Annotated in this window: 115 protein-coding genes (1 of these 115 running past the window's edge); 54 read left to right on the top strand and 61 right to left on the bottom strand. The window is 44.2% G+C overall.

Annotated elements, in window-relative coordinates:
• Both OH456_RS11970 and gltS read right to left on the bottom strand, forming a co-directional pair.
• A partial coding sequence (locus tag OH456_RS11970; RefSeq protein WP_270033527.1) for a VCBS domain-containing protein occupies positions 1-1,605 on the bottom strand: 1,605 nt, incomplete at its 3' end.
• Between the two features lie 236 nt (positions 1,606-1,841).
• Positions 1,842-3,068 (bottom strand): sodium/glutamate symporter, encoded by a 1,227-nt coding sequence (gene gltS, locus OH456_RS11965; protein WP_006069707.1) that lies wholly within the window; start codon positions 3,066-3,068, stop codon positions 1,842-1,844.
• A gap of 317 nt (positions 3,069-3,385) precedes the next feature.
• Between gltS and OH456_RS11960 the strand changes: the two genes are divergently transcribed.
• The gene (locus OH456_RS11960) at positions 3,386-4,159 is read left to right on the top strand and encodes a DUF4344 domain-containing metallopeptidase (protein WP_270033526.1); all 774 of its coding nucleotides are present in this window, start codon (positions 3,386-3,388) and stop codon (positions 4,157-4,159) included.
• A 20-nt stretch (positions 4,160-4,179) separates the two neighbouring features.
• Positions 4,180-4,566, top strand: coding sequence for a thiol-disulfide oxidoreductase DCC family protein (locus OH456_RS11955; RefSeq protein WP_198559323.1), 387 nt, complete (start codon positions 4,180-4,182; stop codon positions 4,564-4,566).
• A 37-nt stretch (positions 4,567-4,603) separates the two neighbouring features.
• Here the strand turns inward: OH456_RS11955 and OH456_RS11950 are convergent, their stop codons facing one another.
• Positions 4,604-5,479, bottom strand: a complete 876-nt coding sequence (locus OH456_RS11950) for an NAD(P)-dependent oxidoreductase (protein WP_270033525.1) — start codon at positions 5,477-5,479, stop codon at positions 4,604-4,606.
• A gap of 10 nt (positions 5,480-5,489) precedes the next feature.
• Entirely contained in the window at positions 5,490-6,398 is a 909-nt protein-coding gene (locus tag OH456_RS11945) for a LysR family transcriptional regulator (protein ID WP_124941611.1), read from the bottom strand.
• 77 nt (positions 6,399-6,475) lie between these two features.
• Here OH456_RS11945 and OH456_RS11940 point away from each other — a divergent pair, with 77 nt between their 5' ends.
• Positions 6,476-6,718, top strand: a complete 243-nt coding sequence (locus OH456_RS11940) for a DUF2798 domain-containing protein (RefSeq protein WP_270033524.1) — start codon at positions 6,476-6,478, stop codon at positions 6,716-6,718.
• A 121-nt stretch (positions 6,719-6,839) separates the two neighbouring features.
• On the opposite strand, the gene OH456_RS11935 is transcribed toward OH456_RS11940, so the two are convergent.
• The 4 genes from OH456_RS11935 to OH456_RS11920 all read right to left on the bottom strand — a co-directional run bounded on the left by OH456_RS11935 (position 6,840) and on the right by OH456_RS11920 (position 10,653).
• A complete protein-coding gene (locus OH456_RS11935; protein WP_006069714.1) occupies positions 6,840-7,556 on the bottom strand; it encodes a YebC/PmpR family DNA-binding transcriptional regulator in 717 nt (238 codons plus the stop codon).
• A gap of 85 nt (positions 7,557-7,641) precedes the next feature.
• Complete coding sequence (locus OH456_RS11930) at positions 7,642-7,851, bottom strand: DUF3283 family protein (RefSeq protein WP_006069715.1); 210 nt, start codon at positions 7,849-7,851, stop codon at positions 7,642-7,644.
• A 137-nt stretch (positions 7,852-7,988) separates the two neighbouring features.
• Entirely contained in the window at positions 7,989-8,189 is a 201-nt protein-coding gene (locus OH456_RS11925; RefSeq protein ID WP_006069716.1) for a PA3496 family putative envelope integrity protein, read from the bottom strand.
• A gap of 493 nt (positions 8,190-8,682) precedes the next feature.
• Entirely contained in the window at positions 8,683-10,653 is a 1,971-nt protein-coding gene (locus OH456_RS11920; RefSeq protein WP_006069717.1) for a replication initiator protein RctB domain-containing protein, read from the bottom strand.
• Between the two features lie 1,209 nt (positions 10,654-11,862).
• On the opposite strand from OH456_RS11920, the gene OH456_RS11915 reads away from it, so the two are divergent.
• The 4 genes from OH456_RS11915 to OH456_RS11900 all read left to right on the top strand — a co-directional run bounded on the left by OH456_RS11915 (position 11,863) and on the right by OH456_RS11900 (position 18,154).
• The gene (locus OH456_RS11915; RefSeq protein ID WP_006069718.1) at positions 11,863-13,080 is read left to right on the top strand and encodes an AAA family ATPase; all 1,218 of its coding nucleotides are present in this window, start codon (positions 11,863-11,865) and stop codon (positions 13,078-13,080) included.
• Between the two features lie 6 nt (positions 13,081-13,086).
• Positions 13,087-14,058: a ParB/RepB/Spo0J family partition protein gene (locus OH456_RS11910; RefSeq protein WP_107306151.1), complete on the top strand. Its 972-nt coding sequence runs from the start codon at positions 13,087-13,089 to the stop codon at positions 14,056-14,058.
• A 79-nt stretch (positions 14,059-14,137) separates the two neighbouring features.
• Complete coding sequence (locus OH456_RS11905) at positions 14,138-16,174, top strand: GNAT family N-acetyltransferase (protein WP_270033523.1); 2,037 nt, start codon at positions 14,138-14,140, stop codon at positions 16,172-16,174.
• A gap of 306 nt (positions 16,175-16,480) precedes the next feature.
• Positions 16,481-18,154, top strand: a complete 1,674-nt coding sequence (locus OH456_RS11900; protein WP_198559317.1) for a DUF342 domain-containing protein — start codon at positions 16,481-16,483, stop codon at positions 18,152-18,154.
• 30 nt (positions 18,155-18,184) lie between these two features.
• Here the strand turns inward: OH456_RS11900 and soxR are convergent, their stop codons facing one another.
• Positions 18,185-18,619: a redox-sensitive transcriptional activator SoxR gene (soxR, locus tag OH456_RS11895; RefSeq protein ID WP_270033522.1), complete on the bottom strand. Its 435-nt coding sequence runs from the start codon at positions 18,617-18,619 to the stop codon at positions 18,185-18,187.
• Positions 18,620-18,710: 91 nt separating this feature from the next.
• Between soxR and OH456_RS11890 the strand changes: the two genes are divergently transcribed.
• Entirely contained in the window at positions 18,711-19,907 is a 1,197-nt protein-coding gene (locus OH456_RS11890; RefSeq protein WP_124942226.1) for an MFS transporter, read from the top strand.
• Here OH456_RS11890 and OH456_RS11885 read toward each other — a convergent pair.
• Positions 19,901-20,239, bottom strand: a complete 339-nt coding sequence (locus OH456_RS11885; protein ID WP_006069724.1) for a hypothetical protein — start codon at positions 20,237-20,239, stop codon at positions 19,901-19,903. The genes OH456_RS11890 and OH456_RS11885 overlap by 7 nt on opposite strands.
• 194 nt (positions 20,240-20,433) lie before the next feature.
• Here OH456_RS11885 and lpdA point away from each other — a divergent pair, with 194 nt between their 5' ends.
• Positions 20,434-21,843, top strand: coding sequence for a dihydrolipoyl dehydrogenase (gene lpdA / locus OH456_RS11880; protein WP_198559315.1), 1,410 nt, complete (start codon positions 20,434-20,436; stop codon positions 21,841-21,843).
• A gap of 85 nt (positions 21,844-21,928) precedes the next feature.
• Here lpdA and OH456_RS11875 read toward each other — a convergent pair whose 3' ends face one another.
• Both OH456_RS11875 and OH456_RS11870 read right to left on the bottom strand, forming a co-directional pair.
• Positions 21,929-22,975, bottom strand: a complete 1,047-nt coding sequence (locus tag OH456_RS11875; RefSeq protein ID WP_031495215.1) for an alcohol dehydrogenase family protein — start codon at positions 22,973-22,975, stop codon at positions 21,929-21,931.
• A gap of 15 nt (positions 22,976-22,990) precedes the next feature.
• Positions 22,991-23,518 (bottom strand): TetR/AcrR family transcriptional regulator, encoded by a 528-nt coding sequence (locus OH456_RS11870; protein ID WP_006069727.1) that lies wholly within the window; start codon positions 23,516-23,518, stop codon positions 22,991-22,993.
• Between the two features lie 204 nt (positions 23,519-23,722).
• On the opposite strand from OH456_RS11870, the gene OH456_RS11865 reads away from it, so the two are divergent.
• Positions 23,723-24,523, top strand: coding sequence for an acyl-CoA thioesterase (locus OH456_RS11865; RefSeq protein WP_270033521.1), 801 nt, complete (start codon positions 23,723-23,725; stop codon positions 24,521-24,523).
• 41 nt (positions 24,524-24,564) lie between these two features.
• Here OH456_RS11865 and OH456_RS11860 read toward each other — a convergent pair whose 3' ends face one another.
• From OH456_RS11860 to ulaR, 4 genes are all read right to left on the bottom strand, one after another.
• A complete protein-coding gene (locus OH456_RS11860) occupies positions 24,565-25,377 on the bottom strand; it encodes a Cof-type HAD-IIB family hydrolase (protein ID WP_270033520.1) in 813 nt (270 codons plus the stop codon).
• Positions 25,367-25,612 carry a hypothetical protein gene (locus OH456_RS11855; protein WP_006069730.1) on the bottom strand — a complete coding sequence of 82 codons (246 nt, stop codon included), beginning with the start codon at positions 25,610-25,612 and terminating at the stop codon, positions 25,367-25,369. The genes OH456_RS11860 and OH456_RS11855 overlap by 11 nt, the downstream gene beginning before the upstream one ends.
• A gap of 55 nt (positions 25,613-25,667) precedes the next feature.
• On the bottom strand, positions 25,668-26,735 hold the full coding sequence (gene ulaG / locus OH456_RS11850) for an L-ascorbate 6-phosphate lactonase (protein WP_006069731.1): 1,068 nt from the start codon (positions 26,733-26,735) through the stop codon (positions 25,668-25,670).
• A gap of 108 nt (positions 26,736-26,843) precedes the next feature.
• On the bottom strand, positions 26,844-27,599 hold the full coding sequence (gene ulaR, locus OH456_RS11845; protein ID WP_006069732.1) for an HTH-type transcriptional regulator UlaR: 756 nt from the start codon (positions 27,597-27,599) through the stop codon (positions 26,844-26,846).
• 365 nt (positions 27,600-27,964) lie between these two features.
• Between ulaR and OH456_RS11840 the strand changes: the two genes are divergently transcribed.
• The 7 genes from OH456_RS11840 (at position 27,965) to OH456_RS11810 (ending at position 33,893) form a co-directional block, all read left to right on the top strand.
• Positions 27,965-29,725 carry a PTS ascorbate-specific subunit IIBC gene (locus OH456_RS11840; protein ID WP_006069733.1) on the top strand — a complete coding sequence of 587 codons (1,761 nt, stop codon included), beginning with the start codon at positions 27,965-27,967 and terminating at the stop codon, positions 29,723-29,725.
• A gap of 56 nt (positions 29,726-29,781) precedes the next feature.
• Positions 29,782-30,261, top strand: coding sequence for a PTS sugar transporter subunit IIA (locus OH456_RS11835; protein ID WP_006069734.1), 480 nt, complete (start codon positions 29,782-29,784; stop codon positions 30,259-30,261).
• Between the two features lie 10 nt (positions 30,262-30,271).
• On the top strand, positions 30,272-30,964 hold the full coding sequence (locus OH456_RS11830) for an L-ribulose-5-phosphate 4-epimerase (protein WP_006069735.1): 693 nt from the start codon (positions 30,272-30,274) through the stop codon (positions 30,962-30,964).
• A 4-nt stretch (positions 30,965-30,968) separates the two neighbouring features.
• Entirely contained in the window at positions 30,969-31,790 is an 822-nt protein-coding gene (locus OH456_RS11825) for a Cof-type HAD-IIB family hydrolase (RefSeq protein ID WP_006069736.1), read from the top strand.
• A gap of 5 nt (positions 31,791-31,795) precedes the next feature.
• Positions 31,796-32,443, top strand: coding sequence for a 3-keto-L-gulonate-6-phosphate decarboxylase UlaD (locus OH456_RS11820; RefSeq protein WP_006069737.1), 648 nt, complete (start codon positions 31,796-31,798; stop codon positions 32,441-32,443).
• Positions 32,444-32,452: 9 nt separating this feature from the next.
• Positions 32,453-33,331, top strand: coding sequence for an L-ribulose-5-phosphate 3-epimerase (locus OH456_RS11815; RefSeq protein WP_198559312.1), 879 nt, complete (start codon positions 32,453-32,455; stop codon positions 33,329-33,331).
• A 136-nt stretch (positions 33,332-33,467) separates the two neighbouring features.
• Positions 33,468-33,893, top strand: coding sequence for a hypothetical protein (locus OH456_RS11810; RefSeq protein ID WP_270033519.1), 426 nt, complete (start codon positions 33,468-33,470; stop codon positions 33,891-33,893).
• 16 nt (positions 33,894-33,909) lie between these two features.
• Here the strand turns inward: OH456_RS11810 and OH456_RS11805 are convergent, their stop codons facing one another.
• Complete coding sequence (locus OH456_RS11805; RefSeq protein WP_096443582.1) at positions 33,910-34,368, bottom strand: GNAT family N-acetyltransferase; 459 nt, start codon at positions 34,366-34,368, stop codon at positions 33,910-33,912.
• Positions 34,369-34,531: 163 nt separating this feature from the next.
• Between OH456_RS11805 and yegD the strand changes: the two genes are divergently transcribed.
• Positions 34,532-35,884, top strand: coding sequence for a molecular chaperone (gene yegD, locus OH456_RS11800; protein WP_006069741.1), 1,353 nt, complete (start codon positions 34,532-34,534; stop codon positions 35,882-35,884).
• Between the two features lie 55 nt (positions 35,885-35,939).
• Here yegD and OH456_RS11795 read toward each other — a convergent pair whose 3' ends face one another.
• Positions 35,940-37,958, bottom strand: coding sequence for an alkyl/aryl-sulfatase (locus OH456_RS11795; RefSeq protein ID WP_006069742.1), 2,019 nt, complete (start codon positions 37,956-37,958; stop codon positions 35,940-35,942).
• A 106-nt stretch (positions 37,959-38,064) separates the two neighbouring features.
• On the opposite strand from OH456_RS11795, the gene OH456_RS11790 reads away from it, so the two are divergent.
• A complete protein-coding gene (locus tag OH456_RS11790) occupies positions 38,065-38,979 on the top strand; it encodes a LysR family transcriptional regulator (protein WP_270033518.1) in 915 nt (304 codons plus the stop codon).
• A 31-nt stretch (positions 38,980-39,010) separates the two neighbouring features.
• Here OH456_RS11790 and OH456_RS11785 read toward each other — a convergent pair whose 3' ends face one another.
• From OH456_RS11785 to OH456_RS11765, 5 genes are all read right to left on the bottom strand, one after another.
• Positions 39,011-40,351 (bottom strand): MATE family efflux transporter, encoded by a 1,341-nt coding sequence (locus OH456_RS11785; RefSeq protein ID WP_270033517.1) that lies wholly within the window; start codon positions 40,349-40,351, stop codon positions 39,011-39,013.
• A 97-nt stretch (positions 40,352-40,448) separates the two neighbouring features.
• Positions 40,449-41,285 carry an AraC family transcriptional regulator gene (locus tag OH456_RS11780; RefSeq protein WP_270033516.1) on the bottom strand — a complete coding sequence of 279 codons (837 nt, stop codon included), beginning with the start codon at positions 41,283-41,285 and terminating at the stop codon, positions 40,449-40,451.
• A 432-nt stretch (positions 41,286-41,717) separates the two neighbouring features.
• Positions 41,718-43,460, bottom strand: coding sequence for a methyl-accepting chemotaxis protein (locus OH456_RS11775; RefSeq protein ID WP_006069747.1), 1,743 nt, complete (start codon positions 43,458-43,460; stop codon positions 41,718-41,720).
• A 203-nt stretch (positions 43,461-43,663) separates the two neighbouring features.
• Positions 43,664-44,368 (bottom strand): hypothetical protein, encoded by a 705-nt coding sequence (locus OH456_RS11770; protein ID WP_006069748.1) that lies wholly within the window; start codon positions 44,366-44,368, stop codon positions 43,664-43,666.
• A gap of 78 nt (positions 44,369-44,446) precedes the next feature.
• A complete protein-coding gene (locus OH456_RS11765; protein WP_270033515.1) occupies positions 44,447-47,197 on the bottom strand; it encodes a hybrid sensor histidine kinase/response regulator in 2,751 nt (916 codons plus the stop codon).
• Between the two features lie 92 nt (positions 47,198-47,289).
• On the opposite strand from OH456_RS11765, the gene OH456_RS11760 reads away from it, so the two are divergent.
• Complete coding sequence (locus OH456_RS11760; protein ID WP_006069750.1) at positions 47,290-47,778, top strand: hypothetical protein; 489 nt, start codon at positions 47,290-47,292, stop codon at positions 47,776-47,778.
• 3 nt (positions 47,779-47,781) lie between these two features.
• Positions 47,782-48,867, top strand: a complete 1,086-nt coding sequence (locus OH456_RS11755; RefSeq protein ID WP_171389356.1) for a porin — start codon at positions 47,782-47,784, stop codon at positions 48,865-48,867.
• Positions 48,868-48,947: 80 nt separating this feature from the next.
• On the opposite strand, the gene OH456_RS11750 is transcribed toward OH456_RS11755, so the two are convergent.
• Positions 48,948-49,871 carry a DUF368 domain-containing protein gene (locus tag OH456_RS11750; protein WP_171389357.1) on the bottom strand — a complete coding sequence of 308 codons (924 nt, stop codon included), beginning with the start codon at positions 49,869-49,871 and terminating at the stop codon, positions 48,948-48,950.
• Between the two features lie 368 nt (positions 49,872-50,239).
• On the opposite strand from OH456_RS11750, the gene phnF reads away from it, so the two are divergent.
• The 13 genes from phnF to OH456_RS11685 all read left to right on the top strand — a co-directional run bounded on the left by phnF (position 50,240) and on the right by OH456_RS11685 (position 61,319).
• The gene (gene phnF, locus OH456_RS11745) at positions 50,240-50,935 is read left to right on the top strand and encodes a phosphonate metabolism transcriptional regulator PhnF (protein ID WP_038227594.1); all 696 of its coding nucleotides are present in this window, start codon (positions 50,240-50,242) and stop codon (positions 50,933-50,935) included.
• Positions 50,936-51,382, top strand: coding sequence for a phosphonate C-P lyase system protein PhnG (gene phnG / locus OH456_RS11740; protein WP_270033514.1), 447 nt, complete (start codon positions 50,936-50,938; stop codon positions 51,380-51,382).
• A 55-nt stretch (positions 51,383-51,437) separates the two neighbouring features.
• A complete protein-coding gene (gene phnH / locus OH456_RS11735) occupies positions 51,438-52,079 on the top strand; it encodes a phosphonate C-P lyase system protein PhnH (RefSeq protein ID WP_062456434.1) in 642 nt (213 codons plus the stop codon).
• Complete coding sequence (locus OH456_RS11730) at positions 52,070-53,179, top strand: carbon-phosphorus lyase complex subunit PhnI (protein WP_006069756.1); 1,110 nt, start codon at positions 52,070-52,072, stop codon at positions 53,177-53,179. Before phnH ends, OH456_RS11730 begins: the two co-directional genes overlap by 10 nt.
• The gene (locus OH456_RS11725; protein WP_006069757.1) at positions 53,176-54,075 is read left to right on the top strand and encodes an alpha-D-ribose 1-methylphosphonate 5-phosphate C-P-lyase PhnJ; all 900 of its coding nucleotides are present in this window, start codon (positions 53,176-53,178) and stop codon (positions 54,073-54,075) included. Before OH456_RS11730 ends, OH456_RS11725 begins: the two co-directional genes overlap by 4 nt.
• Positions 54,072-54,914, top strand: a complete 843-nt coding sequence (gene phnK, locus OH456_RS11720; protein ID WP_124941593.1) for a phosphonate C-P lyase system protein PhnK — start codon at positions 54,072-54,074, stop codon at positions 54,912-54,914. Before OH456_RS11725 ends, phnK begins: the two co-directional genes overlap by 4 nt.
• Positions 54,915-54,938: 24 nt before the next feature.
• On the top strand, positions 54,939-55,694 hold the full coding sequence (gene phnL, locus OH456_RS11715) for a phosphonate C-P lyase system protein PhnL (protein ID WP_096443564.1): 756 nt from the start codon (positions 54,939-54,941) through the stop codon (positions 55,692-55,694).
• 14 nt (positions 55,695-55,708) lie between these two features.
• The gene (gene phnM, locus OH456_RS11710) at positions 55,709-56,842 is read left to right on the top strand and encodes an alpha-D-ribose 1-methylphosphonate 5-triphosphate diphosphatase (protein WP_270033513.1); all 1,134 of its coding nucleotides are present in this window, start codon (positions 55,709-55,711) and stop codon (positions 56,840-56,842) included.
• A 3-nt stretch (positions 56,843-56,845) separates the two neighbouring features.
• The gene (gene phnN / locus OH456_RS11705) at positions 56,846-57,484 is read left to right on the top strand and encodes a ribose 1,5-bisphosphokinase (RefSeq protein WP_270033512.1); all 639 of its coding nucleotides are present in this window, start codon (positions 56,846-56,848) and stop codon (positions 57,482-57,484) included.
• Positions 57,484-58,251: a phosphonate metabolism protein PhnP gene (gene phnP, locus OH456_RS11700; RefSeq protein WP_270033511.1), complete on the top strand. Its 768-nt coding sequence runs from the start codon at positions 57,484-57,486 to the stop codon at positions 58,249-58,251. The genes phnN and phnP overlap by 1 nt, the downstream gene beginning before the upstream one ends.
• A complete protein-coding gene (locus OH456_RS11695; RefSeq protein ID WP_270033510.1) occupies positions 58,248-58,892 on the top strand; it encodes a DapH/DapD/GlmU-related protein in 645 nt (214 codons plus the stop codon). The genes phnP and OH456_RS11695 overlap by 4 nt, the downstream gene beginning before the upstream one ends.
• A 307-nt stretch (positions 58,893-59,199) precedes the next feature.
• Entirely contained in the window at positions 59,200-59,967 is a 768-nt protein-coding gene (locus OH456_RS11690; protein WP_107306139.1) for a hypothetical protein, read from the top strand.
• Positions 59,968-60,047: 80 nt separating this feature from the next.
• The gene (locus OH456_RS11685) at positions 60,048-61,319 is read left to right on the top strand and encodes a DUF1254 domain-containing protein (RefSeq protein ID WP_270033509.1); all 1,272 of its coding nucleotides are present in this window, start codon (positions 60,048-60,050) and stop codon (positions 61,317-61,319) included.
• A gap of 84 nt (positions 61,320-61,403) precedes the next feature.
• Here the strand turns inward: OH456_RS11685 and OH456_RS11680 are convergent, their stop codons facing one another.
• The 5 genes from OH456_RS11680 to OH456_RS11660 form a co-directional block, all read right to left on the bottom strand.
• On the bottom strand, positions 61,404-62,342 hold the full coding sequence (locus tag OH456_RS11680) for a LysR family transcriptional regulator (protein ID WP_270033508.1): 939 nt from the start codon (positions 62,340-62,342) through the stop codon (positions 61,404-61,406).
• A gap of 117 nt (positions 62,343-62,459) precedes the next feature.
• Positions 62,460-63,023 (bottom strand): HdeD family acid-resistance protein, encoded by a 564-nt coding sequence (locus tag OH456_RS11675; protein WP_006069768.1) that lies wholly within the window; start codon positions 63,021-63,023, stop codon positions 62,460-62,462.
• A 63-nt stretch (positions 63,024-63,086) separates the two neighbouring features.
• Entirely contained in the window at positions 63,087-63,704 is a 618-nt protein-coding gene (gene msrQ, locus OH456_RS11670; protein WP_270033507.1) for a protein-methionine-sulfoxide reductase heme-binding subunit MsrQ, read from the bottom strand.
• Complete coding sequence (msrP, locus tag OH456_RS11665) at positions 63,701-64,705, bottom strand: protein-methionine-sulfoxide reductase catalytic subunit MsrP (protein ID WP_270033506.1); 1,005 nt, start codon at positions 64,703-64,705, stop codon at positions 63,701-63,703. The genes msrQ and msrP overlap by 4 nt, the downstream gene beginning before the upstream one ends.
• 161 nt (positions 64,706-64,866) lie before the next feature.
• Complete coding sequence (locus tag OH456_RS11660) at positions 64,867-65,364, bottom strand: GlcG/HbpS family heme-binding protein (RefSeq protein ID WP_270033505.1); 498 nt, start codon at positions 65,362-65,364, stop codon at positions 64,867-64,869.
• A gap of 164 nt (positions 65,365-65,528) precedes the next feature.
• Here OH456_RS11660 and OH456_RS11655 point away from each other — a divergent pair, with 164 nt between their 5' ends.
• Both OH456_RS11655 and OH456_RS11650 read left to right on the top strand, forming a co-directional pair.
• On the top strand, positions 65,529-66,203 hold the full coding sequence (locus tag OH456_RS11655) for a response regulator transcription factor (protein ID WP_270033504.1): 675 nt from the start codon (positions 65,529-65,531) through the stop codon (positions 66,201-66,203).
• The gene (locus OH456_RS11650; protein ID WP_270033503.1) at positions 66,187-67,569 is read left to right on the top strand and encodes a sensor histidine kinase; all 1,383 of its coding nucleotides are present in this window, start codon (positions 66,187-66,189) and stop codon (positions 67,567-67,569) included. The genes OH456_RS11655 and OH456_RS11650 overlap by 17 nt, the downstream gene beginning before the upstream one ends.
• 143 nt (positions 67,570-67,712) lie before the next feature.
• On the opposite strand, the gene OH456_RS11645 is transcribed toward OH456_RS11650, so the two are convergent.
• A complete protein-coding gene (locus OH456_RS11645; protein WP_006069774.1) occupies positions 67,713-68,144 on the bottom strand; it encodes a GNAT family N-acetyltransferase in 432 nt (143 codons plus the stop codon).
• Positions 68,145-68,395: 251 nt separating this feature from the next.
• Between OH456_RS11645 and ahpC (OH456_RS11640) the strand changes: the two genes are divergently transcribed.
• On the top strand, positions 68,396-68,953 hold the full coding sequence (gene ahpC / locus OH456_RS11640; RefSeq protein ID WP_006069782.1) for an alkyl hydroperoxide reductase subunit C: 558 nt from the start codon (positions 68,396-68,398) through the stop codon (positions 68,951-68,953).
• Between the two features lie 114 nt (positions 68,954-69,067).
• On the opposite strand, the gene OH456_RS11635 is transcribed toward ahpC (OH456_RS11640), so the two are convergent.
• Together OH456_RS11635 and OH456_RS11630 are read right to left on the bottom strand one after the other, a co-directional pair.
• Complete coding sequence (locus tag OH456_RS11635; RefSeq protein WP_031494756.1) at positions 69,068-69,775, bottom strand: ArsR/SmtB family transcription factor; 708 nt, start codon at positions 69,773-69,775, stop codon at positions 69,068-69,070.
• Positions 69,776-69,862: 87 nt separating this feature from the next.
• Positions 69,863-70,207 carry an antibiotic biosynthesis monooxygenase family protein gene (locus tag OH456_RS11630; RefSeq protein ID WP_270033502.1) on the bottom strand — a complete coding sequence of 115 codons (345 nt, stop codon included), beginning with the start codon at positions 70,205-70,207 and terminating at the stop codon, positions 69,863-69,865.
• Positions 70,208-70,583: 376 nt separating this feature from the next.
• Between OH456_RS11630 and OH456_RS11625 the strand changes: the two genes are divergently transcribed.
• Positions 70,584-71,786, top strand: a complete 1,203-nt coding sequence (locus OH456_RS11625) for an alpha/beta hydrolase (RefSeq protein ID WP_270033501.1) — start codon at positions 70,584-70,586, stop codon at positions 71,784-71,786.
• Positions 71,787-72,002: 216 nt separating this feature from the next.
• On the opposite strand, the gene OH456_RS11620 is transcribed toward OH456_RS11625, so the two are convergent.
• Entirely contained in the window at positions 72,003-72,497 is a 495-nt protein-coding gene (locus tag OH456_RS11620) for a YcxB family protein (protein ID WP_198559296.1), read from the bottom strand.
• Positions 72,498-72,771: 274 nt separating this feature from the next.
• On the opposite strand from OH456_RS11620, the gene ahpC (OH456_RS11615) reads away from it, so the two are divergent.
• Together ahpC (OH456_RS11615) and ahpF are read left to right on the top strand one after the other, a co-directional pair.
• Complete coding sequence (gene ahpC / locus OH456_RS11615) at positions 72,772-73,329, top strand: alkyl hydroperoxide reductase subunit C (RefSeq protein ID WP_443088631.1); 558 nt, start codon at positions 72,772-72,774, stop codon at positions 73,327-73,329.
• 211 nt (positions 73,330-73,540) lie between these two features.
• Entirely contained in the window at positions 73,541-75,133 is a 1,593-nt protein-coding gene (gene ahpF / locus OH456_RS11610; protein ID WP_270033500.1) for an alkyl hydroperoxide reductase subunit F, read from the top strand.
• Between the two features lie 60 nt (positions 75,134-75,193).
• Here ahpF and OH456_RS11605 read toward each other — a convergent pair whose 3' ends face one another.
• Complete coding sequence (locus OH456_RS11605) at positions 75,194-76,165, bottom strand: chromosome partitioning protein ParA (RefSeq protein WP_270033499.1); 972 nt, start codon at positions 76,163-76,165, stop codon at positions 75,194-75,196.
• Positions 76,162-77,490 (bottom strand): sphingomyelin phosphodiesterase, encoded by a 1,329-nt coding sequence (locus tag OH456_RS11600; RefSeq protein ID WP_031494236.1) that lies wholly within the window; start codon positions 77,488-77,490, stop codon positions 76,162-76,164. The genes OH456_RS11605 and OH456_RS11600 overlap by 4 nt, the downstream gene beginning before the upstream one ends.
• Positions 77,491-77,800: 310 nt before the next feature.
• Between OH456_RS11600 and OH456_RS11595 the strand changes: the two genes are divergently transcribed.
• Positions 77,801-78,733 carry an esterase/lipase family protein gene (locus tag OH456_RS11595; protein ID WP_124941576.1) on the top strand — a complete coding sequence of 311 codons (933 nt, stop codon included), beginning with the start codon at positions 77,801-77,803 and terminating at the stop codon, positions 78,731-78,733.
• A 3-nt stretch (positions 78,734-78,736) separates the two neighbouring features.
• Positions 78,737-79,591: a lipase secretion chaperone gene (locus OH456_RS11590; RefSeq protein WP_270033498.1), complete on the top strand. Its 855-nt coding sequence runs from the start codon at positions 78,737-78,739 to the stop codon at positions 79,589-79,591.
• Between the two features lie 300 nt (positions 79,592-79,891).
• Here OH456_RS11590 and OH456_RS11585 read toward each other — a convergent pair whose 3' ends face one another.
• The 12 genes from OH456_RS11585 to OH456_RS11530 all read right to left on the bottom strand — a co-directional run bounded on the left by OH456_RS11585 (position 79,892) and on the right by OH456_RS11530 (position 91,224).
• Positions 79,892-80,125 carry a PapB/FocB family fimbrial expression transcriptional regulator gene (locus tag OH456_RS11585; protein WP_006069788.1) on the bottom strand — a complete coding sequence of 78 codons (234 nt, stop codon included), beginning with the start codon at positions 80,123-80,125 and terminating at the stop codon, positions 79,892-79,894.
• A gap of 54 nt (positions 80,126-80,179) precedes the next feature.
• Positions 80,180-80,926: an FMN-binding protein gene (locus OH456_RS11580; protein ID WP_240206217.1), complete on the bottom strand. Its 747-nt coding sequence runs from the start codon at positions 80,924-80,926 to the stop codon at positions 80,180-80,182.
• A gap of 9 nt (positions 80,927-80,935) precedes the next feature.
• On the bottom strand, positions 80,936-81,397 hold the full coding sequence (locus OH456_RS11575; RefSeq protein ID WP_270033497.1) for a copper chaperone PCu(A)C: 462 nt from the start codon (positions 81,395-81,397) through the stop codon (positions 80,936-80,938).
• A 17-nt stretch (positions 81,398-81,414) separates the two neighbouring features.
• Positions 81,415-81,897: a TlpA family protein disulfide reductase gene (locus OH456_RS11570; RefSeq protein ID WP_124941573.1), complete on the bottom strand. Its 483-nt coding sequence runs from the start codon at positions 81,895-81,897 to the stop codon at positions 81,415-81,417.
• On the bottom strand, positions 81,887-82,561 hold the full coding sequence (locus OH456_RS11565) for an ABC transporter ATP-binding protein (protein WP_270033496.1): 675 nt from the start codon (positions 82,559-82,561) through the stop codon (positions 81,887-81,889). The genes OH456_RS11570 and OH456_RS11565 overlap by 11 nt, the downstream gene beginning before the upstream one ends.
• A gap of 1 nt (position 82,562) precedes the next feature.
• Positions 82,563-83,699 carry an ABC transporter permease gene (locus OH456_RS11560; protein ID WP_006069793.1) on the bottom strand — a complete coding sequence of 379 codons (1,137 nt, stop codon included), beginning with the start codon at positions 83,697-83,699 and terminating at the stop codon, positions 82,563-82,565.
• Positions 83,686-84,972 (bottom strand): ABC transporter permease, encoded by a 1,287-nt coding sequence (locus OH456_RS11555; RefSeq protein ID WP_270033495.1) that lies wholly within the window; start codon positions 84,970-84,972, stop codon positions 83,686-83,688. The genes OH456_RS11560 and OH456_RS11555 overlap by 14 nt, the downstream gene beginning before the upstream one ends.
• 2 nt (positions 84,973-84,974) lie before the next feature.
• Positions 84,975-86,378, bottom strand: coding sequence for a Fe-S-containing protein (locus tag OH456_RS11550; protein ID WP_270033494.1), 1,404 nt, complete (start codon positions 86,376-86,378; stop codon positions 84,975-84,977).
• 89 nt (positions 86,379-86,467) lie between these two features.
• A complete protein-coding gene (locus tag OH456_RS11545) occupies positions 86,468-87,001 on the bottom strand; it encodes an iron transporter (protein WP_006069796.1) in 534 nt (177 codons plus the stop codon).
• A gap of 44 nt (positions 87,002-87,045) precedes the next feature.
• On the bottom strand, positions 87,046-88,998 hold the full coding sequence (locus tag OH456_RS11540) for an FTR1 family iron permease (RefSeq protein WP_270033493.1): 1,953 nt from the start codon (positions 88,996-88,998) through the stop codon (positions 87,046-87,048).
• A gap of 447 nt (positions 88,999-89,445) precedes the next feature.
• Entirely contained in the window at positions 89,446-90,210 is a 765-nt protein-coding gene (locus tag OH456_RS11535) for a hydratase (RefSeq protein ID WP_270033492.1), read from the bottom strand.
• Positions 90,211-90,309: 99 nt separating this feature from the next.
• Positions 90,310-91,224, bottom strand: a complete 915-nt coding sequence (locus OH456_RS11530) for a LysR family transcriptional regulator (RefSeq protein ID WP_006069799.1) — start codon at positions 91,222-91,224, stop codon at positions 90,310-90,312.
• Positions 91,225-91,386: 162 nt separating this feature from the next.
• Here OH456_RS11530 and OH456_RS11525 point away from each other — a divergent pair, with 162 nt between their 5' ends.
• On the top strand, positions 91,387-92,247 hold the full coding sequence (locus OH456_RS11525; RefSeq protein ID WP_270033491.1) for an SDR family oxidoreductase: 861 nt from the start codon (positions 91,387-91,389) through the stop codon (positions 92,245-92,247).
• 72 nt (positions 92,248-92,319) lie between these two features.
• Here the strand turns inward: OH456_RS11525 and OH456_RS11520 are convergent, their stop codons facing one another.
• The 4 genes from OH456_RS11520 to OH456_RS11505 all read right to left on the bottom strand — a co-directional run bounded on the left by OH456_RS11520 (position 92,320) and on the right by OH456_RS11505 (position 94,283).
• Entirely contained in the window at positions 92,320-92,838 is a 519-nt protein-coding gene (locus tag OH456_RS11520; protein WP_006069801.1) for a phosphoribosyltransferase, read from the bottom strand.
• A 3-nt stretch (positions 92,839-92,841) separates the two neighbouring features.
• Positions 92,842-93,408, bottom strand: a complete 567-nt coding sequence (locus OH456_RS11515) for a sugar O-acetyltransferase (protein ID WP_270033490.1) — start codon at positions 93,406-93,408, stop codon at positions 92,842-92,844.
• A 24-nt stretch (positions 93,409-93,432) separates the two neighbouring features.
• Positions 93,433-94,029 (bottom strand): sugar O-acetyltransferase, encoded by a 597-nt coding sequence (locus OH456_RS11510; RefSeq protein ID WP_006069803.1) that lies wholly within the window; start codon positions 94,027-94,029, stop codon positions 93,433-93,435.
• An 86-nt stretch (positions 94,030-94,115) separates the two neighbouring features.
• Positions 94,116-94,283, bottom strand: a complete 168-nt coding sequence (locus tag OH456_RS11505; protein ID WP_006069804.1) for a hypothetical protein — start codon at positions 94,281-94,283, stop codon at positions 94,116-94,118.
• A gap of 202 nt (positions 94,284-94,485) precedes the next feature.
• Here OH456_RS11505 and OH456_RS11500 point away from each other — a divergent pair, with 202 nt between their 5' ends.
• Both OH456_RS11500 and OH456_RS11495 read left to right on the top strand, forming a co-directional pair.
• Positions 94,486-96,246, top strand: coding sequence for an SgrR family transcriptional regulator (locus OH456_RS11500; protein ID WP_270033489.1), 1,761 nt, complete (start codon positions 94,486-94,488; stop codon positions 96,244-96,246).
• 95 nt (positions 96,247-96,341) lie between these two features.
• Complete coding sequence (locus OH456_RS11495) at positions 96,342-96,815, top strand: peptide-methionine (S)-S-oxide reductase (protein WP_107306133.1); 474 nt, start codon at positions 96,342-96,344, stop codon at positions 96,813-96,815.
• A gap of 13 nt (positions 96,816-96,828) precedes the next feature.
• Here OH456_RS11495 and OH456_RS11490 read toward each other — a convergent pair whose 3' ends face one another.
• The 3 genes from OH456_RS11490 to OH456_RS11480 all read right to left on the bottom strand — a co-directional run bounded on the left by OH456_RS11490 (position 96,829) and on the right by OH456_RS11480 (position 99,274).
• The gene (locus tag OH456_RS11490; RefSeq protein ID WP_107306125.1) at positions 96,829-97,491 is read right to left on the bottom strand and encodes an NADPH-dependent FMN reductase; all 663 of its coding nucleotides are present in this window, start codon (positions 97,489-97,491) and stop codon (positions 96,829-96,831) included.
• Positions 97,492-97,615: 124 nt separating this feature from the next.
• Positions 97,616-98,821, bottom strand: a complete 1,206-nt coding sequence (locus OH456_RS11485) for a multidrug effflux MFS transporter (protein WP_270033488.1) — start codon at positions 98,819-98,821, stop codon at positions 97,616-97,618.
• Positions 98,822-98,842: 21 nt separating this feature from the next.
• On the bottom strand, positions 98,843-99,274 hold the full coding sequence (locus tag OH456_RS11480; protein WP_270033487.1) for a MarR family winged helix-turn-helix transcriptional regulator: 432 nt from the start codon (positions 99,272-99,274) through the stop codon (positions 98,843-98,845).
• 278 nt (positions 99,275-99,552) lie between these two features.
• Between OH456_RS11480 and phnC the strand changes: the two genes are divergently transcribed.
• The 5 genes from phnC to OH456_RS11455 all read left to right on the top strand — a co-directional run bounded on the left by phnC (position 99,553) and on the right by OH456_RS11455 (position 104,175).
• Entirely contained in the window at positions 99,553-100,392 is an 840-nt protein-coding gene (gene phnC, locus OH456_RS11475; RefSeq protein WP_216610700.1) for a phosphonate ABC transporter ATP-binding protein, read from the top strand.
• A 42-nt stretch (positions 100,393-100,434) separates the two neighbouring features.
• Entirely contained in the window at positions 100,435-101,358 is a 924-nt protein-coding gene (phnD, locus tag OH456_RS11470) for a phosphonate ABC transporter substrate-binding protein (protein ID WP_270033486.1), read from the top strand.
• Between the two features lie 62 nt (positions 101,359-101,420).
• Positions 101,421-102,296, top strand: coding sequence for a phosphonate ABC transporter, permease protein PhnE (phnE, locus tag OH456_RS11465; protein ID WP_062456353.1), 876 nt, complete (start codon positions 101,421-101,423; stop codon positions 102,294-102,296).
• Positions 102,293-103,159: a phosphonate ABC transporter, permease protein PhnE gene (phnE, locus tag OH456_RS11460; RefSeq protein WP_006069813.1), complete on the top strand. Its 867-nt coding sequence runs from the start codon at positions 102,293-102,295 to the stop codon at positions 103,157-103,159. The genes phnE (OH456_RS11465) and phnE (OH456_RS11460) overlap by 4 nt, the downstream gene beginning before the upstream one ends.
• A 359-nt stretch (positions 103,160-103,518) precedes the next feature.
• Positions 103,519-104,175: a Qnr family pentapeptide repeat protein gene (locus OH456_RS11455; protein WP_171389387.1), complete on the top strand. Its 657-nt coding sequence runs from the start codon at positions 103,519-103,521 to the stop codon at positions 104,173-104,175.
• Between the two features lie 32 nt (positions 104,176-104,207).
• Here OH456_RS11455 and OH456_RS11450 read toward each other — a convergent pair whose 3' ends face one another.
• Positions 104,208-104,996, bottom strand: a complete 789-nt coding sequence (locus tag OH456_RS11450; protein ID WP_006069816.1) for an IclR family transcriptional regulator — start codon at positions 104,994-104,996, stop codon at positions 104,208-104,210.
• A 156-nt stretch (positions 104,997-105,152) separates the two neighbouring features.
• Between OH456_RS11450 and pta the strand changes: the two genes are divergently transcribed.
• The 4 genes from pta to OH456_RS11430 all read left to right on the top strand — a co-directional run bounded on the left by pta (position 105,153) and on the right by OH456_RS11430 (position 107,961).
• A complete protein-coding gene (gene pta, locus OH456_RS11445; protein ID WP_270033485.1) occupies positions 105,153-106,202 on the top strand; it encodes a phosphate acetyltransferase in 1,050 nt (349 codons plus the stop codon).
• Positions 106,203-106,210: 8 nt separating this feature from the next.
• Positions 106,211-106,969, top strand: a complete 759-nt coding sequence (locus OH456_RS11440) for a sulfite exporter TauE/SafE family protein (protein WP_270033484.1) — start codon at positions 106,211-106,213, stop codon at positions 106,967-106,969.
• 132 nt (positions 106,970-107,101) lie between these two features.
• Complete coding sequence (locus tag OH456_RS11435) at positions 107,102-107,701, top strand: beta-phosphoglucomutase family hydrolase (protein WP_124941559.1); 600 nt, start codon at positions 107,102-107,104, stop codon at positions 107,699-107,701.
• Positions 107,702-107,823: 122 nt separating this feature from the next.
• Positions 107,824-107,961, top strand: coding sequence for a hypothetical protein (locus OH456_RS11430; RefSeq protein WP_173670901.1), 138 nt, complete (start codon positions 107,824-107,826; stop codon positions 107,959-107,961).
• Positions 107,962-108,078: 117 nt separating this feature from the next.
• On the opposite strand, the gene OH456_RS11425 is transcribed toward OH456_RS11430, so the two are convergent.
• The 6 genes from OH456_RS11425 to OH456_RS11400 all read right to left on the bottom strand — a co-directional run.
• Complete coding sequence (locus OH456_RS11425) at positions 108,079-109,284, bottom strand: MFS transporter (protein WP_124941558.1); 1,206 nt, start codon at positions 109,282-109,284, stop codon at positions 108,079-108,081.
• Between the two features lie 66 nt (positions 109,285-109,350).
• Positions 109,351-109,674: a hypothetical protein gene (locus OH456_RS11420; RefSeq protein WP_124941557.1), complete on the bottom strand. Its 324-nt coding sequence runs from the start codon at positions 109,672-109,674 to the stop codon at positions 109,351-109,353.
• A 12-nt stretch (positions 109,675-109,686) separates the two neighbouring features.
• Positions 109,687-110,556 carry an L-ribulose-5-phosphate 3-epimerase gene (locus OH456_RS11415; protein WP_270033483.1) on the bottom strand — a complete coding sequence of 290 codons (870 nt, stop codon included), beginning with the start codon at positions 110,554-110,556 and terminating at the stop codon, positions 109,687-109,689.
• Between the two features lie 9 nt (positions 110,557-110,565).
• Entirely contained in the window at positions 110,566-111,324 is a 759-nt protein-coding gene (locus tag OH456_RS11410) for an IclR family transcriptional regulator (protein WP_088877872.1), read from the bottom strand.
• Between the two features lie 7 nt (positions 111,325-111,331).
• Positions 111,332-111,976 carry a 3-keto-L-gulonate-6-phosphate decarboxylase UlaD gene (locus OH456_RS11405; protein WP_198559270.1) on the bottom strand — a complete coding sequence of 215 codons (645 nt, stop codon included), beginning with the start codon at positions 111,974-111,976 and terminating at the stop codon, positions 111,332-111,334.
• A protein-coding gene (locus OH456_RS11400) for an FGGY-family carbohydrate kinase (protein WP_124941555.1) crosses the window boundary here: on the bottom strand, positions 111,969-112,939 show its 3' portion. It continues 523 nt past the right edge of the window; only the last 971 of its 1,494 coding nucleotides appear in the window; its start codon lies beyond the right edge, outside the window; its stop codon occupies positions 111,969-111,971. Before OH456_RS11400 ends, OH456_RS11405 begins: the two co-directional genes overlap by 8 nt.

Genomic DNA, 112,939 nt, shown 5'->3' with positions numbered 1-112,939 from the left:
GCCACGTGTTACGTCTTTTCCTTCCACACCGTCGCCTGCTTCACGCACACGACCAATTTCTTTGGCGGAATCAATCACTGGCGCATCATTCGTCCCTTTAACAGTCACCGAGATAGTTTGAGTAACCACAGCGCCCTGTTCGTCTTCAACTTGAACGGTAAAACTCAGAGGAACTTCGTCACCTTCAGCTAACGCTTCTACGGCACCCGCTTCGTTATCAATAACAAAACTCCATAAGCCATCGCTAGTGATACTGAACGTGCCGTACGGGTTGCTAACGTCGCCTACTGGGCTCCACGTTAGGTTAGAAGAATCCACATCTGTCGCTGAAAGTTGACCACCTGTACTTGGTGCTCCGGCATCCTCAGTACCATTGTCAAAATGCCCAGACTCTCTTACTTCGCCTTCTGTAACCAATTCTGAGTCAATTACTGGCTTGTCGTTCGTACCTTGGATATTGATAACAATCGTTTGAAAGACATCAACACCTTGGTCGTCAGTGACTTTAACTTTGAATTCAAGAGAAGTTGATTGTCCTTCTCGTAAGGCTTGAACTTCATCTGCAGTGTTGTCTAGTTCAAATGTCCAGAAGCCGGCTTCTGTAATCGAAAAATCGCCATATGTAGAAGACACATCGCCGTCTTTTGACCAAACCAAACTTTCGACTGGAGAGTCTACATCTGTGGCATTCAACTGTCCGCTCACCGATGCCGTTCCTATGTTCTCTGAACCGTCATCATTGTGTCCAGCTTCGACAACGTCACCACTGATTTCGCTATTTGCACTGATAACAGGTTTATCGTTAGTGCCAGTAATAGTGATTACAAATGGCTGTGACGTAGAGGAGTTTAGAGGGTCGGTGACTTGGACGGTAAAGGAGAGTGTGACAGTATCATTGACGTTTAAAGCTTGTGTGGCATCCGAGTCATTATTTAAACGGAAGGTCCATTGCCCATTATCAGCTAGCTCAAACTCACCGAAGTCAGATAGATTGTCCGGAGTAGAAATCACATCCCATGTTAACGTTGCATCGTCAAATTCAAGGTCGGTTGCTGAAAGCTGACCTGTCAGCTCAGCCGTACCGTCAAAATCACTACCGTCAGAGTTATGACCTGCTTCCACAACGTTTCCAGCTAAGGCTTCACTAAGAATTTGCGGAGCTGAGTTAACGAGTACCTGAAGAAGAGTATTAGATTGCGTCGCGGTTAGTCCTTGCGTCTCAAGGCCAGAGGTGTCGAACTGAGTTTTAGCTAGAGTTTGCGAATCATCACGTTCGATAGCGCCAGTAGTCGTTGGGCTTGAACCATTGGCTTCACCTGCAGCAGTAGCTTGTTCTTCATTTTGAGTCGGATCTTCTCCGGCCTCAATGGCAGCGATGATTTCTTCGGCATCAATATCAGAGACATCTATCTCTTGGTTTTCCCCATCTTCTTGAATCAATACAAGGTCTATATCCTCTCCGACTTCTGTATCGTTCAAAACGTTGATAACAACGTCCCCAGGTCTTGGTTCTGTTCCTTCAGGAAGGATGGTGAGTTTTCCTTGAGCATCTATTACTAACGTACCAGACACTTTTGCCAACCCAAATAGAGACAACGCACTCATGATTTACTCCTTGAATTGCTTCCGACGCCAGGAAACAATATCTTTTATCAGTTCTAGCCAGCCTTGCTTGCGCGGATGGACATATGCCCAAGCTCGAAATTTTACTTTTATTTTACATTTAGATATCAGATTAGTTGACGAAATGAAACTTTTTGGGGAAGTATTTTTCGTTTGTCTCAAAAACGAAAAAAGTCTCGCAAATACGAGACTTTTTGATGAATGATTTAAGCTTAATCTTAGCCGATTACAGTGATAAATCCTTGTAAGATGATTAGGTTCACAATATCAATGAAAAACGCTCCCACAATAGGCACTACCATAAAGGCTTGAGGAGATGGACCGAATCGATTAACAATAGACCCCATATTCATAACCGCTGTCGGCGTAGCCCCTAAACCAAACCCACAGTGGCCACCGGCTATAACCGCTCCATCGTAGTTTTTGCCCATCACTCTAAACGTAATGTAATAAGCAAACAGCCCCAAAATAACCGATTGAACAGACAGTATGATTAAGAAAGGAATAGCCAGATCAAAGATGTTCCACAGCTGAAGACTCATCAATGCCATTGCTAAGAAAAGCGATAATGACACCGTACCGAGAATATCGACCGTTTCTGCATCCACTTTATAACTTTTGGTCACTTCGCAGATGTTGGTAATGAAAACACCGATAAATAACGCATAAACGAAGTCAGGAATCATTAACCAAGATATTTCAAATGTATTGACCCACGCATGTAAATACTTCGCTCCAGTCACACAGATGAGTAAGATAAACAGAACTTCAATAACCTTTTTAGCAGTCACGCGATCTCTTTCGTACTCGTTATAAGTTACCAATTCAGGGAAGCGCTCATGAGTATCATTGCCTCGGCCATACTCTGACTCAAAGTTATTCTTATCAATGAGTCGTTGTGCAACCGGACTACCAATAATACCGCCGATAATTAGACCAAAGGTTGCAGAAGCCATCGCAATTTCTAGTGTGTTGCTGATGCCGTAAGTCTCAGTAAAGGTTTGAGCCCAAGCAGCCCCAGTACCATGTCCGCCCGACAAGGTAATAGAGCCCGCAATTAACCCCATTAACGGCTCTAAGCCGAGCATGGTGGCTAATCCAACTCCGACACTATTCTGGATAATAATATATACCGATGCGACCGCTAAAAAGACAAAGACTTTAGCGCCACCTTTCATCAGTTGGGTGTAGTTAGCCGCCAATCCTACGGTGCTAAAAAACATCAACATAAATGTTTTCTGCAAGGGCAACGAGAACTCAAGATTAACGTTGTTAAAGTGTAAAACCGTAATGATAAGGGCAACGATTAATCCACCAACGATGGGTTCAGGGATGTTGTATTTTTTTAGAACAGGGAGCTTACTATTAATGATGTGTCCCAGAAAAAGAACGCTGATAGCGATCAAAAAAGATTCTAACGTGCCAACAGAGATGGTGTTGTTCATATAACCTCTTTTTTTGCTTTATCGCTCATCTTCCTTAATGAGGTTCGACTAAATTGTAAAGTGTAGTAGAAATAGAATAGATGGCGACTCGCTTTACGCAGACACCAAACGACCTTGTTTAGACTATCTATCACTTCTTAAGGTGCCGGGAAGAATCGGCAAATATGTGGCCATAGTTAATTAACAGAAACACTGTTAACCTGTTGGCTACATTGAGTTTATGAATATAAAAAGAAGAACTACACTAAATTAATCGCGCAGTGTACCACAGACAGGCCATTGCGACTAATTGAACCATCGAATATATGGATAACGGAATGAAATCTATACTAACAAGGACTGTTTTTTCAGTCGCTCTATTGACACCATTCGCTGCGATAAGCGCTGTCAATATTAGCTATGGCGATACAAATACAACGTCAGAACAACAAGCGAAAACTGCAATCGCACAAAGCAAAATAAATGAGCTGGTGGTACAGCTCTCCGATACTTACTTTCCATTTAACAACGACCTAACGATTCAATATGGCGGTGATGACGGACCACTTTACGATCCTCAAGCTCATGTCGTGCATATTCCGTATAAATTCTATACCGACTCACTCAACTACTTTTTAAACAACGATTACCAAAAGAAGTTTGGCAAACCAGCTAAAGATGGGGCGCTTGATACTCTACTTCATACATTGTTGCATGAAGCAGGACATGCTTACGTAGCAGATCATGGGATTCCTATTCTAGGTAAAGAAGAAGATGCCGTAGATAACTTTGCGGCAGTGTTAATGCTCAACTACGTAGAAAACGGTGCCGATGCCACTATCAGCGCTGCAGATATGTTCTCCTTTGAATCCGAAGACCGGCCCGACTATTACGATTTTGCCGAGTACATCGGCGAGCATAGTTTTGATCTACAACGTTATTTCAGCACACTTTGTTTGGTATATGGTAGTGACCCAGAGAACCATGCCACGCTTCTGGATGAGATAGAAGAAGACTATAGAGACGAGCAAAAAGATAAATGTGAAATGACTTTCCAACAGATCGATATGAACTGGAAACAAGTATTAAGAATACAAGAAGAGCAAAGCTGAAAACAAAGAAAGGAGTTGATATGGCGACCCAGCTCATCGTATTTTTTGATGGTACGTGCCCACTTTGCGTCAAAGAAATGCAATCTCTAAAGCATCATGACAAAGCACTAGCCATTAAACTTATCGACATTTTCTCTCCAGAGTTTGAGGCCTACCCTGATATCGATCCTAAAGCAGCCTCAGAGCGCCTTCATGCCTACGATACAGAAGGAAAGTTGCTTCTCGGCTTGGACGTTACTCATAGAGCATGGAGCTTGGTAGGAAAACCACATCTTTACGGATTCACACGATGGCGAATCTTCAAGCCTGTTTGCGATTGGGCATACCTGAAATTTGCTCGTAATCGCTACCAAATATCGGGCTGGCTAACTGGAAAGAAACAATGTGAGCGGTGTCGGCTTGATTAGTCGACTACCGCTCAACGCTTTATTTACACTGTAAACGTTACAATTCAGCGTCTTTGCGAACTGCTTTAAGTAAAACAGACGTATCTGAACGATTTTCCCCTTGCGAAGAGAGTGCTTTATATCTTTCGACCGTCTGTTCCGTCAATGGAAGTCGAATGCCCTGACGAGCCCCTTCATCCAAACAAAAACCGAGATCTTTAATCATCCAATCGATGGCAAAACCAAAGTCATACTTATCTTCATCCATGGTTTTGGCACGGTTTTCCATCTGCCAAGAACCCGCCGCACCATTTTTCAAGCAATCAACTAATGAAGGAATATCTAAACCACTCTTTTGCGCGAGTATTAACCCTTCAGACAATCCAGTTAGAACTCCAGCGATACATACTTGGTTAACCATTTTAGCTCGTTGTCCTTGACCAACAGTCCCCATCAAGACTGATGACTTACCGTAAGCATCAAATACTGGCTGCAAAGCGGTAAAAGTTGCTTGTTCGCCACCGCACATGATGGTCAGCACACCATTTTCTGCGCCAGCCTGTCCTCCAGATACGGGCGCGTCCATAAAACGGACATTCGCTTTATCACACGCAGCTCCAAGCTCTTCTGCCAACTGCGCTGATGTAGTCGTATGATCAACGAGAATAGCCCCTTTCTTCATGCTCGCAATGGCACCAGAAACGGATGTGGTCATCTGTCTAACGTCATCATCGTTGCCCACACATACCGCCACCACATCGGCGTCTCTAACACAATCCGCCACTGTTTCATGATATCGACCATTGTATTCTTCGGCCCAGCGTTTCGCTTTTTCTGTAGTGCGATTAAATACGCAAACCTCAAATCCTGCTTTAGCCAAATGACCAGCCATTGGGTATCCCATAACGCCTAATCCAATAAAACTAACTTTCATTTGTACTCCTTTAATTGCTGGTGGGGTTTACCGCGGCATCCATTGTATCTGCACTAGATAAAATCGCGTCTATTAGCGATTTGACGGCCTTTGGTTGGTATTTCCTATCTTTGTACACCAAAAACGCCTGTCGGTCACTACGATAGTGCTCAGGCAGCAGATGAACTAAATTTGAGTTGCCACGCACATGGCGTAAAGGTAGTGATGCAACTCCCAAGCCTCGCTCAACTGCATCGAGTAACGCTTGGATATCATTGACAACAAGCCTAGGTTTTATCGTCATGCTTTGCTCAAGAGCGTCATCACGGTAAATCGCCAGCTTCTGACTATTATCTATGGCAAGCCAATCTAGCTCTTGTAACTGCTCAATGTGGGTAATTTGGCTACATTTTGCTAAGTATTCAGCGCTAGCAAAAAAGCCGTGGCGTGCAGTAAACAGTGGTCGAGCAATGAGATCATCCATCTCACTGATGTCAAACGTAATCAACAATTCTCGATTCGTTTGTGGTTTTAGCTGATCATGGTTTAAAGCGAGATCGATGTGAACTTTAGGGTATTGTTTTAAATACCCTTCAACCACAGGTGCTACGAAAGAATGATAGAAACTGTGAGGGGCGGACAAACGTACCGTACCAGCAACCTGCTCCGTTTGCTCCGTTACATTACCTAACCCTATTTCGATCTGCTCAATACCACTGCTCAGTTGATCGAAAACAAGCTTACCAATTTCAGTCGCAGCTAATTCCCTACCCTTCTTCTCTAGTAAACGTAGTCCTAAACGCTCCTCAAGCGATGAGATACGTCTTGATACCGTCGATTGAGGCACACCCAATAGATTAGCGGTTTTTAAGACTGAGCCGTGTTCCACGACCTTACAAAACAAGTAGACGTCGTCTATATACCCAAATATGGAATCCACAATTCTAAATTACCCAATATTATCTATTTATGAATAGGTTTATACTTCTTATAACAAAAATCAACAGGAGAATAACAATGAGCAGAAAACAATTTTGGATCTCAGCCCTACTTTCATCTCTCACTATGGGAATCATGATGTCCGGTATTATCTCAGGATACAAAATGGGCTTTAGTAGCGCATGGCCACCGATATGGCTACAGAGTTTTCTTATCGCTTGGCCATGTGCTCTGTTGTTGAACCTTACGGTCTTGCCTCAAGTGAGAAACTTCGCAGCATGGATATGCACTCCAAGAAAGATCAAGAACAAGGAAGCATGATCATGGGAAAGTACCTTGATCATGCTTCTGGAGATATCATATTCAATCGCCGTTTAGAACCGAAAAAACGGCAATAAAAAAGAGCCGACTATGTCGACTCTTTTTCTTCATAACGAGCGTATTATTGCTCTGCGTTATGGTAAACCTGCTGAACATCATCGCAGTCATCTAGCATGTCGAGGAATTTTTGGAATTTCTCAGCATCTTCACCAGCAATTGCAGTATGAGTTTGCGGTACAAACGTAATTTCTTCTACATCAACCGTTAGGTCTGGGTATTCTGCATTCAATGCCGTTTTCGCTTTGAAGAACTCAGTATGTGGTGCAAATACCGTGATGACGCCATCTTCAAGCTCAATATCAGTTACATCAACATCTGCCATCATCAGAGCTTCAAGCACCGCTTCTTCGTCGTCACCTTTGAACTGGAACACCGCTTGGTGATCGAACATGTGAGCCACAGTACCAGGGCTACCAATCTTTGCGCCAGTCTTAACAAAGCATTGACGAACATCTTGGAAAGTACGGTTGCCGTTATCTGTTAGACAGTCAACGATGACACTAACGCCACCAGGACCAAACCCTTCGTAACGTGCAGGCTGGTAATCTTCACCACCACCACCGCTAGCTTTGTCTAGTGCTTTATCGATAACGTGAGCAGGAACTTGATCCTTTTTAGCTTTAGCAATCAGGTGCTTAAGTGAAAGGTTCATTTCTGGATCTGCACCACCGTTCTTAGCAGCTACATAGATCTCTTTACCATACTTGGAATAAACTTTAATTTTCGCGCCCTGAGTCTTGGCCATTGAGGCCTTGCGCACTTCAAAACTTCTTCCCATCGGGATGTTCTCTCTAATTCATTTTAACGCGGAGGATTTTATCAAATCGTCGGTACAATTCAATTGTGAACGCCGTGAATGGCGCTTACATCACTCCCATCATTCGTTTGTATTTGTCGACACACTGTTCAAACCATGCTTGTTCAGCCTCATCCGCTATCTTTTCGAGTTGCTCGCGTATAGCTTCAGGCCCCGCTTTGGCTTCTTTTAATTGCCACACAACAAAGGAAGCTTGTTTATCAAGTTCAACTTTATTCTTTTCAGAGGGTGGGAGAAGCGACAAATTATGGGACATGGTATTTAGTCAGTTGATGTTGGCAAGGGAGCAGAATATACCATTGATGAAGTATTAAACTCAAATGAAAGGGTGTGATTTGGGATAGATAGAAAATACAAAGGGTGGCCTTAGCCACCCTATCTGGTTATCCAATATTAGTGAATCAAGCCTAGCTCTCTTGCTTCTTCGAGAGTTAGACCACTTTCTCTGATTTCCCTCAACGCTTCAATGCGACGTCTAGCTTCTGCGGATTTTCCCTGTTTCGCAGGACGTATGTTTTCTTGGACTTCTTCAGAGTGATCCCACTTACTTGTCATGGATGTCATTTCGTCATGGTCGATTGAATTAATGGACATTGTTACCTCCTGATGAACCATGTCTGAACACCTAATCTGTAGCAAACGACAATTTTGTTGTTAAGAAAAACTGAGTCAGAATGTGATAGGGGCAATAGTTCTAAACAGAAGTTTTAGAAAGCGGTTTTTAAACTTTGAAATCCATCAGCGGTGGGATTACATTTAGGAGATTCCACCTCAGAAAATCAACTTGATCGAGATCTCCTTTTTTCTCCTCTAAGCCCACACCAGATATTAGTTGCACCTCACCCAGAAATGAGGGAATCGTCGAATTTCAGACAAAAAAAAAGCGAGTCCAAATTGAACTCGCCAAAATATATCAGAATGAATGTAACAATATGAGCCAATCTACTTATTTCATTAGAAAGGACAAAAGGTTGTCTATTCGGAATAAATATTAGCCAACCACACTTGTTACTTTGTCAGCTTATTGTCAGCGTTATGTGTTATTCCTAACAAGTTAGTACTAAGTGTAACAAGGGGTTAATTAGCGCTAAATAGCGACCTCATCTAGCACGCGAAATACCGTTTCATCGATATGTCCTTCGTGCACTTGTTTACACACTTTTTTACGGACGGCCAACGCTGAGATCAGTCGTTCAATCGACAAATGCTTGTTTTCTTGTCGAGAGTTATATAACTCCACAACACGACTCAGCACTTCATAGGGAATGACCTGATCATCAACACGCAACCAATCCAGCTTCTCCATAAGCTCTGAGCACTCTTGTTTGATTGAGGCGACCGAATGCCCTGTCATGGCAGACAATGCCGTTACACTGCGTTCTAGAGCTTCTGATGAAGTATATTTAGATAAGATGATGGTTATTTCATCCGCATTGATTTCAACTAAGTGTTTTCTCTGCTTCACTCTACGGCCCAGGTTTCCTCTTGGAGACGGTGCTTTACGCTGAATTGGCTCAAACTCACCGTCAATGATTGTCGACAGCTCATCGAGTTGCTTACGAGTTACCAACTCGTTGCGTAACGGGTTAGGTAAGGTTGGTGCCATGTTTCGCTTACCTGCATTCGTCGTTCTTGCTCTTGAGTAACGCAATACTTCTTCCACATCACAACGAATATCAACCTGATAATCTGGTAGCTTAGCATCTGGATCTATGCATTGTAGTGTCAGATGATAGCCCCATAAGTTTACATCAAATTGATCATTGCTTGTGGATCCTTCCCCTAGTTTTCTAAGCTCTCGAAGAAGATCCATCGAGAAGCGTCGCCATTCTATGTTACGCGCAAGCTTTTGATTAAGCTCTGAAAGAAGAAGAGTATCGGTATGACGTCGGGCCATACGACTTCTGAAATACGAATACAACTGAAATACCAATGTATGCTGTTTTAGAATTTCAGGTGGGAACAAGAAAAAATAGTCTCTCGTCAATAACTCTTCGTAGAACGACGGCTCCCACACCAAGATATATAAATTAGGCTTGATCTTGATCTCACCATCCGCGCCTTCACGTGGTGCCTCTTCAGATGCAGTGATCGTTCTGGCTAGAAACCTAAAACGATCACTCTTGAATCCTTCAGGCATATTTTCGCTGAGCCAACGACCTGTAAGCTCGTGCAATTGGAAATCGGTAAATTCAATTCGATCAATACTGTCACGAATGGAATCACGTGCTGGGCCACTGTCTTTTTTACCTCGAAGGGAAAGGATGTCAGTGATATATAAAGGGGTCTTGTTAGGCACATGTTTAGCATCAAGGTGATACTCTTCGTGGTGATGATCATGGTATTGCACCGTTAGCGTAAACAATGCAAACAGCGTCATAAGATCATCAACAGTCATGATATTCTTAGATGATCGAGTTTCAATCACCGCTTTTGTACCTGAGATGGATACCATCGACTTCTGATAGCTTTTACGTGTACGTGGTGGAGCGAGTGCTTGATCGATAATGCCTGCCCAGTTTGTTGGAGATACTACAAACTGATCTGCTTCATCGCGCATAGCTGGTGGCGTATAAAGTCCATGTTCATTCAACAAGCGTTTATTCACTTGTGTTTGAGCCAATGCTTTTGATTTTTTTTGCTTTTCGGATTGCTTAACCGATTCGGTTACCAGGCTGGTTGCGCCTAAAACGGATACTAATTGATTGGGATTAATAAACCGATGAAGCATCGTTTTGCCAGCGAGGCCTTCCTCAAACTTAACACCATGTTGGCTAAACAAACCAATATTTACTGCGGCTCTCAAACGTTGCTGAATAGCTGCACGAGTTAGTTTACCGTCAGTGGCGTCGATTAACTCGGTAGTTGAAACGTAACCATCTTTAGAACTGAATCCGCGTAAAGAGATAAGATTCAGCAGTTCCAAAATGCTCTTAGTCACGCCTTTGAAGTGCTGATACTGCTCAATCCAATCGACAGACGTTTCTGTCACTTCAAAAAGATGTCCGCCTTTGTGATCTCGTGGAGACCGGATCAATAATTTTTCATCGTTGCTCATGATTGGATCTATATCACACTATCCGTAAATTCGATATTGTTCCATAGAATAAAGAATAATGTCGAATAAATAAAGATCTATTTTATTGCTCTTAATAAACTGATCTTTACTGATAATACTGATCTAATATGATTAAGTGATCTTATGATCTGGCACTTTTATGGGTTGTAACTATATGTTTTTAAAAGCAAAGATTTAACAAGCATTCGGACGCATGATCATAGTAATTACGAAACGATGATCATTGTTTTTCGAATGCATGATCATAGAACTCCGGAGGCATGATCATCATCTGCCCGAAAATATGATCATTACGCTAACGGATAGATGATCATGAAGTCATCACAACTTATCCACAGAAAAAGTAGAAAAGCTGTGAATAGCTTAATGTAAATATCTTTTAAATCATAAATTTACCTCGAAAGCATGATCAAGGTGGAAGAATTATTTGTCGTCTTAGGCAATTGATGAAAGTCATTGTTCAAATATTACTCGAATTGAATAAAGATAAACGAACAGACGCTTTTTCATCGTTAATGGCTTTAACCCTTATATATTGGGAAGCATGATCAAGAAAGTTTATTGAACCTGTTATTGCATTTTGAATTCTGTCGTTAACCACTGAATCTTACCACTATCCCTTGTTCTATCGGGCATAAGCCGTAATTTTGTCGGAGATTTGCATGCTTCCGTAGTGACAAAGTACTTGATCATTCTTCCAAGATAAATGATCGACGTAACAGACCAATAATCCAATGTCTGTTTCTAAAACTTCCCTTGATCATGCTTCTATATTCTCGGAACTATGATCATGAGTTTTGTCTTTTGGTGCTCTAACGTTTCTTCACTGACCAATGAACAATTATTTGTGTGCCTAAAAAGACGCTTAATTTGAAATAGCTGAGATAGAAACAACAAAGTCCGTAAGTTATCCAATATTTATAATCGTTCCGAGATGTTTTCTATTTACATTGTAAATAAGTTACGTGGTAACACTTGAAATCTGATGAGGTTTCTGTGTCTTTCACTTCATTATAACTTGGATTGTTTGATGTATTTTTCACCAGCTTTGTAGACAAAATCACGATTTGGCTTTTATGTGGTCAATTTATTGTAAAAAACAACACTAAGTGAGTGGACAGCTTTTTGATGTGAATGTACGATATAGCTGTACATTAATTCATTAGGTTACTTGGTTGGAACTTAGGTATGAAAAGAGAACAAACAATAGATAATCTCTACCAACTTGCAGAACAAACTCAGCAAGTACAAGCAGATCGCATCGAAATTGTATTAGAAGAACGAAGCGATGATCACTTTCCTGCAATGTCAAAAGCAATGATGGAAACTCGTTCTGGACTGACTCGTCGTAAACTGGATGATGCTATCAGTAAGATGGAAGCAAATGGTCATCAATTTACTAAAAATAATGCCAATCATTATTCTATTTCGTTGCAAGAAGCACACATGTTGATGGATGCGGCTGCGGTACCTAAATTTCACGAACGTAAACAAAGCGCCAATAATAAACCGTGGATTATTAACGTTCAAAACCAAAAGGGTGGTACTGGTAAGTCTATGAGTGCAGTTCATCTAGCTGCCTGCCTAGCGCTAAACTTGGACAAACGCTATCGTATCTGTCTAATTGACTTGGACCCTCAAGGTTCACTTCGTTTGTTCTTGAATCCACAAATCAGTATTTCCGAACATGAAAACATCTATTCTGCGGTAGATGTAATGCTAGAAAATGTACCGGAAGGGACTGATATTGATATTGATTTTTTACGCCGCAACGTTTTGCTACCAACTCAGTATCCTAACCTAAAAACGATTTCAGCCTTCCCTGAAGATGCGATGTTTAACGCGGAAGCATGGCAAAACCTTTCTCAAAACCAATCTCTCGATATTGTTAAACTACTAAAAGAGAAGTTGATTGACAAAATCGCGGATGACTTCGACGTCATCATGATTGATACTGGCCCTCACGTTGATCCACTAGTTTGGAACGCTATGTATGCATCTAATGCGCTGCTTATTCCATGTGCAGCTAAACGTTTAGATTGGGCTTCAACAGTCAATTTCTTCCAGCACCTTCCGACTGTTTATGAGATGTTCCCAGAAGATTGGAAAGGATTAGAATTCGTTCGTCTGATGCCGACCATGTTTGAAGATGATAATAAAAAGCAAGTGTCTGTCTTAACAGAGATGAACTACCTACTTGGTGACCAAGTTATGATGGCGACAATTCCTCGTAGTAGGGCATTTGAAACTTGTGCAGATACCTACAGCACAGTATTTGATTTAACGGCTTCTGACTTTGAAGGTGGTAAAAAAACGCTGGCGACAGCACAAGACGCAGTACACAAAAGTGCACTAGAGTTAGAAAGAGTGCTTCACAGCAACTGGTCATCATTGAATCAAGGGTAACGTTATATGGCTATTAAAACTTCTGAACTTAACGCTAAGCTTTTCGGAAAAGCAAATAAGAGACGTGCAACTACCCCTCAGGAAGCGCAAACCGCAGCCAAGGAACAAGCCCAATATATTGAGTTATCAGTTGCAGGGGAGGAGCTAGTTTCATTTGAACTTGTGCGTATTCCTGCAAATGAAGTGGAATCGAAGACGTTCGTATTTGAAGAAAATGCACGTGAGCAATCATTCTTAAACGAGCACGCACTCTCTGATGTACTGGCAACTTTAAGAGATAAAGGGCAACAGTATCCAGCAGTTGGCCGCCGTCAAAAAGACGGAACCATTGAAGTTCTTGATGGTAGCCGTCGTCGTATGTCATGTATTCTGGCTCAAAAAGAGTTCTTGATTTACGTTGCTGAAAATATCAATGGCGACCACGCTAAATTCTTGTCTGATGTTGCGAACGCCCATAAGCCGCTATCTCTATATGAAAAAGGTAAAGAGATGCTAGCTAAGCTTGAAAGCGGCGAAGCTGAAGACCAAAAAGCGCTAGCGAAAATGTTTCAATGTAGCGAAGCACTGGTAAGTGGAGCTCTGAAAGCTGCAGACTTACCACTAGAACTTCTTCAAGCATACCCTAACGTGAGTGATTTAGGACGTCCAACGATTGTGCGTCTACATAAGCAATTTAGCGAACTTGATGGTGACAAACAAAACCAATTAATTGAGCGTTGTCACCAGAATGAAGGTTACGTGTGGCAGAAAAGTCGTGCTCAAGGTGTTGCACGCATTACCAAAGATGTGTCGGAAACTCTAGAGAACTGGATGCATGAACTTGCGCCACCTAAGAGAGCTAAAGTCGCGAAAATTGATCTCGTTAAGGGACGGGCTAGTTACATTCGCAAAGGTCCAAATTTAGCACTCAACCTTAAAAAGGTCGATGACCAAACAATGGATGAAATCCTAGAGTTCATAAAAACTAAGATGAACTAAATAACTTTCAAAATACCTCGCCATAGCGAGGTATTTTTTTGTGTTAATATTGTGGTAAGTCCCCACAGCAATGATACCCATGACGGCTTTATTTTCCTCACAGCTTCATCTTCTCGAGCAACAACATGCAATAGCGGATGAGCGCTTTCAACGAAGTGCGCTCATTTTAGAAGGCTCACTGGCATGGCAGCATGAATTGATTGAGCAATTCTCGATGCGCTTTCCTAAAGACTCTAAGTTTCAGCTAGGAGAAGAATCTATCGGCTCTCTAGACGCTATTCCGGTTAAACAAGGAAAACGTCTACTAGGAAGGGAAGTTAAGCTACTCGTCGTGACGCTTAGCGATGATTTTGATGCTAATAGTTTTAATGCTGCACTTGGTGCGCTCGTAGGAGGCGGTGTACTCATTCTGTTAAGTAATGGAAGTGATGTACATCCTTGGTTAGAGCGACACCTCGCTTTGCTACCTCGACTGAAACAATCAAGCCGTAACCTGATTAATAATTTGGCTTATTGGCAAAATCAACACCAGGCGCGTGAGAGTAGCAATATTTATGTAGAACAAAACGAAGCCATCGAGGCCATCGAGCGAGTCCTTACGGGACATAGAAAACGTCCTTTGGTTATTACTGCCGATCGAGGGCGTGGCAAAAGCAGTGCCCTCGGACTAGCGGCGGCAAGAATAGTCGCTTCACGTCCGTGTCGAATCTTGGTCACTGCGCCAAGCAAAGCTGCTGTTCAGCCTGTCTTTGATTTCAGTCAGATAGAACAAAGCGCTTCGTCATCTATTGAGTTTGTTTCGCCAGATGAGCTGATAAAGTCAAAGCCTGTTTGTGATTTATTGTTTGTCGACGAAGCCGCAGCGATTCCAGTTCCACTCTTGAAAACCATTGTTGCCTATTACCATCGTCTAGTTATCAGTTCGACTGTTCATGGTTATGAAGGGTGTGGAAGAGGGTTTAGCCTTAAGTTCCTTCCTTGGCTCCAAAAGGAACGTAAAGGAACCAAACTACATCATATGCAGCAGCCGATTCGATGGGCTCAAAACGATGCTTTAGAGAAGTGGTGCGCCGGTGCGTTTCTATTACAAGCTGAGCTAACACAGTTGGCAAGTGACGTTAAGTTTGATTCGTTTGACTCAAAGCGTTGGTTTTTTTCTTCAGTGGCAACAGATGATTGTAGCAGTAACGAATCAATATTGTCTGAAGCCTTTGCTTTACTCGTTAATGCGCACTACCAGACTTCTCCTAACGATCTGATGTTATTGCTCTCGTCAAAAACAATGACGCTTTATACCATGAGTTACGATGGTCAGGTTGTCGGCGCTGTTCTCTTAAATAGGGAAGGGGATTTGTCTCTTGATATCGTAGAGAGAGTCCAACTAGGGCAGTCTCGTCCGCCGGGTAACTTGGCGCCGGTTGAGCTAGCTAATCACCTTGCTCTATCAGAGCCAGCAACGCAACGTTGTGGCAGAGTGATGCGAATAGCGGTTCATCCTCTAGTACAATCCTCTGGTGTCGGTTCTGAGATGCTGCGTCGTTTGACACTACTAATAGGTGATCAGGTAGATTATCTTGCCACCAGCTTTGGAGTGACGACAGAGCTGTTTAGATTCTGGCAAAGCAACCAATTCGTTCCGCTTAAACTGGGTAGTGCTAAAGATAAAGCCAGTGGTACCTATAGCCTTACTTTGGTATTGCCAACATCTAAAAATAGTGAAGATTGGCTTTCCCAAGCTAAACAACAGTTCAGCCGAAATCTGGTTTATCAATTGAGATCGGTCAATCGGGATATTCATCCATCGCTTGCATGGTTATTGTTTTCTACCTCAATTATAGAGAGAAGCGCTGGGTTGCCATCGAAGCTCGCCATTCTGTACTCAAGAGGTGGCAACTCATTGGTTTCCAGCCGTAGCGATTTGTTCGACTTCATGGTGTCTCTCGCAAATGCCTCAGTAGATGTTGATAGTCCGATTGTCACGGCCGTCGTGTTGCAAGAATGGTCTTGGGAACACGTTGTCCATCAATTGAGTCTAGCGGGACGTAAACAAGCTGAAGCTCAATTTAGGCTGGAACTCTGTTCACTCATCGAACGTTTACAGTGTAAATTGACTTAAACTTCTCTTGCCTTGGATTTACACTGTAAACAAAGCCACCGACGTTTACAGTGTAAATTGCCAGAATCCTGTTTTTACACTGTAAATCCTCTTCAAACTCAAATTCAGCTCTCTCTCATCTACCACACGTTCATAGTTGAATCAGAGTCAAAGAACCAACCGAATTACCGTGACGCCAACCGGAGTTTTCGATATTGAACATAGTCTCACTACTGAGACTACATTAAGATAATTAAAATTGTTGAAGCATGATCACATTGTTCAGTTTGAGCTTGTGTAATGAGCATAAGGAAGTGTCTAGCCATCATGTGGAAAAGTGTTCTCAAAATATCGTCAAATGGTAATGAAGTTATTGCCCAATTACCGAGTGAGTATGAGCAAGGTCTGGCATTAGAAGCTTCTTTGCTAAACAACATGTTGGGTGAGCTTAATGCCCAGCATTTCTTTCTTGACGAATCTGCTGTCAATCAATTCATAAAGTGTGCTGCAAGTGCAAAAGGTGAAGCCTTTTCTGGCATCACTATTGCCCAAATTAAAGATGCTAGCGCTGAAGTGATACTAACCGAGCAAGATATGATTGCTAGTATTAAAGTCACTGGAGCATACGGCGGCAATCCACTTCAGCCTAATGACATCATCAAATCACTCACAGAATCCAGAGTAGTTAAAGGGCTTAACAAAAAAGCGTTAAAGAAAGTACTGCTACTCAGTCGTCAGCTTAAAGCTGGTGAGAGCTATACCCAACCTGTGGCGATAGGAAAAAGGCCGAAAGAAGGTAAAGATGCGCAGTTTATTCCACTAGTAGCTGACCCTAAAAAGCGTGTACTCAAACCGCAAGCTACCGGCGATGGAGACAAAGTAGATATGCGTGATTTAGGAGCCATTGTTACGGTAGGTGAAAATGAGCAAGTGATGAAGCGAATACCGGCCATCAAAGGTGAGAATGGATTCACAGTCACTGGAGCCATCATCCCTCCTAAAGCAGTCAAAGACAATCCACTTAAGCCGGGAGCAGGGACCAAGTTCTCGGCTGATAACCCGAATACATTGTTGTCTACGATGTCAGGAATGCCGGTAATTAAATCATCGGGTGTCGAGATTGATGAAGCCCTTTGCTTGAGTAAAGTGGATATATCCACCGGACATATCAAATTTAAGGGCAGTGTGGTGATTTCTGGAAATATTGAACCCAATATGGAAGTGACAGCGACAGGGACTATTACTGTTGGGGGATTTGTTGAGTCGGCAATTTTGAAGTCGAAAGGGGATATCATCGTCAGCAAAGGTATCATCGGACATAATGTTGATGATGGCGAACCCAAATCTTGTCTCATTGAGTCTGGCGGCGATGTTGTCGCTAACTACGCTCAGTTTGCTAATATTAGCTCACAAGGAGATATTCACTTTACGGTGCATAGTCTAAACAATGACATCGTGTGTGGCGGTGATTTAATAGTGACTGGCGCAGGGAAGAAACAAGGGATTTTAAGTGGTGGAGAAGCGATAGTCGGTGGCAAAGTGGTTTGTAATCAACTCGGTGTGGAAGGTGATACTGCCACCTACATAAAAGCTTTTGCGCAGTTCCAAAATTACCAAGATGGACTAGAACAACTGCAACTACGTTATACCGAGCTTCAAGAAAGTAAAATGAAAGCAATCCGACGCGAAATAGAGCTTAAGAAGGTTCCTAAATCAGCAAGAACGGAAGAACAGAATAAAGAGCTCGAAGCATTAAATAGTTCAAACACCGAAGCGTTAGATGAACTCAATGCTGAAAAAGAGAGATTGGAGCTGGAGCTGTTTGCTAAGTTAGAGCTCAATACGGTAGAGTCTTTGGTTCAAACTCACACACGTGTAACCGTCGCGTTTGACGAAGAAAAGGTGACGACAAAAAATACGCACGGCCCAGCATCATTCAGCTTTAATAAGCATATTATCCATTTTGCTCCAAAGCTAAAAGAAGAAGACCTTGCAGTTTAGAACCAAGTTTTTGTTAGCCTAGACTATGACTTAGGTGCTTTGCTTCCACAGCAAAGCGCCATTTCCTTGCTGGGCCAATATATCGTCAGGATTTCTTAGTCGACAGCGACTTAGCGAGAGGCAACCACAACCAATGCACTCCCCAAGCTCGTCTCTAAGTTTGGTCATTAGCCAAATTTTCTCATCTAATATTCGCTTCCAGTTTTTGCCCATAGACTCCCACTCTTCTTGAGAGGGGGCTCTATGAATAGAAAGCACCGACAATGCCTCTTTAATCTCTTCTAGGCTGAGCCCGAGTTGCTGTCCTGTTTTAATAACCGCTATACGTCGCAAGACTGAGCTGTCATAGCGACGTTGATTCCCTTGGTTTCGCCAACTAGAAATCATTCCTTTCTGCTCGTAAAAATGCAGTGCTGATACAGCAACTTCCGCACGCTTTGCTACCTGACCGACTGATAATTCCATTTCATTCTCCTTTTACACTCAAGTATAGCTTGACCTCAAGTAATGTTGAGGTTTTAGCATTGAAGCAACTCACAAAGATAAAGGAATGATGATGAAAAGGACTTCGCTGCAACATCTCTCTGCACTGTTGTTCGATGGTATCGCTTCAGGGATGATGTTAATGGCGCTCCCATGGAGCATCTTGACGCAAGGAAACAACAGTACATTCTTGGCTATACTCACGTTATGTTGCACGGCGTTATCGTTCTTTGCGACCCCATTCTTTGCTACGGCTATTGACCGTTTTTCGCGAAAGCATATCTTAGCACTGGTCCAACTATTACAGGCGCTAGCTGCATTACTCGTTGTTTTTACTTGGTATATTGAACCGAATGCACTTTGGCCCCTTGCTGTTGCTCAACTGGTTTTTTGGTTAACTAACGATCTTGCATGGGGGACAAACGGTGCATTCACTCAAGAGCTCTATAAAAGATCAGATTATGCAAAAATCTCTGGACAACAAGAGATCGTCCTACAGATGACCACCCTGACTGCAGGCGGCTTAGGCGTATTGTTATTGGAGCTGTGGTCAATCGAGTACTTTGCCTTGCTGGCTATGTTACTTTCTGTCAGCGCTATGATTTGCTATGCCAGTATCCATTACAAACCAAAGCAACGCGAGACCAAGCATGTATCTTTTATGACACAGCTGAGCGAATCTAAAGCCATATTTTCACGCTCACCGATGTTTTTCTTGTTTGTTGCTCTGTCCTGTCTGAGTTACCCAATGATGACTTACTTGTCTAAGTTGGTGCCTATCTATTTTTCCGAGCAAAACATTGAAGGTCATTGGTTTGCTTGGTGGCAAATAAATTATGGTTTAGGCGCGATGTTATGCGGAGTTATCATTACGCAGCTACTGATTCGTTTTCGACAAGAACAACTAATGATTGTCAGTGTTGTCGGGTTAGCGGTGTTATTGAGTGTACTAGCTAGCTCGATGTCAGCACTTAGTCTCGTTATTTTTGCGTTATTTATTGGCTTATTCAATGCGACCAATCGAATCGCTAGAGTAAATAAGCTGCATGAAACGATTGATAATAGAGTTCGAGGCAGAGTAGATGGTGGAATGAAGTTATTCTCTACTTTTGTTCAAAGTATGAGTTATGTTCTTATCGCCTATTTGACTCACTACGATCTTACGGAGCTTGGGTTTGCGGTGGCCGCCGTTGTGATGATGTTAGCCGCTTTGGGTATGTTGTTATTGTATAAAGATAAAAATAATACTCATACGTTACAAAGCTATTGAGGTTTTGCCGGTAATGGCGTTGGGACAGGCTGCGCTGCTTCTTCGGGTTTGGATATGGTAATACTACGGATGAATCGACTGAAGTAGAGTTCTTTTACCAGCTCGTCGCAGCGTTCAGTTGTTAGATTGCGTTTCCACTGCTCGCTGCTCACGGAGATGCGAGTTTGATTGGTTGCTCGATAGCCGTTGGCAACTTCGCATAGCTCTATTGTGTCCATGTAATTAGGGTAAGTATTAACTGATGAGGAGCGAAGGCCAAGCTGATTCATTTGATATGACGAACAGCCCGTCATGATGAGCAAGGTGAAAGATAACAGTGCTTTTATTCTCATAGCAGTTAGTGGTTTGTCCTAGGTTTGTGCACAAACGCTCATACTAAACACTATTTGAGACAGATAAAGAGAAGTTTTAAACACAGGTCACCTAACAGCAAAAATTAACACTGCTCAGACATTTAGACGATCTATACTGGACGGAATTTATCGTGTTGCGGTAGTGACGTTTCTGAAAAATGAGGAGAATAGGGATGGTGGATTCTATCAACGTAGATGTAGTTGTACTCGGTGGTGGACCTGGAGGTTATACCGCAGCTTTTCGCGCGGCTGATCTTGGACTGTCTGTATGTCTAGTAGAGAAGCAAGATACTTTGGGTGGCGTGTGTGTAAACGTAGGCTGTATACCATCCAAAACCTTATTGCATGCAGCGGCGTTAATTGAACATGCCCAGCATGGAAAGCAAATGGGTATCGCATTTGGTACTCCAAGCATAGACATTGACGGTTTACGATCTCACAAAGAAAACACGATATCAGAGCTGACGAAAGGAATTGCTAACCTAGCAAAAGCTCGCAAGATAACACGCGTTCAAGGTGTTGGTCAGTTTACCTCACGCAATGCACTGTCAGTGGTTGGTGAATCAGAAACGCAAATCTTGTTTAAGCATGCCATCATCGCAACCGGATCACATTCAGTATCACTTCCTATCGCGCCTAATGATCCGAGGATTTGGGACTCTACCGACGCACTAGCGCTGACGACGATTCCTAACAAACTGCTGATCATTGGCGGCGGGATTATTGGTCTAGAAATGGCACAAGTGTATTCAGCATTGGGATCGCAGATCACTATTGTCGAGGCACAAGAGCAAGTGATTCCTGCAGCAGATAAAGACATTGTTCAACCTTTAGTTAAGTCGGTTAAGAAGCGCTATCAAATGTTGACCAAGACGTTGGTGACTGGCATTGAAGCGGGTACTGATGCTATCACGGTATCTTTTGACGGCAAGAAAGCACCAGAAAGCGAGTGTTTTGATGCTGTATTAGTGGCTGTTGGGCGCAGGCCAAACACGTCCAACTTAGGGTTGGATTTGCTAGGCATTGAGGTTGATAAACAGGGGCTTATTCCTGTGAATGACAAGATGCAAACCAGCGTCCCTAATATTTTTGCTATCGGTGACATCGTCAAAGGACCGATGTTGGCTCACAAAGCAACACACGAAGGCAAGGTGGCCTCAGAGGTTATCGCTGGTATGGATTCAACTTTTCATGCTGTAGCCATTCCATCGGTGGCATACACCAGTCCGGAGATCGCTTGGGTCGGTGTGACAGAGAAGGAAGCTAAGCAGCAAGGTATAGAATTCCAAACAGGCAAAGTGCCTTGGTTGGTCAGTGGTCGAGCTCAGAGTGTTGGGGCGACGAATGGCGTCACCAAAGCGCTTTTCTGTGCAGAAACAGGTACGCTTTTAGGTGCAGGGATTTGTGGAGAAAATGCTGGGGAACTCATTCACGAAGCAGCTGCGATGTTAGAGCTAGGGGGGCGTGCTAAAGATATCGCTCACACTGTTCATGCTCATCCTACATTAGCAGAAACCTTTGCCTTTGCTGCCGAATTGGTTGAAGGCTCTATGACCGATATGTTGCCTCCCCGCAAGAAATAACCAATATCGAACGTCTTGTTACCAAGAGATGATGCCCACTTGTTAAAGCAAGGGGGCATCATTGGAGAGTTGGTTGTTTTTAGTATTATCCTTGTGTCACTTGCAATACAATTTTCCCGATATGGCTTTTCTCTACAAATTCCCGTTGTGCCTGTTTGATATCTGATAATGCAAACACTTTCCCCACCAGTGGTTTTATTTGTGAGTGTTCGATTCGGCTGATTAGGTTTGGAAATACCTCATCTTCGAGCCCAGTACAGCCGAAAAAAGACAGATCTTTTAGATACAGTGTTCGAACGTCGAGTTCGACCATCGCGCCACCAATAGCACCCGAGACGGCATAGCGGCCTTTGGGTTGCATCACTTCAAGTAACTCTGGCCATTGAGGACCTGCAACGAGATCAACGACAACACTAACGCTGTTTCTACCCAATGTATCCACCAAGCTTTCACCACGTGATACCGTTTTATCGGCACCGATATCAAGTAAGGCTGATGCCTTCGATTCACTAGTTACTGCAATCACCTTAGCACCACGTGCTTTCGCCAACTGCACTGCAGCAGAACCCACACCGCCCGATGCGCCAGTGACTAAAACAGTATCATTAGCTGTGACTGATGCTCTGGTGAGCATGTTTTCTGCGGTTGAGTAAGAACACGGAAAAGAGGCGAGCTCAATGTCGCTGTAGCTTGAATTTACACTGTAAGCCTGGCGAGAATCCACTACGGTATATTCTGCAAAACCACCATCACACTCAGAGCCAAAGTACCAGAAGTGATCAAGGCGTTCTCCATCGGAGTACCGAAGGCAAGGATCAATGAGCACGCGTTCGCCAATTCGAGCATCGTCAATATGCTCTCCTACAGCGATAATATGACCACAAACGTCCGCACCTTGAATTCTTGGTAGAGAAAGAGCATTGCCAGACCAGCCTGCGTCTTCACTATCGTTATCGCCCTTGGAGTACCAGCCAATACGAGTGTTGATATCGGTGTTGTTTACGCCTGCGGCGCTGACTTTAATGAGAACTTCATTAGCGGCTGGTTTAGGAACCGCGATGTCTGATTTAACGACAAGTTGTTCTAAGTCACCGTGCCCAATGAGCTGAACGCCAGTCATAATTGAACTCATGTGTGGTTTCCTTTTTTAGTTGTTTGATGTTGTCGCTGTGAATAGTGCGTTGACTGCCGTTTTAGCTGCACTCACGGCAGCTTCTCCCAGGATAGGGTAAGCGGCCGTGATACCTTCATGAAGTACATATAACGCCTGACTTAGATCTTCACGACCACTTATCTGCGCCAACTGTTGAATTACCGCATGTTTATAGGTTTCAACAGCGGAGTGAATTTCTGCATTGTCAGGAAATGCCGCTAGAGCATTTGCAGAAAGACATCCTTTTGGTGCGTTCTGCCTCATCCAGTGACTAAGCGTATCAAACGCCGATAAGGTGGCAGCCAAGCCAGGAGCACTGTGGCAGCTTTCTAGTAACGATAGGTAACGTTGATGGCGATAATCCAGCGCGCCCACGACCATACTTTCTTTAGAAGGAAAATATTTATAAAGCGTTCGCATACTGACACCAGAAAGTGCTTTTAGCTCAGCAACACTCGGTTCTGCAAACCCTTTTTGCGCAAAAGCACGTTCCAGGTTCTCGGCTATTTGTTGTTGGGGCATCGTAAAACCTATGGGTAGAATGTTTGTACTACCTATAGGGTAGAATAATTGTTCTACACCTGTCAATTATTATCATGATTAACAAATAATGTTTATTTTTATAACAAACATGACTTTGGTTATAGAAAAATAAGGCTCGTGTTGATTTATCTTATCCGACCAGTTATCGTTTAACTAACAAGCTGTTAACATGAGGTGGTCGGCATGCATTTCGATGAATTATTAGAAAAAGCTAAGCAATGTGCTCAAACTGGAGAGCATATGGCCATTCCATCTTCGTGGGGTCAAGGCAGAACGGTGTTTGGTGGCTTATCTGCCTCTCTGTTGTATACCATCATGCAATCCCAAGTTAATGGTGAGCGTGTATTGCGTTCATTGAACACCAATTTTGTTGGTCCGCTGCTTGTCGATGTGCCTTTCACATTTGAAGTCGAAGTGTTACGTGAAGGAAAAAGCGTGTCTCAGATGAGTGCTCGATTGATTCAAAATGGTCAGGTTGCTGTTTTTCAGCAAGGGTGTTTTGGAGCAGATCGCGACTCGAATATTAGTGTTAACAACAACGATAACCACATCATGCCACTGCCGGATGAACTACCTAGATTTCCTGATGTGGATCAAGGTGCCCCTAATTATACCTCCCATATCGATCTTGCTTTGGCTAGAGGTCATCTGCCATTTACTGCAAGTAAAGACTCACATACTTGGGGTTGGATGCGATTCAAGCAAGCTCCAAAACAGATTACAGATGCACATCTTATTTGTTTGGTCGACGCATGGCCTCCAGGTGTACTGCAAATGATGTCAACGCCGGCGCCTGCCAGCAGCATGATGTGGAACTTGGAATTTATCCATCCTCACCAACCTGTTGAACCAGAAGATTGGTTTGCTTACCAATCTCATACTCGTCAGGCGGCTCAAGGGTACGCTCATGCTCAGGCCAATATATGGAACAATAGAGGTCAGTTGGTGGCAGTCAGTCGTCAGAGCATCGCAATCTTCGATTGATAACAAAAAGACATAACTAGGAGAGACACGCTCTCCTAGTGCTAAGAAATTATCTTTATGGCTTCAACGATAGCGTTTTGGTCATTCGAGGCTTTGGTTACTATATCCGCACAGTTTTTAAGTTTCTCGGTCGCATTATTTACCGCAATGCCAAGTCCTGCACACTGCAACATAGATACATCGTTGTCGTTATCGCCTATTGCCACAACATCTTCAAGCTTAATGCCTAACGAAGTGGCTAGGCGTGAAAGCATGGCGCCTTTACTATTGCCTTTTTTGTTAAAGCCAATCCGGTTAAACCAGGATTGTTCGTAGCTGAAATTTTCATAAATCAGCGGGTCAGAGATAAAGGCATCAATATCATTTGGACTACCTTCTGTTACGAACGTCCAGATATGCTTGCAATCGCTCAGCGCGCTCGCGAAATCAGTAACACGCTCTATTTTGGGCTGGATGTTTGGCTCGAGCGTGGTGCCCCATGACTCCAATTTTGAGATGTAATTAGCGGGATGTTGGTAACAAAGCAAGATTTTGTCGTCAGCATAAGCAATCAGATCGAGAGACTCAGACTGAGAAACAAAGTGCGCCACTCGCTGTTTGTCTATAGGCTCAGCAAAAGTGATCTGTTGGTTTTCGAACCGGTAGACATAAGAGCCATTGCAACAGATGGCCGGAGTGTTCAATTGCAGCAGTTGGTGATAATAGGCGACGGTGGTGTGGTGGCGACCTGTCGTTAAGATGATGTTTGTTTTTGCAGCTATGGAGCGGATTATTTGCTGGGTTTGGGTATCAATCTCCCCTTGTGAATTGAGTAGCGTTCCATCTAGATCAATGGCGATGAGCTTATACTTCATGTTGTACCTCAACTTGATGAGGTTGCAAACCAATCGCTGTTGCGGCATTGATTAGCGCGCTCATTGTCATGAACACGCGAGGGGTGAGATCGCGTCCTGTTTCTAAGAAGCTGTTGACTCCCCATTTTGAGCTCATAATCAGCAGATAGTAGCCCCTTGCCGTGCGAGGTTTAAGGGCTATTGCCCCTTCAATATCACCTCTTGCAAAATGATGTTTGAACTCCTTTAGCAGCATTCAGATGTTCCTTTCTTCAGATAAAAAAAGGGGCGAATATCGCCCCCGGTTCGCCTTATAGGAATGCTTTATATGGAAGCTCCGGCTCATTTTTGAAGATGTCTTTGAAGCCGCGGAAATGCTGGTAGTGCATGCGACCTTTATCTGTTGGATAGGTGTATTTACCACCGACTTGCCAGAAGAAAGGTGCAAAACTGTACTGCAGACGGTCTTTCTTCATATTCCAAAGTACTTCGATTTCTTTAGGATCGTTTTGGAAGTTAGCCCAAATATCGTGGTGGAACGGCATGACTACCTCACAGTCTAAAGATTCAGCTGCGCGAAGGATGTCAGATGACGTCATTTTATCGGTGACACCGCGAGGGTTTTCACCATAAGACAATAGGGCTACATCTATTTGGTACTCGTTACCGTGTGCTGCGTAGTAGTTTGAATAGTGTGAATCACCTGAGTGGTATACGCTACCGCCTGTGGTCTCAATCAAGTAGTTTACAGCGCGTTTATCCATACCATCTAGGATCTCTTTATCATACGAAGAAGTACCTTCTGGCAGAGTTACTAGAGCAGTGCGGTCAAATGAGTCCAAAACGCGAATCTTCATATCGCCCACTTCAAGAACGTCACCTACTTTTGCCACGATACAACGATCTTCTGGAACACCCCAGCCCATCCATAGGTCAACACACGCTTGTGGACCAATGAATTTTACATGATCGCCACAGTTCTGTAGTACCGCCGCTGCCACGTTAACATCGATATGATCGGCGTGATCGTGAGAGGCCATAACTGCGTCGATATCTTTGATCGCAAAGGGATCAAGTGGGAAAATTGCTGTACGTAAGTTTGGTTGAAGTGCTTCAACACCACCCATACGCATCATTTGGTGCTGGTTTTTCATGAACTGGTTCTTTTGTGTTTTTTTACCAGTACCACACCAGAAATCGATAGTAACGTTAGTATTGCCTTCACTCTTAAGCCAAATACCCGTACAGCCTAACCACCACATTGAAAATGTGTTTGGCTCTACGACAGTATTTTCAATCTCTTCATTTAGCCAAGTACCCCACTCAGGGAAAGTGCTTAAAATCCATGATTCACGAGTAATTTCATTTACGTTGCTCATAACAATACCTTTTATTTCAATAAATTGGTCAAATTTTGGATGTAGGGTGCCTAGCACCTCTTTTTGCAAAGAGGTACTTGGGTATTTTTTCTGGACTTAGTTAATTATTTACACGAGAAGCACTTCGGTGCCGTTACTTCTTATTGCTTCTATCACTTCAGGGTTGGCATCTTTGCCAGTAATCAAGATATCTATTTTGTCTGCTGGGCAGAAAAGCATGCCAGTGCGATTACCTATTTTCGAGCTATCTACCACAACAACGAGTTTGTCGATCTGTTCTACCATTTGCTGCTCAGATACTGCGGTTAACATATCCGCTTTGTACAAACCGTTTTCAGTGAGCCCTTTACCACTGGTAAACATCCAGTGGCCGGCGTATCCGCCTAAAGAGTTTGGTGACGGATTAAGAAATATGTTCTGTGCTTTGTTGTATTGCCCGCCAATAATGATGACATCTTCATGATCCTCATTAATTAAATAGCTGGCGAGTGGAAAATAGTTCGTCACTATTTGCACATCTTGCTGGCATAGCTCTTGTCCTAATAAGAAAGCTGTTGAACCACAGTTAATCACAACGCTATCGCCTGGTTGACACAAGGAGGCGGCTTTCACTGCAATGCGTGACTTTTCGTGGTAATGATCGGTGGTATCAATATTGAGCGGGCTCCAAGCCTTACGCTTAATCTCAATACGTTCTGCACCATTTCTTACTTTTTTTAATTTACCTAGCTCATCTAGTTTTGCGATATCACGTCTGGCGGTTGCAGGCGAAACATCGAAGTTCTCGATGATGTGAGCCACATTGATGACTCGCTTTTCATCAAGTAGAGACAAGATTCCATCATGTCTTTGTAATTCATTCATGGTTATCACCTTAATTTGTCATCAAGTGATTACTTGGTGATTATTTTTGATTTGTAATGATTCTATTTTGCTCAGGGCTGACTGTCAAATTCTCTCGCCCTAAAAGTGCTAAGTAAATCACTAAAAATAGTTAAGTTGTTGATATTAAACGGTTTGTTGTTTTTGTGTGTGATCGTGTTGGCAAAAATACAGTTTATAGAACGCGAAAATTGATAAAAATCAAAATAATCATAAATGAGCATTGAATGATTACTTATGATTGGTAATGTTTGTGTTGTGAGCAACTACTGAACAGAACATCAGTGAACGACACGGACAATCTCTGACCTACACATAAATATAAAACATTACCAAGGGGCAAGAATATGGAGTTTCTATACGACATCTTCTACATATTTTACAGTCAAGTAATGACCAAAGCGCCGCTGCTACTGGGTCTGGTAACTTGTATTGGTTACTGGCTACTCAGACGTGACGGCACCACCATCATCAAAGGTACAATCAAAACTATTGTCGGCTTTATGCTGGTACAAGTCGGGGCGGGAACCTTAGTCGCAGGTTTCAAACCCGTAATTGAAAAACTCTCTGAGTTCCACGGACTCACCGGTTCGGTCATTGACCCATACACATCAATGATGGCTACCATGGAGACGATGGGTGATAACTACTCATGGGTAGGCTATGCCGTTCTTTTAGCACTCGGCATCAACATTCTACTAGTTCTTTTCCGCCGCTATACCGGTATTCGCACCATCATGCTTACTGGACATATCATGTTTCAACAAGCGGGTTTGATCGCAGTATTCTACTTCGTGCTTGGCGCTAGTATGTGGGAAACGATCATCTATTCAGCAATTCTGATGGCGCTGTATTGGGGTATCTCCGCCAATATCATGTTTAAGCCAACAGAAGCCGTTACCGGTGGCGCTGGGTTCTCAATTGGTCACCAACAACAGGTTGCTTCTTGGATTGCTACCAAAGTGGCACCAAAACTGGGTGACAAAAATGATAGCGTTGACCAATTAGAACTACCTAAATGGTTGCACATATTCCACGATAGCATCGCGGCAACAGCGATCGTGATGACGGTTTTCTTCGGTATTATCCTTCTTTCATTTGGCCTCGATAACCTACAAACCATGGCTGGAAGCACGCACTGGACAATCTACATCCTTGAGACTGGTCTTAAGTTTGCGGTAGCGATTCAGGTTATTGTTGCCGGTGTTCGTATGTTTGTCGCTGAGCTGTCAGAAGCTTTCAAAGGTATTTCTGAGCGAGTAATTCCAAACGCGGTATTGGCAATTGACTGTGCGGCTATCTACGCATTCTCTCCAAACGCAATGGTATTTGGTTTCATGTGGGGTGCGATTGGGCAGTTCGTCGCGGTTCTTGCGATGTTAGCGTTTGATGCGCCAATCATGATCATTCCTGGATTCATTCCAATGTTCTTCTCTAACGCAACGATCGGTGTGTTTGCTAACCACTTTGGTGGCTGGAAAGCGGTAATGAAGATCTGTTTCGTAATGGGCATCATCGAAGTTGTGGGTTCGGCTTGGGCTATCCACTTATTCACCCAACAAGGCACTGAGTTCAGCGGCTGGATGGGTATGGCGGACTGGGCGTTAATTTTCCCACCAATCATGCAAGGTCTATCTGCATCTAACTTGTTCTTCTTCGTTCTTGTCGCGCTATCTGGTGTGTACATGTTCTACGCATCACGTGCATTGCGTGCAGAAGAAGATGCTCAAGGTACGGTAACGGTTACAGAAGAACCAGAAGTGATTGAAGCTGTAGCTAAAGCGGTAGAAGCCAGCGACGGTGTACGTCCAGTAAGCATCCTTGCTGTGTGCGGTAACGGTCAAGGTTCATCAATGATGATGAAGATGAAGATTGGTAAGTATCTTGAGAAGAAAGGCATACCCCACGTGATGGATTCATGTGCCGTGTCTGACTACAAATCGAAACTCGCATCTACCGACATCATCGTGTCATCTAAGCACCTTTCTGCTGAGATGGATCCAGGCGATGGCAAGTTTGTGCTGGGTGTACAAAACATGCTTAACCCAAATTCATTTGGTGATGAGCTACTCGACATCATAAACACCAACTTCGCAACACAAAAATAATAACGACACACCAAAAAGGGCCAGCGTAATGGCTGGCCCGATGAAGGAGATAAATCATGGCTCTGAAGCAATCCCTAATCGAAAACAACTCTATCAAATTGCACGCTCATGCGGGTGATTGGCGTGAAGCGATTACCATTGGTACCGACATGCTTATTGCCTCTGGCGCTATCAAGCCCTCTTACCATGAGGCCATCATCAGTAGTGTAGAAAAATTAGGTCCTTACATCTGTATCGCTCCGAATCTTGCACTTCCTCATGCGAGACCAGAAGACGGTGTGATTAAAACCGCGTTTGCACTAGTGACTCTGAACACGCCAGTCTATTTCGAAGGTGAAGATGAGCCTGTCGATGTGTTGATTACTTTAGCGGGTAGTTCGTCTGATGAGCATATGGAAGGCTTAATGGAAGTTACCCAGGTACTCGATGATGAAGACAGTGAAACGGGCGTTGATCTCGATAAATTGCGCCGCTGCCAATCAAAAGAAGACATCTACCGCGTTATCGATGAAGCCTTAGCCGCTGAGATGGCTTAACGGAGGCGTTATGTATCAAGCACTAAAACAACGAGTTCTCGCTGCCAATCTCGCATTACCAAAATATGGACTAGTGACGTTTACTTGGGGCAATGTCTCTGAAATTGACCGCGAACGTGGCGTCATTGCGATTAAACCATCTGGCGTTGAATACGATGACATGAAGGTGGATGACATCGTAGTGATTGATCTTGATGGCAACCGAGTGGAAGGGTCGCTCAATCCATCCAGTGATACCGATACGCATGTTGAACTCTATAAAGCGTTTCCGGAAATTGGTGGCATCGTTCATACCCACTCACGCAGCGCTACTATTTGGGCTCAAGCGGGCATTGATATCCCGTCACTGGGCACGACCCATGCAGACTATTTTTACGGCGACATTCCTTGTACGCGTAAGCTAACTAAAGCGGAGATCGCAGGGGAGTACGAGCGCAATACTGGTTTGGTGATAGTGGAGGAATTTAACCAACGCAATATCAAACCGATGTCGATTCCAAGTGTGATTGTAGCTGGACACGCGCCATTTTCTTGGGGCAAAGATGGTCACGATGCGGTTCACAACGCTGTCGTGCTTGAAGAAATCTCGGCGATGGCATTAGCGACACGTTCTCTCAATAGCGGTATCAAGATTCAACCAGAACTGTCAGACAAGCATTACTTGCGTAAGCATGGTGAGAACGCCTATTACGGCCAGAGGTAAGCCTATGTATAAAGTACTAGCTCTTGATTTAGATGGCACGGTATTAACGGATGACCACACGATTCACCCGGAGGTGAAATCTGCTATCCACATGGCTCGAACGCAATGTCATGTCGTCATTGTTACTGGCCGACATCATACCGCAGCAAAGCCATTCTACGATGAGCTAGAGCTGACGACGCCAATCATATGTTGCAACGGTACCTATGTGTATGACTACCAACGAGATGAGGTAGTAGAGCATAACGCTATCGATAAAGACAATGCGTTGAAGTTCATTGAACTAGCCACTGAATTTCAAATGAAAATGGTGATGTACGTAACTCATGAGATGACGTATAGCCGAGCCAATCCTATTGCTTATATGCAAGCGCTGGAGTCTTGGGCAATGCAATTTCCGAAGCAGCATCAGCCACAAATACGCAAGATAGATTCGTTCAGCCAATTGGCACAACAGACTGATTATGTGTGGAAATTTGTGGTGGAGGGCGCGCCGAGTTCGGTTCAGCGTCTCTCAGAACACTCTTGGATAAAGCGCAATTTTAATGGTGAGCGCTCTTGGTCCAATCGTATTGATTTTGCCGCTCAAGGGAATAGCAAAGGTAAACGATTGGCTGATTATGTCAAAGGACTTGGCTACGAAGCACATCATGTCATTGCTGCTGGTGACAACCACAATGACATTTCCATGCTTGAGTATGCCGGGCTTGGCATCGCCATGAAAAATGCCGATGAGATGGTAAAACAAAGCGCCAAAATCACCTGCAAAACGAATAACAACGAAGACGGCCTTGCCCGTTTAATACGTGAAAAAATTAAAGGATAAGTAAGATGACTAAACCAATGATTCAAATCGCTCTAGATCAAACCAATCTATCTGCAGCGATTGAAGTAGCAAACAATGTAGAGAGCTTTGTGGATGTGATTGAAGTAGGCACCATTCTCGCGTTTGCAGAAGGAATGAATGCAGTAAAAACACTAAGAGCGAACCACCCTGAGCATGTACTTGTTTGCGACATGAAAACTACTGATGGTGGTGCAATTCTTTCTAAAATGGCATTTGAAGCTGGTGCAGACTGGATCACGGTGTCAGCTGCCGCTCATATTGCAACCATAGGCGCATGTAAGAAAGTTGCTGATGAGTTTAACGGTGAAATTCAAATTGAAATTTACGGCAACTGGACCATGGAAGATGCACAAGCTTGGGTGGATCTAGGTATCAAGCAAGCCATCTATCATCGTTCTCGCGATGCAGAACTTGCGGGTGTGGGTTGGACTGAAGAAGACTTAGTTAAAATGCGTCAATTGTCGGACTTAGGCATCGAGCTATCCATTACAGGTGGTATCGTGCCAGAAGATTTGTACTTATTTGAAGGCATTAAGGCAAAAACGTTTATCGCAGGTCGTGCACTCGCGGGCGAGAACGGAAAAGCGACCGCAGAAGCACTGCGTGCGCAAATTGACCGTTTCTGGAACTAAGGAGCCACTATGTTTCAGATGCTAGATAGACCGCGGATGGGACTGTATGAAAAGGCGTTGCCTAATGAACTGTCGTGGGAAGAAAAACTGCAACAAACCAAGCTGCTCGGTTTTGATTTCTTAGAAATCTCCGTCGATGAATCGGATGAAAGAAGAAGCCGCTTAGATTGGGATGACGAGACCATTTACGATCTGAAAAGGTTATGCGAACGCTACGAGATCCCTTTGCAATCAATGTGTCTTAGTGCTCACCGCAAGTACCCTTATGGCTCTTTGGATCCACAAGTACGTCAACAAGCACACCTACATATGGAAAAAGCGATTACGTTGGCGTTTAAATTGGGTATCCGAACCATCCAGCTCGCGGGCTATGATGTTTATTATGAGCCTGCTAACCAAGAGACGCATCAGAACTTTATCCAAGGGATGAAGCAAGCTGCAAAAATGGCAGAGCGAGCTGGTGTGATGCTAGCGGTCGAGATAATGGATACCTGTTACCTCAACTCATTAAGCAAATTTGAAGTGCTTAATCGTGAAGTAAACTCGCCATTTTTCACAGCCTATCCTGACGTGGGTAACATCTCAGGTTGGAATTATGACGTATCGACGGAACTGGCCTTGAGTATGCCGCACATTGTGCAAATTCACCTTAAAGACACTTATAAAGTTACCAACGATTACCAAGGTCAGTTTAGGGATTTGGTGATTGGTGATGGTGAAGTGGATTTTGAGGCAATTTTCGAGACACTTAAACGTACCGATTGTGTCGTACCAATGGTGATTGAAATGTGGGCGCAAGATGATAACTGGCGCGAAAATATTGAGATAGCCAAGCAACGATTAAACCAAGTTTGTCAGAGCGTGGAGGTACCTCTGCTGTTCAGCTAGTTGGCAAACATTGGTTAATATGAGCTCCTGAAGTAAGACGCAGCGATTTCCCTCCAAGCTGCGTCTTTTTTCATCTATTGACATCCCTCGTTGATTACCTCAGAGTTAGCCCTCCATTTTCGACACTAAGCCTGCTATGAAACTTCTGCATCTCCAATTATTTTGGCATCAAACACAGAATACGTTGCTAGAAATGGAAGATCTTCCAGTTTTGACTGAGCAACAGCAGCGAGATTTCAAACTGTGGATGAAAAAACGTAGGAAAATCCTAAGCTTTGAAGTACATCAACAATCATGGGTCAAGGTTAACCAAGATGGCTTTAGTTCGCTTATTGAGCTACGTCCTAATGGTAGTTCAGTTGAGCGTGATATGTTTGGCGGCCGGTCGTTATCGGGTTTGTGGAAAGTCATTGATGGGTTACTGTTTATTAAAGTGATCAGTGGCGAGTTCATCGTTGAATATCAAATCGCAGGTAGTTCTGAGCAGAATATTCACGATGGTGTAGAGTACATAAACGGTAAGGTCAGTACTTACAGTAAATTTGTTCAAGTCAAAGCATAGTAAAGAACGTTGTGAATTATTGCTCCTGCTCCCAACGAAATACTATATCTTCTAGCCCTTCTTCGTTATCGCTATTACCTTCGTGTTCGGTAAATCCAAGTCGACGATAAAACTCGATCGCGTTGTGATTGATTTGAAATGTTCTCAGTGATAACTCCCCTCCGCTGCGAGCTTGTGCTTCTTCGACTAACAAACGTCCAATGCCTTTTCTCTGAAACTCAGGTGCGACATACAGTTGGTTAATTTCATTCCGATCAATTGCCATAAACGCTACGGGTTGTTTCGATTCTAGAGTGAGTACCACCCAGATGTCATGACTGTGCGGCAAAATATTGGTTAAAAAATACAACTGAGATTCAACAGAATGAATAGGCTCTATGCCTAACGCCTGCACGAAAGCACGGCGCCAAAGCGTCACGATTTGCTTAGCGTGCTTAGGTTCGAAGCGCTCTAAAGTGAACGGCGGTTCATGCATCACACAACCTTTATTCTGCTTTACACTGTAAAAACGATGTCTACAGTGTAGCGCAAAATTTCTTTTGACCTGTCTACATGTGTAGGGTTTAAGGTTCTGCCCCTTGAACTTCATTGTGAGGCTGCTATTCTTTGCCGCCCTTTTTCTTATGTTGAGGTAACCCATGGCCATTGGTTTTGACTACGGAACCGCGAACTGTTCTGTCGCTCATCTTGTAAATAACGCCATCGAGCAGATCCCACTGGTGGGTGATAACTGTTATATCCCCTCAACGCTTTGTGCTCCGACGGCTGAAACTGTGTCTGAGTACTTGTTTCGTTGCTTGGATATTCGACCTTCCAACGAAGTAGGTGAAGCCGTGCTTCGACGTGCGGTAAAGCTCAATCGAGAAGAAGGGATTGAAGTGATTCCTACGGATGTACTGTTTGGTGAAGCAGCGCTGGATCTGTACCTCGAAGACCCTAAAGACGTCTATTACATTAAGTCGCCGAAATCTTTCTTGGGCGCGATGGGGCTTCGAGATATGCAGCTATCATTTTTTGAAGATTTGGTTTGCGCCATGATGAGCAATGTAAAACGTCAGGCGGAATTGCACTTGGGACAAAGCATCAGCCAAACGGTTATTGGTAGGCCTGTTAACTTTTTAGGTCGTGGCGGTGATGCCTCTAACCGTCAGGCGGAAGGTATTTTATCGCGAGCGGCAACGCGTGCGGGCTTTAAAGATGTCGAGTTTCAGTTTGAACCTGTAGCGGCAGGGCTTGAGTACGAGTCATCGTTAACTGAAGATAAAAATGTGCTGGTGGTCGATATCGGTGGTGGTACGACGGACTGCTCATTTATTCAAATGGGACCAAGTTGGGTGGGGAAAGCAGATAGAGACTCTTCACTCATCGCCCATACCGGCCAACTTGTAGGCGGAAACGATCTGGACATTTACATCGCATTTCGCCGCTTTATGCATGCATTCGGAATGGGGACTAAGCGCCACTCAGGGTTAGACATTCCTGTGACGCAATTTTGGAACCCTATAGCGATTAATGATGTTCAAGCTCAACGTAAATTCTACGCTCATGACAATCTAAAAGAGCTACAACTTCTTGCTAAAGAAGCCATTGAACAAGACAAAGTATCGAGACTGGTCACACTGCACAAAGACACGTTAGGTTATGCCGTTATTCGCGAAGCTGAGAAAGCAAAAATCGCACTTGAATCTTCAGCAGAATATCGCGCTATGATTGATTTGTTCTCTGAACAAGTTGGCATTGATATCAGCCATGCTCAAATGGCAGAAGCCATTGATAACCCGACCAGAAAAATCCAGGCGTTAGTCAAAGAAGCAGTAGAGCAATCTGCGACCTCACCTGATGTCATTTATATGACTGGCGGATCAGCACGCTCTTCAGTATTACGCAATGCGGTTCAAGAAGTGCTACCTAATATCCCTGTAGTATCTGGCAACTACTTTGGTTCGGTAACGGCAGGGTTAGCGCGTTGGGCGGACGTGTGTTTTAAATAGTGTGTGTTTTAGATTGAATAAAATAAGCCCAGAGCTTAGCTCTGGGCTTATGTGTCTATTTGGTTGGCATCGGAAGTATTTCAAACATTCCGTCAAATTCGTCCAAGGTGGCAGCAAGTTTGCCGATTAACTCGCCATCCCCTTTGATTCCTGCTTGTCCCGACTTCAACAAAGCTTCTAATGTCGTTTGACCCAATGCAATTCGTGTTAAATCTGCTTTGTGTACGATGAGCTCAACATCAGTTTTCGGTAGAGTGTCCACTTCGATGTTACTCATGTTGGCATTAGACACTTCACCGTAGTAACGCTCTGCCACATCTGGGTGATATAAACCGAAACTAAAGTCCAATTCAGCTTGTTCTGCTTTTTCTGCGTTGAGTTTAACTGCAATAAAATCAAGGAACATGCCTGTAGGAGTATTAGCAATTACGTCAGCTGATGCCAGCTTGATTGAAGGTGATATCTCGCCAGTTCTTAACTCCACTGCACCTTGTAAGTAGGAATTACGCCATGCCATAGTTTCTGATTGGTAGCCTTGTTGTTCAAAGCTGTCTGCTAGTGCAAAGCGATAGTCAATGTTATTCGGGTCACACTGCACTAAGTCATTGAGTAGTTGGGACGCCTCTTGATACTGACCATTGTTGAAATGTGCCAGTCCTGCTTGATAGAGAGTGTCTGCACCTGCTGCTTCTACGTAAACACAAGATTTCTCTTTAGATTTTAGTGGGTTGGTATTTACGGGGTTCATATCATGATAACCAAGATATAAGTTCACAACAGCTCGCGCGTTGTGGCTATAAGAGCCATGATACCCATTGGTGTGCCAGGTTTGCTTTTGTGATTCTGGTACTAGGCGTTCAATTTCTCTGCCCACATCATGGATGGTGACGCCGTGGTTAGCAAGACGCATTGCTTGGTTGTGGATGAAACCATAGTTGTCGCGTTGCAACGCCATATAAGCGGAAATCTCGTTACCTTCCGTGTTTGGATCGTTCCAAACCGGAGCTGAGTGCGCGGCGTGAATGTTATCGACTAAGCCAGAATCAACATAGCGTAGCTTCAGCTCGGTTAAATACTTAGTCCAAACCAAGGAATCACGTACTTTTGCACCGCGGAAGGTGTAGATATTGTGCATACCATCATAGGTTAGCTCTGCGGTATTAAGGGAGCGATACTGCGGAACATATAAGACGATTTCAGCTGGTGCCTCCGCGCCCGGCATATTGATAGCGTGGAATTCTAGGCCGTCAATGGTAATAACTTTTTCGCGTTCTTGGATTTCTGTTGTTGGAGCTACTAAGGTCACTTCACCGCGCGATGTGCCAAGACCTAACGCGTTATCAACGATTCCTTTCGCATCGTTCAACAGTGTCGTACCGTATTGGTAATTTGCTCTGCGTCCCATCGCTGTGCCGGCGATGACATTCTCATCTGCTAGCTCTTTGATAAAGTCTTTTGGCGCATAAATCTTTGCATTGTCAGCAAAATCTCCAGATTCAACAATGCCTCTTGAGCCACCAAAGTGGTCAGCGTGCATGTGCGAATAGATCATGCCGGTGATTTTGTGCTCGCCATTGATCTTTGGAAGGTGTTGCTTGGCAAAGTCCCAAGATGCTTCAGCGGCTTCGCGTGATAGCAATGGATCATGAATAACGTAGCCGTTGTCAGTGCGATAGATGGTCATATTAGACAGGTCGGCACCACGAATTTGGTAAATGCCATCGGTCACTTCGTACAGTCCACCAGCAGCGTAGTTCAACATACCTTGGCGCCAGATCGATGGATTTACCGTCGGTGGGATGTCTTCGACTGACATTTCAGCCATAAATTCGAAGCGATTTTTCAGCTCACCTGCAGCATGATTACCAAATTCAGCAATCAGCCCCTTTTGCGTGCGTTCAAAAGCAGAAGTATCTTCCCAAGGAAGAGTGGCGGCTAACGCTTGGTTAGCTTCAATAGTATGACTAGTCGCAGGTTTGCCTTGATAGTCTTCTAGGCCAACGTAATCAGCACTAGCGTTGAATGATGCAAGAATCGCAATGGTGATAGTAGATGGCACAAGTTTGCGGTACATAATTGACCTCACACGGTTAGAACAGGAATTAAGGTCAATATAGCGGCTTGACTCATTACTAAATATGCAATTTAATTTAGTTAATACATAACTAATGGTGATGTTTATGAATGCCTCTGATTTTGATCTTAACCTGATGCGCGTATTCGTGACCGTATATCGTTATCAGTCGATAACTGTGGCGGCAGAGGTACTTAACTTGACCCAACCTGGTGTCAGTGGGGCTTTAAAGCGACTTCAAGCTCAACTCGGTGAGCAGCTTTTTGTTCGTGATGGTCGAGGCATTGCGCCGACGCATTTAGCTCACGAATTAGCTCGCCATATTGAGCCAGCTCTGGAAACCATAGAGAGCACCATTGATGGTGTTAAAGATTTCAGTGTGCAAGGAAAAAGGCGTTTTGCCGTTTACACGTCAGAACCAGTGATGCTGATGCTATTACCGAAAATTGAAGCGGATGAAACCTTGGGAGAACGTGAGATCGTACTTCATCCTACCTTAGCGACCGAAGAGGAGCTGCTCGATAAGCTCAATTTACGTCAAGCAGACCTAGCGATAGACTTTGCCAAACGTACACCTTCGCTGTGTTTTTCACAACCGTTCTTTACTGACCAAATCTGTTTGATCGCCAGCAAATCACATCCACGAATCAGCGGCAATATCACGGTTGAGCAGTACTATCAGGAGAAGCACATCACTCTTAAGCTCAGACGAGAAAACGCCTTCTTAGCGGACTATTTTACTGAGGAGAATATTAGAGGGAGAAAGGTAGCTGCAGAAAGCGATTCTCTTTTGGTGTTGATGGCATTAGTGGCAAGTAGTGAGAGCATTGGAATGATGAGCCGTAGCGTGGCTACTTTGTTTGCGGAGCGTTTTGATATTCAGATTATCGAAGCACCGTTTCGCCCGATCCCTGTCGACTTTAAGTTGGTCGCTCATAGTCGAGAGCAGAGCAGCAAAGCCAATATATGGCTTCGGGAAAAGCTGATCTCCTACCTGTCTGAGCTAAACCTCGGTCACTGAGAGTCGACAAAAGTGGCGACTCCCACTTTATTTAAGTACGAATCGCCGCCATTTTCTGTGACTTTATAAAAGTTAGTAACAGTCCCAAACTGATGATAGCTGTCATGGCCTCTGCAAATAGAATACTCGCCCAAATGCCATTAATAGGGAACAAGCTTGGCAGGATAATGACGCCTAGTGCAACAAATACAAACCCACGAGCAAGAGAGATTATGGTTGCCTGATTGGGTTTTGCAATGGCCTGAAACAGGTTGGCGACGACAAGGTTTAGTCCCATTAGCGGTGTCGCATAAAAGAAAAACAGTAGCGCAGTCGCTGATAGTTCAACGAGCTCGATATTATCGCCAAGGTAGAAACGTGCGACTGTCTCTGAGAACAATCCGATCACTGCGAGAAATAGTAAGCCACTGCCAATTGACGTAACAAGCCCAAGTTTGAGCGTAGCTTTCACTCGTTCTGGCAAGTTAGCACCATGGTTAAAACTGATAATAGGCTGACACGCCTGATTAATGCCAACGATAACAAATAACGCAAATACACCCACATTTGCGGTTAAGCCGTAAGCGATGATGTAGCTCTCTCCAAATTGGCTAAGCAGTACGTAGTTGAATAAGAGTATCGTCAGCGCAGAGGTGATCTCAATAAAGAAAGTGGGGGTGCCTATCTTTAGGATCTGTCCTACCTTATCCAGACCAAGCCCTTGTAAGGTCAGCCTTAGCTGACCTTTAGCTTGCCAAAAGTGGCTGAGAAGAATCAGTGCTATGACCGCTTGAGAAATCGCAGTCGCGTATGCTGCTCCCTTCATTCCCCAGCCAAACTGAAGCACAAAGAAGTAGTCCAAGACCAAGTTGGTGACTGCGCCTGCTGACATGGCGTACATAGCGAGTTTTGGGTTGGTATCATTACGTATAAAGCAAGACATAACCCAAGCAAGAGCATAAAGAACAAAGAACTTGAGCATCACACCCAAATAGTCATGCGCTAGTTTTGCCATGTATCCAGTAGCGCCCATCAAGCGGATAATATCATCTAGCCAAAAGAGTGCGATTGATACAGCAATGGTCGAGATAATTGCTGTGGCAAGCATCGCCTGACTAAACAGCGTTTGGCCAACACTTAGATTGCCCTTTCCAAATTCAATCGACATGAGCGCTGCACCACCGATACCTATCATCATTGCAATCGCAGTGAACAAGGAAAAGGCAGGAATCGTCAAAGAGATAGCACCAAGACCTTCAGCGCCGACACCTTTCCCCACAAACCAAGCGTCACCCATAATGAAAATGGACTTAATGACCATGCCTGATAGCGCTGGTAGAAGATACTGAATGAACGATTTCTGGATTGGATCGGACTTGAGGTTTATGCTCATTGGAAACGACAATACCTATAAATTGATGAACAGAGGTAATGGTATTATCGTTACGAAATTTGACATTAAAAAGGGATTATCTGCCTTTAATCTGGCACTATTTGGACGTTCTTCTTCGAAATTCAGCCGGAGATTCACCCATGTTCGTACGGTAAAATCTGCCAAAATAAGCGGGGTCTTCAAACCCAAGTTGCAGTGCTATGGCTTTAACGGTTTTCGTCGAAAAGATAAGTTCACGGTTCGCTTCCAGAAGTACTCTATCATGAAGCAACTTGGTAATGGTTTTACCTAGGTGTGCTTTACTTAGCTCATTAAGGCGCTTACTGGTAATGGAAAGTTTATCGGCATAAAACGCCACGTTTCGTTCGCTCTGATAGTGGGTTTCGATAAGTGTTATCACCTGTGAAATTCGTTCATCCCGCACAGTAATTGCTTCGGTTTTGTCCACCGAAAAGCGAACAAGATAGCGCAAGAAACAGGTAAGCAAGGATTCGATCAAATCCCAATCGGTGTCTTCACGTTGATACTCTTCCAGCAGCAAATCGAAAACGGCATCAAGTTGCGTTGCTCCTCTGCCCTGAGTATCGATATAAGGGTGCTGATTTTGGTGAGCAGAAAATATTGCGTCAAACATCAATTGATGGCGGTAGCGATTTTCGAAAAAATCGGTCGAGAAAATGAGCATTTTGACGTTACTACCTAGTGAGTTTGACTCATGAACTTGCCCTGGGGCGATTGTAAAAAACCGCCCTTTTACACTCAGATAATCGACAAAATCGATACGTTGAGAGCCGGAGTCATCCAAACACCAAATGACTTCAAAATAGTCGTGACGATGTGGTTCCAAGAAGACTTCTTCTGACTCCATACGGCAATCGACGACCTGACAAGGATGACCTTTGGGTAATGTTACCAAGTTAATTTTGTCTTTCATGATTCACATAGGCGGCAAGGAAAGATGTGTCTAGTATGACATTGATTGATAAGTGATTCGAGGTGACAAACTGATTACGAGTAGGAATTGACCTACCTTAGGTTGGGATGAGAGCAACACGGTTTTAACTATTAAGTGGTAATTAACTTGGGTTGGCGATAAGTTGAGCTGTGATGTAAATCCAATAGTACATAAATTGCTGATATAAATGGCAATTGTTGCTTGAATTTGTCTCGTTTATGAATCTAGAATGATTCGACCCTCTGATTTAAGGGTCACCTAGCCAACTGACGTTGTTAGTGAACACCTCTTGTTCACACGTTATATAGCCAATCGCCTTGTTTTCGCGATTGGCTTTTTTCTTGTCGTAAACTTGTCCTAGCATTAAAAAAGCTCACCGAAGTGAGCTTGCGACGATATATGGAGCCGGAGCTACACTTTGAACTGTTCGACGGTAGTGAGAAGCTCTTGGTTTCTGCCTTTTAAGTCATTGGCATTTTGTGTTGCCAGCTCTCCATTTTGGACCAATGTGCGCACCATATCTTGAATCGTCACCATGTTCTTATTGATCTCTTCCGATACAGTACTTTGCTCCTTCGCTGATGATGCAATTTGAGCAACGAGACCATTGATCTCATCAGTAAAGGTCATCATGGAGTCGAGAGAGTTAGTCACCCCGCTGGTTTGTTCTTCATACAGCTTACAACGATGCTTGGTGGAGTCCATATTGGCGACAACGGCTTCGTTGCCAGCATGAAGCTTAGATAGCATTTCATTGATTTCAGATGTGCTTTGTCGAGTGCGAGAAGCCAGAGCTCTCACTTCATCAGCGACGACGGCAAATCCGCGTCCTTGTTCACCTGCGCGTGCAGCTTCGATTGCAGCGTTAAGTGCAAGTAGGTTGGTTTGCTCTGCGATATCACCGATTACTTCAAGTGTGTCACCAATCTTCTGTGTATCGGCACTCATAGCTACAACAGCTTGTGAGGTGTTTTCCACTTCTGCGACCAGAGCCTGCAAACTTGAGATAGCTTCTTCGACAATCAGCTTCGAGTCAGAGCTGGCTTGGTTAGCCGTTTCAGTATTATTTGATGCTAGTTGCGCATCATTGGCCACTGTATCGGAAGAGGCACTCATTTCATGAATAGAGGTAACAATCTGGTCCATTTCATTTTGGTGTGATTGGAACAGAGCCTGATTTTCTTTAGCTTGTTGCTCGATATGTAGGATTGAACGACTGGTTTCATTACAAGACTGAATAACATTGCCCACTAAGGTCTGCAATTGAGCGATAAAGGTATTGATGTCTTGGGAAATTTTACCAAACTCATCGTTAGAGTCGACCGTAAGTCTTTGAGTAAGGTCGCCTTTACCTGTTGCGAGGTTTCTCACCACGTTCTGAAGCAGTGTGATAGGTTTTAGTAAGAAGGCGATTATCATCATACTCAACGGAATAATGATAACAGCAGCTACGAGCAGTGCTTGGGTTATTTGCGTACTGATTGTGGCGGCATTAGCCTCTGTAACAGCACTATCTAAGTAAGCGGTCAATGTCCAAGTATCGTTTAATACAGGAATCGTTGAGTCAAACTCGATATGTTGACCCGGAGTCGTATTGGAGAATAGGACATTGCCAGCACCATCTTTGAGTGTCAGGTAGTCACCGTTGCCGCTGGTTTCTGCGAGCGGTTGAGTAATAAAGCTGAGATCGAGTTGGTAGAATGTCACTTCATTACTTTGAGCATTGGGTACCACTATATTCAGTAAGAGCTTATCATCCTGTTTGACGATTTCGTTTGCAACGATCTGTCCGTTGGCTTTGGCTAATTCTGCCTCTAATGCCGCAACAATATTCTCATCTTCCACAATGCCGGATTTGTCGAAAACGAAACCAGAAGACATTTTAGTGATGTTATCAAACTCGGTTTTTTCGACAATATCTTTTACGTCGATAAAGCTGACATTAAGGGACTTGGCTTGTTGAAAACTGTAGTTAAGTTTGTCGGTAACACTTTGGTTCAAGAGGGTAAGCTTTTCTTGTGTTGTAGAAGAACCACTGCGCTCAATATAGGATTCCACAAAGCTATTAGCAGCAAAATAACTGGTGCCAATGGTAGTAAATATAATTGCTATGACTATTGAATAGAGTTTTAGTTTGAACGAGAGGTTCTTCATTATTAGTAGGTCCATTTACCGAAGTTATTGATGTGTATAGTAATATTTTCATCATTTAGGTAACGTGACATAGGTAATAGTTATGAACCTTAGTTTATTTATGTCTAGTTTTGATTAAAGATGTCCATTTATATTGAGTAAGATACAAAAAAGCCAGCGAATATACCGCTGGCCCTGCATAGCAATTGTCAACACGACAAGTGCTAGACAAATAGTGAGGACAAAATACCAATAATCCCACCAAATACACCGCCCCAAACCACAAGCCAGCCTAGGTGCTCCTTTATCATCTTTTGAACGATTTCTTTAACCAGTTTTGGTGTTAATTCACTGAGTCGCTGGTCGATAATCGCTTCAACATTGTCTTTTACTTCGTTTAACATCTTCGGTGATTCGAGTTGTTCAACCAGAGCTTGTTTTACTGAATCGCTTTGGCTGATTTCAATCACCGACTGCTGCATCTTTTCAACGAAAGGCTGTTTCATTGGTTCCAATGCTTCGGTGCCGCCAAGCATCGCCAACATACCACCAAATTGAGAGTTCGCGATCACTTCAACCAGCGAATCAAAAGCAGGGTTAAAGTCGACCTTTTCTAATATTGGTTCTAAATCCAGTGGAATACCTGAGCTCATTTCTTTATTGAGGAAGCGATCGATGTTCTCATTGGTAAAGAACTGCTCCATCATTAAGTTTTTTATCGCTAATTTAAAATCTTCAAAGCGTGCTGGTATAACTCCAGAGCCATAAAGTCCCGGCACTTTCTCGAACAACATATGGATCGCGAGCCAGTTAGTCACCGCACCTGAAAAAGCGAACAGGCCAGCATATAGCACTAGGGTGTTGTCGAGTTGATAGCCCGCAGCGAGTAGCGCTAGGGCAATGAAATTAGTAATGAGACTCTTATTCATAATGTCTTGCTAGATTAATAACGTTGCGCTGATTCTATTGAAAAAACGTCGCTATAAAAAGCCACTTTTTGTCGACGATTAGTCAGCGTTGTCACGAATAGTTTTGATTTTTTCTAACAAGACGGTTTTATTAAAGGGCTTTGATACGTAATCGTCCATTCCGCTTTCGGTACAGCGACGGATATCATCATCAAGCACACTGGCAGTAAGAGCAATAATTGGCGTTCGTGCTTTGTTGTATTGTTCCTCGTAAAGCCTGAATTCTTGCGAAGCGGTGAAGCCATCTTTTACTGGCATCATGCAGTCCATTAATATTACGTGGTAGTGGTTGGAGTCATCGCAAAGAAAATTCAACGCTTCCTGTCCATTATTGGCAATATCAACTTCGTAGCCAGACTTCTTCAATAACAGGCTCGCGACCTTCTGATTCACTAGGTTGTCTTCGACCAGCAATATAGATTGGCTGTCTGGGTTGCTCACTATGTTAAGCAGCGACTTAGGCGCATTTTCTGAGTTTGTATTAGCAGCCTCGTCACCCACAATCTCAAGGGTATTTGCAGTGGGCTGTTGCAAGGATTGATGCTGACTTGGTGCATGTTTCAATGTATCAATCAACCGAGCGCCCAGCAGAGGGAAAGTGACTAAACCAGAAATAAGTTGTGGGTAGTGAGTGGAAGAAGAGTTTTGTGGCTGTACGAGCACAATTGGGCTGTCAGGTGATCGTTTAGCAATATCAATCAAGTCGGCCTCGCTATCATGCTCTTCGCTTGCACAATAAAGAATAATAGAGCGATCGTTTGGAGAGGCTTCCTCATAAGAAGTGCACATAGACAGATTTTCTAAACCAAACTGATGCAGTTCTTGGCTTACTTGTGCTGCATAAGTTTGTCCATTACTGATGATAACAAAATTGCTGCCGTCCAATTCATTGATATGCGGTGATGTGGCTTGATTTATACTAGATTCGATAGTGAAAAAGAATCGGCTTCCTTTACCTTTTTCTGAGTCAATTTCAATATTTCCTCCCATCAACTCAACTAATTGCGATGAAATAGCGAGTCCCAAGCCCGTACCGCCGTATTGTCGTGTCACAGAACTGTCTTCTTGCGTAAATGGTTTAAAAATTGAGTCTTGTTTATCTTTGTCGATACCTATACCAGTATCGACAATGGCAAAGTAAATACTGCAGCGCTGTTCATCGATCTCAGTCACGTTGATCTCCATTCTTACATGACCTTTGTTGGTAAATTTCACTGCATTCGACATTAAGTTCATCAAGATCTGACGCAAACGGTGATCGTCGATGATCAGCATATGTGGCATCTGAGGTGAGAAACTGATCTGCAGTTGGAGATCTTTTTCCTTCGCTTTTGACATTACGATCGCGATCGTGTCATAAGCGATCTCGCGCAAGTTCGAGCTATGCAAAGAAATCAATAGGTTACCTGACTCAATCTTAGAGATATCTAGGATGTCATTGATCAAGATAAGTAGGGTCTGCGATGAGGTGTCGATGGTGTTGAGATAATCGCGTTGAATCGGATCGAGATTAGATTCAGAGAGAATGCCAGACATGCCGATAATGCCGTTTAGAGGCGTTCTTATCTCATGAGACATATTGGCAAGGAAAGAGCTTTTCGCCACGTTGGCTCGTTCTGCTTCCTCTTTGGCTGCTAGCATTCTGTGTTCATTTTCCCGTCTTTCATGAATGAGCTTGTTCATTTTCTTACCAAAATGACTGAACTCATCTTGTCCCTCGGTTGAGGCTAGAGTATCTGATTCCTCTTGATTCTCGAGCCGCTCAAATGTTTCTAGTGTATTGTTTAGGAAAAAGATGATTCGACGAGTGATGTTTATACTCAAAATGAAGAGCGCTGCCATAATCGACACAGTGAGGCCAATGGTTAACCAAAGACGCTGTTCCAAGTCTTTGATGCTTTGAGCCATTTCATTGGTCAGCTGTTCATTGATTTGATCGGTCGCTTGCTGAATAAGCTTTAGCCTCTTATCTAGAGCAGCAATACCAGATGTAATCTCTTGCGTTGCCAGCTCCGGCTGGCTTTCATCTAGTACACGGTCCCTAAAAAGGATGCTCTCCACAAAAGACTCATCGGAAAACGTTTTTAGCAGTAAACTGACTTGAGATGCATCGGCACTGATATTAAGGAAGCGTTCTATAAGATACTGTTGGCGCTCAAATAAAGTTGAGAGTTGTTCATGAGCTGCATGAGAATCATGATGCTCTTCGGCGTGTCCTTCGACAATATCAATGTGGATTAACCAATTCTCTTCTGTTGCCCAGAGACGAATCCATTCGAGGGTAAATAAAGCGTTTAAATGCGATTCCAGTTTAATCGTTCCGGTATCTACTTTAGTGCTTTCTAATTGCGCGATCAGTTGATTGATAAGGTCATTAGTCCATGAACTCCATTCTTCCAGTTCGTCCATTTCCGTGACGGATTGCAATTCACTCTGAGCGTCTCGAAGCTCTTCGAGAGTAGTATTTGCCATTGAGAGTGCGTCTGCAGAATAAATACTCTTCACGGTGTTGGCTATTTTGTCTAAGCATTCATTTAGCTCGCTAAATATGACATTTTTATTACTACCAAATGTGTTTTCGAGCTTTTCTAGACGAGATTTATGGAGTGATGTGCTATATCCGGAAATATAACCTAGAGCGGTCACTTCACTCGATAAAACAGACATTTGTTGCAGACTGTTTTGAGTTCTAAACGCTTCCCAAGCGGAAAATATTAAGATAACGGTCAAAGGTAAAATAGCTAGTAGTATGATCCTGCTCTTAATAGACATCTTATTTAGCAAATTCATATCACTATTCCTTGATAATAATCTTGAACATCGTTTTTGGTGAACTAATCTGTTTGTTAGTTTAGGAAAGGATTTCGCCTGAGTGTAATAAAATGACTCAAAACTTACTGACAAACATAGGCATACGGATAGGGCTATTTCGTGGCAGCGCCATAATAGCCTTGGGTTTGATGTTAGCTTTATCATTTGAAAGTAGAGCTTTTGCTGCGAATGAATATGCGGTGTTCACCTTAAATGACAATTTTGATGAATTAAGTCGGAGCAAAGCTAGGATGCTTTATCGAGGTAAGACTAAATCGTTGCAAGGGAAACGGATAGAGCTATCCGATTGGCCTGAAAGTTCATCTGAGCGTTCTGAGTTTTATCAATACTTGCTAGGGAAAGATGTCTCGCAAATGAATGCCTACTGGGCAAGTCTTTCGTTTTCTGGCAAAGCCCGACCGCCCAAAGAAATTGATGATGCCAATGTCAATGCGCTTATCACCTGGTTATCAGCAAAACCCAACCGAATCGGCTATGCCCCATTGGACGCTTTGCCTAGTGACGCAAAAGTGCTCTACATCGTGAGTAAGGAGAAATAGCAAATGACGAATAAAACTTCATTACTCGCACTTCTTACTACGGCCATTAGTCTTCCCGCGGTTTCAGCTATCGATATTAACGACAACTTCTCAATCAGTGGTTTTGGCTCTACCTCCTGGGCTAAGTCTGATAATGAAACGCCACTACTTATCAATAGAGGCATCAGTGACGAAAACTGTTTTGATTGCGACACAACATTTGGGATTCAACTGGACTACTTCTATGACGCATTTAAAGCTTCGGTGCAGGTGGTAAAACGTCCACAAGATAACTGGAGCGAACCTCAACTGGAGTGGGCGTATCTTGGTTATTCCATCGGTGATTTTGAAGGGCGTGCGGGTCGACTTCGTCTGCCTGTCTTTCTAGCATCTGAGTATTATTATGTTGGTCAAGCATACACGACAGCTAGGCCAAACGAAGAAGTGTACAACAGTATCTTAGGGGTAACTGCATTTAACGGGCTGAGTGTTACTTGGAATCATAGTCTTACTGATGAGCTACAATTGTCTCTCACACCATTTGTAGGTTTTAAAGACAATAATGAAGTGGAATTTAACCCGAGCTTAACGCTAGAGTTTGAGACGAAGAATATGTGGGGTGTCAATGCTCAGCTTATCGGCGATAACTTCCGAGTGAACTTTGCCTACCTCGATTCCAATTTTGACCAAACGATAAAGCAACCTCAGTTACCGCCTCCGTATAATGAGATCTTACTCGCCGACCAGAATATTAAGCTCTATTCATTAGGGGGTGAGTATGATTTTGGGCAATTGAAGCTAACGGCTGAAGGACAAAAGAATGATTTGGCCTCTTCTTGGTACGGCAGCGCGGCTTATCGTATTCAAAAATTCACGCCTTATGTCGTTTATGGCCAAACGTATAGTGAAGGTGGCGATAATCGATATGATGGAAAAACAGGGGATAGTTGGACCTTAGGGTTACGTTACGACGTGTTATACAACGTCTCATTGAATGCTGAGTGGCAAACTTTTAATAGCTTTGGTGGACAGACTGGACCATTTGTAAGTAACCCTGGTACAGATACCGATGCCAATATGTACACCGTCATGCTTAATTTTGTGTTCTAGTTCGTAGGTCCGCTTACCTAATATCAAAAAAGGGGCTCACTATTGTGAGCCCCTTTTGTCGTTTCAAGCGTAAGTAATCGTTACTTGTCGCTACTTTCTGCGATTTTCTCTAGTGCAAGCACTAAACCTACTGCGGCCAGCATCAGAACAATTGCGATAGCCAGTTGCGAAGGTTGGCCAGTTACAGACTCAAAGTTAAATGGTGATAGGTTCTCTTGAATAAGAGGTACTTGCTCGCCCTTTGAGTTGATGCGCCATGAGATAGTTTCTTTCCATGGCCATAGTTTTGGTAATGTACCTAGCATTAAGCCAGTCAGGAACACTAATGCGAAATCACGGTAGCGTTTTAGTAACCATGATAGAACATGGGAGAATGACAATAGACCAATCAAACAACCCATCGCAAACAACGCCATTACATCGATTTGTAGGCCCTTCACCGCGCCCAATACCGGCGTGTACATGCCTAGTAGCAATAGAATAAAGCTGCCCGAGATACCTGGAAGAATCATGGCACAAATTGCGATACAGCCAGCGAAAAAGATATTGATGCTGGTTGGATCCATTTGAAGTGGTTTCAATACAGTGATGCTGTAGGCAAATACGGCACCAAGTAATAAGAACACGAAACGCGATAGTGTCTTTTGTTCGACTTGCTTAATCATGTGATACACGGAGACCATGATAAGGCCGAAGAAGAAGGACCACACTGGCACTGGGTGAGTTTCTAGTGCCCAAGAAATGAATTTCGCTAGTGATAAGATAGAGGTCAGGATGCCACCAAACAGTGCGATTAAGAAAAAGCCGTTGATGTGGTCGAATGCTGCCTTGAATCCGTCACGTTTCCAGATCCCCAAAATACTTGGGTTAATACGACGGATGCTTTCCAAAAGTGTGTCGTAAATACCTGTAATAAAGGCGATCGTACCTCCCGATACCCCAGGTACAACGTCTGCTGCACCCATCGCCATTCCTTTTAAGAATGTAGTCAGATAGTTCTTCATGATTTCTTCTAGGTTTAAAAAGTTGATGCAGAGTATATATGCATGCTTGTTTTGATGCACTATTCAATTAGTGCCGTAAAGTTGTGACATCACGTATCAAGTTATTGTGAATTCGTGATGTATATATGTCCTCCAATTAGGGTGAAAAGTTCCATTTTACTTCAATTAATTCAATGCCTTCTGCTTGTCTAGATAAGTTGTAAGTGCCTTAGAAATGTTGCAATTCTGCAAACAAAGCGACACGTAACTTTCATCTTTCCCCGTCAAAGTACAGTTATCAGAGAAAACACATGTGACATGAACAGCAAGCGGATTGCTGTTTTTAAGTTGAGCACATGTCTAGATAACTCACTCGCTAGGGGATCACTATGCCAGTTTACTTAGACATTGCGTCGGTATTAGAACAAGAAGTTCGTGAACGTTATGTTCCGGGCGACTACCTGCCGCCAGAAGGACAACTTGCTCAGCGCTTTGATGTCAATCGCCACACGCTTCGTCGAGCTATTGATGAACTCGTTAACACTGGCATGGTTCAACGTCATCAAGGTAAAGGCAATATGGTGATAAGGCAGCCTAGTGAGTATCACGTGCATTCGGGCGCGCACTTTACTAAGAATCTGATTGAACAAGGGGCAAGGCCACGCTGCGAAGTCATTCAACATCGAGTGTTTGTCGCTCCTATGGACATCGCCGCCAATCTTGGTGTCGTAGAGGGCAGTAAGATCATCCATATCCGCACACTGCGAAAAACCGAGGAGTGTCCTCGCACCATCATTGATCACTACCTAGCCAATATAGAGTGGTGGAGCATTTTGAAGAATTACCAAAGTGGTTCATTACACGAATTCATTAAACGTGGGCTTGATATAGAGCTGGAGCGCAAAGAGACCCGAGTAGGGGCCAAAACGCCAACAGGTGAAGAGTGCCGACTGCTGCAAATTACATCAAGCACACCAATTCTAAGAGTCAAAACCAAAAACGTTATCAAGGGGACCGACATGGTGGCCGAGTTTTCGACCTCCAATAGCCGTTCCGACGCAACTGAAATAGTAATGGAGCATTAAATGACTGCTGTGAGCGAAAGAGCAAGCTGGATGTCAACATTGGCACAAAGTCAGCAGAGCGAGTTAGAGCAACTGTGGCACTCAACCAAGATTGAAGCGAGTTATCAAATGGTACGTCAACCAGAGATAGGGTTGGCACAGGTACGTGCTCGAATGGGGGGGAGCGGTCGTGAGTTCAATATGGGGGATGCCACGATCACTCGAGCAGTCGTCAAATTGGACAGTGGGGAGTTGGGCTACAGCTACTTGCGCGGTCGTAATAAAGCGCAAGCAGAGCTAGCTGCCGTTATTGATGGCCTACTGCAGACCCAATCGCACCATGAACAATTAATGCGCATGGTCATTGAACCCTTGGCAGCGATGAAGCAAGAACAGCAGCAACTCAGAGCAAAAGAAGTGGCGACCAGTAAGGTGGACTTTTTCACCATGGTACGCGGTGAAGATTGATTCAAGGAACATGAACAAGTTTGGTTTAACGAATTAACCAAGTAAGGCAACGATAATGACCACAATTACTACTGCATTCAAAGATGCAGTTCACGACAGCCAGCAGTGCTTCAGATTGCTGCTTAAGGCGATGTCTGAACCGGGTGAAATAGTCACTCTAGAGATGAGCGAAGGTTTTGGTGCGATGCATAAAGCAGCGACACAAACTTTGTTGAGCTTAAGCGACAATGCGACGCCGATATGGCTGTCAGAGTCACACTTAAAAGACGCTGCTATTCGTGAAAATATCCGCTTTCACTGTGGCAGTCCCGTAACTGAGCGACAAAACAGTGCCAGTTTTGCTGTGATTGCTGAACAAGATTTGGCTGACTTCGATTGGAATAACGCCACATTTAGCCTTGGCTGTGAAGAGTACCCAGATCAGTCTACGACGGTCATTGTTGAACTAGGCAGCTTAACCAATGGCTCTGACGCGAGTCCATCTAAAGGTGGCCTCACGCTAACGCTATCTGGACCGGGAATCGAATCACAATCGGTGTTGAATATTGGTGTGGCCTCTAAGGCATTTCAGCACTTCTTACAAGGACGCCAAGAGCATTTCGCTTTTCCGCTTGGTATTGATTTGATCTTGGTAAACGATGAGAGCATTGCCTGCTTACCACGTACCACACTTGTTGAGGTGAACTCATGTATGTAGCAGTAAAAGGTGGCGAAAAAGCCATTAACAACGCGCATCAGCTGCAGGCTAAAAAGCGTCGTGGTAATCCTGAATTTGCTGAATTGACGGTGGCACAAATCAGTGAGCAGCTCTCTGGCAGCGTTGATCGCGTGATGACGGAAGGTGGCATTTATGACCGCGAATTGGCCGCACTGGCTGTCAAGCAAGCGAACGGCGATCTAGTAGAAGCTATCTTTTTGTTGCGTGCTTATCGTACCACGTTGCCGCGCCTTTCGGTTTCACAGGCTGTGAACACCAGTGAAATGCGCATTGAGCGCCGCATCTCTGCTACCTACAAAGATCTGCCTGGTGGACAAGTATTGGGGCCGACATATGACTATACCCATCGTTTGCTGGACTTTAGTTTGATTGCTGAAGGTGAAGCACCGCGAGTCGACACCTCAGATGTTGAAGCGATGGAAGTGTGCCCTCAAGTGATGAGCATTCTTGAAAATCTCGACTTGATGACGACCGAAGAAGATAACCAACAAACCCCAGAAGATATCACTATGCATCCGGTGAACTATCCGTGTGACCGCAGTGCGCGATTACAGAACTTGGTTCGCGGCGATGAAGGATTCTTGCTGGCGCTTGGCTATTCGACGCAGCGTGGCTATGGACGAAATCACCCATTTGCAGGCGAAATTCGTATCGGTTTCTGCGATTTAAGTTTGGTGCCAGAGGAGCTTGGCTTTGCTATTGATATCGGTGAAGTTGAGTTAACCGAGTGCCAAATGGTGAATGGTTTTGTTGGTAGCAAAACAGAAAAAGCCAAACTGACTCGCGGTTATGGTTTGACGTTTGGCTCCACCGAGCGCAAAGCGATGTCAATGGCGCTGGTGGATCGCTCACTGCAAGCGGCAGATTACGATGAAGCCATTGATGGGCCAGCTCAAGACGAAGAATTCGTGTTATCGCATTCAGATAACGTGGAAGCTGCAGGCTTCGTTTCTCACCTGAAACTGCCTCACTACGTGGATTTCCAAGCAGAGTTAGAACTGCTTCGTAAGATGCACAAAGAGCATGATGAATTCATTCAGTCTCAGGGTGAACAGAACCAACAGGAGAGCCAGTCATGAGCCAAGTACAAACTAACACTCATGCGCAAGGTGTGACCGGCTACAACTACGGTTACCTTGATGAACAAACCAAACGTATGATTCGTCGCGCTCTGCTCAAAGCGGTTGCGATTCCTGGTTATCAAGTGCCATTTGGTGGTCGTGAAATGCCGATGCCGTACGGTTGGGGAACCGGCGGTGTTCAGATTACCGCAGCGATCATTGGTCAAACTGACACGCTAAAAGTGATTGACCAAGGTGCCGACGATACGACGAATGCGGTTTCCATTCGAGAGTTTTTCAAGTCAGTAGCAAGCGCGAAAACCACCGAGAAAACGGTAGACGCCTCAATCATTCAAACGCGTCACCGCATTCCGGAAATCACTCTCGATAAAGACCAGATCTTAGTGTATCAAGTTCCGATTCCAGAGCCGTTGCGCTTTATTGAACCGCGAGAGACGGAAACGCGAAAAATGCACGCGCTGGAAGAGTACGGAATCATGCACGTCAAACTGTATGAAGACATCGCACGATTTGGTCATATTGCTACCTCTTACGCGTATCCGGTTTGCGTCAACGATCGCTATATCATGGACCCTTCTCCGATCCCTAAGTTTGACAACCCGAAAATGGACAAAATGGCGGCGCTTCAGCTGTTTGGTGCAGGACGTGAAAAACGAATCTATGCCATTCCGCCATTCACAAAAGTGAAGAGTTTAGATTTTGAAGATCATCCATTTGAAATCCAACAATGGGATGAGCCGTGTGCCATTTGTGGCGCAACGGACACCTTCCTAGATGAAGTGGTGATGGATGACAAAGGCAATCATATGTTTGTTTGTTCGGACACTGATTACTGCTCTCAGCAAGTCGAAAAACACACCATCCATACTAAGGAAACGGAGAGTCACGCATGAGCACGTCAGCGGTGAAACAGCCAACATTTGACACTAATACCTTTGATGTAAGTGAGCAGCCACTATTGTCGGTTCGTAATCTCACCAAACTTTACGCACCAGGGAAAGGCTTTACCAATGTCTCGTTTGATTTGTACCCCGGCGAAGTGCTAGGCATCGTGGGCGAGTCAGGTTCAGGTAAAAGTACCTTACTAAAATCACTGTCGGGTCGCCAAACGCCAGACAGCGGTGAGGTGCTTTACATCCGAGGTCGCGGAGAAGATCAGGTAACTCAACTCGAAGACCTCTATTTGATGGCAGAAAGTCAACGTCGTCAATTACTGCGCACAGAGTGGGGCGTTGTGCATCAGCATCCGATGGATGGATTGCGCGGCCGTGTTTCTGCGGGCGGTAATATTGGTGAGCGTTTAATGGCCGTAGGCGAGCGTCATTATGGTGATATTCGAACGGCATCAACCAAGTGGCTCACTGATGTAGAAATTCCTCAAGACCGAATTGATGACATGCCAACCACGTTTTCCGGCGGTATGCAGCAGCGCTTGCAGATTGCTCGCAACTTGGTGACTCATCCAAAACTGATTTTTATGGATGAGCCAACAGGTGGATTGGATGTCTCGGTGCAAGCAAAACTCCTCGATCTATTACGTCGCCTTGTCACAGAACTGGAACTGGCTGTCGTTATTGTCACTCATGACCTAGCGGTGGCGCGTTTACTGGCTCATCGACTGATGGTGATGCGTCGCAGTGAAGTGGTAGAAACTGGGCTGACGGACCAAGTACTTGATGATCCGCAGCACCCTTACACCCAATTACTGGTTTCGTCCGTGTTGCAGAACTGATGGCTGAATAAAGGAATTACTATCATGACAACTGAAACAAAAATCATCGTTTCCGATGTAAGCAAAACCTTTGTTCTGCATAACCAAAATGGCATTACTTTGGATGTGCTGAGCAACGCTAATTTTAGCGTCGCAAGTGGCGAGTGTGTGGTGCTTAATGGCCGTTCCGGTTCAGGGAAATCCACTTTGCTACGGGCACTCTACGCCAATTACCTTGTGGATACAGGCAACATCGAAGTCGAGCATCAAGGGCGCTGGGTCAATATTGCTAAGGCTCAGCCGCGTGAAATCATCAATGTTCGCAAGCATACCATCGGTTGGGTCAGCCAATTTTTGCGTGTCATTCCTCGTATTAGCGCTTTGGAAGTCGTTATGCAGCCGATGTTAGAAATGGGTGGCTGTCGTCATCAAGCCGAGCAAAAAGCAAAAACACTGCTGACTCGTCTTAATGTACCAGAGCACCTTTGGAATCTAGCGCCAGCCACGTTTTCTGGTGGTGAGCAGCAACGGGTGAATATCGCCCGAGGCTTTATCGTCGACTATCCCATTTTGCTGTTGGATGAGCCTACGGCGTCGTTAGATGCCACCAACAGTGCAGTTGTGGTGAATCTGATTCAAGAAGCGAAAGATCGCGGCGCCGCCATTGTGGGAATTTTCCACGATGAAGCGACTCGAGATCAGGTGGCTGACCGTTTGTATGACGTGAAGAAACAAAACGAAGCCACTCGACAGGCCGAGCAGGGCAGTGCTCAGGCAACCTCCATCTCAGCATGCGCATAACGGGAGAAAGCAGCATGATTATCACCAATGTAAATTTGGTTCTTGAGAACGAAGTAGTAAAAGGCTCATTAGAGCTCCGTGACGGCAAAATCGTTAGTATGTCAGATTCACAAAGTCAGGTGGCAGGTGCCTATGACGGAGAAGGTGACTTTCTCATGCCGGGCTTTATTGAACTGCATACCGACAACCTAGAGCAGTACTTTACTCCGAGACCAAAAGTGGATTGGCCGCCTTTCTCTGCGATGAGTGCGCATGATACTCAATTGATTGGCTCAGGCATTACCACGGTACTAGATGCCGTGGCGCTGGGTGATTTTCGAGATGAGAAACGTCAAACTAACTTGGATCTGTTCATCAATACGGTAGTGGATAGCCAAAAACGTAACCTGACTCGTGCTGAGCACCTATTGCACCTTCGCTGCGAAGTACCACATGAAAGCACAGTCGGAATGTTTGAGAAATATGTCGACTTACCGGAAGTCCAGTTGGTGTCGTTGATGGACCATGCACCGGGTCAGCGCCAGTTTGTGGATGTAGAAAAGTATCGCACTTACTATCAAGGCAAGCACAACTTAACGGACAGTGAGATGGCGGCGTTTGAGAAGAAACAAGTAGAGCTCTCTGAGCGCTGGTCGACACAAAACCGCAATGAAATTTGTCGTCAGTGCCGAGTACACAACATCCCAATGGCGAGTCACGATGATGCGACAAAGGCGCATGTTCAAGAGTCAAAAGACTTAGGAATGGTCATTGCAGAGTTCCCTACGACAGTGGAAGCGGCGAAACGCTCTCATGAGCTTGGACTGAAAGTGTTGATGGGCGCACCCAATGTGGTTCGCGGAGGGTCTCATTCAGGCAATGTCGCTGCGCACGAACTGGCCTCTCACGGTGTATTAGACATTTTATCGTCAGACTATTACCCAATGAGCCTGTTAGAAGGTATCTACAAGTTATCGTGGGATGAGCGCAACACGTTAACGCTGCCGCAAGCTGTTCAACTGGTAACCAAGAACCCAGCGCAAGCACTGAGCCTAAATGATCGCGGTGTTATTGCAGAAGGGAAGCGTGCCGACCTTGTATTAGCAAAACAAGTGGATGGGCATCCTTTGGTCGCTCGTGTTTGGCGACAAGGTAAAAAGGTGTTTTAGCCGATGACTAATAACACATTATTAGAAGCATCTTCGGATGCTTCTTTTTCATCTACGGCGGACTACGCCGACGCCTCAACCAAACGCAAAGGTAAGCTCTACTACGTGATAGGCCCTTCAGGTGCGGGCAAAGATACCCTGATTGACGCCATTCGCGCCGATCATCCTGACGATATTATTGTTGCTCATCGCTATATCACGCGTCCTTTTGGTGCTGGTGGTGAAAACCATGTTGCCGTTAGTGAGCAAGAGTATTTATCAAGACAGCAAAAAGGGCTATTTGCTATGAGTTGGCAGGCCCATGGGCTGTGCTACGGTGTGGGGTTAGAGGTGAAAGCGTGGCTAGACAAAGGCTTTTCGGTTTTGCTGAATGGCTCACGTGCGGAATTGGCTCAAGCGCAACAGTGCTTTGGCTCAGATCTGGTTCCTGTTGTGGTCAATGTAGAGTTGGACGTATTGCGGGCTCGATTGCAAAACCGAGGACGCGAATCTCGCGAAGAGATTGAACGTAGATTACAACGCGCCACCGAGTTCACCTTATCGAAACAAGAGGGTTTTTACCCAATTGATAATAGCGGTGACGTGCAATCGAGCGCAAAGCAGTTCCGCCACATTCGTTTTCAACTTGAAGGGAAGTCGTGATGAAGCTTGTCATGTTGGGCACGGGGAACAGTGCTATGGTGCCTGTTTGGGGCTGTGACTGCGAAATATGTGCTGAAGCCAGGCTGGATAGAACTCTGCGACGTGAGAAAAGCTCGGCTTATGTCGAGCACAATGGTCGTAAGCTGCTGTTAGATGCCAATGCTCCCGATCTTCTGGATCGTTTCCCACCTGGGTCGGTCGATAAGATTCTGTTAACACATTTTCATATGGACCATGTGCACAGCTTGTTTGATCTTCGCTGGGGGAAGGGAGCGCTCATTCCAGTACATGCACCTGAGGACGAGCAAGGGTGTGATGATTTGTACAAATACCCCGGCGTGTTGGATTTCTCGCAGCGTTCACTGCCGTTTCAATCCTTTATATGGCAAGACATCACTGTAACGCCACTCCCCCTCAACCACTCTAGACCTTGTGTGGGCTATGCCTTTGAGCTGAATGGCCATTGCATTGCTTACTTGACCGATACCAATGGGCTGCCAGAAGCGACGACGCAGTGGCTTAAACAGCGCACAGTGGACTGGATTGTCACCGATTGCAGCTTTCCCCCTATCGAGTGCGAACACACAAGACTTAGCAATAACCATAACGATATCTACCAAGTGCAGAACATCGCTGAGCAATGTCAACCTGAGCGTATTGGCCTGATTCATTTAGGTCACAACGTTTTGCTTTGGGCCAAGCGACATCCACAGTGTTTTTCTGACAGCTTTCAGCTTCTTCATGACGGACAGGAGATCCCACTATGAACCAGCCGCTATCACCAACGCTCTCTGCTGAACCGAGCGTATCGCCGTGCAGCCAATTACATCGCACCGAATTAGGTCGTTGGACTGAGATTGCCCAGCGATGCGTGTTAAATAACGTCACCGTTGGTGATTACAGTTATATCCAAAATGATTGCAATTTGATGTTTACCGAGGTGGGAAAGTTCACGTCTATCGCCGCCGCCGTTCGCATCAATCCAAGCAATCATCCATGGTGGAGGCCAACTCTGCACCACTTCACTTATCGCCCAGGTAAATACGGTTTGGGAGATAACCCATCGGTATTGGATGACGAAGTGTTCAGTTGGCGTGAAGAAGACAAGGTAGTGATAGGTCATGATGTTTGGATTGGCCACGGCGCGATCATTTTGCCCGGAGTGACCGTAGGCAACGGCTCGATTATTGGAGCAGGGAGCGTAGTGACAAAAGATGTCCCAGCTTACTCAATTGTGGTCGGTAATCCGGCGCGAGTCCTTCGTCCCCGTTTTGATGATGACAGCTTAGGGCCCCGCTTAGAGGCTCTGGCATGGTGGAACTGGAGTGACGAGCAAATCGCGATGGCGCTGCCGCTGTTTCAAAAGGATACTCGAGAATTTTTAGCTTACTTTGAAAATATGCAGTAACCCACTTTCTTCCTACCTGATTATCTGTAGATGCTCGAATAAGCGCGACATCGTTGGTGTCGCTGCACATTATTCGCGGCATCTACCTATCCATTCTACAGTTAAATCTGAGATATTACTTTAGGTAATATTTTAAGTTTAATGAGTCATTTCAGACGCCAGTTAACTCTGTTTTATTATTCATTCTGTCAGGTGAAGGTATGGCTTGCCTGAGTTTGCTTGGAATTAATTGCCTGAATTTAATAAGTAATTAAGTCCAATAATTTGTTTTTGCTAAGGAGGGCTTTTGAAATAAATCAGAGTAATTATGAATTTACAAACAGCAAAAAGTCCGCTGAGTTGGACAATTTTAACAGCATTGGTTTCTTTAACGTCAGTTTCAGTAACGGCAGACGAATATCAGGATATGTCTGACCCATTAGCCGTGTATTCGCAAGCGGGTATGGGCGTGACCAATAAAGGCATCAACTTTAAGTTTGGTCAGGCTTACGATACCAATAATGACTCAACCATGGCGATGCATGTACTAGAAGCGAAAGGGTTTGCTGCAGACAGCTTGGGGCTAAAGGGGGATGATAGTTTCGACTCACTACGCTATCGACATTTTAATGTCGACATCAATAGTGGGCTGGGCTCTCAAGTTGATCTTAGCTGGGACTTTGATAACAAATTAGGCTCAGCTTCCTATTCCTTGATTCAAGCGTTACCAAAAATGGGCGCCGTACAGTTTTATCCACTAGCGGGAATTGGCATTAATGTGGCGGATGTTCATTCGTCTTTGATTCAACCTAGCCCGGATTATGACGGTTCCATCGGTTACACCATCCCCTCGAGTTTTGCCCTAGTGGGTTTTTACTCAAAAATCGAAATTACCGATGATATCTGGCTGAACTACAACCCGATGTACACCACTCAACTTGGTGGAGTGGAGTCTTTCAGCAACTTTTATGGCTGGCAGCACGAAATTGCGGCGAGCTATCAGTTGAACAACCGAAGTAACTTGCGAGCATTCTGGAACTTTGGCGAAGTGCTACAAGGCACGGACTTTAGAGTGGAATACAACTACCAATTCTAACTCTGGCTTTCTTGCCACCCATCAAGACGACAATCCAATGAATTGCTAAGGCAATCACAAACGGTTTTATAGGTACGACGATGAAAAAAACAACACTCTCTTTATTAGTAGCATCCTTGTCTTTCGGCTCTGTAGTCAGCGCCGCAGATACCACTCCTACGAACGCAGAACTTACGGGTCAACGTGTCTACCATCATATGGAAAATATGGTCGCGTTTATGGAGCAAAATGGAGTGAATACTTTTGAGTTCCCAGGGTTGGCAGACCACACATGGGATGTCATTACCCCTGCACTGGACCATATTTATGGCAAAGCGATGCTGGATGTAACAGCAGGTCCTGTGGAGTTGACGGTTCCCCCTCGTGAACCAGAGCGTTACGCATCTCTGCACTTGGTGGATGCGGAGCACTTCTCGGTTTATCACGAAGTGACACCAGAAGTTGGCGGTACTTATCTAATCGTACGAGAAGGCGCTGACTATACGATTCCACAAGGCGATTATATCGATACAATTACGGTGAAAGACGACCTTATTTTCTCTTTCATTCGTGTCCAGACATTTGAGTATCGCGATAGTGGTGTTGCCGATGTTTGGCGTAAACAGATTGAGGTTAACAACCTTGCGCCGAAGTCTGAGATTGCGTTGCCAGATCGCAACAATATTCATGCTGTAATTAAGTTTGCCGATGAGATTTCAGATGGTTGGGCACAAACGCACAGTAATATGCAAACCATTATTTCCGATGACAGCTTTGATAAACAAAGACTTAATGAGGTTCGCAATTACGTACACGAACTAGGAACATCTGGCTTGGTGGTGAATAACTTATCCGGTTTTGAGCACCCAGGACATGCTGATGACCTTGCTGATGAGCGACGTCGTTCGCTGTTGACTCATTTAGGTCACTTAGGCTTCCCTGCTGAGCACGCTTATTATGAGCTAATTCCAATGACGCCTGAAGGTAAGCAGTTGAATGGTTCAGAAGATTTTGTGTTGACTATGCCTCATGACCAAGCGGTGGGCAAGTTCTGGTCGGTGACGCGTTATTCTGATGAGACGCGCTTACCGCTGGACCCTGCGACGATAGGTGGGTCTGACCGTCAAGTATGGGCTGGTGGCAATACTACGCCAGACGATGAAGGAAATGTCACCATTACTTTCTCAAGCGACAACCCAGAAAATGGGACTTATTGGATGCCAGTAGTTGATGGGGAGGATTATTACTTTGTGGTCCGCTATTACCTGCCTCAAGCGGGTCTTGCAGGTAATACTGCGCAAAGTATTATCTACAAGGGAACCGAGCTGGAAAGTTTGATGGTTCCTAAAGCGACGTTTAACTATGGTAATTAACTGAGCGTACAACCACGTTGATACTTTTTGCCCCACTGTAAATGAGCTAGTTACGGAAACTAGTTCGCAGTGGGGTTTGTGGTATTAATGCTCTTGCTCAGTCTTTTCCTGCTGTTCAAATACGGTGCGAACTTCGCTGTATAACCATTTCACCAATGGCGCATTGGAGAGTTTGCTTGGAATCAAGGCACCAATATCACTGCCTAGTTGGTGTTCTTTATGAGCTGAGAAGAACTGAGTCCCTTGCGGTAAATCAGCATCAAAAATGTCGACACAAGGCAAGATCGAATCGGTTTGAGCAACGACATGTAGGCAGATACTGAGTTGGTCCGCTCTAAGCCCGACTTGCGGCGTAATTCCAACTTCTCGCAGTTTGGTTTCAATTAAGTTTTCTTTCTTATTGAAGTCAGGAAGCTGAAGCAATGCGAGTGGATATTGTCCAATATCTTGTGTGGTTCTTTGTGTTTCAAGGACTGGATGCCCGTCTCGACAAATGAGTTTGAAATAGCAATGAGTCAGTTTTTTCTGTATCACCTGTTTGGAGATATCTAGAGGTAAGTAATTGATGCCAATATGAAGGCGTGCAAGCTTAAGATCGTGCTCGGTATCTTGCCCCCAGTTGATGATTTTGAGCGTAGCGTTAGGCAGCAAAGGACGAAGGTGGTGATACAGACGCCTGGATACTGGTCTGTATAGAGTGGTATTGATGGCGATGCTAATGTCACCGGTATACAACGCTGGATTGAATTGTTGATTTCGAGAGAATAGATCTTCCAATAGCTCGAACAGAGCAGGCAGCTTTTCCAGCAGCTCCAAACAATAGGGTGTGGGTTCTAATCCATACTGCTTGCGGATAAACAGCTCATCGGCAAAGTCTTCCCTGAGCTTTTTAAGCTGCTTGCTGACCGCAGGCTGTGATAAAAACATGCGGTCGGCAGCGCGTTTGGTGTTGCGTTCTTCACCAAGGACTTTCAGCAGCTTTAGTGTATTAAAGTCTAGCCTTCTTAATAGGTTATCATCCATCTGGGCTGGTATCCCGCGTCATGTGTATTCACTCAATACTACAATGTCATAAGTAGCTCGACCAGCTTAACCTAGACCATGTAAAGCTATAATCCTCTCGCAATCTCGTTTCCAGTTTTAGTTGCTTAGCTGTTTTAACTTCATACCTAAAAAGACAAAACTGACTCCTTCAATTAGCAAAGAAATGCCAATGAAAGTACCCAGCAATGAAGTGGAGAAAGCGGGGTCTTCAAGTAACGTGAAGAAGTAACCACCTATGATGACGGACAGAAGTCCGCTGAAAATGATGAGGCCACTACTTGGAAGGCTGCGGTTGGCGAGCCCGAAGAAGATTCGTGTCAGTCCGTTTAATATCATCACCAACACCATCAACATAGTAATGGTGACCAGGCCTGCAAGTGGCTTAAATAAGATGAATAAACCGCCGATTATGTAGAGTACCGCGCTTAAGACATACCACAGCTTTTGTCCCCACGCATTTATCGAAAAGGTGTGATAAGCCTGCACAAGCCCACTAAACAAGAGTACGGCACCGATAATGGTTGAGATGGTGACACCAGCAAATACAGGTAACGCCATTGCCCCAATACCCGCGAGGGAAACGACGATGCCTACAGTAACAAAATACTTCCATCCTTTTGAAAGGAACTGAGCTTGTGGGGATTGGTTTGAATCTACCATTGAGCGCCTCTTAGATTAATGCCTTGGTTGCATATTCAGCTTAGTCTAAGAATCATCAATCGCTCAACTGGATAGCATTTTTCGAAACACTCGTTGTTTCAATGTCTTCCAACGGGCGAGAAGTAGACCTATAGCGATTACGATGTAGATAGTAGGTTCTGCCACTTCTGACTTTACCGACCAGTAAAAGTGAATCGGTGCCAAGATAGCAGCTAAATAGACCCAGTTATGCAGTTTCTGCCATCTTGCGCCCATTTTACGTTGTATTGCTTGAGCGGATGTAACCGCTAGCAGCAACAAAATCACCCACACTGCCGCTCCGACGGTGAGATATGGACGTTTAACGATCTCAGAGGCCAATAAGCTCCAATCCAATCCTAAGTCTAACGTCGCGAAGGCGACCAAATGGAGCACTGCCCAAAAGAAGCTGTACAGTCCCAATAGCCGTCTTGCGCGAAGAAGCAAACCTTGTTTAGTCCATTTTGCCAAAGGAGAAACCAGCAGAGTAATAAACAAGGTATTCAACGCGCTAATACCAGTGTAATGGATGATGCCTTGTACCGGATCGCCACCTAAGTTATCGGTATTAATAGCAATGACAAGCAATGCTAAAAATGCCAATGATACAGCGTGGATGACGACTTTTAGCGCGATGATCGTTTTTGGCGTTAGCTTTCTCAATAGAACTTCCTCAGATCCATATTTTTGTATAGATGCGCCACTTCTTCTACATAGCCGTTGAACATTAGGGTTGGCTGCCTGCGTGTACTGAGGACACTACCTTCTCCGATGAAACGCTCACTGGCTTGACTCCAACGCGGGTGGTCGACATTAGGATTCACATTGGCGTAAAAACCATACTCATTAGGAGCCAGACGATTCCACGTTGTTGGTGGTTCTTGGTCGGTGAGACGAATACGAACAATCGATTTGATGCTCTTAAATCCATACTTCCATGGCACAACGAGTCTAAGCGGGGCGCCATTTTGTGGGGCGAGTGTTTTGCCATATAAACCAACCGAGATCAGAGTTAGAGGGTTCATGGCCTCATCAAGGCGAAGTCCTTCTACATAAGGGTATTCAATGCTACTAAATGAACCTTGAGCCGGGAACTGTTTGGGGTCGTAGAGGGTTTCAAAAGCAACATATTTGGCACTACTTTTTGGGTCGGCCATTTTAATGATGTCTGCAAGTGGAAAACCAATCCAAGGAATGTTCATTGACCATGCTTCAACGCAGCGAAGGCGATAGATGCGTTCTTCTAACGTGAATTTACTAAATATGTCGTCATAGTCGAGTTTCATTGGGTTGTTGACCAGCCCGTCGATTTCTACGGTCCAAGGGTCTGCCACAAACTCCGACGAGTTCTTCGCAGGGTCGGATTTATCAGTACCAAACTCATAGAAGTTATTGTATTTCAGAACCTTACTTTCTGGCGTTAACGAAAGGTCGGCTTGGTATTGTTGTGGTTTAGTGGCTTTGAGATCAATTCGACTGTCAGTGACGGGTTTCTCATCGGAAGAAAAGATATCCAGTATGCCCGCTTGGGCATTAGCCGCGATAGGCATGCCGACGACAGCAATACCGAGCTTCTTTAGTATGTCTCGACGCTCTTTGTAGACAGACTCTGGCGTTGCTTCGTTTTCAGACAGAGCCCAGCGATGATTCTTTTTGATCCACATAATCTTCCCCGAGTGTGATTCACGTTTTAGTAAACAGCAAATTGGTGATACGTTGATTAGAGCAGACCGTAGCAATGTCGATTCTCTTTCATAAAAATCAAAAAAACACGCATTCATAACAAAATGCGTGTTCTAAAGGCTGTGGTTATAACTGATTCTTTTTAGAAGAACTTTTTAATGGCTTTTTCGGCACATGCGACATCAAGGTGACCTCCTGGTGCGCCTCCAACACCGATCGCACCAATCATTGCGCTGTTAACTTGAACGGGTACACCGCCTGCTAAGAACAGCAGATTGTCGTCCATATTTTGTAGCGGTTGCATGATAGGTTTGTCGGCAATCAGCTTCATTAGGTTACCTGACGGTTGTTTCATACTCGCCACTGTGAAGGCTTTTTTACGTGAGCTATCCAGTGTGTGGATCCCTGCATCATCAGAACGAAGCTGAGCAATCACATTCCCTGATAGGTCGACAACAGTCGCGGAGACTTTATAGCCATCCGCTTCGCATTGATTTACCGCTTCATGAGCCAGTTCGAATGCCGCTTTTGATGAAATTTGAGTGATTGATACTGTTTGTGCATCTGAGGCTAGCGCGTTGCTAGAAAAGCCTAGAAAACCAAGGGTTGCAGCGAATACAGTCAGTGTTGTCGTTTTCATGTTTACTCCGTTAATAGCGTGTTTTTATTCAACGAGTTCATAGTAACCAACGGAGGATTGCGACAGGCTTTCTAGAACATTACAAAGTTGTAATCTTGGTTATATTCGAGAAAGGATATTGATAAAGTATATTCAGACCAAGGTTAAGAGGTACATGGACGTTAATGAAAATTCTACTGATCGAAGACGATAGCCATATCGCGAAATTTCTGGTGAATGGCTTCCAGCAAGAAGGAATCACGGTAACGCATTCAACAGATGGTGTAGACGGATTGCACGAAGCCGTTACCGCAGACTTTGATGTCATTATTCTCGACATTATGCTACCTAAAAAAGACGGCTTTGAAGTGTTGGCGGAGCTGCGAGGACAAGGACATGCTACCCCAGTCATCATATTGAGTGCCAAGCATTCTGTAGAAGAGCGGGTGCAAGGACTGCAATCGGGTGCGGATGATTACTTAGTTAAACCATTTGCTTTTCCTGAACTACTCGCTCGGTGTCAAACCTTGATGCGCCGGGGCAAGCCACCTTCGCCTCAAGCATTCGAACTGAATTATGGCCCTCTTAATTTGGATTTACTGAAGCATACTTTGCAAAGGGAACAGCAAAATATCGCCATCAATCAACGTGAGTTCATGTTGATGAAGTTACTGTTGGAAAACCCAGAAACCGTCATGTCGAAAACTGCAATTCTTGAGCATGTGTGGGGGCATCAATTTGACCCACAAACTAACGTTGTGGATGTGTTAGTTTGCCGATTGCGCAGCAAAGTGGATAAAGGCTTCGCGACACCATTAATACATACACTGAGAGGTGTCGGTTATGTCCTCAAGTCATAGTATTGAACAAGCTCTTGCTGGTACGCAGCGACATCTTTTAGTGCGCTTTATGGCGACCTTACTACTGTGTTTATTACTGGTGGAGCTAATTGTAGGCGCGATATTTTTCTACGATCTGTTTCAAACAGAAAAGAAGATTCTAACGTCCATGTCGACCGAGTATCAGCGTATTTTGACCTACGATTCGAGTGACCGTTTAATTCATGTTTTAGAAGCCAACCCTCACCGACTGGTCGACAACAACATCGCTGCCTATTGGGCGCAAGACAATTCGCCTCGACCAACGTTTGTCGCGGGTGATAAAAATGTAGTGCTTAACCTGCCCTTTGCTGACTATCAGATTGATGAGAGTCGTTCTTGGTTTGATACCTTTATTGTCAATCCGTATATGACCTTAAGCATCAAAGGGGAGCAACAGCAGTTTTGGTTGGTTCTGGATAATCGTGCCAGAGACTATATCGCATACAATCAATGGTTAATGACATTCTATGCACTGATTGCATTGGTGATAGTGACGACTGTTTTCACTCGTAAAATCATCCAAAGTGCCATGTCGCCGTTAGTGACATTTGGAGACCTGTTAGACAGGCTAAAAAAAGGACAGCTAGAGTTCGCAGAACCAGAGCCAGAGATTGGCCAAGGACTTACGGTTATTAGCTCTAGTGTTCACTCTGCCGTGGCCAAATTACAGCATGTCACCACCACGTTAAACACGACGGTAGACGCTATCGCACACGATATACGTACGCCGCTATCGCGAATTACTCTCGCGTCTCAAAGTGCGTTGCTGAATAACGCTGATCCGCAAGCAATGCGTGATGCTTTGGCCGATTGTGCAGAGCATGCCATGCAGGCCAGCAATATGTTGACCGCATTAATGAAACTAAACGATGAAGTGACCGGAAAGCGCCAGCCACAAAAGGTGGATACTCAAGTGTCCGAAGTGATTTCCAAGGTAGTAAGCTGGTACGACGATGTGGCGGAAGATAAACAGATTCAGTTAGTCAGTGACGTTGCCGATGGGCTTATTATCCAGTCCGATCCGGATAAACTGACTCAAGTACTGGTTAACCTTGTTGACAATGCGATCAAGTATACCGAGCCCGGTGGCCGTGTGACGATTAAGGCTGAACAAAGCTCGAACATCAAGGCTAAGATAAGTATTCAAGACACCGGTATTGGCATTGACCCCAAATACCAAGATCTTATTTTTGAGCGGCTTTATCGAGTGGATAGTAGCCGAAGCAATATCGAAGGTTATGGTCTTGGCTTATCGTTGGCACTTGCTATGGTGGAGAATCTTGAAGGACAGTTGATGGTGAAATCAGAATGTGGTGTAGGTAGTACGTTCACGATTTTGTTGTGATTTTCCCTGACCATGTAATATGCAAGCAACCCTGTGGGGAGCGAGATCATAAGAACCAATACGGAAATGCCCAAAGTTATTAGCTTTGGGCATTTCTTCTGGCATTTTGTCAATCACGGACAAGGTTTTACGTACCGAGATGATTACAACGTCATATGCAGAATTGGGAAAGGTTTTCCCGTCTCATCAAGAGGTGATCGAGAGCTGATCTTAAAGCCCATGTGTTGGTAAAAGCCAACAGCACTAGGGTTTTGTTCATTAACGTCTACTTTGTTTGCTCCTAGTTTTTCTATTGCGTATCGCAAGAGTACTGTGCCAGTACCTTGTCCACGCTGTTGGTCTAGGACAAACAACATTTCGATCTTATTCTCATGAACACCAACAAAACCAACAATTGCTCCTTTGGTATTCTTAACACATTTCAATGTTACCGCAGGGAATGCTTGCTCGATAATGATGGGTTTAAAAAACTCAATATCTTGTTCTGTTATAAAGTCATGAGTCGCTCGGACAGAATTTTCCCAAACATCAAGCAGTTCAGCGTAATCTTTGGGAAGCACATTTTCGACAATCATAGAGTTCTCTCTGATTAGATTGATTAATTGACTGATGAAGTGTGCAGCCGCTCGGGGATTGTAGCAGTTAATTCCTTATTAAACACACCGCTTTAAGCGAAGTTTTACCACCAAGCCCCTTTGATAGATTTTACCAATTGAATAGATAGGAAAGGACGAATTCTCAAATATGCTCTCGCATTGCAATATAAACCCATCAGCGCAGGACAGCGCCAATCCGAATTACAAGACCATATTGAGAGAGTAAAATTATGATCAACACGACTATTAAGCCATTTTCAGCAACTGCATTCAAACAGGGCGAATTCGTAGAAATCACAGAGCAAGACGTGAAAGGTAAGTGGGCTGTATTCTTCTTCTACCCAGCAGACTTTACTTTCGTTTGCCCAACAGAGCTTGGTGATCTTGCAGACCACTACGCAGAGCTTCAAGAGCGCGGTGTAGAAGTTTACTCAGTATCAACAGACACTCACTTCACTCACAAAGCATGGCACGACAGCTCAGATACTATCGGTAAAATCAACTACTACATGGTTGGCGATCAAACGGGTACTATCACTAATAACTTCGGTGTGATGCGTGAAGGTCAAGGTCTAGCAGACCGTGCGACTTTCCTAGTTGACCCAGAAGGCGTTATCCAAGCAATGGAAATCACTGCAGAAGGTATTGGTCGTGACGCAGAAGACCTAATGCGTAAAGTGAAAGCAGCGCAATACGTAGCGGCTAACCCAGGTGAAGTTTGCCCAGCGAAATGGAAAGAAGGTGAAGAGACTCTAGCACCATCTCTAGACCTAGTTGGCAAAATCTAAGTCATACAAGCATTAGCTTAAACGGAATATCGGGTCCGTGTTGCATGCCCCAATATCGCATAGCGAATTGGGGCATGTTTTTATTTAGCTTTTATGATGAATACCAGCGCAGAGTTATGTGCTGATGGAAAAATGCCGTTTAAGTTCCTGACGGCCTTTAGGTGTAATTATCACCTCTCTGTATCCGGGAACTCTTTCAATCCAGTCATTGTTTTCTAAAAATTTAAGGACAGAGGCACCTAAGTAGCCGCCTAGATGAAATGTCCTCTCACTCCAGTCTAAACATGGACAACATTTTTTCCGCTTAGTTTTGGCATCGACGGTAATACCAAGTTTCAGAAACTTTTCTTTACCTTGTAGGGTTAGGTCGCTTCCATCACTTTCGAGCCAATTGTTTGATATTAGGTAGTTGTAGAATCTTACTGCTATGTCTCCGGCTAAATGGTCATAACAGGTTCTTGCTTTCAAGAGCTCTTTTGGGATTTTCGAACGCGCAGGGTTGTTGGGTTGAAAAGTAATATTCATCATGCTTTCCAGTAATGAAGCAATGCCACTGCTATAAAGGCGAAAGTACCGGTGTCGACCTTGGGATAAACAAGTGACAACATTGGCTTTCATTAGACGAGCTAGATGTGAGCTGGTTGTAGATGGGGAAATGTCAGCGACGGCACTTAACTCTGTTGCAGTCCAAGCTCGCCCGTCCATAAGAGCACATAGTATCTTCATCCTTGAGACATCAGACATGGCAGCAGCTAATGCGGCCATATTGGCCTCTTGGCTGTGGACTTTAGGCTCACTAAAAAGCGGATTTTGTTTACTCACGTATGGGTTACCTACGCTGTTCTGACCTAGACGGTCACTGTATAGTGACTAAGAATGACTATCAAATGTTTAAGACCAATTAGTACGTTATCCATGAGTGTGAACGCTATCTGCAGGCGCTTCGGTGCGTTGATTCATACCATAGTCTCTGACGACACCTGCCACTCTTAGTCGATAGTTTTCAAATATGGTGTTACGTCCTTCGGATTGCGCAAACCGGTGGGCTTCTAAAGCACGCCACTCTTGAATAGACCCTTCATCTTTCCAAAATGACAAAGAAAGGACTTTTCCTTCATTGGTTAGGCTTTGAAAGCGTTCAACTGAAATAAACCCTTTTATTTCAGATAGTAATGGTTTTAGATTATTAGCAATATCTAAGTACTCGTCAGACTTGCCTTTGGCAATTTGAACTTCGAAGATCACAGCAATCATGGTTTATTCTCGTTAATCTGATTGGATTGATGCGTTTATTGTAACGACAAAATTTATGGATACTTCGTTGGGTGTCGAAATGTGATCGTCGTAACTGCCATGCTTGAAGGTTAAACAAGAACCCCGAGAGAGCACCCTTTAAGAGTAAGTGCTCTCAGAGATACCGTAAATGATCACTTCACTCTGCGTTTACCATGCTGGCAAGTATTTGAAGTTGCTTGTCATCGACTAATACAAGCGGTGATGTAAATTCAGTGGGTCTACAGTACTTTCCAAATACTGTTTGAATTGAGAGCCATATATCGACGTTTTTTCGACATCCATAGGAATACTCTACATGTATTGAATTAATCCACTGACATGAAAAGAGTATGGTATGAAAAAGAAACATCTCTCCCTAAGCGTATTACTAGGCCTAACCACATTGTCGACACTGGCTTCTGCAACTACTTCAAACAACATTGACGCGCATAAGAAATTCCGAGGAGAACAAGCTCTTGAGGTGGACCAATCACAATGGTTTCGAGAGCTAAGAATGGAAAATTGGACTCACGTTGTACCCGAGCAAGACATACGAGATACGTTGGTTAAAATTGATTCGGGTGAACCGCTGCGCGATTTCATCAACACAAATGAAGCGGGTCACTGGACATATGAATTCGCTCAAGCTGCTGATGATTATGCAAACTCAGCGAGTGATTATGAGTCGTATCGTAAGGCATCCATGATGTACTTAATTGCTTCATACCCAAACCACATGACAGAGCACGAACACGAAGCCATCGAGCGATCGGTTGATATGTATCTTAAAGCAGAAGCATTGAGCCCTATTATTGATGTAGAGCGCGTGGAGATGCCGCTTACGACTAGAGGTTCGATCACGGGTTTATTACATATCCCAAAAGGTGCCGAGAAGCCCGGCGTTATCCTTTACACAGGTGGAGTCGATAAAATTCTGACTGAACACCGTGATGCAATTGATACCCTTTTGAGGCAAGGTTTTGCTGTGCTGACTTTTGATATTCCCGGTGGCGGCTTGAACAACAACATCATTATTGAGCTGGGTAAAGAAGATCAGGCTCACCAAGCGGCATTAGCGTACGTTAAATCTGATTCAAGGCTGGATAGCAACAATGTCGGAGCGCTGAGTTCATCGGGTGGTGGCGTTCCATTGATGACATTCATCCTAAACACTCCACAACTCAAAGCGGGTGTTGCTCGCTGTGCAGTAGTGACTGACGTACTGACAGATACGCAGGTATTTCACCATGCCCCTCTCATGTCATCGATGTCTTACGGTTATCGAATTGGTGTCAAAGACGTTAGTGACCTTAATTCTTACGGACAATGGACGATTCCATTAGCACTTATGACTAAAGGCTTTAAATCTAATGAAACCGATGTTCCTGTATTGGCGATTAATACCAAAGATGACATGGTGAACCCGCCGGAAGAAATGAGGTATACAGCAGGGCTTTCAACAAGAGGTGAAGTGGCATACTTCGGTAACTCAGGCCATTGCCCGGATGGAGCAGAAGCTGAGTTGGCGATTACTAACTTTTTCCTCAGGTACATGTAAGATAACTAAACTTAGGCAGCTTTGTTGAGATTACAGCTTTGTTGAGACGACATAGTGCCTCAGTTCTATTGCTCTAAAGTTGCCGTCATCCAAACTCTCAGTGATACGATGCGGCCACTTTAACTAAATGACTGCCTGTCCTAACATGCTTAACTGATTGGAAATGACGCCCCTGTTCATTTCCATTTCATCGCACCTATCCTATGTACATCGATGCTAGTTCATTTTTGATTCTGAGTGTTGCTCGATCATAAAGTCAATCACTTCATCATTTAAGCAAGATTTACTGACGTATTGGCGTTGTTTGCCTATATGAAGGATAAAACCCAAATCGCTTTGTTCAAGCTGATCAATATCATTCCAAGTGATGTTTCGGGTGTTCTTGCCGCTTTTATAACTCATACCGTCAGAGTTAATTTTAAGAAGTACTTTACCGCCAGAACTCGTACTGAGTGTTTGCCTCCACAACCACCAAGTTCTTTTAAAATAAACACTTAAAGCTTCAATAATACTCAAGACAATAAAGAACCAACCCACATAACCACTTGGAAGCAGCTCAAATTTTACGAGTACTACACCAAAAATAAGAAAGAGCATCCCTTTATAATAAGCTTTTGGAAATGTAGCGGGGTGGCTAGTTTGATCAAAGCATTCCGCAAAAAAGGTCTTGTCGAGCGTGTATTCTGTAGTGAAATCATAATCTTTAGACATAGGCAGTTACTTTGGACTTTTCTGTGAGTGAGTATTTCATGCTACGACCGTGCAGCGAGAGTATTGTATAGCTTTACGGTGTGTTGTTTTAATTGTTTTTGCCCCTCTTCGTCTCTACCTACTTTTTACTCAAGAAAATGTTTTGATAGGAAACCCCTATCAAATAGATAGGAAAGGACGAATTTTAAAAAATACGCTCTCATTGCAATATACATACATCGGCGCAGGACAGTGCCAAAACAAACAACACGAACACTTTGAGAGAGTAATCACTATGATCAACACAACTATCAAGCCATTTTCAGCAACTGCATTCAAACAGGGCGAATTCGTAGAAATTACAGAGCAAGATGTAAAAGGTAAGTGGGCAGTATTTTTCTTCTATCCAGCAGATTTTACATTCGTATGCCCAACTGAGCTTGGTGATCTAGCTGACCATTACGCAGAGCTCCAAGAGCGTGGCGTAGAAGTTTACTCAGTATCAACAGATACCCACTTCACTCACAAAGCATGGCACGACAGCTCAGATACTATCGGTAAAATTAATTACCACATGGTCGGAGACCAAACGGGCACTATCACTAATAACTTCGGTGTGATGCGCGAAGGTCAAGGTCTAGCAGACCGCGCGACTTTCCTAGTTGATCCAGAAGGCGTTATCCAAGCAATGGAAATCACTGCAGAAGGGATCGGCCGTGACGCAGAAGACCTAATGCGTAAAGTGAAAGCAGCACAATACGTAGCGGCTAACCCAGGTGAAGTTTGCCCAGCGAAATGGAAAGAAGGTGAAGAAACACTAGCACCGTCTCTAGACCTAGTTGGCAAAATCTAAGCTAATCACACACTAGCTCAGCGGAATATCTAGTCCGTGTTGCACGCCCCGTCGTCACTTTTATTGCTTCTACCATTGGCAGGTAAAAGTGGGGGCGTGCACCCTTAAACCATCATTTTAGTGAATAACCAAACATCAAAAGGGTCCCCTTTTATTTTTCCCCTTTTTAATTCCTTCTGATGTTAAGCAGTCTTATAGAATAGGTATCAGTATGTTAGATCAAGCAATGAAGCAGCAGCTAAAAGCGTATTTAGAAAACGTAAAAACCCAAGTTCAATTAGTTCTCAGCCTTGATGACAGTGATACTGCGAGCAAGATCGAATCTCTTGCTAACGACATAGCATCACTTAGCAGCAAAATTGACGTCGTTCGCGACGACGCTGCAAGCCCTCGCAAGCCAGTCATGCGCGTTATTAATCCAGAGAAGGGCACCGCTATTGGTTTTGCCGGTCTGCCAATGGGTCACGAATTTACGTCACTTGTGCTAGCGCTACTGCACACAGGTGGCCACCCAATCAAGCTAGAAGCGGAAACCATTGAGCAAATCGCAGAGCTGAACTCACCGCTAGATGTCGAGATTTTTATCTCTCTATCATGCCAGAACTGTCCAGAGGTAGTTCAAGCCTTCAACATGATGGCGGCAATTAACCCGCTGGTAAACGTCACTATGATCGACGGTGCAGCGTTCCAAGATGAAGTGAAGCAGCGCGACATCATGGCAGTACCAAGCGTGTTCATTAATGGTGAACTGTTCGACCAAGGTCGTATGTCACTGAATGAAATCCTAAACAAAGTCGACACAGGTGCAGCGGAGAAAAAAGCTAATCAGTTAAATGAAACAGCACCGTTTGATGTCCTTGTCGTGGGCGGCGGCCCTGCGGGCTCTTCAGCGGCTATCTATGCAGCTCGTAAAGGTATTCGCACTGGTGTGGTTGCTGACCGTTTCGGTGGTCAGGTGATGGACACCATGGCAATCGAGAACTTTATTTCAGTGAAAGCGACCACAGGTCCTAAGCTGGTGGCAAGCCTTGAAGAGCACGTTAAAGAGTACGGCGTTGAAGTCATCACTGAGCAGCGTGCTGCAAACATCATCGATCCAGAAGATACCGATGACGGTTACACCCACGTAGTACTAGAAAGCGGTGCAGTGCTAAAAGCTCGCTCTGTGATCACAAGTACTGGTGCTCGCTGGCGTGAAATGAACGTACCGGGTGAACAAGAATATCGTAACAAAGGTGTGGCGTACTGCCCTCACTGCGATGGCCCACTATTTAAAGGTAAACGTACCGCGGTTATCGGTGGTGGTAACTCTGGTATTGAAGCAGCCATTGATCTTGCGGGTATTGTGGAGCACGTAACGGTTCTGGAGTTTGCTGATACGCTTCGCGCTGACCAAGTGCTTATCGACAAAGCGAATAGCATGGCGAATATCGACATCATCACAATGGCACAAACCACAGAAGTTCTGGGTGATGGTACGCGTGTTACTGGTCTTGAGTACAAAGATCGCAATACGGACGAAATCAAGCATATTGAACTTGCTGGCATCTTCGTACAAATCGGCCTAGTTCCTAATAGTGAATGGTTGAAAGGGACAAAAGTTGAGTTGTCACCTCGCGGAGAAATTGAAGTAGACGCTCATGGTGCAACCAGCATGAAGGGAGTCTTTGCGGCAGGTGATGTCACCACTGTTCCATACAAGCAAATCATCATCGCAATGGGTGAAGGGGCAAAAGCTAGTTTGGGAGCGTTTGATTTCTTGATTCGTAATCCAGCTCCAGTGAAGCAAGCTGAAACGGCTTAAGGTTAAATAACCTATTTTCATAGCGCTGTTCTTAACTGAGAGCAGCGCTTTTTCGTTTTGTTACTGAGAAAAAAACGCCCGACGAAAATCAGCAACTTGCTGGGCGTAGTAGTGTTGCCACTCATCCTGTGATAACCCCGAAAATTGCGTCACTCTTTGTTGTTCAAGGGAAGCTTCTAGGCGCTGTAGTTCACTCTGGTAGTTACTGACGACGGCTTGTTGTTGAGTGACCTGCTGCTGCCGAGTTGCGATCTCTGCACTCTGTTGGGGGGTCAGGAAATGGTGTTCTAGCTCGCTAATCAAAGCTTCACGCTCTGATTCACTGAGATTTTGAGGTACAAGAGTAACAGCTTGCTCAAACTTCGCTTGGTTGCTCACCAGTCCTAATGATTCTGCTCTTTCCTGCCATGCCTGCATCAGGTCTTCAAAATTCTGAATATAATCCTCTGCCGAAATGTACTCTGGAGCTTCCACCTCCAAATGCTTACTCTGAATGGTAAAATCATACAGCGCAAATTCATCTTCAAACATGACGTCAGCCAGTTGACCCCAGACTCTTCTCGCCTCTGCTTTTAATTGTTCGATACGTGCAGCTAATGATATTTGTTCATCAAACAATAAATTGCCGAGCGTTTGTTGCCATTGGTTGTTCAGTTGTTGATAGTTTTCAATAAGATAAAACCGTTCTGGTGTGAGAAATAGAGCCAGATTATCTAGTAACACATCGCAGTTATCAGCTAAGTTACATTGACGCCAAAACGACTCGATGTCAGCGATTAAATCGCGACCTCTCGCCTTATTGAAAGCTGCTGCGGTCACTTGAATGTCGGATTCGCCTTGTTTATTTATGGATGGTGTAAACGATGTTTGTTCTACAGGTACTAGAATGTCGGCTGTCGTTGTTTTTGAAATCGTTGAGGTAATGTCAACGGATGCCTTAGCTTGTTTGACTTGTGGATGGTTGTTGTCGAATGACCACCAAACCGTGCCCACCAAGATGGCGGACACAATGATTAGCGTGAATTTGTTCATGGCTTTATAACAGCCGTAACGGGAAAGTGATCCGAGAGATTATAGTGTTTCCATAGACTCTCATCCGTTGTGCGAGGCACATCAACTCGGTTGTCGTTATACGATTTTATACCATATTCATTGCTGACCATGACGTAATCGAGATATTCAACATTAGCACCACCTGACAGTGCCCCACCGGCGAAATCATTGATCCGAGGGTCGAATGTTGATGCGGTATAGCCAGAATATTGCGGTTCAGACACGTTTAGGTTTGTCATCATTTGTTGATAATCATCTGGGAACTTGAGTTTATTGACATTAAAGTCACCACTGTAGATTACCGTTTCATTTGCTGGGATATCGAGAGATTGGGCTAATGCACGTATTTGTTTGAACTGGCGCTGACGATAATCACGAGCGGTGTCGGTATCAAATGATGCGGTATGTGTTGCAAATACATGATAAGCCTGACCACCTTTAATGATTTCTGCGTAGTTTACTCCTTTATCGGCAAAACAATCGGTTCCGGAGCAATCTGGAAATACGTACTGAGCTTCATTAACGATGGGGTAGCGACTAACAATGATGACGCCCCCGTCATAAATATTGATCCCTTCCTTATCCAACATTTTCGTTTGATAAGGGTATTCTTTGGCAAGCTCTCTTAAGAATGCGTCCCGTCCACTAGCAAACACTTCTTGTAGCGCAAGTACGTCATAACCCTTCACATATTCTGGAATTAGCTCGTATCGGTCGCCAATATGAGAGGCGATAGCGGGAAGTGCCCAGATGTTATAGGTCATTAGCTTTAAGTTTTGTTCGTCGTTATCGACCTCTTCATCAACATGAGTAGGGGTAATGGTGTAGTACAAGTCATCGTAGCGTGCGGTCTTTGCTGATTTGAACGCCAATTCTGTATTGAGACTGCCAAATGAGTTTGTGTTTTGGCGATGAATATTTCGATCATCTTTTAAGGTTAAGTCGACATCGGCAGCGGACATTCCATACTCTATGGTTGAATTGTACCAGTGACCCTCCATCACTTGATTAAGCGATACGCTTTCACCTTGAGGATTCGAGACTATGGTTTCGAAGCGATAAGTCTGATTTGATTTCACACCTTCCCAACGATTAAAGCTCAGTATCGACTTTGTTTCCCAAGGGGCTAGAACTTGAACATGTTGCTGCCATTCCTCTCCCTCTTCCAGTAAATCAGTGCCTTCATGACTGATCTGGATTGTTAGCGGCTGATCTGAGTTATTGGTTAGGTACACATCAGTGTCTGCCAAGGCTGGCAAGGCGATTAAGCCACTGAGTAAAAGATTCCACTGTGAAAACTTCATCTTATTTATCCATGGTTTGAGTTAGAGTAATGATTCTGATTGATAAATGTTACTCAAGCGTTAAATTTGAATTAAGCAAATAAAACTTGCTCATTTTGTTATTTAATTGTGAACCTGATTCAAAATTGGTGTGATTCGCTAGAATAAACCACGCTATTTCTCCAATTCTTATCATCTTGGGTGTCGCTTTTGGTGTACCTACAGCATATTTTTCGGCATAACTTCACAATTTTGTAACACTAACTTGGCGGGCTAGAATTGTGCAATCTACGCTCAATTACTCATCGGAGGTCTGACAAGGAGGTGTTAAATGAAAGCGTTCTTCACATTCATTTTATGTAGCGTAATCGCATGGAATGCACAGGCGATAAGTTTTTGGTCGAGCAAAGGGTATACCGAAACCAAATACCCAATCGTATTGGTTCATGGCTTATTTGGTTTTGATTCACTAGCAGGGTTCGATTATTTCTATGGTATCCCTCAAACATTGAGCAAAAGCGGAGCAAAGGTTTATGTTGCCCAAATATCGGCGACCAACAGTTCGGAAGTACGGGGTGAACAGCTTCTAGCACAAGTGGAAAATGTCTTGGCGATCACGGGTGCCGACAAAGTAAATCTAATAGGTCATAGCCATGGTGCGCCGACGGCTAGATATGTTGCATCAGTTGCACCGCAAATGGTTGCTTCAGTTACCAGTATTGGAGGCGTGAATAAAGGGTCGAAAGTCGCGGATATAGTGCGAAATACCGTTCCGGAAGACTCAGTTTCTGAGGCAATCGCTGTTGAACTGGCTAGTGCACTTACGACGATCATTGGTGTGTTATCTGGAGGTAGTGACTTACCACAAGATGGTTTGAGCTCATTGCAGGCGCTCACCACAGAAGGGTCGTTGGCCTTTAATGAGCATTATCCAGAAGGCGTGCCAAAGTCGTCTTGTGGTGATGGTGAATGGCAAGCTGCAAATGGTGTGTACTACTACTCATGGACCGGGACTTCGACTTACACTAATGTGCTAGACCCGGCTGATCCCGCAATGTTTATCCTAGGTTTAACGTTTGATGAACCTAATGATGGATTAGTAGGAAGGTGCAGTACTCATTTAGGTCGAGTCATCCGAGATGATTACAAGATGAACCACCTAGATGAAATCAATGGTCTACTCGGTATCCATCATCTGTTTGAAACAGACCCTAAGACCTTGTATCGGCAGCATGCTAACCGTCTGCAGCAACAAGGACTTTAGGCCATGAACAGGTACTCCAAAACAACTGCAGTGATGGCCTTATTGGTGGTGATAGCTGTAGGATTGTTCTCTGTGTTCGACGCGGATGATCATGACTCGGTCAAAGTGAGCTCCCAGCTTGATACTCAAATCGACAACGCATCAGAGCGTGATACCTTCGAGTATTTTATCTCGGGGCTTGTCGACAACGATACCGATACGATAGAGCAGCGGTTTGAACACTACAGTCAGCAACGGGATGGCTCTGAACAGCTTGAGCCAGAGTTGTTCGAAAAATATATGCGATACAAAGCTGCACTAGCTGCGCTTAAACGAAGCGGTGACGAAGCTACAGATTTTCAAGGTCTGCACCAGCAAATCCTACTAATGCAAAGTGAATTTTTCACTGCGGATGAGCAAGAGCGTTTATTTGGTGAAGAGAATCTACTGCGTGAACTCGCCCTGACTAAAAAAGCTATTAAAGAGTCAGCACAAACCCCAGAGGAGTATCAACAACGTTGGGAGAATGAACTCAACCAACTGTCACCAGAGCTGCAAAACAGCTTTCGTAATGCCACAGTGTTGACGGCTCTCAATGATACCAATGCTATGGATACGCAAAGTCAGTACATAGCTCGAGAGGCACTGGTGGGTAGTGAAGCCGCAGAAAGGTTAATGACGCTGGATCAAAAACGTGCTGATTTTGACCAGCAGTTCAACTCTTATCTAGTAGCGAGAGCCGACATATTGAATAACGCATCATTTAATGATGCAGAAAAAGTTCAGGCTATTAACGACCTTAGAGAACCGCTGTTTGATAAGAATCAGTGGCGAAGGATTGAGGCGTTAGAGCGGATTCATGATAGGCAGGGTGAATAGTTGAACAATAAATTGAATGAAATAATGGTGCTTTTCTGTTAAAGCACCAAACTCAAAAGCAATTTTCTGATGGTTATGCCCCAGGAACCTGCTTCGTTCTGCCCTCATGGGCTGGCGTAGTTCGGTACATGGCTTTAAATGTTCTATCGACCCAAAAAGCGCACAGTTTTGGCAAGGGGAGGCGAAATCTCCCCTTTCGTTTAGGGCACCGATAATGTAGTTCCTCGGGTCCTTACCTATGGCCATTATGTCGAACCAAAAATGAGCTTCAGCACAGCCGCATCTCACTCGTAGATTTGGTCAAGAATAATGTTCTTGTAACTGTTCGACCACTCTATCAACGCTGCGTAGCGTATTTAGGCGGATACTCAGAAAACTTTGATTTATCCCTACTCGGCTGGTTGCTTCTTTTTGGGTTAAACCCTCGACCAGATACATTTCTAATGCTGTGATGACTTTTCTTGAACTGATCTTCGTAAGTTTAAGTAACAGGCTTAACTGTTCTTCCGTTACTTTTCCACGTTCTAAAGCCATAATTTTCTCCAACTGGAAGGAAGGGGAAGCCTAACTCTTCGTTCCCCCTTAGTGCTATTGCGTTTGGGCCCTGAACTTTCTAAGAAATTTGCCAAATCCAAGGTCTCCAGTCCAAAAGTTAATGGCGTGCTCTACGCCTTTACTGGTGTAAGTGGCTCCGCTAATACCATCTACTCTATAGGGATCTTGAGAAAGGCTATGTTTTTGGCTTAGGGTTATTGATGGTTTATTGTCTTTAAAAATCAGTTTATTAGCGAAACGTGTTGACCAATCTGGGTTGTCGGTTATTTCCGCGCCAAGACCTTTACTCTCTTGGTGCTTGTAGAACTTAAGCCCCGCAATACTAAAGTCACGACTATTTAGACCTAAGTATCCGTAAATCAGCCCGAATTTCCCTTGAGCCCGAATAGGCATAACAAGACGATAAGTGACCCCGTTTTCGTCATGGATAAAATAAACAGGTAGCGCATTTTCGCGCATTTTTATGCCCGCTATATCATCCTTAGCTGATAAGGAAGTCGCGTTAGTGGCTGAGAGTGGATAATGGGTTAGTGACTCGTCGACATCGAACTTCGACGGTCGAAATTCGCCACTATTGAGGTCAACGGTTTTCACATCAACATACTTGTCGATGAGTGTCGAGACGGGTAACCGTTTTTGCATTAGTCCAGCAGATTCCAACAAAGTAAGGCGTTGGTCGAGTTCGGTTGGCTTAGGTGGCTGCTTTTTTAGGTCAGGTTCTGTACAGGCAACAAGAAGGGTTGCGCTGGCAGTGATAACAAGTGTAGTGACAAAACGCATGGTCTTAACCTATTTAAGCTTGCGAGGAACAACTTGTGCGATGACCTTAAATTGACCTTGGTTGGTGTCGACAGTCATGGTTAGAAACTCCCCCAGTTTTAAGGTGCGTTTAGGGCCGAACATCATAAAGTGGTGAGTATTTGGGGTTAATGCGGTTTTTTTTCCTGCTGGAATGGTAATGTCTTTAACCATGAACATGACACGCTTCCCTGCTTCATATTTGGTGCTGTGAAGCATGGTTTTGTCAAATTCGTTGATATGAAACCCAGTAATAATCAGTGTCTGGTCGCTGTTATTGTAAATCGTCATTTTAGATCCAGTGCCTTTCGCTCCGCTGGCTAATTGGAAGATGACAGGAGAGTCTATTTGGACCTTGTTTTGAAGCGTTGGAGTGCTTGCATTAACTGCAGGCACGAGAGACAGTAGGCTGAATAACGCGACAAGGGGCAACAAGAACTTTCGGAGTGACATCTTAATATTCCTTATATTTACAATGTGTTAATAACTTTATCTAAATCTAGTTTTGCTGAGTAACCAATATGCATATCTACAAGTGTGCCTTTTTGGTTAATCAGATAAGTGGTAGGTGTGACGCCAATAGAGAATCGTTCTTTAGATATTCCTAGTTGGTCTTTGCCAATGGGAAAAGTGAACTGATATTTGTGACGAAATGCATCAAGGTCGACGTCGTACTGGTCAATATTAATAGCGATTATGGCGACTTCATCTGAGCGTCTTTGATAAATGTCTTGCCATTTTTTCATCATGGCTATGCAGGCACCACAGGTAGAAGACCAGAATTCGAGCACGACTTTCTTACCCTTATAATCATGAATACTGAGTTCGGTGTCGCGAGAATCTAGTGCCACGATGTCGGGACTTTCAGCCCCAATTTTGGCAACTTGCTCTTTACATCCTGTAACTACCACTACCGTACTGAGGAGTGGAATCAGTAAGTAGTTACGCCACATCTTGGATTTCCTCACCGATGTATTTACCGTGTTGTAAGCGAATAATGCGGTCAGTAAATTGCCCTAAACTCGGGTTATGGGTGACCATGATGATGGTTTTGTTTTGAGCATGAAGCTTTTTGAAAATCTCAAGGACGATATTCTCATTTTCTTCATCAAGATTTCCGGTGGGCTCATCGGCGAAGATGATTGGACATTCATTTACAATCGCGCGAGCAATACATACACGTTGTTGCTCCCCGCCTGACAGTTGACTCGGAAGGTGATCAATACGGTGACCCAATCCCACTTGTGTCAGCACCGCTTTCGCAGCGTCTTCGTCAGGAACGCTATGGTAATGTTGAGCCAACATGACGTTTTCCAACGCCGTCAAATAAGGAATTAGGTGGAATTGCTGAAACACCAAACCAATTTTCTCGGCGCGAAAGGCACGTCGTCCTTCTTCATCGAGAGAGCCAGCATCCTCACCATCCAAAATAACCGTTCCTGATGTTGCACTGTCTAGGCAGCTAAGAATGTTCATCAAGGTGGTTTTGCCTGAACCTGACGCCCCCATAATGGCGACAAACTCACCTTTTTTGACTTCAATACTGATATCGTCAAGTGCATGGACTTGATCGAATACTTTGCAAAGTCCCTCTGTTTTAATAGCGAATGTAGACATATTAATCTCCTTTCAGGACTTTGGCTGGGTCGATTCGTATCGCTCGAATTGTCGGAAGAGTGGCCGCGACCAAGGCGGCGCAAAATGAAAGTAAACTGGTAATCAATAGAACAGGTATTCGAATATCGATGGTTGCGCCGAATACGGACTGTCCGAGAAACTGAGCCAGAATGTAGCCGATCACCAAACCGCTAATGACAGCGGCGAGAGTAATGATTAAGGTTTCATAAACGATTTGGCGCTTAATGGATTGATTCGATGCGCCCAATGACTTTTGCAGCGCAAATTCATAACGACGCTCCGCGATCATAGAAGTCATCGTCGTATTTACGCACAACGTCGACAACACCAAAATCACCAAAGCAACGATGCCCATAAGCAGTTTTATTTTATCAAGCACCTTGCCTTCTGAGGCGGAGACTTTGCGAATAGGCCTGATCACAAGATCACTATAATGACGTTTCAACGTCTGCTCGAACTGAGCTACTTGTTGCTTGTCGTTGGTTAGGCTAAACATGGCGAAATTAATCTCATCACCTTTATTGAGCCACTTTTGCACAAACGGTAGATTTACGATTAAGTAATTGTCTTCGTCTGAACCTGACTCGACGATTCCTTTGATTCTAAAGCTGTAACTACCTTGTTTTCCGTATACAGTAAGTTCTGAGCCTATGCCCAGCTCTAACTTCTCAGCGAGCTTTTTACCTATCATGACGTTACGGTCATCAAAGGATACTCCGATCCATTGACCTTCAACTTGCCAGTAAGGTACGAGCTTCTTCAGTTGTGAAAAGTCGATACCCATCAATACGACCTTCTCTAGTTCGGCTTGAACCATGCCATATAGGTAAGGACTAGATGCAATGAGGCTATCTTTAGGGGCAAGTGATTTTATTTCTTGGTATTGCTGCGTTGTGAGCTTTTTAGTGGCTTCAGGGCCAACAAAGAAGTTAGCGCCATAGTTACGAAGCTCATGACTCATTTTTTCATTGATATCGAAATATACGCCTGCCATTGCGGTAATGATTGCCGCGCCAACGGTGAGTGCGAGAAAAACCACCAGGACGCGCTGTGCACGCAGTTTTAGCGACCGCCATACTAGTGTTGATAACATTGAACGAGGTTTATTTGCGGCCATATAACACCTCTATTGGGTACAGTGATGCGATTCTGCGAGATGGGAAATAGGTTCCAAGAACAGTAATCAAAGTAGAGATAAGTAGAACGACAGGAACAATGATCCAGTCAAATGAAATAGAAGAACCAAACAAGGCGTAGCCGATGACTTTGGATAACCCCCAACCAGACAAACAGCCCAACAATCCACCTAAAATGCCACACAATATGGACTCGGAGTAGAACAAGGCATAAACCTGCCAATTATGCGCTCCTAGTGATTTCATTAACCCGATTTCTTTGGCTCGTTGCAGGATCGCATTAGTCATTAGAGATGCGATACCCATTGCTGAAGCAATCAGTGCAGCAAAAGTTACAACAAACAATAGCGCCTGAATCTTACTGATAACGGCACCCTCAGATGCAGCTACTTGCCAAAGCGGTTTTACTAAGGCGTTGTTCATCGCCCCTTCTAGTTGGAACGAAATAGAAGAAACAAACGCAGTGCAAAACCACAAGTCATATTCATCAGAGTCGAGAGACTCTAGATCTTCGCGTGCTTTTTTAGAAAGAGCATTTTCCGGAACGGTCAGAGCAGACACTTTTACGCTTTGGACTTTGCCTTCTAAACCTAGGAGTTGCTGCCCTTTATTTAACGGCATCACAACGGAGCTTTCATCGCTGGTACCGTTAGTGAGAATGCCAGTGATTTTGAAGTCGTTTTCAACATTACTCTCACCAGCGAGGGAGAGGGTATCTCCAACCGACAATGACAGCTGCTTGGCTAACGTTTTACCAATCAGTACTTCGTTTTTCTCGTCGCTGGGCCATTGCCCATCAATATGCCAATAGGTAGAAATGACTTTGTTACCGGTACGATATTCGTGGTCGTCGGCAACTGGGAGGTTTTTGTCAAAAAAGGTACCGATGATGCGAATGGTGCGATTCGACTCTACATCTTTAACCTGACCTTTCACGAATGGGGCAAAGCCAATTATGTTATTGCGCCAGAATATATCCATGATGTTAGGTAACTCGCTTTCGGCAAGCAGATCGTCTTTTTCCAGTTTATTGACGTTATGAGCGAGGAGTTCGGGCAGCTTTACTTGCCCTTCAGGTGATATCTCAATATTCGCACCGTAGCTTTTCATCTCCATAGACATTTTGTTGCCAATATTGATTGATATTGCTAATAAGGCCGAAATTAGACTTGCTGCTAAGAATACAGTAATGACAGCCAGTCTTTTTCTGTTGGAGTCATGACGCCATGATTGACGTAGCATTCGAATTAACATTGCTAATCTCCGAGTGGGTTAACAGGTTTAACATCGGAATACTTCCAGGGGTCTTCTCTAAATGTCTCGTATGAGTCTTCCGAGGTGAAGAAGTACGTTTTTCCGGAGAATGAATAGCTGTGCTCAGCATCCATATTGCTGATTTGTTTACCGTTAACGGGATCGGTTGCCATAACTTCTACTACTTCACTGAAGTACTTTAGTCCGCTTTCTAGTGTCGCCTGGGTTACAACAATCTCGTTGTTTTCAACCCGCCAGTCAGGCATTGGAATAGGGTTACATCCACCTGGCTTGCCAATAGATGGAATAAAAATATGCACCCCACATGCAAGACAAACGACTTGGTCGCCTACTTGAGCGTAACCTGCGTCGCCACATAACATGCAGGCATCAAACACAACACCAAATTTCTTTTCACCTGCAAATCGGTCAATAACGAAAAAGCGAATGACCTTGCCGTCACTGGCTACCCAGTCAAAACGATGTAACTTACCGTCTATTAAGTGTTCATCAATCGGGATATGAACCCGACCATCCGTTGCCATCTCCATTCTTTGTGCTTCTGAACGATGAATGGGTTGTGAAGCGACAAGATCCCAATAGAGTAGGGCTATAAGTACAGCAGCAAGAGTGGCGAGATTAAATGTGACCTTGTGTTTTGCCGAGTTCAGCCGTGCTTGTTGTTTGCGTCGTTCAATGGCAAGAGAGGTATGAGATATTTGTGTTTTTAGCGGTTGGATTTGAGAACGATAGAAATAGCACAAACACAACGATGAAATGATTAAAACCGCATAAGACGTCACCCAAGAAAAGTTAGTGACTTTCGAAACATATGCCAATAAGCCTCTATCTAAGCCAACAATACTTAGCTTCATACTGGCGAGAATGATTTCACCAGATAATGGTAGGGCGGCAATCACCAATAGCAGCACAATTAAAAATCGTCGCGCACCTTTGCTTAATGCTGTGACAGTCAAACTCGACGTGACATGAATAAATGCAATGGCCAAAAAACCTAAGATGATAGCTGTAACATTGAGGATAAGCTCAGTGTTGATTACGTTTGTCGTACTTAGCATGGTCAGCTTAGCGACTTTCGCCCACATAAAACTGGCAAGCAGAGTTGTTAGGCTCTGCAAAACAATCAATATTCGCGGTGGTATTGAGAACAGAAGACTAGCAACAACGGTGAGTAATAAGATCGCTAAGTAGCTAGTAGAGACAGTTAATATGTTGACCTGGCTAAAAGGCAACAGGAAGAACAGTAATGCTCCGGAAAATAGCGATAGCAAAACCCATCCGACTTGATGCTTATACATGCGGGTACTGTGTGTTGCCCAAATGGCACCAAATAGGAGTGCGGGTAGTAAATAGACAAGTAAGACTTGGGAAAGATAGAAACTCATACTGTAATCTGATCGGCAGAGAAAACTTAAATAACCAAACAAGATCAGCTCAGACTCTAATGCAATCGCCTGAGCTGATATAGCAATGGTTAGTTGATACCTACGTATTTAAATTCATAACTCGCATCGAACGGTTTGAACCAACGACCTACACCTGTTTCTTCGTCTGTATGGCGCAGTAGTCCTGCTTTTGATGGCGGGTCAATATGGAAAGTGAGTTTGTAGTTACCAACACCCAACATATTGATATTCGAACCATAGTGAGGACCATCCGCTGCAACCATTGGCATGAACGTGCCTTCTTGAGTCTTACCTGTATCCATGTTTTTCAGTGTGTAGCTGATGGTTAGGTACGGGATCCATTCCCCTGCCGCAAATCCATTCTTGTTGCCTTTTAAGGCGTGAATGTCTGCTTCAAGATGAACCTCCGATTTTGATGCTGCGCGCATCATACCTTGTGGCTCCATGGTCACTGGTTTTAAGTAAACTGCGGCAATTTCCATTCCGTTCATTTCAACAGGTTCACCTGCTGGATGTTCAACGAATGGTAGGTCGTTAGCCATAGCTATGCCTGAAATTGCTTGTACAGCCACTGCTGCGGCGATGAGTTTTTTGTTAAACATAGTAATGTCCTTTACTTGTTTGATTTTACGAAGTTTTAATTGAACTATGAGTTCGCGTTGATAGTCATGTCTTGCTTATTTTTGAGCTTTAAGAGCACGAGCGCGAACAGTGCTGCCAGCACCAAGATGAGCTGAGGTAACAAGGTTTCTAAGTATGGATAGATTCCAAACGCTGCGAATTCTGGCGCGCCAGCAATAAGTGTTGGGTCGAATAATTTACCTTCGATAAGCTCCAACACGCCTTTACCTGCGAATACAAATGCCATTAAGTACATAAATCCGCCGGTGAAAATAAAGAATGGCTTAAGTGGGAGTTTGACTACGCTATATCGCATGATGAAGAAGATGACAGCAAGTACAACGACGCCAACAAGGAAGCCCGCAACTAACGCCGTCATAGTTTGTGCAGTGGCATCGCTCGCCAATGCAAAATAGAACAGCACGGTTTCAGCCCCTTCGCGATAAACCGCTAGAAAACTTGCTAACCAAAGTCCTATTAGGGAGCCTGTCGTAATTGAGTTTGAAAGTTTGCTTTGTAAATAGCGCTTCCACTGAACAGCCTCTACTTTTGAAAGAAGCCAATAACTCATTGAAAATAGGATCACTACGGCAATCAGCATAGTGATGCCTTCCAATAGCTCTCTACTTGCGCCCGCATTCTCGAACAACCATTGAAATAGCGCGGCCGTAATGGCACTGGCGATAAGACCTACCACGACTGAGTTTTTAACGACATGAAGCTTATCGGATGCGTCATTCTTGATTAGGTATGCTGTAATTGCTGCCACAATAAGCATAGCTTCAAGCCCTTCTCTGAAGATGATGGTGAAGCTGGCAAGTAACATGGCCCACCATCCTAAATCTCCTTCAGAAAGCGTGTCAGAGGCGTCCATCAATCCTTGTTTCAAGAACTTCACTTGCACTTGTATATCATCAACCTTTTGATTTGCCTTTAACATGCTGACGATTCGAGTGAAATAGCCTTCTAACTCTGACTTATAGTTACTGTCTCTAGAGCCAACGGCATTCTCCATTCCTGAGGCTTCAAAGTGGTCGAAATAGGCATCTTGCATTGCCAACATTGCACCGTTGGTATCGCCATTTTTATAGATCTCTATAGCACCGTCGACAGCTTGAATAATGCTACTGACAACAGGCCGCCAATCTTTTGATTGAACTGATGATGCTTCGGAAGAGGAGTCTGAGACAGACTGAAAATCGCGAGTTGGGGGAAGACCAGGTAACTCATCCTTTAGATCTTGTACTAAGGTTGCCAGTTCATAGCTAAATAGAATGAGATGTTTTTGGCTATATTCTTGTTTGGCTATTTTCGCTAATGAACGAAATGCTGCATTATATTCAGCCGCTTTTTCCGCTGAACGGTTCAATCTTATTGTGATTTCGAGCTCGGTATTTTTAAAGCCTTTGAATTGCGCTTGCTGAACCAACTCGAAAGCTCGTTGCTGTTTTTTCGTTGATTCATCAGGTTGTTCGGCAGATTCTCGATACTCAGTTAGTGCCTCATTCAGTTGTGTATCAATAGAGGTTACGGCATCTCGCCAAAAAGGAAGAATATCATCCGTATGAAGGTTGGTATTTTCGGCGATGAGCTTATGCCCAGAAACTAGAATACTCGGTAAGTTAGCTACCTCTTGCTTTAACCAATCAATTTCACTTTGAACGTTTTCAATAGATTCTCTAGCGACGATCATTTTTCGTATCTCGCCAAATTTAGATTCTAATTGGTACGCGTATTTCCGTGAATAATTAATGCGGACGGGACCTTCCAAGCTTTCAAATACTTCGAAGTAAGCCATTTGAACTGTAGTTTTAGCTTCGTTTTGTTGCCCCTCTCGATATAGTTCTTCTGCTTTGTCGAGTCGAGAGATTATTTCATTTGCTGCAGATTTGTAATCTATGGCATAAGAGATTTGCGGCATAATAAGTAAGAAGAATACTAGAAAATAACGACGGTAATTGTTAATTGCCTTTAACATATGACATCCGTGAACAAGAGGTGTTCCTGTACGCTAATGGAAGTCATTCTCATTATCAATGTTAGAGATTATAAAGGTGAAGGGTGATAAATGAGTTGATATTAAACTTTGATTTTGATGGTCTTTGTTTAACTTATTGAATAACAATGGAATTTAAACCATTTGGTTGATGTGGTTAAATTTCACTCATGTTGTAATCGGTCATTTCAAGCAAAAACTAAGTTCTCACAAATGGTAATGAAAATTGATATCATTATCACCTGTGTTGAAATGTTGTTGATTTTAGTGATTTATAATGTACTAAAAAAATAAAAAATCTGTTGTTATATCTATCTCGGTTATTTTCTCAATACAGAGTTAAGTGGAGTTTAATTAAATGAAACATCAAAAGGGATATATAAAAAGTTATAGCGAAAATTATTTAATCGCTATAACTTTATGCCGTCACTAATTCTTCTCAGTAAATAGAACGTTATATTCACCTAAACCATCATATTTTATTGCTGTGAGGACTCCAAAGTCTACTTCGACAACACCACAATAAGATCCAGTAATAATTGCTTCACCCGCTTTAAACTCAATACCACGACGAGTCATTGCATTAATGAGCCAGTAGATCGGAGTCTGTGCTAGCTTGTTTGGGTGTTCTCCAGCGAATGTCTGCACATTGTTATCTTGAGATACGGTGATTTGGATGGTTGCAGCATCAAAAGCTTGTTCACGAGCAATTTCTGGCCCAATAAACAATCCTTGGTTAACCAAACAGTCCGCTAATTTCTCATAAAACTCAGCGCCACTATCATCGGCATAGCGAGATTGCATAAGTTCCAATGCCATATGGCAAGAGCCAATGGCATCATTGATCTGTTCTTCACTATAGCCATCAGGTTTTGCAGGTAACGATTTTGACAGGAGGAATGCGATCTCAGGCTCTATCCGAGCGGTATTATTGTCGGCAAAGAGCTCACAGATTTCTCCTTTTTGCACGCTATTAGAGAAAATTGGTGCAACGATAAATTGGTCATCGGATAGAGGCAGGAGACACTTCCATCCTCCAACTTCATCGCTATGCATATCGATCATTGAAGATTGGATTTGTAGTGCGTCATCCAAGGTATTTGGACGTTGCAGTTCATTCAGTCGTGGTGCTTTGGTTCCCGCTACACGGCGGCTTAGCAGCTCAGAGGCAGCTTGCTGAAAAACATTTGTCATATAATATCACCTGTGTTGTATCTTTTAATCATATAGCAAATGTTTCCAGCGAAATAGGTGATGAGATCATGAAGTCACGAGTTTTTCACAACTGAATTTCTAATCTGTTGTCCCCGCCAACTTTTTACTAAATTCGCTGCGCTTGTTACGTATAAATTCAATAAAAAGCTGAGACTTAAGTGGCAAATGACGCTTGTCTGGGTACACCAACAACATGGTTCGATCTTGTGGAACCCAAGGTTCAAGAAGTGTTTTTATAGCACCGCATTGGATCTCTTGGCGCAGCAGCGAGTAGGGTAAGTAACAGATCCCAGCATGGTGAAGGGCGAGTTCTTTTGTGACGTTGAAGTCATCGGATATCAACTCTGAGTTGTGGGCGATTTCTATTTCTTCGCTATTGCGAGCAAAACGCCAAGGGAGAAAATAGCCTTCGACGTGATTCTTAATACACGGTTTTTGATATAGCTCTAACGGGTGTTTGGGTTCTCCATATTTATCTATGTATTGCGTTGAAGCGGCTAATACGTATTTCACAGGAGACAAAGTTAACGCCACGAGACTGGAATCATGCAATGGACCAAGCCGAAAAGCGAAGTCGATACTTTGCTTGGTAAGGTCTTGATAGCGATTTGATGATGCCAAGTTGATGCGAATGGTTGGATATAGGGCTCTGAACTCAGCAAACATAGGAGCAAGTAAATCTTGGCTCAGAGCTTTCGGTGCGGTGATGGTCAATGTACCAATAGGCTGATTGGCCATGTCTTCTGCATCGCTATATAGTTCGGCGACCGTGTCGGCGATAAGCTGAGCTTTTGGAAGAACTTGAATACCCAATTCGGTCAAAGACAGGGAGCGGGTGGAACGATTCAACAGCTTGCCACCAAGATCATGTTCAAGTTGCTGTATTTTGCGGCTGACTGTTGTAGTGGGCACATTGAGCTGTCGTGCTGCTTCAGCGAAGCTACTGAGTTCTACAACTTTGGCAAACAACGGTAAAGCCGAGAGTTCTTTCATTGTATTGATTATCTATTTATCCCATATATGGGATAGTAAAGTTCATTTTAACCTTCTAATCAATGTTTTTGGTATTGGCTATAGTTACGACATACCGACGCGGCACTCTCAAACTATGCTGCACTATAAGGTTCAATAGATAAGACGATTAAGGGGTTCACGATGGAAATTCTAGTACTAGGCGCAACAGGTAACACAGGTTCAGAAGTGGTTCGTCAACTTAAACAGGTTGGTGCAAACTTTGGTGTTATGGCACGAAATCTCGACGCTGCTACCAAGTTAGATCTCAACCCAGATCAAGTTCGCGTGAGCAACTACGACGATGTCGATACCATGACTGAGGCAATGAAAGGCATCAAAAAGATCTATGTAGCAATGCCAGCCCATCCAAACAATCAGCAGTGGATGAAAAATACGGTTGCGGCAGCCAAGGCAGCAGGTGTTGAGCTTATTGTAAAACTATCTGGTATGGGAGCAAAAGCTGACGCGGGGTCAGACATTATTCGCACGCATGTTGTAACAGACGATATTGTAAAGGCATCGGGCATTGCTTATACCATCGTGCAACCTAACTCCTTTTTCCAAAACCTATATGGCAGTCTTGGGACGATCAACGCAATGGGACAATTTTTCTTACCGATTGCGCAAGCAAAACAGAGTGTGATTGATATTCGTGATGTGGCGGCTGTTGTGGTTGCGGCATTAACTCAACCTGGACATGAGAATCAGACTTATCTTATTTCCGGTCCTGAGGCCTTAACGTTTGCCGAGCAAGCAGAGATATTAACGCAAGTATCCGGAAAGCAAATTGACTACGTTGCTGTGCCAAAAGAAGCAGCAGAAGCGGCAATGAAAGAGGCGGGGATGGATGACTGGAGTGCTGAAAAACTTGCGGAGATAATGGCGTGGTTTGGTGAGGGTCATTACGCAGAAGTTACAACTACCGTCGAGCAAGTTACCGGCAAAAAGCCAAGAACCTTCCGTGCTTTTGCTGAAGAATTTGCATCGGTTATTGAGAAATAATCTAATTTTGATTTATCAATAGAGGAGAGCCTTAGCTCTCCTCTACCTGTTGTAATTTAGTAAGGAGTTAGGCTATTTCACCAACTTAGAAACATAAGGCACATTTCTGAGTTTATCTTGCCACGGTAAGCCATAACCAACGAGCAAGTCGTCGTTTTCCATTTCATAGGCGTAAAACTGTTGGAATGGGATATCCACTCGACCGGGTTTTACGAACAGAGTGGCAATAGAGACCGACTTCGGGGCAAAATTCTCAGCAAGATACTGGACCAATCGCTTCATCGTCCCTCCTGATTCAATCGCATCGTCGATAACAATGACGTCTTGACCCTCAATGCTTATGTTCTGATGATAAACAATTTCTGAAGAGTTGTTGCTATCGCCAGGAGTATGAGGACAGGAAATATAGTCCATTTTTATGTCAAAGGTGAGGTGACGGACGAGATCGGCAGTAAACAGTATGCCTCCCGGAACAACACTGATGATGACCGCAGATTCAAAATCGTTATTAAGCACGTCCGCAATCGCAATCACGCCGTCTTGTATCTGCTCTGTACTGAGAACCAGCTCTCCAATATGTTGACTCTTCATTGGCTACGCCTCTTCTATTTCGAGATGTTTAATTATGTGTGCTGGGTTTCCACCAATCACGACATTATCTGCAAAGCTTTTTGTAACGACTGCACCTGAGGCAACGACAACGTTATTACCAATGATAACGCCAGGATTAATTGTTGCGTGCCCTCCTATCCAACAGTTATCTCCAATCGTAATGGGTTTAGCGAACTCAATACCCGTGTTCCGAGTTGTAGGGTCCAGTGGATGGCAAGCGGTATATAGCCCTACTTGAGGGCCAATAAAGCAGTTATCGCCGATTCGTACTTCGGCACAATCGAGAATGACACAGCCAAAGTTCATGTAAAAATTGGTGCCAACATGAATGTTCTTGCCATAATCGCAATGAAAGTTTGGTTCAATTTTACTCTCACCACCAATAGTGCCAAACAACTGCTGGAGCAATTGCTTCCTATCATTATTTTGGTGACGAGAAGTACGGTTGTATTGTTCGGTTAGATCGCGCGCTGCAGTGCGCAGCGTCGCCAAGGTGTGCTCACTTGGGTCATAGTGAAGTCCCGCAAGCATTTTCTCTCTTTCAGTCATAAGGTCACTCAAGTGTTTTAAGCTCTACTCATCAAAGCGACGATCTTTGTAAAAGTAGGTTTTATCGCGGTCATTAATCTCTCTGAGTACTCGACAAGGGTTACCAACTGCCACCACATTGGCAGGAATATCTTTCGTCACCACACTGCCAGCGCCAATGACACTGTTTTCTCCAATAGTCACGCCCGGAAGCACGACAGTATTAGCACCAATCCACACGTTATTTTTAATGTGAACGGGTATATTGAATTGAGCTAGAACCTTGCGCTGCTCTGGCTCAATAGGGTGTCCAGCCGTTGCTATGGTTACATTAGGCCCAATCATTACATGGTCACCAATGTAAATGTGGGTATCGTCAACCAGCGTGAGATTGAAGTTAGCGTAGACGTTATTACCAAAATGGGTATGGATACCCCAATTAGCATGTACAGGAGGCTCTAAATAACAATCTTCTCCAACTTCTGCGAACAGAATTTGCATTATTTGCTCACGTTTTTTGGTCTCACTAGGGCGGGTATGATTAAAGTCATACAGTGTTTCTAAACACTCAGTTTGACGTTCAGCAAGCGCTTCATCATAAACATAGACATTTTGACTGTGCAGTTTTGACATTGGATTCATGTAGGTATTCACTATTAAGCTGGTATTGGATAATGATCGATATCCTAGCACTACGATTTATCCATAAGCCACAGACTTCGAAAGGTTTAATTCGAATCTGACAGCCGCTTCTCATTGGTGTTTTCTTCCCACTCATATAGAGCCATTAATGAATTTGTGTATTCGCTGACGGCTTGCTCAATACAGACTATCGCTTCATCGAGATCGGTTTCAGAAAGATTGAATGTGAGTGCGTTTTTGATGGCTTTCAACATAATTTAGTCCTCATTAATCGTGGCACAGTCATGTGGTGTGGAGCTGTTGGTGTTCAAGACTCGAGATAGATTATGAACAATTAATAGGAGGGCAAAAACTGAGTAATTGGTATTGTTTAGTTCCACATTTAACGTTAATTTGTCTGGATGAGGTTATTTTTGTCTGATTTTTGGTCTTATGTGGAACTAAGGTGATATAGAAATGCCGGAAATAAGTAACGATAGAGCACTGCTGTATTATCAACGTCTTGCGGTATTAGGAACGAATAAAGACATCAGTACCACAATAGATAAGCTTGCGGAGCTGATGTTTACCAGTACGCGGCATAGTCGAACCTTACTTAAACAGCTTGACGAGAAAGGGTGGATCGATTGGCAACCCAAAGTGGGACGGAATCAACGCTCGATACTTCATCTCAACCATTCTGAGAGCACGTTGGTCGTCAATGTTGCGTCAGAGCATATCTCGCAAGGTCACTATGAAAAAGCACTGCAACTGTTAGGTGGGGATAAAGCGTTATTCGGACAAGTGTTACAACAAACTGCCGGTCCGCAAGTAAGAGAAGGCGTAGTTCATATTCAGCTTACTTATGACCGCTTATTGTCACCGTTGGATACCACCAACTCGTTACGAAATAGTGAGCGATTCCTAACCCGACAAGTATTCTCTTGTTTGACGCGCTGTGACGGTGAGGGAAATGTCGAACCCGATCTGGCTCATCATTGGCGCTATGACTCGCAGGCACTAACTTGGCGATTTTATCTAAGACCTCATCTTAGATTTCATGACGAAGCACCAATAGATGCAGAGACCATTGCTGAACTCTTCATGCGTCTTAAACAGCACCCTAATTATTGTTCTTTGTTAGCTAATGTTGTGACGATCTACGCCGTGGGGCGATTGTGTATTGAGTTCACTCTGTCTCAGCCAGAGCCAAGCTTTGCTGCACTGCTAGCGGATTACCGATTCTCTGTATTACCGAGCGCTCAATTAGAAAATAATTCCGTTCGTATTGGTAGTGGCCCCTTTAAGCTAGTCGAGCATTCTCAGGAACAGCTTGATTTACAGGCGTTTGAACATTATCACGGCCTTTGTGCACTATCAGACAGCGTGACGATCTGGCAACTTCCAAAAGCAGGAACAAGCAGTTGTTCTACCTCACTTGCTACTTATGATTTACCTACACCCTATGATGCTGTTTGTAGTCATTTGGTCTCAACTGAAAGCGGTACTGAACCATCAACTCAGGCGACTCCTCAGAGCCGGATTGAGGATGGCTGCTTACTGGCGATGTTCAACCACTCTGCAGCTCTGGATAGCACGCAGCGTCACTATCTTGGTCAGTTGATGAATTCAAGGCCGGTGTTGCAGCAGTTGTCCAATAACGACGCAGCCAGAGTTCAGGGCATTGCGGCATACAACCTTTTGCCAAGCTGGATGAAAGTATTGATTCCTCCAGCAGAGACATCTCCTTTGCCGAAGCAGCTAGATATCGCCATCTACCAACATCATGCTTTACGCGCAAGCGCCCAAGTAGTTGCCGATTTGTTGCTGCGGGTTGGTGTGAGCTGTCAGATTAACGAATACAGTTATGCCGACTTTTACGAACTGTGCGCGCATCATAATCTTGAGGAAGAGATTATCCTTACCAGCATGAGTTTGGATGACAACCGACCGTCTTCGGCGTTTATTTGGCTTGCGACGGATAGAGTGTTAAGACAGTGCCTGACACCGTCCACGGAGCAATGGCTGCAACATGAGCTTGAACAAGTGAGACAACAGAATCAATCTACGGAATATATGACGGTCCTTGAACCGATCGCATCGACATTAGTCTCTGATAGATGGATAATCCCACTGTTTCACCATAAGCAAACTCTGAATTTTGCTGACCAGCTGCAAGGCGTATCCATGACTATTTGGGGCTGGCCGGATATTAAGAACGTCTGGGTCGAGGAGTAGAGTTTCTGTATTACTTTAACAACAGGTTGGAGTTGATGTTGGCATAATTCTGCTAAAGTAGCCGACAGTTTGAGACGTGGATGACTGAATTTACGATGCAAGAGATAGTTTTCGCTGGTGGCTGCCTTTGGGGCGTCCAAGAGTTTATGCGACATTTACCTGGGGTCATAAATACCGAAGCGGGTAGAGCCAATGGCAGTGCGAGTACTACACAGTGTGATTACGATGGATACGCTGAGTGTGTTCGAACTCAATTTGATGCGAACCAAGTGTCAATTGAGCAGCTTATGGATTTCTTTTTTGAAATCATTGACCCCTATAGCGTCAACAAGCAAGGGATAGATGTAGGAGAGAAGTATCGCACTGGAGTTTATAGTGTAAATCCAGAACATCTTGAGCGAGCGAAACGCTACATTGCCGAGCGTTCCGATGCAGATAAAATCGTGGTAGAGGTGTTGCCACTTAGTAATTACGTAAAGAGTGATGACGAGCATCAAGATCGACTCACTCTTCACCCCAATGATTATTGTCATATCCCCAAGACTATTTTGCATAAGTACAAAAAATAGCTTCAAGTGCTGACTATTTTGGCGCGTTCCTCTGTGAAGGATCGCGTTGAAACGCATGAATAAGTTCGGCTGGATCGCTGGCGCTGCGCTGAACTTTGGCACCTTCCGCCCACCAAATAAGTTGAGCAAGCGTTCGGTTCATATAGCTATCCCACTCTTGTTGAGATGCTTCGTTTAGCACCTCACCTTTTTCATTGAATACGCTAGCAGCATTGGGAATGTGAATCATGGCAGATACTGGCAAACAGCCTAGCTCGGAGAGAAAAGTTCGCATTGAAACGGCTGCTCTAGCGCCGCCCCATTGTCCTGCAGAGTAGGTCACAATTGCACTGGGTTTATAAGAAAACAGAGAGCTGCCAAAGTGGTTAAGAAGGTGAGCAAGTGCTGGACTCATAGAGTGATTGTACTCAGGTGAGACCATCACATAGCCATCAGCTTGTTCAATCTTCGCTGCCAGTTGCTTTAAGTCTTCTGGTACTTTACTTCGGCTGTAAGCAAATTCAGGTTTAAAAACCGCATCAAAACTCAAAGTAAGAGGATCGATGATTTCCACGTTAATCTCGGGATAAAAGCGTGTTAGCAGAGACTGACAGGCATCACTGACTCTTGCGCCCAGTCGTGCGGGGCGAGGTGGGGTACTTTCTCTTACAGAGCCAAGAAAAATCAATAACTTCACTATCTAGTACTTCCCTAATGTTTTCTGATGTTGTTCGTTTTAGCTTAAAGGGTCTGGATTTTGTTGCAATGAGAAGTCACAAAAAAGGAGCGCTTGCCCCTTTACTGATTTTTTAGGAGTCCAATTAGACACTTTTGACCAGATTGTCCGTGACAAATGCTCGGTTGCGAACCACAAACCATAATAGACCGCCCACAATGCCGATTGAGAGCTGAATCATACCTAAATTAGCGATGAGTGCGTCGGGACGCATAGAAACCAATAACATGCCCGCTGAGCCACAAATCATGGCAAAAAACTGAATCAATGCCACAGCGGAGCCGGTGTCTTTGTCTTGCTGATCAAGCATCAAGTTGGTACCAGGCACTCGCATCATAATAACCATTAGCGTCGCTGGAGCGGCTATTAATGCGAAGACCCAAGGCGCGGTAGAACCAATACTGAGCGTTAACACACCCATCAGTGCCAAAATAAAAAAGCACAAAGTAATCACTTTTTGTACTGAAATATGGCGGGATAACTTCATGTAAATAGAAGGGCCTAAAGAGGCGCACATCGCATTGAATGCGAAATAGTAACTGAACTCTTGCTCAGTCAGGCCAAAACCATTGATGTAAATGTACGAACCGGCAGCTAAGAAGGCCATAAGGGCCATGGGTGCGATTGAGAAAATACACAGCAACATCACGAATCTTGGATTCGTCATTACCACGCCAAGTCGAGTCCAAGAGCGAGCTAAAGAGCCTGTATACTGACTTTGCAGTGTTTCGCGGTAACACATGGCTAAGATGGAGGCAAACGCGCCAAATACTGCCAAGGTCACGAACATCATTCTCCATGAAGCGACTTTGAGAAGAAACGCACCGAGTACGGGAGCGACCATTGGCGCAATAATCACGAGCGACATGATAGTGGCCATAATTTTCTCGCGCTCACGTCCTTCGAACATATCTTTGACGATGGCGGTAGAGACGACAGTAATGGCACTGCCAGCAAACGCTTGTAGTACCCTTGAGCCAATGAGGTGCTCAATGCTTCCTGCCATCGCACAGGCAATACTAGCAAGCATGTAAGCACCGATACCTATCAATAAAATTGGCTTGCGACCAAATTTCTCACTTAGCGGCCCCCAGAATAGAAGACCAATCGCGTAAGTAACGAAATAGCTACTTAACGTGAGGTTTACCATTGATTCAGTGGTACTAAATATATCGACCATAGTAGGCAAAGCTGGCAGATAAAGGTCAATCGTTAATGGTGGAAATGCACTGATAATAACGAGAAAAAATAGAGTGCCTTTTTGCCCAAGGATGGGTTGTGTTGATTTCAAATGATTCTCCTGTGGGTGAAATTAGTAACTCAAGTTGTCGTTAACGCGTTCTAATAGCTGCTTCAGTGTGCTTGCTTCGGTCTGAGAAAACCCAGTTAGCATTTCCGTTATCATTTCCATTTCGACTTGGTCGAGGTGTTCTAGCAGCTTTTCCCCTTTTTGGCTGAGGTATAGTGCAACGGAGCGTCGGTCGTTAGGACAACTTTGTTTGATGATGAGATCTTGACGATGAAGCCTTGCGATAATTCTCGCAATTTGGGCTTTATCTCGGTTCATTGACTCGACTAACTTCTGCTGAGAGGCGCCGCCGAAGGCACGAATATCACTCATAGCTTTATGCTCAAGGGGGGAAAACTCGACTTTTTGACGGGTGATCTCCGCCACCATCTTGCCGCGGGTTTTCATTCGAATTTCACGTAAGGCGTGATTAATTGCTCGATAGTCTATTGTCATCAATGAAGGCCAATTAGTTGATCTAGTCAACCATTTTAGCTAATTAGTTGATTAGATCAACTAATTAGTCACAGTTTTGAGTTTTTGTTCTAAGAACAAAAATCATAGATGCTCAGTTTTTGCTCTTTAATATATTGAATTAAAAGTAGTTATTGGTGTAGTTCTATTGAATGGTGCACTTTGTTTGTTCATAAATTAGTCACAAAACTATCCCGAATTCGTCAAAAATCCACGCTCTAATATTCAATCAATAACTACTATTGACTGGAATGAAACTTATGGCCATGACCATGCCTGAACTGACGGTTGTATCGGATGCAGAAGAGTTTGCATCGCCGCAACTGGGTAGAAAAGTTCTTGAAACTCGCGCTTTGACTAAGTCTTACCAACAAGGAAAAGTGGTTCTAGATGGAATCAGCTTTGATCTTCACGCTGGTGAATTTGTTGCGGTAGTAGGCCGCTCTGGAGCGGGAAAGTCCACGTTGCTGCATACGTTGAATGGTACCATACCCGCGACCAGCGGCGAAATTCTTAATGTGCATAAAGACTTATCGACTGACAATGTACTATCGATGTCGAGAAAAGAAATCCGTGAGTGGCGTACTCACTGTGGCATGATTTTCCAAGATTTTTGCTTAGTGCCTCGTTTGGATGTGATTTCCAATGTCTTGCTTGGACGTTTGAGCCATACCTCGACGCTTAAATCGCTGCTTAAAATCTTCAGCGACCAAGACAAAGCTCAAGCTATCCAACTGCTTAAATGGCTCAACATGTTGCCGTACGCACTACAACGAGCAGAAAACCTCTCAGGGGGACAACAACAACGTGTGGCGATTTGCCGTGCGATGATGCAAAACCCCAAGATCCTGCTTGCCGACGAGCCAGTGGCCTCGTTAGACCCAAAAAATACCGTTCGCATTATGGAAGCGCTGCAAAAAGTCAGCTGTGACGGTGTTGCGGTAATGGTAAATCTTCACTCAATCGAACTGGTTCAGGAGTATTGTTCCCGCGTAATCGGTCTTGCCAAAGGTAAGGTGATTTACGACGGACATCCTTCTGGCCTCAATGATGATGTTTTACATCGTCTTTATGGCGATGAGATCGACCAAATCAACTAATCCAATCGGAAAACTGGACACAATAAATTTTAAGGACAAGTGATGAAAAAGCTTCTATCTATTGGTATCGCTGTTGCGTCTGCTATGACTTTTAACGCAAGTGCGGCTGCTCCAAGTGAAATCAATCTAGGTATTCTAGGTGGTCAAAATGCAGCAGACCAAATTGGTGATAACCAGTGCGTTGCTGATTTTCTCAATACCGAGCTTGGTGTAAAAACTAATATCCGCAACTCAAGTGACTACAATGCTGTGATTCAAGGTTTGTTAGGTGAGAAGATTGATCTGGTTATCAACATGTCACCAAAATCTTATGCTGAAATATATTTGAGCGACCCTAAAGCGGTAGATTTGGTGGGTATTACAGTAGATAACACCGATAACTCTCGCGGCTATCATTCGGTTATTTTGGTTAAAGAAGATAGCCCTTATCAGTCCATTGAAGACTTGAAAGGCAAAGTGTTCTCCTTCGCTGATCCAAATTCAACGTCAGGTTTCCTTATTCCAAACAACCAGTTAGAAAACACTCTGGGTGGAAATATGGATAATCAATTTGATGGTTTTTTCAAATCGGTCAACTTCTCTGGTGGACATGAGCAAGATATCGTTGGTGTTCTTAACGGTCAGTTTGATGCTGCGGTAACTTGGTCATCAATGGTGGGCGATGCAGATAAAGGGTATAGCGCTGGGGCGTTGCTACGTTATATGGACCACGACGCTGACCTAATGAAAAAAATCCGCATTATCTGGGAATCGCCACTTATCGCTAATGGCCCAACTATTGTTAGCAACCGCCTAGACCCTGATTTCAAAGATAAGCTTGTTGCTGCTGTGAAGAAACTGGACCGTGAAGACAACGCTTGCTTTAGCAAAGCGGCGGGTGGATCGCTTCACCTAGAAGAGACCAGTGTTGCTGAATACCAGTCAATCATCGACTTAGTTAAAGCGACTAAATTCGCTCAGCGTTAATCCCCCTCCTCCAATTAAAAGCTGGCAGGCGCTGCCAGCTTATTACTTCTACGGTCAATTTCATGCAGTTTGAACAATATTACCAACAGGCTCGTCGTAAGCAGAAGATGGATGCACTTATGTGGTCATCCATGTTTATGCTGCTTTATCTGCTTTCTGGGCACTATGCAGAGTTTAGCCTTTCAACCATTTTACATAACGCGCCTGCACTTTTTGATTATATCTACGACACACTTCCTCAGTTGTCATGGGATGTCTTATTCGCCAGTCGTGATGAGACTGGCCGTGCGGTTCCGGGTTCACTCATCTATTGGGGCTACCGACTACCGATTCAAATCCCTCTATTGTGGGAAACCATTAATGTTGCGATCGCCGCGACTCTAGTCTCATCAGTTATTGCGATTATCTTGGCATTTTTAGCCGCCAGTAATGGTTATGCGCCTGCATCTGTCAGAGTGGCTGTGCGTTCTTTTGTTGCCTTCTTGCGCACCATGCCGGAGCTTGCCTGGGCGGTGATGTTTGTGATGGCTTATGGTGTCGGAACGTTCCCAGGGTTCGTGGCACTGACACTGCATACGATAGGTAGCTTGACCAAGCTGTTTTATGAATCCATCGAGACCATTTCTGATAAGCCAGTTCGAGGTTTAACGGCGTGTGGTTCAACACCAGTCCAGCGACTACGTTTTGCCTTTTGGCCGCAGATTAAGCCAACAGTTCTGTCGTATATATTTCTTCGATTTGAAATCAATTTTCGCTCCTCGACCATTCTTGGCTTAGTTGGGGCGGGTGGTATTGGTCAAGAGTTGATGACGAACATTAGCTTGGGTCGACATGATCAGGTCAGCATCACGCTGTTGCTGATCATCATTGTCGTCGCGCTCATAGACATGACGTCTGGTGTGCTACGCAAAAAAGTCATCAGTGGAGATGTAAAATGACGGAACTAACGTTAGAGCAAATCAAACAAGAAAATAAAGCGATTTTCTCGCAACAAAAACGTTATTTAACCATTGTTGCAGTGCTTGCGAGCAGCGTTTTGGTGTATTACTTCTTGTTCTTTACGTTTTTTGGCGTGTCTTCAAAGCAGTTTGAAATGGGCAATAGCAAAATTATGAGCTATTTCCTGCATATGTTTGTATGGAGAGATTTTTGGGATTGGCCGTTTGCCTATTACTTTAAGCAAATAGCGATAACACTGGCGATTGTATTTGGCGGCACGTTAACGGCATCTCTTGTGGCGTTGCCTTTGTCATTTATGGCTGCTCGTAACGTGATGACGGGACCATTTCGCTTTATTGCTACCTTCATGCGCCGTGTGTTCGATGTTTTACGCGGAATTGATATGGCGATTTGGGGCATGATCTTTGTGCGTGCCGTGGGGTTAGGGCCTCTTGCTGGTGTAATGGCGGTATTCGTTCAAGATCTAGGGCTATTCGGGAAACTGTATGCAGAGAGTCACGAGTCAGCAGATAAGAAACCGTCACGTGGACTAACTGCGTTGGGCGCGAATAATCTGCAGAAACATCGCTTTGCCATCTTTACTCAGTCATTTCCGACTTTTCTTGCATTGACCTTGTATCAACTGGAATCAAATACTCGTTCTGCGGCGGTATTAGGTTTTGTTGGTGCTGGCGGTATCGGCTTAGTTTATGCGGAGAACATGCGCTTGTGGAACTGGGACGTAGTAACTTTTATTACGCTGGTTCTTGTCGCCATTATCATGGGGCTGGATAAGGTATCGAGTATTCTGAGACAGAAATACATTGTGGGAGAGAATGTCCCGCTGTATGAAAAGCGTTAGCAGAATAGTGAAGGGCTAGTCAGTCTAGGCTAGCCTTATAACTATGCCTCACATCTTTTATCTCATTCTTTATCCTTATATTTATTGATCATATTCATATTTGAACATCCGTTCATTTATTAATTGAGCGACCGTTCAAATATGATTATGAGTGATGCTCCTGTGTGCCTCGAGATATCTCAAAACTTTTTTCAACACCTGAGCGTTCTCAAGAGAATTTATTCGCTCTCCTGATGCTTCCTAGGTGCCTTAAAATGGCGATTTTGGCATGTTTTAACATGTTGTTTTTAATGGAGTTATTATTCTCGAACAATAGCGTTATCGATGTTAGTCTTTCGGCTCTACGAAGGAGTAACAGTATGAATATAAAAGATAAAGTCTACCGTCAGCATGACTTTTCTCGGCAAGATCTTTCTGGAGCCGTTTTTGAAAACTGTCAGTTTTTTCACTGTGACTTTGCTCGGGCAGATCTCACGGATGCAAGGTTTGAGCGTTGTAAATTCATCGAAACCTCGGACCTAGAAGGATGTCATTTTGACTATGCTAATCTGAAGGATGCCAGTTTTAATAATTGCCAGTTAGCCATGTGTAATTTTGAAGGAGCTGATTGTTTTGGCATAGAGCTACGTGAATGTGACTTGAAAGGGGCGAATTTCCAGCGTGCAAGATTTGCCAATCAAGTCAGTCACACTATGTATTTTTGTTCTGCGTATATCACGGGTTGTAACTTGTCTTATGCCAATCTAGAGCGACAGGTTTTAGAAAAGTGCGAGTTGTTTGAGAACCGTTGGATTGGGGCTAACTTAATGGGAGCGTCATTAAAAGAATCAGATCTCAGCCGCGGGGTATTCTCAGCGGACGCTTGGTCGCAGTTTCGGTTTCAAGGAGCGGATTTGTGTCATGTAGATCTTGAGGGGCTGGACCCCAGAAGAGTGGATCTCACCGGGGTAAAAATTTGCGACTGGCAACAAGAGCAGCTTTTAGAGCCACTGGGTTTGGTAGTTCTACCGGGCTAAGTGCTCTCGGTGCCTTTTCATCAGGTTTGGGGTTAATCATTACCCCAATTATCGGCTTCTATTTTTGCCAGTGCCTTCGCTGCTTTTTGTAGTGCAGGCAAGAACTTGATGGCTTCATCCGGTTTAACGCGAATAACCGGAGCCTGTATCGCTAAACCGAGGTTAGATTGCCCGGTTGGAGAGGGTACCAGAACCGCAATACACACCAAGCCAGGTAAGAATTCCTCATCATCGATAGCGAAACCTTGAATCTTTGCTTCCTCAATGTCTTTTTCCAATTCTGAGTATTCGGTGATGGTGTTCACGGTATATTGAGTAAGCGGAACGTTTTCAATCAGGCGTCTACGCTGTGACTTCGACATATGTGCGAGAAACAGTTTGCCTGTTGCAGAGCAGTGAACAGGAACACGCGAACCTGGATGTAAGTGGAAGCGAAGCGGGGCTTCTGTCTCTGCTCTATCGAGGTAAATGATTTCGCCACTGGAGAGCGCTGTCAGGTTACAGCTTTCGCCCACTTCGGCTCGTAGGTTCTCAAGAATCGTGCGGCGGGCACTGTGCATGGTGCTATTTAGCAACAAATTCTCGGCTAGCTTTCTCAAACGAATTCCGGAGCTATAGTGCTTTTCATCCCCATCTTTTTGAATGATGCCTGCGGCCTCTAACTGCTGCAGCATACGATGTAGGGTTGGCTTTGGTAATCCTGTTTCTTCTACTAATCCTTGAAGAGATATGAACTCGTCTTTTTGCGCTATCACCTCTAATAGTGCAAAAAGTCTGAGCGTAGGAGTATCTCCTTGAACTTGTGGTGTTTCTGTTGGCATAGAGTCATTCATCCTTGCGATACGTCGAAGTCTAAGATTGTACATTCCAATTTAGTATATATCCATTTTCTGAATAAAATTTGATCTTTTGTATTAGTGTTATTAACATGAAATAAAATTATGGAACAATATGTCTCGATAAATGGAGTTTGTTATATGAAGGCGATAGAAAGGATTGTCAACAAAGCTCACTTAGATCGTAAGAGGGTGGTGTTGAGTGAAGCAGAAGACCCTCGTGTGCTTACCGCTGCTCGCATGGCTGTCGATAAGCAATTGGCATACGTTACCTTAGTTGGTGACGAACAAACCATTGCAGAGGCTGCGGAGCGGTGTCATGTGAGTCTCGCTGGCATTCATATTGTTTCACCACAGAGTTCACCGCTTAAAGAAGTGTTAGCAGAGCGGTTATATCTGCTGCGTAAAGCAAAAGGTATGTCTTACAACGACGCGCTAGAACAAGTGCAAAACCCGCTTATTTTCGCCAACCTAATGGTCAGAGAAGGGCTAGGCGACGGTACTGTGAATGGTGCTGTGTACACTACTTCTGATGTGGTTCGTGCAGCGCTTCAAATCATCGGTCCTGCTCCAGATAGCGAGCTAGTATCGAGTTTCTTTTTAATGATGTTATGTGAGCCTTTTCATAACCTCAAAGGTGGTTTGATTTTTAGTGATTGCGGATTAGTCATTGATCCGAATGAAGCAGAGCTGGCGTCTATTGCGATTTCAGCTTCAGCCAGCGCCAAATCGCTATTAATGGAAGAACCTAAAGTTGCCATGTTGTCGTTTTCCACCAACGGCAGCGCTAAACATGAGTCCGTTGACAAAGTTCGCAATGCCGCACAACTTGTAAAGCAGCGCTGCCCTGACATCGCTGTTGACCAAGATGTACAGTTGGATGCGGCAATTGTTACTGAAATTGCTGCAAAGAAGCTGCCTGACTCACAAGTCAAGGGCAAATCAAATGTACTGATATTCCCCAATTTGGAAGCGGGAAACATAGGTTACAAGTTGGCGGAGCGATTAGGTGGTGCAGTAGCTATAGGACCGTTGTTGCAAGGGTTAAATCAGCCTGCGAATGACCTATCTAGGGGATGCAGCGCCGAGGATATTCTTCATGTTATTGCGGTTACTGCAGTGCAAGCCCAACAAGATCGAAACATCAAACACACTCCACCCGCTTCAATAAAAGAAGGGATAACCAACTAGGGAAACAAATGGAATTACTGACGTTACTCGCCATTCTTGCCACCATAGTCATTGGCACCTATTTTCAGACAGTAACTGGCTTTGGCCTTGGCATCATTGTCATTGGTTTGACGGTGAGCCTAAATCTGGTCGCTTTACCTGTGATTGCAGCGGTGGTGAGTATTGTTACCTTGTTCAATTGTTTGGTGGCATTGGTAGGTAAACCATTATCTGGTGATCTTAAAACCATGTTGGTTCTGGTAATTGGCATCATACCGGGTGTCGTTGCTGGAGTATTTTTGCTTGATCAACTCAGTGAATCGGCAACCAATATGTTGCGCGGTCTTCTTGGTGTCATGATTTTAGCGGCTGGGCTAAATTTCATGTTTAAGCCGAAAACGTTAACGCGGCGTTCTGCTGCAGCGTCTTTTCTATTTTCTGGCTTTGGTTCGGGGCTTACTGGCGGCCTATTTGGTATGGCGGGCCCACCGATTGTTTACCATCTTTATCGGCAGCCTTTTTCTATTGAATTAGTGCGCAGCACGCTGTTGATGGTCTTCGCTTGTACCTCGGCTTCGCGCACCGCTTACGTGTATTTCGACGGTAGCTTGAGTGTTAGTATCCTTTGGTTATCTGTCATTGCCGTTCCGCTGGTGGCTTTGGTCACTCTAATCGCTAGGCGTTATCCGCCTCCATTATCAAACGATCAGTTGAGAAAGACGGTGTTCGGTGTCTTGATGGTTATTGGAGGGTATTTAATGGGGGTATCTGCTTCGACGTTGGGTTGATTCTTAATTACATGGCTTGGCCGATATTGAACGGTGACGTTCAGATCACATTCAGTGAAGTTGCATTAGCCAAGCCTCATATCGGTCGTTACGATTTCGCCTAATGTATAGTGGTGTTTAGTTAGATTTAATATGTTGGACCTAAATAAGTATAAAGGAATCATCTTCGATTTAGATGGGACTCTAGTGAACTCTATGGTGGCACATGCTCGTGCTTGGAAGCAGACTTGTAATAAGTTTGATATTCCTTATGACAAAGAGTGGCTGGATCAACTCGGTGGAATGCCATCTAGGAAAGTCACACTCGAAATTTTAAAACGCTATAATTTGTCCATAGACCCACAGCTTATAACAACAGATAAAATTGCCAACTTTGAAGCCATTGAATACAAAGGCGACGTGATACCCACTATCTATACGATTCTTCGACAGCAGCACAAACTCAAAAAGATTGGTATAGGAACTGGTGCTCAAGCTAAGCACGCTCATGGTATTTTAGCTACCACAGATATTCCGTCATTGATCGACACGATAGTTACTTCTGATGATGTAGACAACCACAAGCCCAATCCTGATACTTTCCTAAAGGTAGCTGAGCAGTTAGATCTAGACCCAACAGATTGCGTTGTGTTCGAAGATACGTTGATTGGGCAATACGCGGCGATGGCTGCGGGCATGGACTGTTATATGGTTGAATCTGGTGAGATTACTGCATTTATTCCCGCATATTGAATATATGCTTATGTTTAACAGTAAGGTGCTCTTGATGGTGTAATAAAACAACAAATATCTTTGACTTTGATCACATACTGGCGCAAAATTGACCTTATATCACGCCAGTATGGGAATTAAGTATGAATGCTACAGTAATTAGTAACGAAAGCAGCCAAGCACCAATCAAACCTTCTTTTTTCAATGAAGTGTTTTTCTTTGCTAAGGCGAGCTTAGTGATGGCAGCGATTGTCCTTTTAGTGGCGTCTGCTTGGGTTTAATCTTCCCTGAGCACTTCTTTTGATGTCGGGGGTATATCCCCTCGCTATTCAGCCTGCTCTAATTTCAACCTTCTTGTTGTTTAATCCAATCTAATCCCGAGAGACACTTTCTGTGTTTCAGGGTTTATCACGCTTTTTCAGGCTAGACCAATACAAAGTGGTCATGACCAAGTAGGCGATTGCGGGTGCAATGTAGCTTGTGCTTAGTGATAATTCGTCAATCAATGTGGCTTGGGCGAAGGGCAAGATGACTCCCCCAATTGAGCACATGATCAAGATAGCAGCACCTTGTGAGCTATGTTTTCCCGAAGCCTGCAATGCTTGTGCATATATGATGGGGTAGAGCGTTGCATTACACAGCCCCACCAATAGTAATAGAAACCCTACCCAAGCCGCCTGTTCAAACAGTGCGGTCAAGCTAATCATTGTGGCAACAAGGCATGCGAGTGTGAATAAACCATGCCGATTGACCCTATGGCCGAATTTCGCGAATAGTAAGCGGCCAAGGAACATACCAACCCAATAAGCAGCAATTAACTGCGTCGCCAGAATAAGCCCTAAACCACCATACGACTCATCTGCAAGATAGGTAATAGTGAAGGTCCCAAAGCTGACTTCAACACCGATATAGAACAATAGTACCGTGGCAAGCGTCATAAACTCTCTATGGCTTAGCAAACAGAACAGACCTTTCCAAAACCCTGAGATCTGTTTTGGTTTGATATCAGGCAGCTCTATTTTGCTGAAAAACAGCAGAAGACCAAAGAAAAAGCCTGCGATCAGCAGAAACAGAATCGATACGTGAAGCGAGGTATCGGTAAACCCCAACGTCGTAGCAGTAACGATGATAGCGGTCAAAACTAAGGGCCCTAACACTGTTCCTACTGAGTTCGCTGCCGTAGCGATACTCTGCCTAACCACGCTTTTGTCTGGTGTCGAGAGTAGCGATACATAAGGTGAGCTCACCACTTGAATGGCAGAGATGCCTGACGCCATAAGTAGAATGCCGAGTAGGGTTGGGTAGAGTGACTCTGTTCTGACAAGATAAGCCATGACTAAGCAGCCCACTAAACACCAACAAAGGCAGTATTGCATGGTGGTTCGATAACCAAACTTCGCCATAACGAATGACGTTGGAAGCGAGACAGTCACTCGCGTGATAAAAAAGGCCATAGGAAATAACATGGCCATTTTATAGTCCAGAGCAAACGCATCTTTGTAGTAGGGAATAAGAGAATTACTTGAAACGGTAATCAAGCCCCAAATAAAAAATATCAGTGATAATAAGACAAGTGGGGCATCTTTTAGATGAAATGCTCTCATTGTGCCTCCTGTACCTATAAAAAAAGCAGAAGATATCCTTCTGCTTTTCGCCTCAATTAAGAAAATCTAGCTACGCACAAAGTTGATGTGATGAACATGGATATTGTATTTTTCAATGATGACTTTGGTGGCGAGCATACTCCTAATACGTGCATCGGAATCCAAAGCTTTTAGCATCGTCGCTTCGTCTTCATAACTGTGTTGCATCATCAGCAGCAAGTTCTTATGACTATCGGCTTCGATGGCTTCAGGTTTGTTGACAACGACGCCAAGGTTATTTGGAAAGGTGCGAATAATAGGCACCACTTCATTTTCCATATACTGATAGAAATCTTGTTTCTGTTCTTCGGTTAACTCGGCTTCAAAGAAAGCGGTGCGAATAATCGTCATAACGTTGTCCCCTTATAGCTCAAAACCAGATTGGTTAGCGATGGATTTGAGGGTCGCTTTGGCTTTAGTGATATCCTCGAACCAGTTGTCGTTTTGAGCCCACATCTCGATCACGAGAGGTCCGCGATAGTCTATATCAGCTAACGTCTTAAAAATCGAAGCGAAGTCGACTTGGCCTTCACCGATGACCAAGTCACGGAACTGACCATCACAGGTTTCTGAGACGCGTAGTGTATCTTTCAAGTGGACTTGAACCAGATGATCACGGCTTAATCTGAGCTCAGTGCACACATCGTGGTTCCAACCTGAAATATTGCCTACGTCGGGATAGGCCATAAAATAAGGGGACGGAATCTCACGTTTGAGCACTTCAAATTTGCTGAGCGAGTTTAGGTATGGAGTATCCATAATTTCCACACCGAGCATGATGCCCGCTCTTTCTGCTAGCTTGGTTGCTTGTTTCATGCCTTCAATAAAAAGGCGATGGGTTTCTGCCGATTGAGGTTCATAGTAAACATCATAGCCGGCCATCTGAATGCAGCGGATGCCAAGCTTGAAGGCCAGCGCAATCGCTTTTTCCATGATGACATGGGATTCTGCGCGAATGCTTTCGTCCATTGAACCAAATGGGAATTTGCGATGTGCACTCAAGCACATGGATTGCAAGGGCATTTCATGCTTTTCGCATAAGTGACGAAGTTGATAGATTTCTTCATCTGACCAATCTAAACGGGCGCGTCGCTCGTCTGTTTCGTCAACTGAGATTTCGACAAAGTCGAGCCCCGCTTGTTTGGCCTTAATTAAGCGTTCTTCCCAAGAAAGAGACGCTGGCATTGCTTTTTCGTAAATACCTAATCTGAATTTGTTTTGAGAGTTGAACATACTTTTTCCTTAAAAAAGTTGTTCCTCTATACGCGCGGTGATGTCTTGAATTTTACTGGCAATTTCTTCATAACCTAATGCTTTCATTTTTGGAGTTAGTGAAGAAACGCTGACGGCGTATACAGGGGTGTTGTTTTTGTCAAAAATAGGAACAGCCACACAAGAAATACCGGCTTCGTTTTCTTCATCATCTAAGGCATAGCCACGGGCTTTGATTTGATCAAGAACGCTGAAGAACTGAGATTTGTCCAGAATGGTATTCTCAGTTAATGGTTTCATTGTACTGACATTACGTTGCCAATAAGTTTCTCGTACCGCATCGGTGCTAAATGCGAGGTAACATTTCCCGGCAGCTGAGCAGTACATAGGAGAATGCAACCCAACATAGGTACGAGTTCGAAAGGCGGCGTTGACTGGCTCGAACTTGTCTTTAAAGATGATATTGTCAGCATCAAACGACAGAAAATTAACGGTTTCATTTACGTCGTTAAGTAGCTCTGATAGGAAAGGCTTAACCGCTCCTGTCACGTCAGAGTTAATCGCAGCATGACCGAGCTGTACCAGCTTCATAGTAAGACGATATTCTTTACCAGAACTCATTTGAGCAACGTATCCTGAGGCTTCAAATGTTGCCAAAATGCGATGGACTGAAGACTTATTAAAGCCAGTGCCCTCGGACACTTTTTGTAGAGAAATTCCGTTCGGATAGTTCCCTAGAAATTCAAGTACACTCAACGCTTTAGACAACGATTTAATTTGTTCACTCATATACGTGCTACCAATGTTTTCCTATTTCATTGTGAAAACTTTCTGCCACCTCACGACCATTGCTGCTAGCTAACGCTCGACCAGCAATAAATGACTTAACAGAAAGATTCTTAAACAAATGCAGATCGTCAGGCACAATACCACCAGTAATGGATAGTTCAATTCCTAAATTCGATAATTCCTGCATTTTGTCTAAATCTTGTTGGGTCCAATTGACACCAGCGAGCTCTGCGTCACGCGAGCGATGGTAAATAGCTTGGGTAATTCCCATTTCAACCCATGCCTTGGCGTCATCCAACGTCCAGTGTCCATATAACTCTATTTGCACTTCACCATTGAACTTATCGGTCACGTTTTTTGCTGAACGGATGGTTTCAATATGAGCTGCAGCGCTCACAGTGACCCAGTTAGCGCCAGCCTCCATCGCCAAACGCGCTAAAATGGCGCTTGCATCGGTTATTTTCATGTCGCAGACAACGGTATGATTTGGGTATTTTTCGCGGAGGACCTTTACACTGTCCACACCATGAGCGAACGCTAAAATAGTACCGACTTCAATGACATCAAGCTTGTCCGCAACATGTTCTATTGACATCAGAGCAGTATCGAGGTCGGTTGCGTCAAGTGCCATTTGCAGTAAAGGTTTAGGCATCGATTTCATCCTCAAATTGTTTGAATAACTGAACCAGTTTTTGGTAGTTGTGGTATTTCTTTTGGTAACGTGAATAGTTTTCTAAATTGGGTTCGATGCGAGACATCGAATTGGTCATACTTTTAGTGCACTCTTGAAGTGACGCAAACTCTCCTGAGCCAACCATAGCCATCATGGCCGCACCTAAAGAGCCAGTTTCATCCACATCAGAAATCTCTACTGTCATACCGGTTAGATCGGCTAACATTTGCATCCAGACGGGACTCATTGCTGGGCCGCCCGTTACCTTTAGTACGTTTGCTTTTGGAAAACGCTGACGCATCCGTTCAAGGTGCAGGTTGTGACAGAAAAGAATCCCTTCCCAGATCGCTTGAATTAAGTGTCCCTTACCGTGGTGAGACTGAAGACCATAAAAGCCGGATTTCAATCCTAAGCCTTGATTGGATCCATAAAGGAAAGGCACAAAGTAGACCGAGCTTGATGCTGGTGCTAGGGCTGCTACCAATGCTTGGTTTTGTGCATGGTCAAGCTCACCGCCGTCTCCAAGGTAATCGGCGAACCATTCGTAGTTGCCTGCGGAAGTCGGGCTAGCCTCATGAATAATGTATTCGTCGTCAATGGCGTAGTGACCATAGACAAAGTTATGACGCTCTCTAGTGACATGTTTTGAGATGCCAGAGGTGACTGCCCACGTGCCCATCACATAGTTGAGCGAGTCTTCGGATGAGTTAATGCCAGAACAGATCGCGGTTGAGACGACGTCGAAAAGCCCACCGAACACCGGAGTGCCTTCTGTAAGGCCTGTCTCTTTAGCGATCGCGGCGGTAATTTTTCCTGCTTGCTGCTGTGGTTTAACGATTGGGGGCAGGGCATCCCAAAGCTCTTCGATACCGAAGAGACTCAGCAGTGCTTTATCGTACTCACCAGTAATGGAGTTGAAGAGATTACTCTCTGACATATTGG

The sequence above is a fragment of the Vibrio sp. La 4.2.2 genome, assembly GCF_027586995.1.
Lineage (GTDB): Bacteria > Pseudomonadota > Gammaproteobacteria > Enterobacterales > Vibrionaceae > Vibrio > Vibrio mediterranei.
This window is presented reverse-complemented; position numbering and strand designations above follow the sequence as displayed.

Excerpts from the sequence above, each read along its gene's own strand:
- gltS (WP_006069707.1), bottom strand. The coding sequence starts at position 3,068 with ATGAACAACACCATCTCTGTTGGCACGTTAGAATCTTTTTTGATCGCT.
- OH456_RS11960 (WP_270033526.1), top strand. The coding sequence starts at position 3,386 with ATGAAATCTATACTAACAAGGACTGTTTTTTCAGTCGCTCTATTGACA.
- OH456_RS11955 (WP_198559323.1), top strand. The coding sequence starts at position 4,180 with ATGGCGACCCAGCTCATCGTATTTTTTGATGGTACGTGCCCACTTTGC.
- OH456_RS11950 (WP_270033525.1), bottom strand. The coding sequence starts at position 5,479 with ATGAAAGTTAGTTTTATTGGATTAGGCGTTATGGGATACCCAATGGCT.
- OH456_RS11940 (WP_270033524.1), top strand. The coding sequence starts at position 6,476 with ATGAGCAGAAAACAATTTTGGATCTCAGCCCTACTTTCATCTCTCACT.
- OH456_RS11935 (WP_006069714.1), bottom strand. The coding sequence starts at position 7,556 with ATGGGAAGAAGTTTTGAAGTGCGCAAGGCCTCAATGGCCAAGACTCAG.
- OH456_RS11930 (WP_006069715.1), bottom strand. The coding sequence starts at position 7,851 with ATGTCCCATAATTTGTCGCTTCTCCCACCCTCTGAAAAGAATAAAGTT.
- OH456_RS11925 (WP_006069716.1), bottom strand. The coding sequence starts at position 8,189 with ATGTCCATTAATTCAATCGACCATGACGAAATGACATCCATGACAAGT.
- OH456_RS11920 (WP_006069717.1), bottom strand. The coding sequence starts at position 10,653 with ATGAGCAACGATGAAAAATTATTGATCCGGTCTCCACGAGATCACAAA.
- OH456_RS11915 (WP_006069718.1), top strand. The coding sequence starts at position 11,863 with ATGAAAAGAGAACAAACAATAGATAATCTCTACCAACTTGCAGAACAA.
- OH456_RS11910 (WP_107306151.1), top strand. The coding sequence starts at position 13,087 with ATGGCTATTAAAACTTCTGAACTTAACGCTAAGCTTTTCGGAAAAGCA.
- OH456_RS11905 (WP_270033523.1), top strand. The coding sequence starts at position 14,138 with ATGACGGCTTTATTTTCCTCACAGCTTCATCTTCTCGAGCAACAACAT.
- OH456_RS11900 (WP_198559317.1), top strand. The coding sequence starts at position 16,481 with ATGTGGAAAAGTGTTCTCAAAATATCGTCAAATGGTAATGAAGTTATT.
- soxR (WP_270033522.1), bottom strand. The coding sequence starts at position 18,619 with ATGGAATTATCAGTCGGTCAGGTAGCAAAGCGTGCGGAAGTTGCTGTA.
- OH456_RS11890 (WP_124942226.1), top strand. The coding sequence starts at position 18,711 with ATGAAAAGGACTTCGCTGCAACATCTCTCTGCACTGTTGTTCGATGGT.
- OH456_RS11885 (WP_006069724.1), bottom strand. The coding sequence starts at position 20,239 with ATGAGAATAAAAGCACTGTTATCTTTCACCTTGCTCATCATGACGGGC.
- lpdA (WP_198559315.1), top strand. The coding sequence starts at position 20,434 with ATGGTGGATTCTATCAACGTAGATGTAGTTGTACTCGGTGGTGGACCT.
- OH456_RS11875 (WP_031495215.1), bottom strand. The coding sequence starts at position 22,975 with ATGAGTTCAATTATGACTGGCGTTCAGCTCATTGGGCACGGTGACTTA.
- OH456_RS11870 (WP_006069727.1), bottom strand. The coding sequence starts at position 23,518 with ATGCCCCAACAACAAATAGCCGAGAACCTGGAACGTGCTTTTGCGCAA.
- OH456_RS11865 (WP_270033521.1), top strand. The coding sequence starts at position 23,723 with ATGCATTTCGATGAATTATTAGAAAAAGCTAAGCAATGTGCTCAAACT.
- OH456_RS11860 (WP_270033520.1), bottom strand. The coding sequence starts at position 25,377 with ATGAAGTATAAGCTCATCGCCATTGATCTAGATGGAACGCTACTCAAT.
- OH456_RS11855 (WP_006069730.1), bottom strand. The coding sequence starts at position 25,612 with ATGCTGCTAAAGGAGTTCAAACATCATTTTGCAAGAGGTGATATTGAA.
- ulaG (WP_006069731.1), bottom strand. The coding sequence starts at position 26,735 with ATGAGCAACGTAAATGAAATTACTCGTGAATCATGGATTTTAAGCACT.
- ulaR (WP_006069732.1), bottom strand. The coding sequence starts at position 27,599 with ATGAATGAATTACAAAGACATGATGGAATCTTGTCTCTACTTGATGAA.
- OH456_RS11840 (WP_006069733.1), top strand. The coding sequence starts at position 27,965 with ATGGAGTTTCTATACGACATCTTCTACATATTTTACAGTCAAGTAATG.
- OH456_RS11835 (WP_006069734.1), top strand. The coding sequence starts at position 29,782 with ATGGCTCTGAAGCAATCCCTAATCGAAAACAACTCTATCAAATTGCAC.
- OH456_RS11830 (WP_006069735.1), top strand. The coding sequence starts at position 30,272 with ATGTATCAAGCACTAAAACAACGAGTTCTCGCTGCCAATCTCGCATTA.
- OH456_RS11825 (WP_006069736.1), top strand. The coding sequence starts at position 30,969 with ATGTATAAAGTACTAGCTCTTGATTTAGATGGCACGGTATTAACGGAT.
- OH456_RS11820 (WP_006069737.1), top strand. The coding sequence starts at position 31,796 with ATGACTAAACCAATGATTCAAATCGCTCTAGATCAAACCAATCTATCT.
- OH456_RS11815 (WP_198559312.1), top strand. The coding sequence starts at position 32,453 with ATGTTTCAGATGCTAGATAGACCGCGGATGGGACTGTATGAAAAGGCG.
- OH456_RS11810 (WP_270033519.1), top strand. The coding sequence starts at position 33,468 with ATGAAACTTCTGCATCTCCAATTATTTTGGCATCAAACACAGAATACG.
- OH456_RS11805 (WP_096443582.1), bottom strand. The coding sequence starts at position 34,368 with ATGCATGAACCGCCGTTCACTTTAGAGCGCTTCGAACCTAAGCACGCT.
- yegD (WP_006069741.1), top strand. The coding sequence starts at position 34,532 with ATGGCCATTGGTTTTGACTACGGAACCGCGAACTGTTCTGTCGCTCAT.
- OH456_RS11795 (WP_006069742.1), bottom strand. The coding sequence starts at position 37,958 with ATGTACCGCAAACTTGTGCCATCTACTATCACCATTGCGATTCTTGCA.
- OH456_RS11790 (WP_270033518.1), top strand. The coding sequence starts at position 38,065 with ATGAATGCCTCTGATTTTGATCTTAACCTGATGCGCGTATTCGTGACC.
- OH456_RS11785 (WP_270033517.1), bottom strand. The coding sequence starts at position 40,351 with ATGAGCATAAACCTCAAGTCCGATCCAATCCAGAAATCGTTCATTCAG.
- OH456_RS11780 (WP_270033516.1), bottom strand. The coding sequence starts at position 41,285 with ATGAAAGACAAAATTAACTTGGTAACATTACCCAAAGGTCATCCTTGT.
- OH456_RS11775 (WP_006069747.1), bottom strand. The coding sequence starts at position 43,460 with ATGAAGAACCTCTCGTTCAAACTAAAACTCTATTCAATAGTCATAGCA.
- OH456_RS11770 (WP_006069748.1), bottom strand. The coding sequence starts at position 44,368 with ATGAATAAGAGTCTCATTACTAATTTCATTGCCCTAGCGCTACTCGCT.
- OH456_RS11765 (WP_270033515.1), bottom strand. The coding sequence starts at position 47,197 with ATGAATTTGCTAAATAAGATGTCTATTAAGAGCAGGATCATACTACTA.
- OH456_RS11760 (WP_006069750.1), top strand. The coding sequence starts at position 47,290 with ATGACTCAAAACTTACTGACAAACATAGGCATACGGATAGGGCTATTT.
- OH456_RS11755 (WP_171389356.1), top strand. The coding sequence starts at position 47,782 with ATGACGAATAAAACTTCATTACTCGCACTTCTTACTACGGCCATTAGT.
- OH456_RS11750 (WP_171389357.1), bottom strand. The coding sequence starts at position 49,871 with ATGAAGAACTATCTGACTACATTCTTAAAAGGAATGGCGATGGGTGCA.
- phnF (WP_038227594.1), top strand. The coding sequence starts at position 50,240 with ATGCCAGTTTACTTAGACATTGCGTCGGTATTAGAACAAGAAGTTCGT.
- phnG (WP_270033514.1), top strand. The coding sequence starts at position 50,936 with ATGACTGCTGTGAGCGAAAGAGCAAGCTGGATGTCAACATTGGCACAA.
- phnH (WP_062456434.1), top strand. The coding sequence starts at position 51,438 with ATGACCACAATTACTACTGCATTCAAAGATGCAGTTCACGACAGCCAG.
- OH456_RS11730 (WP_006069756.1), top strand. The coding sequence starts at position 52,070 with ATGTATGTAGCAGTAAAAGGTGGCGAAAAAGCCATTAACAACGCGCAT.
- OH456_RS11725 (WP_006069757.1), top strand. The coding sequence starts at position 53,176 with ATGAGCCAAGTACAAACTAACACTCATGCGCAAGGTGTGACCGGCTAC.
- phnK (WP_124941593.1), top strand. The coding sequence starts at position 54,072 with ATGAGCACGTCAGCGGTGAAACAGCCAACATTTGACACTAATACCTTT.
- phnL (WP_096443564.1), top strand. The coding sequence starts at position 54,939 with ATGACAACTGAAACAAAAATCATCGTTTCCGATGTAAGCAAAACCTTT.
- phnM (WP_270033513.1), top strand. The coding sequence starts at position 55,709 with ATGATTATCACCAATGTAAATTTGGTTCTTGAGAACGAAGTAGTAAAA.
- phnN (WP_270033512.1), top strand. The coding sequence starts at position 56,846 with ATGACTAATAACACATTATTAGAAGCATCTTCGGATGCTTCTTTTTCA.
- phnP (WP_270033511.1), top strand. The coding sequence starts at position 57,484 with ATGAAGCTTGTCATGTTGGGCACGGGGAACAGTGCTATGGTGCCTGTT.
- OH456_RS11695 (WP_270033510.1), top strand. The coding sequence starts at position 58,248 with ATGAACCAGCCGCTATCACCAACGCTCTCTGCTGAACCGAGCGTATCG.
- OH456_RS11690 (WP_107306139.1), top strand. The coding sequence starts at position 59,200 with ATGAATTTACAAACAGCAAAAAGTCCGCTGAGTTGGACAATTTTAACA.
- OH456_RS11685 (WP_270033509.1), top strand. The coding sequence starts at position 60,048 with ATGAAAAAAACAACACTCTCTTTATTAGTAGCATCCTTGTCTTTCGGC.
- OH456_RS11680 (WP_270033508.1), bottom strand. The coding sequence starts at position 62,342 with ATGGATGATAACCTATTAAGAAGGCTAGACTTTAATACACTAAAGCTG.
- OH456_RS11675 (WP_006069768.1), bottom strand. The coding sequence starts at position 63,023 with ATGGTAGATTCAAACCAATCCCCACAAGCTCAGTTCCTTTCAAAAGGA.
- msrP (WP_270033506.1), bottom strand. The coding sequence starts at position 64,705 with ATGTGGATCAAAAAGAATCATCGCTGGGCTCTGTCTGAAAACGAAGCA.
- OH456_RS11660 (WP_270033505.1), bottom strand. The coding sequence starts at position 65,364 with ATGAAAACGACAACACTGACTGTATTCGCTGCAACCCTTGGTTTTCTA.
- OH456_RS11655 (WP_270033504.1), top strand. The coding sequence starts at position 65,529 with ATGAAAATTCTACTGATCGAAGACGATAGCCATATCGCGAAATTTCTG.
- OH456_RS11650 (WP_270033503.1), top strand. The coding sequence starts at position 66,187 with ATGTCCTCAAGTCATAGTATTGAACAAGCTCTTGCTGGTACGCAGCGA.
- OH456_RS11645 (WP_006069774.1), bottom strand. The coding sequence starts at position 68,144 with ATGATTGTCGAAAATGTGCTTCCCAAAGATTACGCTGAACTGCTTGAT.
- ahpC (WP_006069782.1), top strand. The coding sequence starts at position 68,396 with ATGATCAACACGACTATTAAGCCATTTTCAGCAACTGCATTCAAACAG.
- OH456_RS11630 (WP_270033502.1), bottom strand. The coding sequence starts at position 70,207 with ATGATTGCTGTGATCTTCGAAGTTCAAATTGCCAAAGGCAAGTCTGAC.
- OH456_RS11625 (WP_270033501.1), top strand. The coding sequence starts at position 70,584 with ATGAAAAAGAAACATCTCTCCCTAAGCGTATTACTAGGCCTAACCACA.
- OH456_RS11620 (WP_198559296.1), bottom strand. The coding sequence starts at position 72,497 with ATGTCTAAAGATTATGATTTCACTACAGAATACACGCTCGACAAGACC.
- ahpC (WP_443088631.1), top strand. The coding sequence starts at position 72,772 with ATGATCAACACAACTATCAAGCCATTTTCAGCAACTGCATTCAAACAG.
- ahpF (WP_270033500.1), top strand. The coding sequence starts at position 73,541 with ATGTTAGATCAAGCAATGAAGCAGCAGCTAAAAGCGTATTTAGAAAAC.
- OH456_RS11605 (WP_270033499.1), bottom strand. The coding sequence starts at position 76,165 with ATGAACAAATTCACGCTAATCATTGTGTCCGCCATCTTGGTGGGCACG.
- OH456_RS11600 (WP_031494236.1), bottom strand. The coding sequence starts at position 77,490 with ATGAAGTTTTCACAGTGGAATCTTTTACTCAGTGGCTTAATCGCCTTG.
- OH456_RS11595 (WP_124941576.1), top strand. The coding sequence starts at position 77,801 with ATGAAAGCGTTCTTCACATTCATTTTATGTAGCGTAATCGCATGGAAT.
- OH456_RS11590 (WP_270033498.1), top strand. The coding sequence starts at position 78,737 with ATGAACAGGTACTCCAAAACAACTGCAGTGATGGCCTTATTGGTGGTG.
- OH456_RS11585 (WP_006069788.1), bottom strand. The coding sequence starts at position 80,125 with ATGGCTTTAGAACGTGGAAAAGTAACGGAAGAACAGTTAAGCCTGTTA.
- OH456_RS11580 (WP_240206217.1), bottom strand. The coding sequence starts at position 80,926 with ATGCGTTTTGTCACTACACTTGTTATCACTGCCAGCGCAACCCTTCTT.
- OH456_RS11575 (WP_270033497.1), bottom strand. The coding sequence starts at position 81,397 with ATGTCACTCCGAAAGTTCTTGTTGCCCCTTGTCGCGTTATTCAGCCTA.
- OH456_RS11570 (WP_124941573.1), bottom strand. The coding sequence starts at position 81,897 with ATGTGGCGTAACTACTTACTGATTCCACTCCTCAGTACGGTAGTGGTA.
- OH456_RS11565 (WP_270033496.1), bottom strand. The coding sequence starts at position 82,561 with ATGTCTACATTCGCTATTAAAACAGAGGGACTTTGCAAAGTATTCGAT.
- OH456_RS11560 (WP_006069793.1), bottom strand. The coding sequence starts at position 83,699 with ATGGCCGCAAATAAACCTCGTTCAATGTTATCAACACTAGTATGGCGG.
- OH456_RS11555 (WP_270033495.1), bottom strand. The coding sequence starts at position 84,972 with ATGTTAATTCGAATGCTACGTCAATCATGGCGTCATGACTCCAACAGA.
- OH456_RS11550 (WP_270033494.1), bottom strand. The coding sequence starts at position 86,378 with ATGAGTTTCTATCTTTCCCAAGTCTTACTTGTCTATTTACTACCCGCA.
- OH456_RS11545 (WP_006069796.1), bottom strand. The coding sequence starts at position 87,001 with ATGTTTAACAAAAAACTCATCGCCGCAGCAGTGGCTGTACAAGCAATT.
- OH456_RS11540 (WP_270033493.1), bottom strand. The coding sequence starts at position 88,998 with ATGTTAAAGGCAATTAACAATTACCGTCGTTATTTTCTAGTATTCTTC.
- OH456_RS11535 (WP_270033492.1), bottom strand. The coding sequence starts at position 90,210 with ATGACAAATGTTTTTCAGCAAGCTGCCTCTGAGCTGCTAAGCCGCCGT.
- OH456_RS11530 (WP_006069799.1), bottom strand. The coding sequence starts at position 91,224 with ATGAAAGAACTCTCGGCTTTACCGTTGTTTGCCAAAGTTGTAGAACTC.
- OH456_RS11525 (WP_270033491.1), top strand. The coding sequence starts at position 91,387 with ATGGAAATTCTAGTACTAGGCGCAACAGGTAACACAGGTTCAGAAGTG.
- OH456_RS11520 (WP_006069801.1), bottom strand. The coding sequence starts at position 92,838 with ATGAAGAGTCAACATATTGGAGAGCTGGTTCTCAGTACAGAGCAGATA.
- OH456_RS11515 (WP_270033490.1), bottom strand. The coding sequence starts at position 93,408 with ATGACTGAAAGAGAGAAAATGCTTGCGGGACTTCACTATGACCCAAGT.
- OH456_RS11510 (WP_006069803.1), bottom strand. The coding sequence starts at position 94,029 with ATGAATCCAATGTCAAAACTGCACAGTCAAAATGTCTATGTTTATGAT.
- OH456_RS11505 (WP_006069804.1), bottom strand. The coding sequence starts at position 94,283 with ATGTTGAAAGCCATCAAAAACGCACTCACATTCAATCTTTCTGAAACC.
- OH456_RS11500 (WP_270033489.1), top strand. The coding sequence starts at position 94,486 with ATGCCGGAAATAAGTAACGATAGAGCACTGCTGTATTATCAACGTCTT.
- OH456_RS11495 (WP_107306133.1), top strand. The coding sequence starts at position 96,342 with ATGCAAGAGATAGTTTTCGCTGGTGGCTGCCTTTGGGGCGTCCAAGAG.
- OH456_RS11480 (WP_270033487.1), bottom strand. The coding sequence starts at position 99,274 with ATGACAATAGACTATCGAGCAATTAATCACGCCTTACGTGAAATTCGA.
- phnC (WP_216610700.1), top strand. The coding sequence starts at position 99,553 with ATGGCCATGACCATGCCTGAACTGACGGTTGTATCGGATGCAGAAGAG.
- phnD (WP_270033486.1), top strand. The coding sequence starts at position 100,435 with ATGAAAAAGCTTCTATCTATTGGTATCGCTGTTGCGTCTGCTATGACT.
- phnE (WP_062456353.1), top strand. The coding sequence starts at position 101,421 with ATGCAGTTTGAACAATATTACCAACAGGCTCGTCGTAAGCAGAAGATG.
- phnE (WP_006069813.1), top strand. The coding sequence starts at position 102,293 with ATGACGGAACTAACGTTAGAGCAAATCAAACAAGAAAATAAAGCGATT.
- OH456_RS11455 (WP_171389387.1), top strand. The coding sequence starts at position 103,519 with ATGAATATAAAAGATAAAGTCTACCGTCAGCATGACTTTTCTCGGCAA.
- OH456_RS11450 (WP_006069816.1), bottom strand. The coding sequence starts at position 104,996 with ATGCCAACAGAAACACCACAAGTTCAAGGAGATACTCCTACGCTCAGA.
- pta (WP_270033485.1), top strand. The coding sequence starts at position 105,153 with ATGAAGGCGATAGAAAGGATTGTCAACAAAGCTCACTTAGATCGTAAG.
- OH456_RS11440 (WP_270033484.1), top strand. The coding sequence starts at position 106,211 with ATGGAATTACTGACGTTACTCGCCATTCTTGCCACCATAGTCATTGGC.
- OH456_RS11435 (WP_124941559.1), top strand. The coding sequence starts at position 107,102 with ATGTTGGACCTAAATAAGTATAAAGGAATCATCTTCGATTTAGATGGG.
- OH456_RS11430 (WP_173670901.1), top strand. The coding sequence starts at position 107,824 with ATGAATGCTACAGTAATTAGTAACGAAAGCAGCCAAGCACCAATCAAA.
- OH456_RS11425 (WP_124941558.1), bottom strand. The coding sequence starts at position 109,284 with ATGAGAGCATTTCATCTAAAAGATGCCCCACTTGTCTTATTATCACTG.
- OH456_RS11420 (WP_124941557.1), bottom strand. The coding sequence starts at position 109,674 with ATGACGATTATTCGCACCGCTTTCTTTGAAGCCGAGTTAACCGAAGAA.
- OH456_RS11415 (WP_270033483.1), bottom strand. The coding sequence starts at position 110,556 with ATGTTCAACTCTCAAAACAAATTCAGATTAGGTATTTACGAAAAAGCA.
- OH456_RS11410 (WP_088877872.1), bottom strand. The coding sequence starts at position 111,324 with ATGAGTGAACAAATTAAATCGTTGTCTAAAGCGTTGAGTGTACTTGAA.
- OH456_RS11405 (WP_198559270.1), bottom strand. The coding sequence starts at position 111,976 with ATGCCTAAACCTTTACTGCAAATGGCACTTGACGCAACCGACCTCGAT.